This window comes from Vibrio sp. HS-50-1 (genome assembly GCF_024747315.1).
Taxonomy (GTDB): domain Bacteria; phylum Pseudomonadota; class Gammaproteobacteria; order Enterobacterales; family Vibrionaceae; genus Vibrio; species Vibrio diabolicus.
The window spans coordinates 634,386-749,728 of the sequence record NZ_JAMPZF010000048.1 but is presented as its reverse complement, the minus strand read 5'-3'; the positions used below and the strand labels follow the sequence as shown (position 1 = coordinate 749,728).

Sequence of the window (115,343 nt, the reverse complement as noted above, 5' to 3'; positions counted from 1 at the left end):
TACATTCGCAATTGCCGCCTGCTGGTTTGAGTCACGATCCACCTTTGGCTCTAAAGAAGGGTTACTCGGGTAAGATTCACCGTTGTAACTCATGAGTCGATATGAGCCATTACTCCAAACGATGAAATCTTGCCAGCCATTGCTGTAACTATCTGCAAGTACAATAGGCGTGCGAGTGACAGACATTCGATTGATAACGTTCCCCTCGTTATCAAACATATAAGCTGCACAACCACCGCTGCCACAGAAATAACGGTCTTGTAGCAATACAATGTGTTCTGCATTGCCATCGCTGTTTAAGTCGGCGCTACCCGATATATAACGTAGATTGTCTTGTTCGAGTGAAAGCCCTTCAGGCGCTAACACCTTGTTATCAATCCAGTTGGAGATGACTTCAGTGCTAACGCTGTTGATTTTAGGAACGGCTTGCTTAGCCTCTTCTGTAGTCATACTGTCTGTCGTAGTACAGCCGACCAAGGTGAAAGAACCGACGAAGAAGAGTCCGTGTAATACGCGCTTGTTCATGTTATCTCGCTCTTTGATGTATCGTTCCATCAGTATACGCATGATTTGCATTGCATTCGTAAGAAAATCATTAGAATCAAGTAAATGAATGGATTGGTGTACATTGGTAAGATCAAAAAAGCCCTGAAGAAGACCTTCAGGGCTAGGCAGGAAGCTGGCAAATAGCCAGGAGTCCCTATGCAGTGGTCGGTTTTACCCTAAACAGAATCGCAAACATTACTGGCACTACAATCAGTGTCAGTACTGTAGCAAAACCAAGACCTGCCATAATCGTTATTGCCATCGATCCAAAGAAGGCATCGAAGACGAGTGGAATCATCCCCAAGATGGTCGTCAGAGCAGCCATACTTACCGGACGAACACGACTGATCGCACTATCGACAATCGCGAGATAAGGCTCTTTCCCTGATTCCAACTCAAGGTTAATTTGATCAAGCAACACAATACCGTTTTTCAAAATCATGCCACTTAGGCTCAGCAAACCAAGGAATGCTGTAAAGCTGAACGGCATATTAGTGGTAAGTAAACCAAAGGCAACACCAATGATCGCCAACGGCACGGTGAACCAAATGACCAACGGCTTTTTAATTGAGTTAAACAGCAAAATAGTAATGATGAACATCAACAAGTAACCCATCGGCAACGAACCAAACAGACCTTCTTGCGCATCTTTCGATGATTCATACTCACCACCCCATGTGATTTCGTAACCTTCTGGAATATGCAGTGCCATCACTTTAGGCTGCACACGCGCAAACAAGCTTGCCGCCGTGTCGTCGCTCAACACATCGTGGTCAGCGAGCACAGTTAACGTGCGCTTGCGGTCACGACGCTGAATTAGCGGCTCGCTCCAATCCAATTTAACGCCATCAATCACTTGGTCGACCGGAATATACGTTTGCAGTGATGGGCTCCAAATGGTCACGTTTTGTAGTGATTCAAAGTCCACGCGTTCTTCTTCAGGAAGGCGCGTCATAATTGGCAACGTGTGTGTACCATCACGTAAGTAACCCAACGTGCTACCACCAAACGCCATTTGCAGTGTGCTTGAAAGATCTTCTTTCGAAATGCCCAAGCGACGAGCTTTAGACTCATTGAAAACAGGCACAAGCTCCTTAGTACGCTCTCGCCAATCGTGACGAATGTTTCGGGCACCAGGGTCGGTATGAAGGATGTCTTCAACTTGCACCGCTAAATCACGTAAAACTTGTGGATCGGGACCAGTAATACGCGCTTCGATCTTAGACGCTGGTGAAGGGCCAAATTCCATCAATTTAAATTGAAATGTCGGTGCATCAAACGTCTTCGCAAGGTTAGCATCTAACTTGTGCAACAAACCGAACATGCTCTCACGATCAGTGGCGCGAACTTGGAACTGGGCGTACGCTTCGTAACTTTTCTCTGGCTGATACGTAAGAGCAAAACGCTGCAAACCCTGCCCAATTGAAGCAGAAACAAAGTCAATATCGTCTTGCTGACGAATGTAGCTTTCCACTTCTTCGGCTTTTTTGATCGTTTCGCGGATATCCGTACCTTCTGGCATCCACATATCAACGTAAAACATCGGCGTGTTCGATGGTGGGAAGAACTGCTGTTTTACATTACCAAATGCCACGACAGCACCCACTAATAGCGCGACCATGCTAGCAACCGTTAGCCAACGGAATCGCAGTGCGAATTTCAGCGATGCGCCAAATACAACAAACAGCCAACCTTTGTAGGGATCTTCTTCGTTGGTATCTTGGCCCTTGTCCTCTTCTTTCAACAATAGATCTGCGAGGAATGGCGTCAGCGTAATAGCGGTAATCCAGCTCAAAAATAGTGAGAAACACAGCACCCAGAATAGAGAGCCCATGAACTCACCCGTTGCATCTTGCGACAAACCGATAGGTGCAAAAGCCGTAATCGCAATGATGGTTGCGCCAAGCAAAGGCCACTGTGTTTGCTTTACAATATCGACGGCCGCTTGAACTTTAGTGCGCCCTTTTTTTAGGCCAACCAAGATGCCTTCCACGACCACAATCGCGTTATCAACCAGCATACCCAGAGCAATAATTAACGCGCCAAGAGAAATACGGTGCAGCTCGATATTGTTGTAGTTCATCAAGATGAAGGTACCGAACACCGTCAATAACAGCACGACGCCAATGATGACACCACTGCGTAAGCCCATCGTAAACAGCAGAACGATGATAACGATCGCCACTGCCTCTGCTAGGCTAATTACGAACGCTTTAACGGACTCATCCACTTCATTGGCTTGGTTGTAAAAGTAGTTCATATCGATGCCAGCAGGCTTGATAGACTCAAGGCTCGCAAGCTCCGCATCCAAACGTTCGCCAACCTCAACCACGTTCACACCTGACGCAAACGAGATACCGATATTAATTGCTTTTTGACCGTTAAAGAGTACGACGTTGCCTGGCTTCTCTTGGATACCACGAGAAATCGTTGCTACATCTTTTAGACGAATTAGGTTCCCAGTGTCACGACCATGAATGATCAAGTTTTCTAGCGCTTCTACGGTGTTTAAGGTACCACTTGGACGAATGACAAGGCTTTCGCCATTGACCATCACTTCCCCTGCTGAAACCACATTATTTTGTTGGTTCAACAAGCTCGCAACCACGTTCATGTCTAAGTTCAATGCCGCAAGGCGGTCAAGAGAGATCTCAACAAACAGCATTTCTTGTTGATCGCCCGTGATATCCACCTTTCCTACGCCATCAACCAGCTCGATTTCACGAGTCAGGTAATCAGCATAGCGTTTTAGCTCGACATAATCGTAATCGTCACCAGTGAGCATCAGCATCACGCCATAAACGTCACCGAAATCATCAATGATCTGCAAAGATTGTACGCCCTGAGGCAAAGTTGGTCGCAAGTCATTAATTTTACGGCGCATTTCATCCCAAATTTGCGGCAGTTCATCAGGACCATAGTCCATTTCCATACTGACCGTGATTTGAGACATACCATCAGAAGACGTAGAGGTAATTTTGTCTATATAAGGAAGCTTTCGAATCTCTTTTTCTAAAGGGTACGTCAGCTCTTCTTCAACCTCTTTCGACGTCGCGCCAGGGTATGTTGAAATGATCATGGCATCTTTAATCGTAAATGCCGGGTCTTCTAGTCGTCCAAGCTCCAAAAACGACGTTAGACCACCAACAGCAAGGATAATAATAAACAACCAGCTGATGACTTTATTTTTTATTGAGTACTCAGCAATGTTCATTATTGTTTATTCTCCACAACATCCACATGTTTCCCTTCACGTAATTTACGTAGGTTTGAATTAATCAGAACGTCGCCTTGCTTAACTCCTGACGACACAATGGCTCCGTTGCCATTCACTTGGGAAATCATCACAGGCACCCGGGTGACAACGTCACCCTCTTTTTTCCATACAAAGAACTCATTCTCTTCGCTGCCCGCTTGAAGCGCCGTCACTGGAATACTGTAACCATCGATGGAGGTAATCCCCGCTTTCACCATATCGACCAGAACACTGACGCTGGTTCCCGGCAATATCTCTGGTTTTGGCTGTGGCATCGTCAAATACATTTCGTAAGTTTGAGTTTCGGAGTTAGGCTCACTTGTGTGCTCTAAATAGTCCAAAGCAAATGTGTCACTAATGCCGGAGAAGGTTGCTCTAGGCTTGTAACTCATGTTGTCTGAATTTGGGTCCACCATAGCGAGAACATTGTCGGAAAGCTCAATACGCACGTACACCAAATCGTTTTGATATAGGTTCAACACCGGCTCCCCAACTGCCACACGTTCAAAACGCTCTTTGAAAACGTCCGACACTTTACCGGCAAACGGGGCGAATAAACGGGTGTAGTTCAATTGATTGGTGGCGTTATAGAAATTAGCCTCTGCCAACTCTTTATTAGCCGTTAGCTCATCAAGCTCGGCCTTTGAGATCATCTGACGTGCGTGTAGGTCTTCGCCGCGTTTGAGCTGACGAATCGCCAGTGTATATTGCGCTTCTGCGTCATTTACGGCTTGCTTTTCTTTACTGTCATCCAACTTTGCGATCATTTGGCCTTGCTTAACAACGTCGCCCGCTTTCACCAACACGTGTTGAATTTCTCCCGCGCGGCGGAATGCCATAGGTGTTTGCTCTGCTGGTACAACTATTCCTTTAAAAGCTCGATATTGGCTTTGTACCGGCGCATCCACAGAGATAGTCGACACAAAAAGCGGCTGCTCGACGACAGCTTGGTTTTCATTTTTGCAACCCGTTAAAACTGCAAGCGCAATTGCAGAGATCGTAAATAGAGATCGTTTCATTAAATGCCTCCCTCACGACCCCAAGCTTTCACGACTTGTCCTTCGACCAGTCGCTCAACGCCAGCAACAACAACGTAATCATTGTTATCAAGCCCTGCTTTCACACCTCCAGAGGCATCAAGAGACACTGTGACTTTATTTACTTGCTGTGTGTTTCTGTCCATTACCCACACTTCGCCTTGCGTCTCTTTTTTGTTTACCCAAGCAGATTGAGGCAACGTCATCGCGTCCGATAGATGTTGTTTAGCTATGTGCACCTGCCCTGTCATACCTGTTAGCAAATTGCGATCTTCTGGTCGAGTGATGGTTACGATCGCCTCATAACTGTTGGTATCGATATTTGGCTGAGTCGAAATTTCTTTAAATTTTCCAGGGATACGTTTTCCTGGCTCGCTATCCATCGTCACCCACATATCGGAGTTTTGCAGTGACTCAAGTGATACGGATTCCGCATAACTGACTGGCAGTGTGAACGACACATCTAAGGTCGTGTTATCGATAAGATTCAGGATCTCTTGCTTCTCTGCGACCACTTGAAACGGGTTAACATAGGTGTATGACACGATGCCATCAAAAGGTGCGTGAATCTTGGTATAACTCAAATCTGTTTTGGCTTGTTCGTAGTTTGCCAATGCCGCTTTATATTGAGTTTCTTTCTGGTCGTACTCATCTGTACTAATCAGCTTTTTTCCATAAAGGTTTTTCGCGCGCTCCCATTGCGTTTTTGCTAACGCGAATTGTGCTTGAGAGGCGTCTAACGCAAGCTGAAGATCTTTAGGGTCTAACGTTGCAAGCACTTCACCTTTTTTTACCTCTTGGCCCATGCGAACAAGTAATTCATCGACCTCACCACCAACCTGAAAAGAAAGCTGTGCGCGATGTGTCGCATCAATACGCGCTAAAAAGGCATGCGAGTCTTCAACTTCTAGATCTTTCACCGCCAGTAATTTTACAGGTTTGATTAAAGGTTCAGACGGCTCGGAAATGGCTTTGTTACACCCAGTTAGCATGCCAGAGAGACTTAATGTCACCACAGCACCAACTAAAGTGCGCTTTAAATATTGTTTTCGCACCCGCTTTCTCCGTAGGTTTTATTTATTACACAGCTGTGCAGTATATGCAGAATTTGAAATCGATCAAGATATTTTCCAGGTGGAAAGCAAATTAATTAGTCAAAGCGTCCGGTTTCTGGTAAAAGTAAGCGCGTTGATTAATATTCGGGAAAATTCGAACTATGAATGAAAGAAAGCAGGGGCGTAGAAGTGCTGAAGCCGCAGAACAAACTAAGTGTCTGATCCTTAAGGTGGCAGCAGATATGTTTTGTGAACTTGGTTACGAGCGTGTCTCACTGCGCAATATCAGTGAAAAGGCTGGTGTTTCACATAGTTTGATCCGTCACCACTTCGGCAGCAAAGAGAAGATTTGGCAAGCGGTTAGCGACGCGATGGATGAATTCATGCAGTGCTATATGGCTGAATTAATCAATGAGATGCCTGAGAACACACCTTCGAATAGAAAAATTTATCTGTTCATGGTTCGCATGCTGGCATTTGCGCTCGTTAATCCTCACCCAGTACAGATGATCGCTGATGCTATTCGCCAAGGTGATGATGGTGCCCTGCTGCAGTATTTCTTAAAGTCAAAAGATGAGTTTGCTGCGATATTTACCGGAATTTTTGAGCAGTACAACAGTGAAAACCCTAACGCCCAATTTGATCAGTGGGAATCAAAGTGGCAGATGTTGATTTTTGCACATGGTGCAATCAGTCTTACTCCGATGATGCAAGAGACATGGCCTGACATCGCTGATAATCGCGAAAAAATGCTGATCAAACATTGGGAGTTGTTTAATACGATCATGGCGTCTCAGTTTGGGATTGCAAAAGAAGACATGATTCATCCGGAAAAACTTGAAGATATCGTTATCGACATGTGTTGTACAATCGACAAAGCGGTCGGATAAGGCTGCAGAAACTACGATAACTTCCAAGCGTATAAATAAAACCGATATACATAAAAATGCCGAGCTAGAAAGCTCGGCATTTTTGCTTGTTTCTTGCCTCACGAATACGCGAAGAATGACAATAATGGGTAACCTAACCGCGGTAGTAACGTTGCGGTACAAAAGGCATTTTCTCAACCGTCATTGGTAGCATTTTACCGCGTACTTCAGCGAACAATTCGGTACCAATCACAGCAAGATCAGCACGCACATAACCCATTGAGACAGGCTTACCTGCATTTGGACCCGCAGTACCGCTGGTTACAACGCCAATTTTAACGCCATCAGCATCAAACAATTCCGCGCCTTCACGGACTGGTGCTTTAGTTTGGCCAACCAAACCGACACGCTTGCGCGCCACATCTTTGGTCTCGATCTGCTTAAGAATAATATCCGCACCTGGGAAACCACCTTCACGTTCACCGCCGATACGACGAACCTTTTGGATGCCCCATAACAAGCTTGCTTCTACAGGCGTAGTTGTTGTGTCTAGGTCGTGACCGTATAGGCAAAGACCACACTCAAGACGAAGTGAATCACGAGCACCAAGGCCAATCCATTCAACTTCCTCTTCCGCGGTCAGTTTACGTGCGAGTTCTTCTGCCTTGTCAGCAGGAACCGAGATCTCGTAACCATCTTCGCCAGTGTAGCCACTACGAGAAACAATGCATTCGGCGCCTAAAATATCGACTTTACGAATATCCATGAACAGCATGTCAGAAACTTCTGGGGCAAAGCGCGCCAATACAGCTGCCGCTTTAGGGCCTTGGATCGCAAGCAGAGCACGGTCTTCGATAATGTCTAGCTCAACACCAGATGGCAAATGCGCTTGTAGGTGTGCAATGTCTTGTTCTTTGCATGCCGCGTTCACAACCACAAAAAGATGATCGCCTAGATTAGCTACCATCAAGTCATCCATGATGCCGCCCTCTTCATTAGTGAAGAACGCATAACGCTGTTTACCAGACTCAAGATCCACAATATCTACTGGCACTAATGTTTCTAGGAACGCAGCTGCACCGTCACCAAGTAGGCGAAGTTGTCCCATATGAGAAACATCAAACAGACCTGCGGCATCACGAGTGTGTAAGTGTTCCTTTTTTACGCCTAGAGGATACTGAACAGGCATATCGTAACCCGCGAACGGGACCATTTTGGCACCAACTTCAACGTGAAGTGCGTGTAGTGGTGTTTTCAGTAGTTCTTGAGTCATTTTCGTCTCCATTTAGATAGACCCGAGAATGCTATCGGCATTCGATGTGTTTCCAATAATAAACATGGCTCATTCTATTTTGCACGAACAAGACGTAGATCGACTTGCAAAAGTGTGACTCTTAACATTTTAATCACAACAAATCGTACAAAAAAGCGCTTTAATGAGTATATACTCATCAAAAAAGCGCCTTTTCATCATAACGACCACCGACAGCAATCGTTTGCTTTCACTATAGGAAATTTACAACTATTTATCACTATTTGGCTGTCACCCACAAAATGTGCGCATCTTCCTCGCTAACACTGGTCAACATATGTCCCATGTTCGCATCGTAATAGACGCTGTCGCCCTCGCTTAGAACAACAGGTTCGTAGAACTCAGAATAGAACATGACCTCACCAGATAAGATAAGCAGAAATTCTTCACCATCATGACGAACCCAGTCTTTGTATTCATCAAAACTGCGAGCACGAATTTGGCTCTTAAACGGCATCATTTTCTTATTGGAAAGTTGAGTAGCGAGCAGTTCATGTTCATAGGTTTGCGTTGGGTGTGGTTTGCCTTCATTCTTCTTGGTAACATCCCTACGCCCTGTCGCAACCTTTTTTCTAGGTGGCTCAAAGAGTTGCGGCATATCAATTTGTAAGCCAAGCGCCAATTTTTGCATTGCTTGAAATGTCGGAGAAATCTGCTCATTTTCTATTTTACTCAGTGTAGAACGAGCAAGCCCTGTTCGCTGACTGGCTTCTTCTAGTGTAATACCAAGTTTTGAGCGGATATCCTTGATACGCTGACCCAGCTTTAACGGCTCGATATTTTGATCATTTTGCTCTTTCGCTAACGTCATCGATGGGTATTCATCGTAAATACTTTCTGCCATAAATCCCTCTATAGATATCCTTATTTTTGTCCTACTCGCATTGTGCATGAAGCACATAGTGGATAAAAGTCCACCAAGTGAATTAAACCGTGCTCTTGTTAACAATTTTTGAAATTTTGTTTCCTATAGGAAATTTTTGGTTGATTGTTCCCGCTGCAGGCGCTATGTTACCAACTTGTTAGATGTAGAGATGCATATTTCCGTAAGAGATTGGTAAAGGAAACACGCAATCCGACGGAGTTTTTGCCCACATTTAGGGCCGGATGTTCACTCTGTTCTGCTATGCAGTTCAGCTGTTTTGAGGACAAATGAACCACAACCGCAAATCATAATTCATCTATTGCGGGTTCATTTTAAGATTTGGAAGGTCAACTACCATGAATAAGAGTTACCCTAACCACAGCTTGGAAAACTTTTTCTCTACCAACCTCTCTGCGACAGATGATGCTGTCTTTGCTGGAATTCAGGCGGAATCCGCTCGCCAAAATGAACAAATCGAACTTATCGCTTCTGAGAACATTGTTTCTAAAGCGGTAATGCAAGCTCAAGGCACATGCCTAACAAACAAATACGCTGAAGGTTATCCAGGTCGTCGTTACTACGGTGGTTGTGAGCACGTAGATACAGTGGAAGCCATTGCCATCGAACGTGCGAAAAAACTTTTTAATTGCGAATACGCAAACGTTCAACCTCACTCAGGCGCTCAAGCAAATGGTGCGGTGAAACTGGCTCTTCTTCAACCAGGCGACACCATTCTTGGCATGTCTTTGGACGCTGGTGGCCACCTAACGCACGGTGCACGCCCAGCACTTTCTGGTAAATGGTTTAACGCAGTTCAATACGGCGTTGATCGCGAAACACTGGAAATCAACTACGACGACGTTCGTGCACTTGCAGTAGAACACAAACCAAAGATGATCATCGCAGGTGGCAGTGCTATTCCACGCGTTATCGATTTTGCTAAGTTCCGTGAAATCGCTGACGAAGTTGGCGCAATTCTTATGGTCGATATGGCGCACATTGCTGGCCTTATCGCAACAGGTGCACACCCTAGCCCATTGCCACATGCGCATGTTGTGACAACCACAACACACAAAACATTGCGTGGCCCTCGCGGCGGTATGATCCTGACTAACCACGAAGACATCATTAAGAAAATCAACTCGGCCGTATTCCCTGGCCTACAAGGCGGCCCACTGATGCACGTTATCGCAGCAAAAGCGGTTGCATTTGGAGAAGCGCTTGGCCCTGAATTTAAAACTTATATTGATTCGGTGATCAATAACGCAAAAGTCCTAGCGGAAGTATTGCAAACTCGCGGTTGCGACATCGTAACTGGTGGCACAGACACGCACCTAATGCTGGTTGACCTTCGCCCTAAGGGCTTGAAAGGCAACAAAGCAGAAGAAGCTCTAGAACGTGCTGGGATCACATGTAACAAAAATGGCATCCCATTCGATACAGAGAAGCCTATGATTACATCGGGCATCCGTTTAGGAACGCCTGCGGGTACAAGCCGCGGCTTTGGCGCTGAAGAATTCAAACTCATCGGTAATTGGATTGGTGACGTACTGGATGGTTTGGTGAACAACCCAGAAGGTGACGCAGACGTTGAAAAACGCGTTCGCAAAGAAGTTAAAGAACTTTGCAGTCGCTTCCCTCTTTACCAATAAACGATTTTTTAAAAATCACAATAATTCCTGACAAGTTATTTGGAGATTAAGCAATGGACAAAACACTGAAGTTTACAGATAGCCACGAGTGGGTACGTGACAACGGTGACGGCACAGTAACACTTGGTATTTCTGAGCATGCGCAAGAAATGTTGGGTGACGTAGTATTCGTTGACCTACCAGACGTAGAAGATGAAGTAGAAGCAGGTGAAAGCTTCTCTTTGGTTGAGTCTGTAAAAGCAGCGTCAGATATCTACTCTCCTGTTACCGGTGAAATCGTAGAAATCAACGAAGAACTAGAAGACAGCCCAGAGCTAATCAACGAAGAACCGTACGAAGGTGGTTGGATTGTGAAAGTGAAGCTTTCAAACCCATCTGAGTTGGATGACTTAAAAGACGCGGAAGAATACCTAAACTCTATCGAAGAAGAGTAATTAGGATGTGACGAAAGCTGTTCCCTAGCCTGTTTAGAGAGCAGCTTTTTTTCTAGGTTCGGACGTATAATTAAATGTGTCACTAACGACCATTTCCGTTACCCGAGCCAAGGAGTAGGTAAAGGACAATGACTGAATTACTTCAAAGCCTCAGCACACAAAATGAGTTCGTTGGACGCCACAACGGACCAAGCAAATCAGACCAACAAAAAATGTTGGATGCCATCAACGCGATAAGCCTTGACGCCCTAATCGAAGAAACCGTGCCTGCACAAATTCGCCTAGAACAACCAATGACGTTGGCAGAAGCGAAAAGCGAAGCAGACATGCTAGTGACGATGAAGCAGTTTGCTAAACAAAACCAAATTAAACGTACATTCATTGGCCAGGGCTACTACAACACGTTTACTCCAAACGTCATTCTACGTAACGTGCTAGAAAACCCTGGCTGGTATACCGCTTACACACCTTACCAACCTGAAATCTCTCAAGGTCGCTTGGAAGCACTTTTGAACTTCCAACAAATGATCATCGACCTAACTGGTATGGAAATCGCGAACGCCTCATTGCTAGACGAAGCAACAGCAGCGGCAGAAGCAATGACTCTGTGTAAGCGTGCGGGTAAAAGCAAGAGCAACGTATTCTTTGTGGCTGACGATGTTCACCCACAAACGCTAGAAGTAGTAAAAACTCGTGCAAAATTCATCGGCTTTGAAGTTCTGGTTGGTTCGCTAGAATTCCTACCAGAGCAAGACGTGTTCGGCGCACTAGTTCAATACCCAAGCACAACAGGTGAAGTTCGTGACCTAACGGACATCATCGCAAAAGCGCAAGCAAACAAAACGCTTGTCACTGTTGCGACTGACCTGCTTGCTTCTACCCTATTGAAACCTGCTGGTGAAATGGGCGCAGACGTAGCAATTGGCTCTGCACAACGTTTCGGCGTTCCTATGGGTTACGGCGGTCCACACGCGGCATTCATGGCAACGCGTGACAAACACAAGCGCACCATGCCAGGTCGTGTGATCGGTGTTTCTATCGATACTAACGGCAACCAAGCACTGCGTATGGCAATGCAAACCCGTGAGCAGCATATCCGCCGCGAAAAAGCGACATCGAACATCTGTACCGCTCAAGCATTGCTAGCGAACATGGCGTCTTTCTACGCAGTTTACCACGGCGCAGAAGGTCTACGCACTATTGCTCGCCGTACACACCATATGACTGCGATTATCGCCGCTGGCCTAACCAAAGGCGGCTTTGAACTTGCTCATAACAGCTTCTTCGATACCATCACCATCAACACAGGTTCAAAAACAGAAGAGCTTTACGCAAAAGCACTTTCAGCAGACATCAACCTACGTCTACTACCTGGCAAGCTAGGTATTAGCTGTGACGAAACAACCACGGTCGCTGATGTAGAAGCACTATTTGCAGTCTTTGGTGTAAAAGAAGACGTAGCAGCACTATCGACGGAAATCGCAGGCAACGAGTTTGCGGCAATTCCAGAAGCGCTACGCCGCACAACAGAATACCTGACTCACCCTGTATTCAATACGCATCACAGCGAAACGCAAATGATGCGTTACCTGAAACAGTTAGAGAACAAAGACTTCTCGCTAACGCACGGCATGATCCCACTAGGCAGCTGTACGATGAAGCTGAATGCCGCGGCAGAGATGATTCCAATCACTTGGCCTGAGTTTGGTTCTATCCACCCATTCGCGCCAGCAGAACAAGCGGCGGGCTATGCAGCACTAGCGAAAGATCTAAAAGAGAAGCTTTGTGAGATCACAGGCTACGACGCATTCTCAATTCAGCCAAACTCTGGCGCATCGGGTGAGTACGCAGGTCTTATCGCGATTCAACGCTACCACGAAAGCCGTGGCGAAGGTCACCGCAACGTATGTTTGATCCCTAGCTCTGCGCACGGTACAAACCCTGCGACGGCGTCTATGGTGTCAATGAAAGTTGTGGTTGTTAAGTGTGACGAAGAAGGCAACATCGACATCGACGACCTAGCAGCGAAAATCGAGAAGCACAAAGACAACCTATCAAGCATTATGATCACTTACCCTTCTACGCACGGCGTTTACGAAGAGAAAGTGAAAGAAGTGTGTGAAATGGTTCATGCCGCTGGCGGTCAGGTTTACCTAGACGGCGCTAATATGAACGCGCAGGTTGGTCTAACATCACCAGGCTTCATCGGTTCAGACGTTTCTCACCTAAACCTACACAAAACCTTCTGTATCCCACATGGTGGTGGCGGTCCGGGTATGGGTCCTATCGGAGTGAAATCTCACCTAGCGCCTTTCCTACCTGGCCATATTGAAGACGGCGTAGAAGGCGAAGATTTTGCAGTATCAGCAGCAGATATGGGTAGCGCTTCTATCCTACCTATCTCTTGGGCTTACATCGCAATGATGGGCGAAGCAGGCCTAACAGATGCAACAAAAGTAGCAATTCTGAACGCAAACTACGTGATGGAAACACTTCGCCAACACTACCCTGTTCTTTATCGTGGCAAAAATGGTCGTGTAGCGCACGAATGTATTATCGACATTCGTCCACTGAAAGAAGAAACAGGCATCAGCGAAGAAGACATTGCGAAGCGTCTAATGGACTACGGTTTCCACGCACCAACTATGTCGTTCCCTGTAGCGGGCACGCTAATGGTTGAGCCAACGGAATCGGAAGATCTAGAAGAGCTAGACCGCTTCTGTGATGCGATGATCGCTATCCGCGAAGAAATGGAAAAAGTGAAAAACGGTGAATGGCCACTAGAGAACAACCCTCTCGTTAATGCGCCACACACGCAAGTTGACCTTTCTGCTGAAGAGTGGGACCGTCCTTACTCTCGAGAGCTTGGCTGCTTCCCTTCTAAAGCGACCAAGTCTTGGAAGTACTGGCCAACAGTAAACCGCGTAGATAACGTATACGGCGACCGTAACCTAATCTGCTCATGCCCAAGCATCGATAACTACGAAGATTAATTTTTGGTAGCATCTAAATAGACAAAGGCGAACCGTTTGGTTCGCCTTTTTGTTTTTGGTGTGCCGCCCTAACATTTGTTGATACATCAAGAAGGAATGATGGCTAGTTATTGTTTGCACAAAAGTGATTTAGAAATATTGTAACTTCTGAGAACCTTTGAATTAGCACTAATATCTCAGAACCTTAAAAGCTTGTTGGAAACTCCTCATGAACACTATGTTATGCAGGTAATGTGTAGTTTCTCAGTTCAGTTGCAGTAAGTCCCATTTATTACCATAGAGATCTTGGAACACCACCACTGTTCCGTATTCTTCCACACGAGGCTCTTCATTAAATACAACACCATTTTTCTTCATCAACTCATAGTCACGCCAGAAATCATTAGTTTGCAGGAACAAGAAAACACGACCACCTGTTTGATTTCCTACTGCGTGCGTTTGCTCCGGTGTACTCGCTTGAGCCAAAAGAAGGTTTGTACCATTGGAGTTTGGAGGAGAAACTTGAACCCAGCGTTTACCACCACCTAGGCTGGTATCTTCAACCAGGGTGAATTGAAGTTTTTGAGTATAAAATTCGATAGCATCGTCGTAATTTTCAACGACTAGAGCAATGTTTCCGATTTGCTGCTGAACAGTTTTGGACATGATGATTTCCGCTATGTCAAAACGCTAATTGTACGCTATTTTGAGGCTTTTCTAGAAAGCACGTAACGCCTTGCAAAAGTGTAAGGCACACAATACGAATGTTTACGCACAGCGCCTTTGTCACTAGAACCTACAAACAATCAAGCTATTACAAGTGTCGAATCTTGATTGAGCAACTTATTAAAGCCTTAGCTATAACTCAAGAGCAAACCTCTAACCTAATAACGAACGCTGCTCGTATGCCACGGTATTATAGTTCTTCTAGTTTTCCCTTAGCTAAATCTTCTCGTTGCTTAAGGAACATGAAGAAGTTTGCCTCACTGATAAACGGGTTACCGCTTGTGCCTAGTTTCTTCCTATTTTCAAAAAGGAAATTTTTATGTGGATGGTTCGAAAGGTTAACGTTCACAATAGGTGCCTGTAGTGAAATTTTTCTAATTTTCTCCATGCTACTCAGGAACTGGCCAATAACTTCTGGATCATTGCTATTTACGCTATGCCCACCAACGATAAAAGCACGATATTGTTCTCCATTATCTTCAACAGTGAAGTCTAAGGAATAATCACCTTCCGTGTGGCCAGGTGTGAGATAGAACTTAAACTCATGTCCACCAATAACCATAGAGCTATCGCTTTTTATCTCTATGTCTAAATTTGGAGGAAGGAACTTGTTCTCACCTTCGCTTTTGTTTGATTGCTGTATAGATAGTTCATGAGAGCTTTTGGTCATCACGACTTTGGAACCATACTTCCCTTGAAGTAACTGGGCGCCTCCGACGTGGTCAGAATGCCCATGAGTTACCAATATGTGCGTTATTGGCTTATCTTTTAGCCCTAGCTTATCTAGGTTGATAGGTATCCACTCAGAGTAAGGGAAATCAAGCGTATCAATGATAACGAGTCCGTCGTCTGTAGCAATGGCATATGATGAGACCCACTTGTCTCCTACATAATAGACATTATCAAACATTTGAAATGGTTCTACATAACCGTTCTTATCATTCATTGCTGGAACATATTGACTTAAGGAAGCAAAAGACGAAGCACTGAAAAGTAAACCTACAATAATTTTTTTCACGAAATCACACACAAATATATCCTTAATAATTTCTTATAGAACCTCGCGGATGAGAAAGCTCTAAACGATTTTCAGAGGCAAATACAACTGCAAATACTTTCTACTTAGCTTGAGTTTTAGCTGACCGAATCACTTGTAAACTCGAACCCCATTAACTGCCTATGTATCTCATGATTCTTTTAGAGGTTAAATAAATGAACTCAATTGAAGCAGAGTCATGAAGCTTCACTTGAGGTTACCGGCACAGCACAATGTGATAAACCTCTTTCAAGCAAACATTTGAATGCGATTTTTCCAATTGAAGACATGTTCAATAAATGCATCAACTCTTGCAGGCCTTTTATCACGGTCCCGATACATAATGAATACTTCTTTACCCGCGCATTGCCATTCTGGCAACAAAGGCAGCAGGTTATGTTGATCATGATTTAGCTCATGAAAGTAATAGGTTGGAATCCACGCAATTCCTAAACCATGAATGACGGCGTCTCTAACTAGTAGTACATCATTTGAAGTGAATTGAAACTTTAGCGGATGGTCAAATGTTTCATTGGTGATTTGATTAACTAATTTCCATTGGCTGTCGTTGTTTACCGTAATTAGGCGATGATGGATAAGTTGTTCTGGATGGGTAATCGGTTGGTGTTGTTCTAAATAGCTTCGTGATGCACAAAGCGCAAATGGAATCGACCATAATTTCTGAGCAATCCAGTCTTGTTCAATAAGATCACCAAGACGAAAACTAACATCGACACGGTTAGATACAAGATTGATTTTTTCATTCTGTACATCTAAATCGATACATATCTTCGGATGTTGCTCTGCAAATTCATAAACACACCGCTTTAACCACATCTGTGTCATGTTAATTGGCGCTGATATTTTGATCGTTCCGCTTAAAGACTGACGCTCAGTTGCAATTCTCGATGTCACATTATTTAAGCTAAGAAGTAACGGCTCACAGAGTTGATAATATTTTTCGCCATCAGTTGTTAGCGCAAAGTGGTGTGCACTGCGGTTAAATAGTCTGCAATTTAAGTTTGTTTCCAGCCTTTTTAACTTCCGGCTTAGCGTGGCTAACGGGATATTAAGACGCTCAGATGCTTGTGTTAGGCTTTGATAGCGAGCAACAGAAACGAATAACAAAAGGTCATCCAAAGAGTGACGTTCCATATTTGGGATTAACCCTCTTAAATTTGGCTATTAAAAATCAAATATGAAATATATAGCATTATCGCGTCAAGTTAATTTTTATCAGGAAGATCTATGTCTAAGCATTTATCAATTTGGTGCGGTGTTGTTGTCGCTATCTTTTTTTGGTCTAGTAACTTTAACGTAATAAAGGCTATTAATAGCGATGTCTCTCCTTTGGATTCAGCGACGTTACGGTTTTCCGTTGCAGCTTTAATACTCTTGTTGATAAGGGGTACCAAACGCTCTCCATATGGAGCCAAACTCACACAAAAAAGCATGTTGTCGTTGTTTGTTATAGCGACCGTGGGTGTAACTATCCAAAACTTCTCTATTTTCTCTGCAATGAGCTTTACTACCCCAGTTCACGCAGCTGTTGTTCAGGCAAATCTACCACTTGTCACCATCTTGTTGTCGAGCTTTATTCTCAAGACTTCCATTTCGGTTAAAACTATTTTAGGTGCACTAATCAGTTTTTGTGGAGTGGTAATCGTCATTACAGGCGGAAATATTCATTCTATTGGCAGCAATAGTAATATTGGTGATCTATACATGTTATTTGCTTTAATTAGTGGGTGTTTATACACAATTCTAGCGAAGCGTTTAACATCTCATATCCCAGTAACTCAGCAGTTACGTTGGGTGTTAAGTATTGGTGCCATTCAAATGGTCGCTATAGCGATTTACCACGGCGACTTTAGCCGTAGCTTAAATGCAATAACATTCAAAGACCTATCACTAATAGCGTACATGAGCCTGTTTGGCACTTTGATCGCTTACTACTTTTGGATGAAAGGTGCTATCGTTCTTGGTCCAGATAAAATGTCTCCATTATTTAATATTATGCCGGTATTCACTCTACTGATTTCGTTCATTTCTGGTGAGCAGGCTCAATGGGAAAATGTTTTAGGCGTCTTTATCGTTGCGGCTGGTGTGTATATAGGTAACTCAGCGCCTTTTGCTCGTTTACGGAGGGTGGCGGAGCAAAAATAGACGCCAACCTTAAGTCGAATTATTTAGCGCAATACTTTGTTAATTGGCATAAGTTTTCTTGGTTTCCAATAGGTACACTTTTTCGCTTTCGTCGTTCACTCTTTTATCTAACTTTATTGAGTGCATGTCGAAAATCTTCAATCTTTTGCTAAGAGCGTTTTTTATTATGTGAAAAACAGAGGAGAATGACCATGAAAAAACGACTCAACTATATTGAAGTAGCGCCAAAGGCAATAGAAATCCTGTACGCTCAGGAAGCTTACTTCCATGAACAATTTAGCCAATCAGAAACCATGAGCATGATCATATGGGAACTGGTTAAGTTACGCATATCGCAAATCAATCAATGTGCATTTTGTATCGACATGCATAGTAAAGATGCGCTTAAGTTAGGTGAAAAGCCGGAACGCATATGGGGGCTTAGTGCATGGAGAGATATGCCATTCTACAGCGATGCAGAACACGTTGCACTAGGCTGGGCTGAATTACTAACTGCTGGCCTACCAGTAGATGATGATACCTATCAGCTGACCTTGAATACCTTCGGAGAAGAAGCTATGGTCAACCTAACAATTGCGATCAACGCGATCAATAGTTGGAACCGAATAGTTAAGGCATTTAAGCCAAAGGTTGGAGACTATAAACCTAGATAATTCTATCTGACAGTTTTTACTTATAAGTCGCTGCTTATTCCTCAGCTTAATATGATGAAAAGTACATGTATATCACTTTCTCATTTAAGTTGAGGTTAAATAGGATGATTCATTTGAACTTAGAATTTGATATTTTAAAACCTCAAAAGGCTTTAGCTGGCTATGTTCAAGCCATTTGGTCAGCATCCGTCAAACCTGATACGACGCAAACCGTACGTAAACAATTACTCAGTGATGCTGGTACAGGTGTGGTATTCATTTTACAGAATGAAGTACAAATGGATGGTGAGTGGCAAACGCCAGGGGTTGTCCTACTACCTGTGAGCATTCTGGCACATCAAGTCTGCCTACCGCCAGGCGCGGTGATGACTGGCGTACGCTTTCATCCTGCAGTTGGTTATCAACTATTTGGTAAACGCCTAGAACAGCTATTGCGGATTCAAGATGACCACCCTTTGGCTTCTTCTGTGCTAGCAACATTTGAGTCTCTGCAAACAGCGCGTTCGCCGTCTGCAAGGATTTCTACTTTGTATCGCTGGGTTCAAGCACTGATTGAGGAATATGAACCACAATACGTCCGCCACATCATTGACCAGCCTACAGGGACGCTCAGTCAGCGCCAGAGAGAGCGCAATTTTCAGAAATGGTTGGGGATTACTCCTAAACATTACCAACGTATTAAACGAGTGAAGCACACTTTAGAACTACTCCGAGCGCAACCCGATCTTACTTTATCGGAGTTGGCGCTGGAGCAAGGTTTTTCTGATCAAGCACACATGACTAGAGAATGTAAGCAGATTGCGCGCATGACACCGAAGCAGTTTCTCCGAAAGAGAAATCTCTAAACCTTTTTAGCTTTGTACATCAAACCCAGTTGATTCAGAATCAACCAAGCACTTGTTATGATGTTCGATCATATATCACCTACTTTTTAGATCGCTCATTCCAGCTTGATGTGAATTTGTTAGCTCGCTTTTGATGCCGCGTGCTGTTCTACCATAAACGCGGTCACTTCTTCGTTTAAGCAAGATTTGCTGATGTATTGGCGTTGTTTACCAAGGTGAAGGATAAAGCCCAAATCAGTATGTTCGAGTTGGTCGATATCATTGATAGTTAGGTAGAGTCGGTAATCATGCTGTTCAACACGGCCACAGTATTCAGTGCCTCGGTCAGTCAAGATTCTCAGCACTAGCATAGGTCGAGCCCCAACGTTGAAGTATTCTCTCTGAGTGCTTTTCTAAGGTTGTTAGGACTTTTCTTACTGGCTCTAGAGCGTTTGAACTTCCTGTTTCATTAAGTGTAAAATTAGTAACGCGCCAACGAGCGGCCTGAGTCGTTTTTGCTCCTCTTATCCAACGTAACTTTTCTTTTACTCGCCAAGCTTTCGCTGTCTCCAGTTCATACTGCTCTAGTTCAACTAAAGCTTGTACTTGCTTATCTGTCATCGGACTCTCAGCATTCTTTAAAACCGCCCAGCGAAGAGCTTTTGGCATGTCATTGTTTTCCGAACGTCATCAACAGCTCGTGTATATAACTGCACAACATGGAACCAGTCGACAGTAACATTCGCTTTCGGAAACTCATCTTTGACAACAATCAAAAAGGAAAGAGACATATCGCAAACCACCTCAAGGACTTGCTCACTTCCTGCACCAGGATTCTCAATATAGGTTTTAAACTCTGTGACTGTTTTCTTTCCTTTCCCTGGTGTAGCAAATACAACGGGGAAGGTTTTACGAGCCATATCGATGAAAACCGTGACGGAATTATGTCCACGCTTTGAAGCCGTTTCATCAAACCCAAAGGCTTGGAGAGATGAGAGGTCAAGGCGCTATAAAGCTTGCTTCGACCACTAGCCAAAGCCGCTTATCTATCACTTCCATAAACTTGGCGGCAGCGTGAACGGGCACTCCTCTTATGAGAGTTAAAGCCAATTCTTCAAATAACAACCTTGCCCAGGCACATCGATGAGCCTTACAGTGAACTCGAGGTATTTTCGCTGTGATATCGCAATGGTGCTGAAAAATGAGATGGCGCCATGTTTTCTCTTTGAAATCATGGGCAGAGCAAGCTATTCCACACTCTGAACATGAATAAAAAGTACCACGTTCTGCTCCGAGTTGTAGATGAAACTCAAAAGGAGAGTGTTCTGTATTCAGGGTTTGGTCGATAAGTTTCCAAAGGGCTTGTAACCCCAAGCCGAGCAGAAGAGTTCAAAGGGGGTCAGGGTCGGGTATTGTAGTAATTGTTACTTTAGAGGTGAGTATTTTAACTCAAATCCACACCAAACGTCGAAGAACCACAAAACTTTAGTACTAGATTCGTATGATCCATATTCGTGAAGATCATAACACTGCGCGTTGTTTTATTGGTTATAAACAACAACCATTTGCGCGTTGGCTATTGTTAACTTGTCTTAATGATAAGAATGCAGAATGAGACAATGAGTATGCAAGCTTACGAAGTGGACGTGGATAAGTACTTTAACGAATAGTTCGCTATTTTTTACCAGAGCGAGTGTGCTTATGTTGAACCCATGAAAGTAATAGACATGTCATTTACATTATTTTTTAAAGTATGCCTAGATATAAGATTTGACATGACTTATTTTGAGAATTTCGGCGGTCCTAGGCTAGAACTTGAGAGCATTAGGACATAGTATCGTCTCACGTGTGGATATGGGTTGACCTATGTACAATATTGGCAAACAAATGACTAAAATACCGGTTTTCCTTATGAGTGCCACAATATTATTGCTCTCAACAGGTTGTAACGCAGATATGTTTAATTTCTTCAAATCAAAAAAGTTTCAATACATACTTAGCTCAGAGATCACTGGTAGCTTATACTTAGACGGGAAAGCGTTTACTAGCGAGGTGGTTTATCTACACACGGCTTTTTCTAAAAACCGTTATATCACCGAGACAATTACGTCAGAAAAGGGGGATTTTCATTTCGAACCCACATACCACTATCAGACGTTTAAAGAACCTGCCCTTCATGAATCCTCTAGCTACATTGGCATTTACATTTTTGTAGATGGCAAAAAATACTACTTACTAGAGGCTCGCTTTTCTGATGTGAAACCCTATGAATTTATTTCAGATAATCTTCTTGATTTAAATTGTGAGATTAATTCGGACGAATATCATTACTTTTTCAAAAATAAATTTGTTGAGAATGGCCTCGATCTTGAAATTATTAGTAGGTGTGATTTGAAAGGATTTTCTGAAAAAATATTACTAAACAAGGACACGTAATGGCAAAGTTAACACCAAAAATGGCTTCAGAAATAGCGGATATTCCTTACAAAGCTTATGAAAATAATGGCCGTTTTATCATGCCGGGAGAAAACAGTTTTTCAAATCACTTTTCTTTTTCTGAAAATGATGTATTTGATGGTTTTACAGGCGGTGTAGCGGGTTTATCCAATGTACCGGTATTGCGTAAAGTTATCCCTGGCTTGATGAGAACTTCAGAGGCGTTTGCAGTGGTTGGCACTGGTAAAGGTTCAACATTTGAGAATGAAATTGTCATTTCAATTCGAGGAACACAAAATGCTAATGACTGGATCACAAATGCGAATATAGGGGTGAAAGGATCACCAAACGGTTCGCCCGCTCATGCTGGTTTCAACAATTGTTTTCAAAGTATTAGCCCCAAGTTGAAGCAGTATATTATGCAGATATATCCCAAACCAAAACGTATACATTGCGTTGGGCACAGCTTAGGTGGAGCACTCGCATCACTTTGCGCTGATTGGGTGCGTCGTGAGATGAAGATCAGAACCACTTTATACACCTTTGGCGCTCCTAGAGTTGGTCTGGAAGCATACGCACGCTCATCGGAAAAGCTAAACGATGGTGTTTATCGATGTACGCATGGTGCTGATCCTGTACCAAAAGTACCGCTTTGGCCATTTATTCATGCTCCAATCTCGACAGGCGAGTACCGCTTAGACTCTGGCACTGGGTTAAGCATATCAGCCCATTTGATGGCAAGAAACAAAAATCCGGGTTACCTAAACACTGCTTCCTCGGATTCTTGGGTAGCGTTGAAGAGGAAATCGAATGACCACTTATTTACCCCTATCCGTCTAAAGTACGAGCAACGAAATCAAGCTTCTTTTTCGGAATATTGGGCCGATAGAATACAGGGCGCACTTATCACCTATTTGAAAGATGTGGCTCTTTTGTCAACGGTAACGATTCAAGCAGGCGTGATTGCTGGCTTGACCTTTTATGATTGGCTTTCAAGAAAGCTAGAATCCGTAGCAAAATCATCTAAGCGCAATGAAGAGCAACTAAAAGGCTTATTAGGCCATATGCTTGTTTTTGCCGGTCACTATGGGACCATCGTTGAAGACCTATCCGCCCGATTCATTAGATGGGTTTTCGAAAAAACCATTGGACGACTAGTCAGAGTATCTAAACAAGCGATATCGTTGCTAAGTTAGCCTAACAATTGCAATGGCATAGTAAAGTGATTCCTTAGTGAGAGGTGAACTCATCACCTCATAAGTTAACTGGTGACATTGACATAATGCCGCTAAATGGGATTTTTATTAAGCACTTTTAGATGAGACTTTCTAACCAAATCGGGTCGCGATTTATCGATACGAATTTGAAAATGATGAATTTTTCACTATTTTCAAATTCGTGATTAGGAGCCAAAATGTAGGTTTACAGTTTCAACTGTTTTTGGATTTTCGTTGAAAAATCAAATTAAATAATTGATATTAAATAGATTTAATGAAAATCAGCTTTTACAAAACCCGTACTGCGCCTCCTTCCAAACTGATGATGCAGGTTCAATTCTCGCTGTACGCTCCATTCTTATAAGCTACTTTTCCTAAAACTTCGAACGCCTCCCATGGGGCTCGAATCGAAATTCCATGTATAGCCCCCTCAAATCGAATAAGTTCCTTCCGCATAGAAATTACCTTTAGACGCATAAGCCCAACACTGGTCACATGAATTTTATTAGGGAAAATCCAGCAAACTAACGAATGTCAAATCTTTGCCGAACCTAATAATCGAGCAAAAGTGCTCTAAAAGTTGGCGTCATCACTTCAGGATCACAATACACTATCTCCTTGTCACTTTTTTGGTTCTAACTCCGCAGCATACTTAGGGAGATTCCTAGTCTCGTCTAGGCTCGCGATGTATGGACTCCCTCCCCCAGGAGGGATCTAGAATTTATGGTTTCAAAGCCTAAATTAAGAAGTCCGTACATGAGAAAGTCTACTACCATCGCCATTGATTTAGCAAATAAGACCACAAGAACGGCTTGGGCGTTGCTTCATTATGGCAGTAAATATCAAGCGCCTCTAACTCACGTGTAGTAAGTCAAATACGTTACTTACATCTTGATATAGCGAAGAGCAGGCTTGAATTCTTTGGATTATTTCCGCGCTCGCGAAATTGCATTAAAGTGCTAATACATCGAGGGTCGAGTTAGCTACTCATTAAAACCCGAATATACGCATGCATCTAATCTATTTTTGCTAAACAAGTTGTAATAACTAGGCAGTCCATATACTGGAATGACGCAACCCAAAACACCGAGTGTAGCGGTTCATATTTTAAGTCTGAACCAGAGCTACCCCATAGGCATCAAATCCTAAGTTCAAAAAAGCAAACCCTTTGCCTCGCCTCTTCTGTTAATAGGAATTTATTAGTTCGCTTTTGATGCCGCGTGCTGTTCTACCATAAACGTGATCACTTCTTCGTTTAAGCAGGATTTGCTGATGTATTGGCGCTGTTTACCAAGATGAAGGATAAAGCCCAAATCAGTTTGTTCCAGTTGGTCGATTTCATTCCATGCGAGGCTGCGGTCAACTTTACCGCTTTTGTAGCGCACGCCATCTGCATTCACTTCAAACACTACTTTGCTGCCACGGCTTGAACTGATGGTTTGACGCCATAGCCACCAAGTTCTTTTGAAGTAAACGCTACATGCTTCAATCACACTCAATACGATAAAGAACCAACCGACATAACCGTTTGGTAGCAGTTCAAACTCTAATAAAACCACACCAAAGATAAGAAACAGTATCCCTTTTAGGTACGCTTGTGGGAACTTAGTTGGCTGGCTAGTTTGATCATAACACTCAGCAAAGAAAGGTTTGTCGAGTATGTATTCTGTAGTGAATTCGAAATCTTTAGACATGTATGGTTACTTCAAGGCTTCTGTAAATGAGTAATCTTGGTTGCACTCTCGCAACGCCTGCATTGTAGCGCTTCTCGGGATTTATCTTTAGTCCTTTTGATTCTGTTTTGTAAATCAATGATACCGCCACGCAAAAAGACCTCGGTGCACTCGCCAAGATCAAACAAGGCGAACCATTTGGCTCGCCTTGTTAATTAATGGCCTGTGTTAAGTAATGACCTATGTGACTTCTTGAGTTTTCTACTTTAGAGGGTCGTTGTCTGGCAATGCACTGTGTATCCATACTGCCAGTCGGTGTTTGATGCTTGCGCCGTCTAGCTTACTTTCCGGTAGTGGTGTTATCTGTTTTGCATCGACCAAGAATAGGTAAATCGCTTTTACTCTCAGAGGTTGTGGTGACTGAGGAAGGTCAAAACCTTGTAGCTTCGCCATCTTCCCACCAATCTCTAGTGCCTTCTTAACCAATTTGTCTTCATTGTGAAGCTTGGAGCTTTTTGACATTGATAAATCCTCTTCTTCGCTTCGGCTAAGAATACATGAAGTGTCACGTATGGCGTGTTAGTAAGCTCGCATATTGATAAGTTTATGCCTTACTACCGAGTGGTCGATTAAAAAACAACCTTTTCGCGGCATGTTTTCTGTGTATGCTTCCGTGCAGAACATCCGAATGGGCTTGGGCGCAGACTCCGAATGATTTATTTAGGACAAAGATCATGTTCACCGTAAACGAGCCACTTCGGCAAATATGCGGCTTCTGGAATTGTCCAGCCATACTTATCGTATGCCAATGCAGCAAGACCAGTCAGTTTTAGAGAAACATTCCCTTTTGGCGAATAACGAACATCTTCATTCATGTAGAACTGGTAATGCGTCTCTAACGCATCTCTCAGTGCTTCTTGATAATGTGCCTCATCGCCATCTATAATGGCAACAAACACATTCACAAATGGAATAAACAAAGAGTGTACATATGGCACCCTGGTTGATTCTAAATATTGCGGGGAGGATTTCTCCATCACAGTTTGCAATAACTCTGGTAACGCTGATGAATTGCTAAATACACCGCTAACGAACTCGACCAGCGCAACATCGAAAGGATCTTTTAAACGCACTAACGACTCATCCATGATGGTCATCAGCTCTACGCAGCGCCAATCTCTCGCGGCCATCGCTAAACAGATTTCATCCAACCAAGCATCCATCGTTCCCCCTGCAATAGAACGGTTACCTACTTCCGAAAAATGTCGGTGCCCAACGGAGAATTCAACAACGTGGTCTGAATGATTGGCCAGTAAGTATACGTTATTCAGTAACTCAAGCGCTCTTTTTATATAAGCTGGCGAGGCCTGATGTTGTCCGTATTTTGAAGCAGTGAAGAATGCATCAAGCGAATACCAAGCGTCGCCTTTCATTCTTTTGAGAGGTTGCTGATAAAAAGATTGTTTTTCATCAAGCATTTCTTCCCAGAAGTTGTAGAAATCTTCATCTTCCTCACGAAAAATACGCAATTTTCTTTCTTCAGGTATCTCTAAATAGTGATTTTTCATTTGTTCCATCGTTCCCTAGCCTCGCATTATAAGTTGTTCTAATTTTTTGCCGTGATGATATTCATCTTCAAAATCAATCCGTGAATGATGCCGAAGTTGATTTATAAAATCAATTTATAATCAGTATGTTGCATCGAAAGTTAATGCTTAATTGAAATGAATCGAAAAGCCGAAAAACATTTGAAATATAAGGCTACCGCACAAGCCGCGATGGGTAAGCCAGAACGTACCTGTCCATAAACAGTGGACGACGAAAACTGACTTTGTGGAGTAAAGATAGACAGATATTCACCATTGTGTTCGCCTTTCTTTTTCTGTCGCTTTCGATAATACTCTTGCGCAATATTACTCAGCTGGAAAATTTTATGCCTCAAGCAAACTCTGTGGTCGTACTCGACTTTGAAACCACAGGTCTCTCTCCTACTTTAGGTGATCGCGCAATAGAAATTGGTGCAGTAAAGTTAGTCGATGGCGAGGTTGTCGATAGTTTTCAGCAACTCATGAATCCCGGCTTCAGAGTGAGTTCTTTCATTGAGAACTACACCGGCATTACTAACAATATGTTGCGATCGGCACCAAGCTGCGAAGAGGTAATGGCGTCATTTAGTGAGTTCATTGCAGGCGAAAACCTTATCGCTCACAACGCGTCCTTCGATAAACGATTTTTAGATGCAGAGCTTGAACGAATCAACTGTAGTTATTCGGGTGAGTTTGCTTGCTCCTTACTGGTAGCAAGACGGCTCATTCAAGATGCCCCATCACACAAGCTAGGTGAACTTGTTCGCTATAAAAATATCGACAACGACGGTGTTTTCCACCGTGCACTAGCCGATGCGCAAATGACAGCCAAGCTTTGGCTCTTAATGGTCGAAAGGATAGAAAACTCAGGTATCGTTAAGCCAAGTTTTCAGTTGATGCAAACGGTTAGTAAAACAGCAAAAGGAAAAGTCGACCAGCTACTCGCCAAAAGCCGTGCTTAACCCCCTCCTAGCTAAAAGCTGATTCTCGTCTCTTAGACGTTTAAGTGATTTTCGATGCGATATTGGCTATCCCAGTGAACTTCCTAATCTGAATGCGGCAGTTCGCTGGTCTCACCAACCAAACTGGCTTACTATGCCAGGTACCTAAAACGCTTTGTGAGTCACTCATGAGCAGAAAAAATAACAAAAATCTCAGTATTCTTCTTAAACTCAACACCTTTATTGCACCTTATAAATGGCGGGTTGCGGCGGCTTTGGTTGCCCTTGTCGCAACGGCAAGTTTGACGTTATCCGTAGGCTATGGAGTACGTATTCTTATCGACCAAGGCTTTGCTCAACAATCATTGCAAGAGCTTACCAATGCGATTCAGTTTATTGTCGGTGTCACACTGTGTATTGCCATTGGGACGTTCTTTCGCTTCTACCTTGTATCTTCGGTAGGTGAGCGCGTCAGTGCGGATATTCGCCTTGCGGTGTTTAACCATGTGATTACGCTGCATCCGAGCTATTTTGAGACCAACAGTAGCGGCGATATTATGTCGCGCCTGACTACCGATACCACGTTGCTGCAAAGCATTATTGGTTCATCGTTCTCGATGGCGATGCGTAGCGCTTTGATGTGCTTTGGTGCCATCATTATGTTATTCGCTACCAACGTTAAGCTCACGTTGATCGTACTTGCTTCTGTGCCTTTGGTTCTGGTTCCGATTTTGTTTTATGGACGACGCGTGCGTGCGCTCTCTCGCCAAAGTCAGGACTCAATGGCCGATGTCGGCAGCTACGCAGGTGAAGCGATAGAACATATTAAAACCGTGCAAAGTTTTAGCTCAGAACCGTACGAACGAGCGGCTTTCGCTGTCGAGGTGGAAAAAGCGTATGAAGTGGGCAGACAGAGAGTAAAACAGCGCGCGATCCTAATCTCTGGCGTTATTGTGATTGTGTTCAGCGCGATTGCAGGCATGCTTTGGGTTGGCGGCAGCGATGTGATTCACGGAAAGATGTCTGCGGGAGACCTAGCAGCGTTTGTGTTTTATGCCATTATGGTTGCCTCATCAACTGCAACCATTTCTGAAGTGATGGGTGAACTGCAAAGAGCCGCAGGCGCTACCGAACGGCTGATTGAGATCCTTCAAGTAGACAGCGATATCAAAGCGCCAAGCAACCATTTGCCTATCCGTGCCGACATGCCTGCTGAGGTTAACTTTAAATCGGTGAGTTTCAACTACCCTTCTCGCCCAAATCAACCAGCTATCAAAGAGTTAAATCTAACCGCTGAACAAGGAAAAGTGTTGGCGTTGGTCGGCCCTTCTGGTGCAGGTAAAACAACACTATTCGAACTGCTGCAACGCTTTTATGATCCGCAAAAAGGGCAAGTGTTGTTTGGTGGTGAAGATATTCGACAGTTCGATCCAAACGAGCTTCGACGCCAAATGGCACTCGTACCACAACAGCCAGCGCTGTTTAGCCATGATGTTTTCCATAATATTCGCTACGGTAATCCTGAAGCAACGGATGAACAAGTCGTCGAGGCTGCGAAAAAAGCCCATGCCCATGAGTTTATTGAGAAGCTTCCCGAAGGCTATCACAGCTTTTTAGGCGAGCGCGGCGTTAGGCTATCGGGCGGACAAAAGCAGCGTATTGCGATTGCTCGTGCAATTCTAAAAGATCCAAAAATCTTACTGCTAGACGAAGCTACCAGCGCCCTTGATAGCGAAAGTGAACATCACGTTCAGCAAGCACTTGAAGCACTGATGAAAGGACGCACAACTCTGATCATTGCTCATCGTCTTTCAACTATCCAGCATGCGGATAAAATTGCGGTGCTCGACAATGGCGAGTTAGTCGATGTTGGTAACCACCAATCATTAATGCAAAGCTGTGAGTTGTATCAGCGACTTGTGGCATTGCAATTTAAGCACTTAGAGTAATGCCTAGTTAAGCCCTCAAGAATAAGCAAAAACGGACCAAGTGACTTAATGCCAACAGCTTAACGATGTTTTTGTGTCATTCAAGCGAGCCTTGGCGAGACTAGGAATCTAATAGCAACGTGCTGAGTGGTTAAAGAGACAATTTTGACCATAAAGAGCTAGGATAGAAGATCCTATATCACGCACCTTCGTCGCTGTACAAGATGACGAAATATAAAAAGATGCCACTCGTAGTTAAACGAGCGGCATTAAACCAAGTGGTTCTCCTTTTAATACAGGAACTCAGGTAAGAATCCAGTAACCAGCGTACTCTCCCCTCAACTAGAAACACTCATCTCCACGTACCATATAAAACCAATCAACTTCATTTGTAACAAATTAGCTTTCAAAAATAGGAAATCACCACTGTAAAAGTTCACCGCATTTTATCTTGCTGCCTATGGTTACAATGTTTTTGAAATCAAAGCCTTTAAACCAAGTTATAAGTAAGCGACACCGAGATGAACAGTGAAGCGAAACAACTTTTTTATCATTTATGTCAGCAATACGATTCGCTTTCTCAAGAACTAGAGTCTCGCGCGTTTCCTGAGTTTTCCGAGACCATCACTCATCCGCTTGGACACTGCTTTGTCCGTTGCCCTGTTGGCAGTCAGCGCTTTTCCATTGTTGCAGTCAACTTTGCGCCCTCCGTTCGCGGGCAAGGCGTGCTTACTGCATTTATCGACTACATTAAAAGCAATCCATACCATTACCAAGGCGTTGAAGTCGCTATCATTGAAAACAAAAGCTTAGCAAAACGACTGTTGTCTCTTGGATGGAAGTATAAGTCTCTGTTTGGCAAAATTTTCTTCGCTAGCAAGCCGACCCTAGTGAAGGACTTTCAGTCTGCGTAATAGTTATTACGGCACCGCATCGGTACCCAAAGTAAAAACCATCACTCAAAATCCGTAAGCATATTGAGAAAAGTTTGGCGGTCTTCCGTTGTACTACCTCGATGGGCAGTGTATTCGACGTGCACATTCGGGCTAGCGTTGGGTGATAAATTGATGCCCCACAGCGCGTTAATTTGGTTTGGAACGATGGAGTAACGCACGTCAACAATTCGCATTTCGTTATTCGGGTCTTGCGCTACAAAACCATTTGAAAACCAACGGAAACGTTCGATGTCTTTCGCTTGCTGCGATTGCGGATCGAGCCATGGAAATTGAGTCTTCACATTGAGCTTTGGTGTGGATTCGCCTGGGTAGATTTTTATTGAACGCCCCACTCTTACCGCATCCACATAGTAGTTATCTTCCGTTTCATAAATCACTTTCCAGACCAAAAGGTTCCCGAAGGTTGGTTTTGCTTTTAGCTGCACAGCGCTGTGCTGTCGCTCTTGGACGATTTTCCATCCGGCCGCTTCTGCTCTATCTCGTTGAATAACCCCAAGAGTCAGATAAGCCAGAGACCATAGAAATGCGACACGCGCGTAATTTCGATTTCGCTTCAGTGCGGCAAACAAAAGCAGGATCAAAATAGGAAATGTGAAAGCGGGGTCGATAACCGAGATTGTGTTCCAAGCATAGCGTGTGTTGCTTATCGGCCAAAAAAGCTGAGTCCCATAGCTGGTGCAAGCATCTAACAGCGCATGGGTGCTATAACCAAGGGCACAATAAAACCAACTCTGTCGGAAGTTTAGCCCTCGTCTTTTTGCAAACAATGGATACAACACTAAAGCACAGAGAAAGCTGCCAAAAGGGATAAACAACAATGAATGGGTAAAGTGTCGGTGATATTCCAAAAACAGCAATGGGTCAGTTGATGAACGGATAAGTACGTCCAAATCCGGCGCCATCCCTGAAACCACGCCTAACACGCCAGCAGCCACAATGTGCCGCTTGTTACTCGCAGACTGTGGCAAAGCAGCGCCCAGTAAACCTTGCGTTAACGGGTCCATTATTTACGCCCGCAACGAAAATGTAGCCAAGATAGAAAGCATATGCGCTTCAAAATAGACTCAAATTTAAAAACCAGAACGCTCTCCGACATAAATTATCCGTATTTAAGTGGATTGGAAGACACACCTTAATGACGTATTAAAGTGTTCGAAAACAAATACTTTGGTTTTAGTGTAAGAAGAAATCGCCCTATTCGCTAGTGAGAAGCGAACCTAAAGCGAGGCTCATGGTGTACGTCAAAAGTCCAAAACTGCGGATTTTACAGATGCAAAAATAAAACAAGGCGAACCGAATGGCTCGCCTTGTTTACTGAACGATTAACGACAAAAACCTTAGTCTTGAGGGTTTTCTTTCGCGTTGATTTCAGCGTAAGTGTGCAGAAGCTCTGTCAGAGTTTTCACCCAAACAAAAACATCCGAAGGTGTATTTTCAAGTAGTTTTTCCACTAGTGCACAGTGTGTTTCTAACGTGATCGCCTCTTCCAAATGGAATGAAATCGCATAGAAATGCCAAAGAACCAGTCGCGTCATTCGCTCGCTATTTTGCTTCGCATTGCCTGAGTCATCAAACGCTTGTTGAATTTCGCTCAGTGCGATTGCTGTCATGCGTAACATGGCATCAAGACGTGCAGACAACATACGGTCTTCGCTAGCCACTTCTTCTTGATCGAAAGTAAACAGCTCATTCATCACGTCTTCTGGCACCATTTTACTGATCATGCGAGCACTAAACTCTTCCAGTTCATGACGAGGCATGGTTACAAGACAATCGAAGGTGTAATCACGAAGCATAAAATCACTCTAGGTTGGAAATCAATTTCAGCCACGCATTCTAAATACTGAAATCTCAATTGCCAGCGTTTATTTCTATTGAGCTACCGAAAAACTACAGAACACCGTTGATCGCGATACCAACACCAATACGCTGCTGATTATGATCATAGTCAATCAAGCTCTTACCATACCCCGTCGAGTACTGTGCGTATCCCTGAAGTTTGCCCCAGATCGGAAATGACACCCCTAATTCGGCAAAGCCTTTATGCGTTTGGAAGTTCTGGCGGCCTAAGAAGGTAAACTCATAACCATTCCATTTGTACGCACTCGATAGCTCAAAGTGCCCCATGTAATCTTCGATATCCGGGTTATCATCACCTTTAGGATCATTCGGAGATGTTTTTTCATCCTCAGGTATACGCCACCACGGTTGAAGAGAAACCGCAAAATTGTCTTTCGCAAAGGTTAAGTTGGCGTAAACACGATTCCAACTGCGCGATAACTCTTGTCTCTGCCCATTCGACTCATGTTCAATACCAAAACCTAACCAAGTCGAACCATCAAGTGGCTTCCAGTCTGTCGGGGTATAATAAAAAAGCTCAGGACGATAATTGGTTTCACGAAATGGACGCGATGCTGCTCCTGTATACACCTGCCAAAATGACTTTAGCGTCATACCAAAGAACAAACCATCCCCATCAAACAACAAATCGTCGTAGTTCATTGGCACTTTAAAACTAATTTGGAACTCCGCTTCTTCCTTACGCAGCTCATCTCCGTACTTAGTGTCCGCATAAGCACGCTTATTTACGCGATCACTGTAAGTGAACGGCAAGATGTAGTTAACACGATGCGCCACCAAACTAAATGGTTCAAAGGCGTTTTCTCGTTCTGATTCCAAACGTTTGTCGACCAAGCTTTCCTGAAGCTCCTCAGGTTCTTCAATTTCTGGATCAGCGGGCACTGTACTTGTTACTGCATCGAGCTCACACTGCGCGCGAATGCTCTTTATGGTTTCCTCACCTTTGCTTTGCTTGATTTTGTCTAGCAAACATAAATCATAAGCACTGGCTGTTTCTCCCATCGCAACTGGCGCTGCCAATAAGCTCAGTATTGATATCCCTGCCACTTTTGAAGCCATCTGAAACCCTTAATATTCTTTATGTCAAACCAGATAATTTTAATTTTTCTTGGTAAACCGCTTGCCATTCTGGCGTTAAGGCAATGTTAAATGTTCGCTGACTTTACGTCTTGGATAAATACGACAGACCTCAAACATATCGGCCCACTATGAGCAACGCGCCAAAAACGACCAAGAGTTGAGCATCATAAATAACAACAAAAAAGACTCGTTTGCATGATGCTCATATTCCCTATGCAAAATACTGGCTCGCCACTTTGATTGCAAACCCGGCTATGAATAAACCCAAGCCGTAAGCCAAATGCGCCAATGTGCTTAGAAAACGGGCTTTCCAAGGTGTTGGGGTTTTACTGGCAGCAAAACCAAATCCTAGACAAGGTTGAATGACAAAAAATGGGAACACCAACGTGACCACACCAGTGGCTAAGCCGGGCACTAGACTAGGCTCTACCAACCAATGATGCCCAAAAGCAGCAATGTGAGCCAAAGCGAAAACAACACCAATGGCATAGTGTAAAAACCAACCGAGTGCTTTTTCTCCCGACATCGGGTCTGTTGCCATAATTGGCGCATGCATAAGCTTTCCTTTGGGCATATATAAAACCCAGCGCGCAACCAATGCATAGTTTAGTGAGGGAATACCAAACACTCTCCTTTGTAGCCAAGCCCATAAATCCATTACCAAAGTCGCACCAATCCCTAGTAGCGCCGCTTGTAATCCTATTAAAAACAGCATTTTTCGCTCCTCAAGTTTTTGATTTGTTAAGGTCTTAGTTGCATGCTACAACTTAAAGCCAACTTGAAGTCAATGAGGAATAATATGGATATTGCAGAAGTGGTTAAAAAATCAGGATTGCCGACCTCAACGCTCAGATACTACGAACAGTTGGGGTTAATTCGCTCGATAGGAAGGAATGGATTGAGACGTCAATATTCGCCAGAGGTACTCAATAAACTCAACTTAATTAGTTTAGGGCGTATCGCTGGAATATCACTTAACGAAATGGCGGAAATGTTGAATCACTCAGAAGGTTCAAAACCATACATTGATCGTGACTTACTGGCGAAAAAGGCGCTTGAGATTGATGAGCAAATAACACGTTTGAAAGCGGTGCGAGACAGCCTAAACCATGTTGCCTCCTGCCCTCATGAGTCACATATGGACTGCTCTTCATTTCAGAGGCTTATGAAGGTCGTAAAGCGTTATGTCCCCAAAAAACCGAGATAAACCACTCTACTTATCCTTGATTTAAAAGGAAGCAACTCGCGGTTGTGAGTTACTTCCTCTCATATTACTTAGCTTGCGCCTTTACGTACTTCTTCACTTTTTTCATCGCCATTTTTTGCTTTAACGGTGAAAGGTAATCAATGAACAAGTTACCAGATAGGTGATCAATTTCATGCTGCATCACAATCGCCAAGAACTCATCGCTCTCGATTGTAATCGGGTTGCCATCGCGGTCCAATGCAGACACAACAACTGATGTGTAACGCTCTACATCGGCGTAGTATTCGGGAACAGATAGGCACCCTTCTTGACCAAGCGCTTTGTTTTCTCCGCTCACCACTTCTGGGTTGACTAAGATTAAAGGATCATTGCGTTCGTCAGAGATATCGATGACAACAACCGCCTCTTTTCTACCCACTTGGGTTGAAGCTAAACCGATGCCATTGCCCGTTGCGTAAAGTGTTTCTAGCATATCGTCGATCAACGTTTGTATTGTCGATACGTCAGTGACTTTTTCTGCTTTTACTTTAAGCCTTGGGTCTGGAATGGAGAGAATTTCGAGGACTGCCATACTTACCTTTCGTTATCTGTAAATCGTAATTTCCGGCGAATTATACACACGTTTGGGCAGACATAAACATGTTGAGTTTTCGTGGAAAGACCGTTTCGTCTAAAACATTCGATTTTGCTTGAGACCAAAGAGGCAAAAAGAAAGAGAAAACAATAACGCCAGCACGATATGGCTGGCGTCTTTTTTACGTATCTATCTTTAAGCGTTCGTTATTTGTGAGTTACGCACTCTTTTGCGCTTTTAGCAAAACCTTAATCGCCATTTTTTCACCACTCTTGAAAATAAAGTACCCGAGACAAACGGTTATTAACGTTAATACAACGATAATAATACTGAACCAGCCTAGTTCCGCTATCAATTCAAATATAGAGATGCCCAAAAACATTAAGATGAGAGAAAACACCACTAAGCTCGATAAATTCCAAAGCAGCACTGAATACCATCTCGTTGTCGAAGGCATTATATTCCCTGTTTTATAGCCAAAATAATATCCTACACTCATCGCTGGTATTAACGTCCCAAGAAAGCCGACACCGTTCATTTCTATGCCAGAAATGTACTCAATAATAAATAGCAGTATGGCCAAACAAACTGATGCCAGACACAAAAGCGACGTTACAAAGAGCACCGAGGGAGCGTTGTTTTCTGTTGAGTAATTATTTTTCGATTCCACTTTCATTTCCTTCCATTTATTTCAATAAAATCAGACTTTAGATCATGCTGCCGCTTGGACAACCTAGAGAAACCACGCCGCCATAACTCGTTGTGGGTGTAGCTACCATGACTAAATCAACAGGAAGAAACACAACGTCCGTTGCTAACGACAAAGGAATGTCAATCAATGAAAGTGGATATAACGCGATGGAAGTAATATCAGATCTTAAATAGCAAGGTTGTCGTGCGACTGATAACGCTGTGCCTGAAAACGGCTTTCCGTATCCGCCACCAGCATGCGCATCTATAGACGAACACCCCACCATTAAAGATGCTGACACCACAAGAAATACAACTTGTAGCTTTTTAAATATATTTATTTTCATTTAACCTAGATTCCAACTAACTATTATTTTTTAAAACTAAACCCTCTCTCAAATTGTATATTCAATGAATTTACTCATATGGGCCCAGTGCAACCATGTTAATACGTTCTATGTATTAGAAACAATTCATTTATTTCCAATAGCACCCGTGAGTTCATGCGACGTGACTAGAATCGCACTTAATTTTTTATGCAAGCACCAAGTTAAGCTCAACCTATTCGTTTTCCCGTTGGAGTCGCGTACCTTTCATCTGATGTAAAAAAGCCGCCAGAACCATTTGGCTCTGGCGGCTTTTGTTTTTATCGAAAACTCGATTACTGCTGTAGCTTAGCTTTGGCTTCTACTACTTTGGAGAAGTCTAGGCCCAGCTCTTCCACTGCTTCTTTAATCAGTACAGGATTTTGCATTACCTGCGCCATTAACGCTTGAAGCTGATCTTGTGGCAGACCTAGTTGGCTGATAGTTGCCATTGCAGCCAGAGGGTTTTGAGTTAACGCCTGAAATAGCTCGTTGATTTGCTCGTCGCTAATATTGTTTTCTTTCAACATCGCAAGAATCGGGTTCATCAAATTACCTTTAAATACTATGTAAAACAGACCCGCAGTTTACCACTGGGGTTTGTTAGTTTGCACGCAGACTTTAACCACCACACTACCATCGACCAAGTTATGGTCGAATATTGGTGAACGTTGCGGTAGTGACTCCATCACTTTGCGATGAAAGCGCTTTTATATCCGCGTTAAAGTAATATGGATTAAGTGACATTTTACTCTCGGCTGGTCGCGCGTAGTAAAGCTTGGCAGGCTGTTTTGCCATTTGTTGCACGTACAAATACCCGACCAACGCATGTTCAAACTGGTGGTAACCATTTCCCCAATGGAACGCTTTGGTTGATTTAGGATTCAGACCAACACCTCCGTATTGATGATCCACCCACACGTCCATAAAGGTGGGTAACGTGTATTGAAGCGTTTCTTTCATCGAACCATCGACAAGAGAAACCGTCATCGCCGCTTGATCGAGTTCAGCCCACTCCCAAGACGAGCTGTAATGCTTGTGCGGTCTTGATTGCCAAGCAGGAATGCTCTCTTGCGTCCATTTACTCTGCCATTCTGGCGAGAAGAACGCTTTGACTTGCTCAAAGTTTTGCTGGTATTGCGCTTGTTTAAGCGTATGTTTCATTCCTTTGAAACCAAACTCTGTCCAATTGGAATTCTCCAACAACTGACCAGTGAGATACGTCATCCAATACGCTTTGATGGTGTGTCCAAAATCATTGTGCTTCGCATCTGGCATCATTACCGCTTTGTGGTGTATCGCGCCATAAAAGCGCTGCTCTTTGTCAGAGTGGTAGTTATCTAGCATCACTTGCGTCAGCCATTGCAGATCTTGCTTCCACTTGGCTTGCGCTGGTTCTGGTAAAAGTGGCGCCGTTAACAACAGGTAGCCATTGATTTGGTCAAGTTGAGCGACTAACTCTTGCTGCTTCTCACTTTCTCCATCACCATCTTTCAAAACCCACGCCAGACCGCGATCATCGCTTCGTCGGTATTGTTTAAATATAAACGCTTGCTGGTCGATAAGTGCTTGTTCAACCTTTGGATCTTGCGTCAAGTAGTAGTACATCGCCAAGCCCACCAAAGCGTAAGCTTGGTCTTGAGAAGTTCGCTGTTGCCACTCCATCCCCGGTTTTCCACTACGCGTAAAGCTCACGAAGCCGCCGTTTTTCTCATCTTGTAGATGATCAATCAGGTAATAGGCACCTTTCTTTGCCAGCTCTAATGCTTGCTTGTCACCCGTAAGATGAAAAAGCACGCCATAAGCGTAAGTTTGGCGCGATTTCATGCGGGTGTATTCGCGATCGAAGTGCGGGCTAATCCACCCTTTGTTTAATTCTTCACACGGCTTTTGTGGGTCGAGAATGACACCGTTATCACAACGAAATGTCGGAAAATTCCCCGCAGGTTGCCCATGCGCGCTTTCCATCATCCAATATGGGGCTAGGCCATTCGTCACATGGTTTAACCAATCATCCCCCGAAGGCAGGCCTACATCAGCAAAGCTGCTCATGCTCGTCGTTGCGAGCAATAAGGTAAGATATTTAAAAGACATAACACTCAATTAAGTTATTGAATTTTATCCAGTATAAATAACTCCCTTTACGCATATTGTTGTCGTGCTCACAATAGCCTTACGCATTTGTTTGCATCAATCATCTTTCAGCCTTGTTCGATGACTGAGCCGAGAATAAACGCGACTCTGTCTTCGACTGACATTTTGGGCACTTCGATCAATTGATAACCAAATTTGTGATAAGCGTTGACCATCTGTTGATACGTAGCCACCGCTTCAGAAAAATCTTGCTTTCGCTCTTCGTCGTTGCTGAATATCGACGTCCACGGTGGAAAAATGAATACTTGAGAATGATAACGAAGCGTCTGGCAATGCGTGATGAGCTCATGCGAGATTGGCAGTTGTTCCAACTTACTGTAGCCATATACGTCCACAATACTGCGATCAAAAAACACATTCCCTTGGTGGACATTGAAAGCTCGGTAATTGCTCACTTCTACCTTCATCATTTCGTCTCGAAAAGCTTGTTTGTCATTCCAAGGTAATGCTGAACCGTGATTCGTAACCTGCCTTTGTATTACGTGACGACCTGTTTCTGGCGAGCAGATAAAGCCTTGTGTTTTTAGTTGTTCGATTACCGAGGTTTTTCCTGCACCGGGACCACCAGTGAATACGATGAGTTTGTTCAAAATCTTTTCCTTATTTTTTGTTTGAGTGAAGTAATGCGTGTACAGCCAAGAAAATTGGCATGATCGGGCCTTTGAAATTGTAATTTGGCACGCCAGCGTTAAGCGAGATCGGCAGTGGAAAGTTTTGGGATAGAAATGAGCAGTGAAAAATATTGATGAAATGAAAGCTTAAACGGCGTGTTCAGCGTTTATGAAAAACGGAGGAATTTTGAGCGAACCAAGCTTGCCCAAAAAATTGGGTTGGAAAATGGAGAGATTGGTTCAGCGGGTTAGCGCGTCAATTGGCTTTCTATATCAAGAAGATTGCACCTAAGCCTAAGAACGCAAAGAAACCGACGACATCGGTAACGGTTGTTAATACTACCCACGGCGGGGTCAATGTTAAACTTCTTCAACGTGAATGGTATCAACGTCCCCGATGCCGCGGCCGCCAAACTATTGAGGAAAATTGCACAACAGATAATAAGCGCCAATGGCCAAGAGTCAAACACCATGTAGACGACACCCGCGATGACTAATCCCATGATCAAGCCATTAATGGTGGCGATTTTTAACTCCTTATTCACCAATAGCTTCAAGTTACTTTGGTGCAAGTGGTTCAATGCGATACCCCGAATGGCCACCGCTAAGGTTTGGCTACCTGCGATGCCGCCCATACTCGCCACAACGGGCATTAAGATAGCAAGCGCTACAACTTGCTCGACCACATTATCAAAAATACCAATGATGGCAGAGGCAACAAAAGCGGTCAGCAAGTTAATCACCAACCAAAGTGCTCTTAGCCTTGTCGCCACAGTTAATGGTGTGAACAAATCTTCTTCACTTCGTACGTTTTCTGCCACTACAGCTTGTAGGCTGAGTTCACGCAAGGTAATCGCGATGGTCGCCATCGACAAAACGCCCATAATTTTGCCACCAGCCATGATAGGAAACCAATGCGCGCCACCATCAATCGAGACCTGTTTACTGACGCTTTGAATCGTTTGGATATCTTCCAGAATTGGCGTGACTGCGGTCAAGTCTGTGAGTTTGGTATGGTTCTCATGCAGCAACAGGGTTTGAGGTTCTATCGTCCCAATAACGCCTCCGACATCGCGCACAATGGTCAATCGCACCGGGCTTTGTCCACGTTTTAACAACTCGTTTTTGATGCCTCCTACGCTGTTTTTAGGATTCGCGACCAAAAAATACGGCTCGGCATATCGCCCTACTTTGTTGTCTTCATACGACAATGCTTGTTGAATGTGCGCGACCGACTCTTCACTTTGGTCGATAAGGTACTCATCCACAAATTCGGTCGGTAGAAAGTCTGCAAAGATGATCAGTTCCGAATCCGTGATGTACGCTAAGCGTTCATGTTGCAGCTCTTTGTTGAGTGATTGATGAATGTGCTTGGCGGTGTCGTATCGCAGCAAATTTAATACCGTCCAGTACTTCTCTGGCGGCACCGCTTCTATCACGCGTTTACGATAAGCAATGTTGACCGACTCCAAAATGTTCGCGATTTGCGCTTCCTGATAGTCTTTCAAAAAACTGAGGTCTTCGGTCGACTCTATCGCTTTAATGATCTCGGCAAGCAAATGAGGCACTTTGCGATTAATTTGTAATTGGCTGGAATCTATCATCATTGTCACCGATTTCCTTGGACATCACGTTAGTGTCAACACGATGTCTATTATCTAAAGGCATGAGATCCTGATGTTAAAATTCTAGGCAATGGCGCGCACAATTGCGGAATTTATATTTTGCTCGCAGAAACAGAACGTCTTTGCATAAGGGGATGGTATAAACTTTTAGTGTGCATTAGGCGCATTTGCCTCGTTTGATAATGGAGTAATCAATGGCACCAGTATTTTTTCTGACTCAGCAAGCAGCCTTACCAAGTCGTAAGGTGCTTCGTAAAGTGATTCAGTTTGCGACAGCGCTGGCTCAACCCATCGTGGTATTGGTGGAAGACCACCGCCGGAGTGAAGATCACGCGTTCGCGCACTTCCTTAGTTTCAACTCTGACCATATAGAAAAGAGACAAGCTGAGTTTGAAGCTTGGACATCAAAATTCAAAGACTTCGTTATCGAACTTTGTGAAGAAGAGGAAGTTGAAACGCCAACACTCTCTTACGAGCATTTCAAAAGGAGTCATTGGATTGTTCAAGTCGCGAAACGGCTTGTCGACGACACAGATTTACTGCTCGTGGGGCATTTTAACAAGCACGACATTCAAACCTTACTCACCGAGCTAGCAAAAAACGATTGTGATTTATTGCTATTAAGTGAGCGTTCATGGCCTTCTCACGCCAACATGCTTTGCGCGATAGATCCGCTTCATCGCGGAGATGCAAAATCAGTCGTAGATAGAGCCATCGTATCGCGAGGCTCAAAGCTAGAAAAAACCTTGAGCGGAAAAATGACATTAGTTTACTGCCGCTACGTTGCGCCTTATCTGTCTCGCTATCGTGCAGAGATTTTGAGCAACCAAAAAGCAGGTATTACGGACTTTATTACTGCGCAAAAGTTAACTCGAGTACCACTACTGCTGCCAGAAGGAAACCCTGAAACGGCGTTACCAAAAGCAGTTAAGCAATCACAAGCGGCAATTCTGATTATGGGCGCGTGTAAGCGAAGCATATCATCACAATTTTGGTCTGGCAGCACTGTAGACACGTTACTTGATCAACCGCCTTGTGACCTGCTGTTGGTCAATAGCACGAAGGGTTGATCAGACTTCCCCATTCCGCCGCATCTTAAATAATATCACGCGCAGTTATTGGCTCTTCATGGTCTCTAACTGCGCGGCTTCATGTTCCGCGTTCAAGGCTCGTTTCTGCTGCTGTTTAACCTCATCCCAACTGCGTCCCGATTCAATCGCAGATACACGCTGCTCGTATTTAGTGCAGGCTCTTTCGAGTACTTTCTCAGGATCTATGCCCTTTTCTCTTTCCAACGCTTTTAATACGTTAAGATAGTTCCACAACACATCGCCTAACTCGTCTTCCAAATGACAAAGGCGGTCCTCACGAATCTCTTCACGGACTTCATCGACTTCTTTGCCAATGGCCTCCAGATAAGTCTCTACGCCTTTAAACCAAGTGTTGGTTTGGTCATATTGAGATTTTCTCGTCGCAATTGCGTACAACTCATCAAATTTCTTCATTATCTCTCCGTAGAACGAGTTTTTATTTACGCCTCTTTAGGACGAATAAACTTCCCTTTTGCCGTCACTCTAACTTCATTATTGACCAGTAATTGAGCCACCAGTTGATATATACCGCGGCGTTCACCTTCACAGTGTGCAGTAATCGTGACGCGCTCATCTAGCTCAATAGGTGCATGGTAGCGCACATCCAACTGCGCGGTAAGGGCTTGAATGTCTCTAAATAACAAACAGTGCGTCATTGCACCATCGAGCAGCGAACTCGCAATGCCACCATGCAACAGGTCTGTGTAACCTTGATGACGCGGTAAAACGTGAAACTCTCCGACAACAGAACCATCGGCTAGGCACTGGTAGTTCACAGCCAAAGAGTTCGGATTCGCATCGATGGAAGAACAAACCGCACATTGATAATGAGATTCGTGAGTAGAATGAAAGTGACTATTTGCGGACATGTTAAGTACTCGGCTTGTAAAAAGGAGTAATTAGCATATGCCAATTATTAAAAAGAAACGGCGAGTAATCTTTGTTTGCACGTTGTAGGACCAACAACCTCATTGTCCATAACGTTAAATAATCATTTTCATAATTAACGATAATTTCCAGTGTGTTTAGAGTGGCGATAAGGTTTGCATCGTGATTACGCAACGTTATGAAAGGCGACTTATGAAGTTTCTCCACACGATGATCCGTGTTGTTGACCTAGACAAATCTATCGAATTTTATACAAAAATTCTGGGAATGAGCGTTTTGGATCGTTTTGAAAACCAAGAATACCGTTACTCACTGGTGTTTGTTGGTAGCCCAGATCAACCAGATGGTGCGACCATCGAGCTCACTTATAACTGGGATATCGGCAGTTACGACTTAGGTAACGCATTCGGACACATGGCGCTTGGGTGTGAAGACATTTACGCAGCTTGCGAACAAATCAAAGCGCTTGGTGGCAACGTCACTCGCGAACCCGGTCCAATGAAAGGAGGAGAAACGCACATCGCCTTCATTAAAGATCCCGACGGCTACCCAATCGAACTGATTCAAACTAAACAATAACGAGGTTTCCTATGACAGACGCATTATTTCAACCGATTCAACTTGGCTCTCTCTCATTAAAAAACCGCATCGTTATGCCTCCGATGACGCGCTCTCGAGCCTCTCAACCGGGTAATGTTGCCAACGACATGATGGCCACCTACTACGCTCAACGCGCCGAAGCGGGATTAATCGTTGCTGAAGGCACGCAAATTTCACCAACGGGTCAAGGCTATGCGTGGACTCCGGGTATTTATAGCCCAGAGCAAATTGCTGGCTGGAAAAAAGTAACTGATGCAGTGCACGAGAAAGGCGGCGTTATCTTCGCGCAATTATGGCACGTTGGTCGTGTGACTCATCCTGACAACATCGGCGGCGAGCAACCTATTTCTTCTTCTGCGCTCAAAGCAGAAAACGTGAAAGTATTTATCGACAATGGCACAGACGAACCTGGCTTTGTCGACGTGGTTGAGCCGCGTGAGATGACCAAACAAGACATCAAGAATGTTATTGAAGAATACCGCCAAGCCGCATTAAACGCGATAAAAGCTGGGTTTGATGGTGTCGAACTTCACGCAGCAAATGGCTACTTGGTTAACCAGTTTATCGATTCTGAAGCGAACAACCGCACCGATGAATACGGCGGCTCAATTGAAAACCGTCTGCGTTTTCTTGGTGAAGTGGTCGAAGCGATGACGCAAGCCATTGGCGCAGATCGTGTTGGTGTTCGCCTTGCACCATTCACTTCGTTAAACGGCACCGTTGATAGCACACCTGTCGACACCTACACCGCTGCTGCTGCGCTGCTTGATAAACTCAATGTTGTTTACATTCACATTGCAGAAGTGGATTGGGACGACGCGCCAGACACTCCACTCGCCTTTAAAACCGCAGTTCGTGAGGCGTATAAAGGCACACTGATCTATGCCGGTCGTTACAACGTAGAAAAGGCGCAACACGCGATTGAAAGTGGCTTAGCCGACATGATCGGTTTTGGTCGTCCGTTTGTTGCAAACCCAGACTTACCAAGCCGCATCAAGCATGGCTACCCACTGGCAGAACATGACTCTGCCACATTGTTCGGCGGCGGTGAAAAAGGCTTAGTGGACTACCCTGCGTATCATGCGGGTTAATTCATCTGCGTAAAGCTGATTCGCAACTCACGACAAACCAATAGCTAACCCAAAAGAACCTTGCTCTTCCCCCTGTGACGCCAAGATGGAGGGTTCTTTTTAGGCAAGCCACCAAGGGTTAACGTCTTTGACAAGATGTACAACCTCGGCACGCAGAGCGCGTCGTTTTACTTAGTAAACTGCGTTGTACTTTACAGTAGGCATTTTTCAGTGCGCGGCGGCCTGAAAACCAATCATCCGGTTTAGTGAGGATTAAGTAGCCGTTAAACCTCTTAACCAACTCGATTCGGTTGTTTTCGATAAATCGGCTATCAAACTCGATTTCGAAGTAATCCAACGCTTGTTCGATACAAGTAAAGCTGGCAATTTTTTCCTGAATCGTATTCTCTGTCATCGTTTCTTTAGCGTTATCGTTTTCAATGAAGTTTATGTGTCTCGCGCTTTACGTTCTTTGATTTAGCGCTTCTAACATCACTCTTTCTGGAATTTCCATATTGAAATTCAATTTGGGAATTCGTTATTTCCCCAGCCTTTTTATTTTGATAATCACTTTAAGACTCTGATTTAAAGCAACATTATTTCTGGTTCATATTTTGCTCTACTTCGTTAAACGGAATGTTGGAGGGACACGATATGACTTACAGAGCGGAAGTAGACGGATTAAGAGCGATTGCAGTCACGTTGGTGATTTTGTTTCATGCAGGTGTTGAGCAGTTCGCTGGTGGCTTTATTGGCGTCGACGTATTTTTTGTTATCAGCGGCTATTTGATCACCACCATCGTGATTAACGATTTGGAAAACCAGAAGTTCAGCCTCGGTGATTTTTATGAGCGACGCATTCGCCGCATACTTCCCCTGCTACTGGTGGTGATTGCCGTCAGCTACTTGATGTCTTGGTGGCTGTTTTTGCCACAAGCACACAAAGACGTTGGTCAGTTCGCAGTCTCTTCTATTCTTTCTTCATCCAACATTCTTCTGTATTTAAAAGGCCACAATTACTTCGGTTTAGAAGATCAAGCCAATCCGCTGTTTCACACTTGGAGTTTGGGCGTTGAAGAACAATACTACATTGTCATTCCTTTGCTACTCATGCTACTCGCTCGTGGCAAAAACGCGTTTTTCCTGACTTTTTTTGTCGCGGTATTTGCGCTGAGTTTGATGACTATTGTCTATGCGAGCAACGATCCTGATTTCACCTTCTACATGATCTTCTCTCGTGCTTGGGAACTGGCAACCGGTTCATTACTCGCATTAGTAATGAGAAAAACCCAAGTTCAGTCCAACGATACGCTGGCAACCATTGGTATCGTTTTGATATTGGCCTCTGCACTTTTGTTTGAAAAATCGCAAGATGGCGCGGGTATCACTTTGCTGGTGCCGGTCATCGGTAGCGCGTTAGTGATTTTGTTTGCCTCTAAAGACAATGTCTGCGGTAAATTACTGAGCCTAAAATGGGTCGTGTTCGTCGGCTTAATCAGCTACAGCTTGTATTTGTGGCATATTCCGCTATTTGTGTTTTACCGCTACATGCTGGATGCAACTCAAGACGTCAATATCCCGATTTACATTGCCGCTCTTTTTATACTGTCTTACTTCACTTGGCGCTTTGTTGAAAAGCCGTTCCGCAGCCGAAAAGCCATGAGCATGCGCACTGTCTCTGCGGTTGTTGTGTTGTTGACGCTGCCCTTGCTGATGTTCGGCGTTATTGGCCATCAAAATGGTGGTTTTCCAGAAAGAAGTGCATTTTTCGAGGCCATGCGCGTGAACAACGGTTACGGTTTAGATTGCAACGGCAACACCGACGTTAACGATGTGTGCTCGTCTGCGCCGCAGCCCACCATCGCTGTGTTAGGCAATAGTCACAGCATGGTTTACGTGAAGCGTCTGTCCGAAGTAACACCAACTGGCGTGGTGCAACTTACTCAAGATTCCTGTGCAGTCGGTTATGTCGACATCATCAAAGATGCTGGATCAATTTCTTGCCGACAGTTCTTCAAACAGGCAATCGATACCATTTTGCGTACCCCTTCTATTCGTCGCGTCGTTATCTCTTCCAACTTCAATAAAGAGCTTTCACAAGCCGATTATGAGGCGTCATTAACTGGATTGTTGAATGAACTGGAAGGGAAAGAAGTGGTCGTTTTCGGCCCAACGCCTTCTGCACCGTTTGCGGTAGGAGAATGCCTTTGGAAAGCGCGTTTGTTTGGCGAGACAGAAGAGTCCGCATGCGATTTCTCTCCCAAGCGACATCACCCTCAAAACGTGGCGAAGTTAGTGAACTACTTTGAGAAATTTGAGCACGTTGAGTTTGTCGACTTGACCGAGGCCATTTGCAGAAATGGTGTATGTCGAATGAAAGTTGGTGCGAACAACGCCATGTATACCGATGACAGCCATTTATCTTACAAAGGTGCTGAGTTGGTGCTTGGGCATTACCACAACAGTACAAATGAAGCGCAACAGTTCACTTACGACCGACAATAACCAAGAGAATAAACTTTTATGCTTCAGCGCTTATCTCAGGTAAGCGCTGAATATTTTAAAGCAAGACAAAGCCAGCGCGTCTATTTAAAAATGCGTGGGTCAAACGCGAAATCGAGCTTTTCGGCTTTCTTGATGATCTCTTTCATTTTGGGATGATTTGGGTTCACCACGTAGTTTTTATCACGAGGTGAAATCGTTGAAGGCACTTGCAGTGCGGCAAACTCGGGATGAGGATCATTGAGAAACTGGTCACCAATGTACTGTGTAGACTCGCTCGCCGGTATTGCTCGCCACGTCACTGGAAGATCTTCTTCATCTAAGGTGGCGATGAGGTATTCTGGCATTTCAATACGATATAAATCGTACAGTTTGGTGATAGCAGGATCGTTGTTTACGTGAACAAACACCTCCAACGAGCAGAGGGATTCCGATTCAGAGAAGTAGAGGGCTTCGGTTCCTTTTGAGTTCCATCGCCCTCCAAATAACTTTGCGCCAACGGGACTGAATGGCGTGTCAGCAAATTTCTTTTGTGTGAGACGATAGAGCTTCATATTACGAGAACACCCCGTGCTCTAAACGGCCGATCAAATCTTTTACGATTTCAAAATCAACCGTAGTCGAGACCATGTCTAGCGGCCTTTTTCCACCTAAGCCGTACACATTCTCTCTCATCCATTTTAACGCGCGCTCTTCGTCGTCAAACAACTCTGTCGCGAGTTTCAATAACATCGCTAATCGATAGATTGCATCACTCTCTTGAGTATTAAAACGCTCATCATTTTTAAGACGACGCTTAACTGTACTAACAGGAATCAGTGTCACATGTTGGAATTCACTTTGAGAAAGCTTTACTCGATCAACAATGTTCCGGTATACCTTGGGCTCAAAGCCTTTGTGAACCGCATCAATACGACCCGTTTCAGCATCTTCAATACCTAACATAAGCCAGAAATTGGCTTTATGAGATTGTTTCGGCTTAAAGCTTTTTAATGCTGCAGTTGCCATATCAAGCTCCTATGGTTCATATGGTCTAGTCATTATGGTTCAAATGAGCTCAATTTTCAATCAAAGTAACAATCAAAGTAAAAAGACAGGTAAAGAAAAAGGCGAGCTTTGCGCCCGCCTCTCTTACTTATTCATCAACTTTGTTTACGCATCTACCGATTTGCATCGTTTCACTTATTACAAGTCAAAACGGTCGGCGTTCATGACTTTCGTCCATGCAGCGATGAAGTCGTGGATGAATTTTTCCTGATTACCATCTTGCGCATACACTTCTGCGTATGAACGTAGAATCGAGTTTGAACCAAAGACAAGATCCACACGGGTTGCCGTCCACTTCACAGCGTCGGTTTTACGATCACGGATTTCATATTGATTAGCACTCACTGGTTTCCACGTATATGACATGTCAGTAAGGTTCACGAAGAAATCATTCGACAAAGTGCCTACTCGGTCAGTAAATACGCCCTCTTTTCCACCGCCGTAGTTGCTACCAAGTACACGCATTCCGCCGATGAGTACCGTCATTTCTGGCGCCGTTAGCCCCATAAGCTGAGCACGATCTAATAAAAGCTCTTCCGGCTTAACCGCGTAGTCTTTCTTCAACCAATTTCGGAAACCGTCAGCAACAGGCTCAAGAACTTCGAATGATTCAACATCCGTCATCTCTTGGGTGGCATCACCTCGGCCTGGCGCGAATGGCACAGATACATCATGACCTGCGGCACGCGCAGCCAGTTCAATACCTACGTTACCAGCAAGCACGATAGCATCTGCAACACTACAGCCCTCTTCTGCTGCTATTTTTTCTAGCACAGCAAGAACACGACTTAGACGCTCTGGCTCGTTTCCTTGCCAATCTTTTTGCGGAGACAAACGAATTCTCGCACCATTTGCGCCACCTCGGCGGTCAGAGCCACGGTAAGTACGCGCACTATCCCAAGCCGTGCTTACTAGCTCACTAATGGATAGGCCACTTGCTTCGATTTTTGTTTTCACTAAATCGACATCGTAGTCTGTCTTACCTGCAGGCGTTGGGTCTTGCCAAATAAGATCTTCGCTTGGCACATCAGGTCCGAAATAACATGATTTTGGTCCTAGATCGCGGTGTGTCAACTTAAACCAGGCACGAGCAAAAACGTCATCAAAGTACGCTGGGTCATTTTGGAACTTTTCTGCAATCTTGCGATATTCAGGGTCCATTTTGAGCGCCATATCGGCGTCAGTCATGATTGGATTGTAGCGCTTAGAACCGTCTTCAACATCGACAGGCTTCTCTTCTTCTTCAATGTCGATTGGCTCCCACTGCCACGCACCTGCTGGGCTCTTCTTCAGTTCCCAATCGTACTTAAATAGTAGGTGGAAGTATCCGTAGTCCCATTGTGTAGGGTGTGTCGTCCAAGCACCTTCAATACCGCTCGTTACCGTGTCACGGCCAATGCCACGTGTTTTGTGGTTAATCCAGCCAAGACCTTGTTCATGAACGTCTGCGGCTTCGGGCTCTGGACCAAGGTTTGCGGCATCACCATTACCATGACACTTACCGACCGTGTGACCACCCGCTGTGAGCGCGACAGTTTCTTCATCGTTCATTGCCATTCGCGCAAAGGTCACACGCATGTCATGTGCTGTTTTGAGGGGATCTGGGTTACCGTCCACCCCCTCAGGGTTCACATAGATAAGACCCATCATTACCGCAGCAAGCGGGTTTTCTAAATCTCGCTCACCAGAGTAGCGGCTGTTATCAGCATCACTTGTGGCTAACCATTCTTGCTCGGAACCCCAGTAAGTGTCTTTTTCGGGATGCCAAATGTCTTCTCGCCCAAAGCCAAAACCAAAGGTCTTAAAGCCCATGGATTCATACGCCATGTTACCGGCAAGGACAATCAGATCGGCCCAACTTAATTTGTTGCCATATTTTTTCTTAATTGGCCATAAAAGGCGACGAGCCTTATCGAGGTTTGCGTTATCTGGCCAAGAGTTGAGAGGAGCAAAACGCTGGTTGCCTGTCGCAGCGCCGCCACGTCCATCCGCGATACGATAACTACCCGCTGCGTGCCATGCCATTCGGATCATTAAACCGCCGTAATGTCCCCAGTCGGCAGGCCACCAGTCTTGGCTATCAGTCATTAACTCTTTTAAGTCTTTTTTAAGTGCTTCGACATCTAGCTTTTTCAGTTCTTCTTTGTAATTAAAGTCCTGGCCAAATGGGTTGGTTTTGGAGTCGTGTTGATGCAGGATGTCTAAGTTTAAGGCATTCGGCCACCAATCCATCACCGACTTATCTGTAGATGTTTGCCCACCATGCATAACTGGACATTTACCTACCGAACCGCCGTTTGTGTTGCTCATATAATGCTCCTTCGTATCGTGGTTGTGGTAACCACTCTATGTTATTCAATAAATCGAATATCCACCTCAAACAGCGTAGTTCATACACTGAATTTTTAGTTAACGCCAAGTCAAAATTTCCATATCTCGGCTAATAAATAATTGTTATCAAACATGTACCTATATGCAGAAAATATGGATAGAGATCAGTTTAAGTCCATACCTGAATACTTAATCCCAGACAGCCTCGCCATGTTGTGATCCCAGGTCGCTAAATCATGATGACTAAATTCATTCAGAGCGTGATGACCACACGCCCTTGCCATGACTTGCATGAGCTCGACCGAGGATTCGAAGAAATTTTTCAGTTGCTGAGATGATTTTTCGATATCGAGACGCTGCCTCAAATCGGCATTTTGCGTTGCGATCCCCGCAGGGCAATTATTGGTGTTACAAATCCGGGCCGCGACGCAACCGATCGATTGCATCGCACTGTTTGCTATCGCCACTCCGTCTGCCCCAAGTGCCAACGCTTTGACAAAATCCGTAGGAACTCGCAACCCACCAGTGATGATTAATGTAACACGGTCACTTGCGCCTTTTTCATCTAAGTACTTACGCGCACGAGCTAACGCAGGAATAGTTGGCACGCTAATATGATCACGGAACATAGTTGGCGCCGCGCCCGTGCCACCACCGCGACCATCTAAGATGATGTAATCGGCACCCGCATCGAGCGCAAATTGTATGTCTTGCTCAATATGGTTTGCACTGAGTTTAAAGCCAATTGGAATGCCGCCAGTGATGCCACGGACTCTGTCAGCAAACTTTCTGAAATCGTGAGTAGTATGAAGGTCTTTAAATGTTGGCGGTGAGATTGCTGGTTGGCCTTCGGGGATACCTCTCACCTGAGAGATCTTACCCACATTTTTATTTGCTGGAAGATGACCACCCGTGCCTGTTTTGGCGCCCTGCCCACCTTTAAAATGAAAAGCCTGAACATTAAGAAGCTTAGATTCATCGTAGCCAAACTGAGCACTGGCAAGCTCATAGAAATACCGCGAATTTGCAGCTTGTTCTTCAGGTAACATCCCCCCTTCACCGGAGCAAATCCCAGTCCCTGCCAACTCAGCACCTTTTGCTAGCGCAATTTTCGCCTCTTCCGAAAGTGCGCCAAAACTCATGTCCGATACCAACAAAGGAATAGCGAGCTTGAGCGGCTTACGCGCGTTTGGCCCCACAATCAACTCGGTAGACACGGGAACGTCTTCTAACAACGGCTGTGTCGCCATTTGCGCCACAATGATTTGTATAGCATCCCAATGTGGTAGCAAGTGCCTAGGAACCCCCATTGCTGCCATCGGACCATGATGACCGAGTTTAGAGAGCCCTTCTCTCGCTAATTGGTGGATAAACTCTAGGGTTGCTTCTTCTTGAGTAGCGGACACAGTCGGTTTGTCACTTTTCTCTCGTTTTTTCTCAGGGCCTTCTTTGCCGACTTGCTCAGAAGAAAAACGCTTATGTGTTCCATCACAAAATGGGGCATTAGAGGTATGCTTGCACTGGCAGAGATACGCTTCTTCATCTTTTTCCGCAGTAAAGCTCATTGGCTTTAAGCCTGTTCCCGAATGCGACCCATCGCAATAAGGTTGATTTTTAGAACGTCCACATCGGCAAAAGTAATATTCTTGCCCTTCGGTTAGATTCACTTTAATCGGCTTATTATCGGCGATGATTGGCTTGCTCATGTTGCCCCCTATTTATTATTGTTAACCACGCTTTCTCGCTGGCTTGCAATAAGCGTAGAACAGGAGCGGAAAGAGCGTCAGCGAAACCAGAGTAAAATACGCGATTGTCGCTTGCCTCACCTATACTCTTTATGGGTCTCATACACGTGGAGGCTATATGACAATTGCAACCCGATTAGATGAATATTTGACTGAGCATAACATTCACTTTCAAACCGTGAATCACAGCCACAGTCATAGCTCGCTACAAAGTGGTGTTGCCGCAGGTGTGCCTTTAATGAATATCGCAAAAGGCGTCATTCTTGAGGATCATGAAGGGCATCATATGATGGCGGTCTTACCTGCCAACAACAAAATCAGTTTGTCGAGATTAAACGATGAATTTAACGCTACTTTCCACTTAGTGAAAGAGCGTATGGTTTACCGACTCTTCACTGATTGTGAGCACGGCGCGATTCCACCGATTGGTAGTCCTTACCACATGTCGACCGTTTGTGATGAAAGATTAGCAAACTTGGAACATGTCTATCTTGAAGCCGGCGATCATGAAACTCTGATTAAGCTAGATAGAAAGGCATTTAAAGAGCTAATGAACGACTGCAAATACTTAAGATTCAGCAGTGAAGTTCTGCATTAAAGTTCCAAAAATCTGTCGACATTTCGTGAAAAAGGCTCTTTCAAAAAGAGCCTTTCTTTCTCTATTGGCAGCGCGTGGTGGAAACTTCCCGACCTTAGGTAATCCGCAATTCAGAACACATAGAAACAAAAAACGCCCGTTTGAGCGGTTTTTAACAATCCAACCACTATCGAACAAAAATCTTTTGTATCGCTTTTATCGCCATAGCTCTGCGACGCATTAATGCCCCCGTCCTTGGTAGCCATTTCGGCGTGTGGAGTACGGTTTTTGCGTGGCTAAAGGTTTTAAACCCTTCCACTCCGTGATAATGACCAATGCCTGATTCACCAACGCCACCGAAAGGTGCATCTTCAGCGCCGACGTGTAACACCGTGTCGTTGATGCCGACGCCGCCACTGTGCGTGTTGCGCACGATATGTTTGATGGTCGATTTGTTGTCCGACATAACATACAGCGCAAGTGGTCGCTGGTGCTGATTAATGTAGTCAATCGCTTCCTCAACGGTATTGTAGGGCTTGATGGGTAGAAATGGCCCAAATATTTCCTCTTGCATGATACGCATATCTGCCGACACATCTGTGATCAAATGAGGATACAAAAGCCTTTCCTGTTGAGGTGACGCTTCAACAGTATGGAGGCTTGCGCCCTGAGCTTTGGCATCCTCAAGTAGCGCAGTCAAACGATCATACTGTCGTTGATTGATAATATGGGTCAGCTTTTGATTCTTGTTGGATTTCAAATAGAGTTTTTCAAAACGTTTTAAGAACAGCGTGATGAACTCTTCGACGCGTTCTTGTGGTACAAACGCGTAATCAGGCGCCACACAAATCTGGCCGGCATTGATGCATTTACCAAACAAAATCGCATCAACGGTTTTCTTCATGTCTGCATCTTCTGCAATGATCACCGGAGACTTCCCACCCAGTTCTAACGTCACTGGAGTCAGGTTTTCAGCCGCTGCTTTTGCCACAGCGCGACCAACATTTATCGAGCCAGTAAACAAAAGATGATCGAATGGCAGTTGGCTGAATGATTGTGCAACGTCCGCTTCACCTTCAAATACTTCGACATATTCAGACAACTCGCGACAAATATTGACGATGACTTTATTGGTTTTGGGCGTAAATTCGCTGAGCTTCATCATCACACGGTTACCTGCGGCCAAAGCAGTAACTAAAGGCGCAAGGCTCAAAATAACAGGAAAATTCCACGGCGAAATGATCCCGACCACGCCGAGTGGCTGATACTGAACGGTCACTTTCGACGGAGCAAGCAACAGACCGGATTCACGCTTACTTGGTTTGCACCACTTTTTTAGCTGCTTGAGGGTGTAATTGATGTGCGAGACCGTCGGCAAAACGTCGGTCATGGCGGTATCAAATTCGGAACGATAGCCAAAATCGTCACTCAGCGCTTCCACCAATGCTTGTTTATTCGCAATCAGAGCTTGTTTTAGCAAGACAAGGCGCTGCTTACGTTCATCCAGACTAGGATAAGGTTCGGCGGCATACTCTGCTTTTAAGCGATCAAGGCTTTGTTGTAACAGGTTGTCCACTTCAACCTCTGCGATTGCGTTCATGATGCTTCTCCTAACCTAGTTTCAACCAATGACGCTCCAAATTAACACGAGCGCAACAATGTTACTATTGTAGCGCTCGCGAAATTAGAGTTCGAACTCTGATTAAAATATCAGTGGGTTTGGAGCTAAGTCAGACGCAACTCATAAATGCCGAGCCGTTGAGAGCGGTCAAGCGTCTCGAACTCGTGATCAACGTATTCTTTTAATGTAGCACCAGCACGCTCAGCAATATTGATGCTGGCAATGTTATCTTCCATACAGTGGAATTGGATGAATTGCGCGTGCCCTTTCTGCTTCAAAAAAGGAATCAACACCGCGAGTACTTGGTCGATCACTCGGTGTCCTCGCCCATTGTTGGCAAGCCAATAGCCAATCTCAGTGACGCGTGTGTGCGAATCCACACCTTTTATGCCAATAACACCCGAAAACTGCTCATCAAAATAAATCGCGCACCAGTGGGCATCTAACGCTTTGCTGTTCACGCGCTGAGAGATGTAGTTCACTGCTTCTCTGCGGTTGGTCACAAAGTCCGTCCAAGGCAAATAGCCAGAGAGGCTGTTTCGATACGTGTTCACCACTTCCAGTAAAACGGTCGCGTGTTTGGTGGTAAGAGGCTCAATTGAGACCCTGTCTGAAACAGAAAAACTGGCCTGCATGCTATTTCCTTGATACGCCTTTTGGCACATGACCTCATCCATCCACATTATCCCTTTTTCAGTAAACACTACTCACAAATCCTACCGCCTCATTGCGTTAAGAACAAACTTCCATATTCGTTATTTCAAACGTGCTTAAAAGGATGGTTATCTCGTCTAGTCTGTTTGTTCAATCAACGTAAATGGCGTCAACGATTCCACATCCACGTAATGCCTCCACACATGTTCGTAAAGGTGGTGCTGATTTGCAAACGGGGCTAGTCGCTTTGCTTCTTCAAGCGTACACCAACAATACTCTGTGTGTTCTTCGTTAAGTACAACCGATTGGTTAGGTGGACAAAATAATACGAAGCATGGAATAACCATGATGCGGTTATTTTTTGCTTCGTAGAACTGTTCTAGAAAGTCTGCAGTATGTAACTCAACATCGTCAATTTGCGTCTCCTCTTTCAGTTCTCTGAGAATAGTTTGCCATCCGGTTTCACCGGCCTCTACACCACCAGCGACATGGCACCAATAACCACCTTTAACACGTTTGAGCAACAGCATTTTATCGACGCCATCAATTTTAGAAATGACAACGCCAGAAGTATGCGTTGCTTGTACTGGGATCATGTATACTCCTTAAATATCTAGATATTTCCTAGATGCGCTCCATGCGCGAATGAAAGATAGGGTTGCTTGAGAACCCATAGTCTACTGCTTATTCTCACTCTCGGCAGATGTGTTTGAATATCACGGATCATTTTGTGAGTTGAGTATGCTAAAGTGCGATCTGTCGCAACAAATGAGCAGTAAAATGTCTAATTCATTCAACACTCTGGTTCCCATTGGTGTGCGCTTTATGGTGCTCTCCGCATTCGGTTTCGCGCTAATGTCTGCCACAGTAAAGCATGTCAGTCTTCATGGTATCCCTGTATTTGAGATTGTTGCAGCGAGGGCACTCGTCTCACTTGTTATCAGCTATTTAGATGTTAAGCGAAAACGAATTTCTGTATGGGGCAATAATAAGCCATTACTGTTTGCGCGTGGCGCAGTGGGCACCATGGCATTGATGTGCGTATATTATTCGGTGACTACCTTACCTTTGGCAGAAGCGACCATATTCCAATACATTCACCCAGTATTTACTGCGCTCCTAGCCGTCTTTTTCTTGAAGGAACGCATTCAACCATCGACGTTCCTTTGTATTGCCTTGTGCTTACTCGGCATCTATATAATGGTAAGTCCAGAAACAGGACAAGAAGCAGAGCGCACTTTACCTATGTTTAGCGTAATGATTGCAATCTTGGGCGCATTTGGTAGCTCAATTGCTTATGTCATTGTTAGAAAACTTAGCCAAACTGAAGATAGTTCAGTGATCATTTTCTATTTCCCTCTGGTTGCTCTGCCCGCTTCACTCTTACTGATTGGCAATGATTTTGTTATGCCCGACCTGTATCTAACTTTCATGTTGGTTTTGGTTGGTGTATTCACCCAAGTTGGGCAATTGGGATTAACCAAAGCAATGCAAACTCAGCAAGCGGGCAAAGCGTCTGCTTACTCGTATATTCAGATCGTATTTTCTGTGTTGTTAGGCATCATTTTCTTCGGCGAAATCCCGCTCATCTGGACGTACATCGGTGGTGCACTAATTGTAGCGGGCGCACTCATTAACGTATTTGGCCACCATTTGCGATTGCCATTTGTTAAGCGCGGCGCTTAACCCTTCAGCCCCAAAGCGAGATAACACTAAAACGTAAAAAGCCAGAGTCGACTCTGGCTTTCTTTTTATGTTTAACCTGACGTTAAGCGGATAATTTTAATCCAGCGATACCGGTAACAATAAGCAGTAAACTCAGCAATTTTATCAGCGTCGCGGGCTCGTTAAATATGTAGATACTGACGATTGCCGTTCCAATCGCTCCTATACCTACCCAAACGCCGTAAGCGATACCGAGTGGTAGCGTCCTTAATGCAATTCCAAGTAACCAAAAGCTCAACACCATAAACGTAACGGTAAAGCCAGATGCCGCCAATTTGGTAAAACCTTGTGAGTATTTTAGTCCGACAGCCCATGCCACTTCGCATAAGCCAGCAATGAAGAGAATTCCCCAAGCCATGTCATATTTCCCAACGAGATGGGGTCGTCCCCGAGAAAAGATAGAGCGGTGAGGTCGTCCTCACTTCTTTGTGACTCGCTATTATATACAGAAAATTGAACGTAAAAAAATAAGGCCCTGATATTTCAGGGCCTCTTTACATAAAAATCGCTAGGGCTTAGCGATGATGAATACGGTACCATCCGTCAACGTAAAGCTAACCTCACTGGTTTTCTTTCCGATACCGGATAAACTGCACTCGTTATCGTTATCACACGGCGTATTTGAAATAACATTCCACACGCCATTCATCAAGCCAGAACCAGTAATAATCGCCGTCCATGTTTTACCATTGTTGATTGATTGTGTAGTAACTTCATCAGATGGTGGTGGCGCCTCTTCTCCTACATAACTTGCTTCCACATTCAAGTTACTGTAGCTGCTGTAAGCGTACACACCAATATGCCACGTTCCTTCATTCGGAGAAGTAATACTACATGCTTCATTACTGTTGCCACTGTATGAGCGACAATCGTAGCTGGTTAAACTTGGTTCACTTCCCAGCTTAACGTAAAGATCCGCATCGCCGTTTGCTCCCGATGTGGTAACAGTAAAATCTGAACTATTGGTAGGCACATCAATCGTAAAACAATGCCACTCACCAGTAGATGAAGAGTCTATGTTGCTGGAAACACCATTGTTTAGGGCGATAGCCTCACACGTGCTAGATGGTGGCTCGACGACTCCGCCATCAACTGAAACACCGACCTGAGCAAAAGCATCGGCTACATCATTCGCCGCCACGTTTAAGCTTTGGGCGGCCGCCAATACACCCGCAGCTGCAGAGTCAAACGTTTCGCTTGGCGTCCAGTAGTTCTGGTTAGCATACGCAAAAACCTCGAACGCTTGTCGCGTTCCCCAATTGTACTCAACCGCCAATAGATAAAACGCTTTATTAAACACACCACTTGAATAATGCACATCCATGCCACTCACATACTGAGACGCGTGATCAATTGAACGACCATCAAGGGGCGGATTATCCATATAGCGCAACGCCGCATTGGCAGCCTTTCTAATATCGTACCCAACTTTCCAATCGTTAGAACCACGTGAATAGAATTCAGCCGCCTCACCTGCCATATCTGAGAAAGCTTCATTGATTCCGCCTGATTGCTCTGAATAAATCAGATCAGAGTTTTGTTCTGTAAATCCATGGCTAACCTCGTGCGCTGAGACATCTAAACTCACTAAAGGATAGAAATAAGTAGCACCGTCGCCAAAAGTCATGCTCGAACCATTCCAAAAGGCGTTTTCATAGCGTTTGCGGTAATGCACTCGCATTTGAAGCTGAAACGTTAAGGGCGCGGTATTCAGCCAATCTTTGTACATGTCGTATACCACTTTGCCAAAGTAATGCGCATCGTTTAACGGGCTGTACGCTCCATTAATTTCTTTAACACTATTGGTTGGACAAACGAACGTATGCGTATTGCCAGACGTCCTACCATTCAAGTTGATAGTTTTGACCACGCCAGGAATGTCCATCAAACACGTATCACCAGATTGCTGGACTAATAGAGACTCAAAGTCCACACCATAATGATAACGACCAATTTTTTGGTTTCCTCCTGGACCATTCGCTTCTACGTGCGCTAACCCCTCATATTGCAGCAAAATGTTTCCTGTTTTAGCATCAACAAGAAAGGTGGGACGTGTAGGCTTACCTCCATGCTCATTATCAGCAAAAAATTGGACAATATAAGCTAAGTGCGCCACGTCACTTTTATCGACATAAATACGCAAACCTTGGCGCTGATTCTCTATTTGGTATCCGTTTTCACGGTACGGCTTTTGCGTTGAAGACATTACTTGAGAAAGCGACAATTTAGGCACCATATCATTGATGTCTCGGGCAATATCCTTTACGAGAGTGCCGTTGATATGCTTGATTTGGCCCTGTTTATCACGATGTACGACAATTTGCTTGCCCCAAATCGGGACGCCTTTAAACATCTGCTGATAACGACTATGCGTACCGCCGTTTTTACCTTGGTTGGTTTTCAGCTTTTGTACACGATTTCCATTTTGTAAACCTAACACACGATCTATATTTTGTGTGGCTGCAAGGTTGCGTTTTTCTAAAGCAACAACAAGACCATGGTTTTGCTCTAGCCGTTCGGACTGAGCGGCGGATAAAGATGTTGAAAAAAGAAGTGGTGAAGCAAGCATTGCCGTGACAAATAGCCTGCTCTGATAGTTTGATACTGAACCCATCGGTTAGCCCCCTATTTTGCATCAATAGCAAAGCCAAACTGACCAGTTCTATTTGTTTGTTTCTCACCCAAAAGTGAAGTCAAACTTATCGTAATTATCCCGCTCATTGATTTTAGCACACACAATCATACAGCTTATGTTTTAGTGCCATTTCATCTATTAAAAGCGACACCGTTTTTTAACAATTTGAATATAACCTTTTGGTGTTGAAAGTGTTGTGTTTATTGCACAAATCACACAAAAACCAATTGAACATGTAAATATGAAAACATTTGTGTGATTGATATCGCTTAAAACAATTACTGATGACTTTAATATTCAGCCGAATCAATTATAAGGTATGACGTACCCATGAAAACAATCAAAACCTCTATTGCTCTCCTTGTTGGCGCCGCTCTATTATCTGGATGTAATGACGACACTGAATACGTCAATGTTCAGCCTAAAGAAGTAAAAATAGCGACTTACAACCTCTCTTTTGACCGTGCAACTTTTGAAGCTTTAGTGAGTGAAATGCAAATTGAACCAGCGCAGCAAACTGTATTGGTTACTGCCTATTTAGACGGTTCTATCGCCGCTGAAGACAAAACCACTGCGGAAAAAGTCATTCAAATTCGGAACGTTGCTGCGATTATTCAGAAGAATCGCCCTGACGTTCTTATGATGGCGGAATACAACAACGACGGAACAGGCGAAAACAAAGCTGCCCTTGAAGGCTTCCAGAAGAACTACCTGTCTGTCGCGCAAAGCATCAATGGTGCAGGCGGTGAAGCGAACCTTGAACCTATCGAATATCCTTACGCGGAGTCTTACTCTACCAACACAGGTTTGCTAAGCGAGTTTGACCTCGACAACAATGGAACAGCAGGTCAAATGCCGGGCGATGCATGGGGCTTTGGCATGTACCACGGTCAATATGCCTTTGCCCTAATGTCTAAATACAAGATTGATACGGCAAATACGCGTACGTTCCAAGCGTTTAAATGGAAAGATATGGAAGGTGCGAAGATTCCAACCATTACTATCTGTGACGGCTCACAAAAGATTCCAGATGGCATGAAGTGTGGTGATGAGTGGTACTCTGCAGAAGAATGGGATCAAGTACGCCTATCTTCTAAAAACCACGTAGATGCACCAATTATCATTCCGACTCGCAATGGCGAGGAAGTTGTGCATCTACTGATGTCGCACCCTACTCCACCAGTATTCGACCCGGGTAAAAACAAAGCGCAAAACGCAGCCGAAGTAGAGTTCTGGCATCACTACATTCAAGGTAAAGACTATTTCTACGACGATGCTGGTAAGAAAGGCGGCTTAGCGAGCGGGGATAAATTCGTAATGATGGGCGATCAAAACCTTGATCCAGTAGCCGGTGACGGTATTAGCTCTGTAATGCAAGAACTGCATAATGATCCATTGGTTAACCAAACCGTGATGAATGGCGAGCTTTATCCGACAAGCTTTGGTGCAGCCGAACACGCTGTTGACCGCAGCTCCACTCACCCATATCCGAATCGCATCACTTCGACGTTTGGCTTGGGTGTAGATTATGCCTTGCCTTCTGCAAACCTAAATGTGGTGGACTCTGGTGTATACTGGTCAGCTTCTTATGAAGAAGGTCGTAAGCTATTTAACGATGCGCGTATCGGCAAGTATGGTGATGGCAAAGATGTGTCTTCCGACCATCGCATGATCTGGATTAAAGCACAGTTCTAAACTGTGTCATTTAAATAAAAAAAAGCCAACCACAAGGATTCGTGATTGGCTGTATATATTTGTGAACAAAGTGGTTCACTAACAACGTCAGTTGGCTAGGTGACCCTCGGCTTAGAAAGGGTCACTCATACTAAAGCATGAGACGTGCCAACTTTGTAGTGCACAAAAACAGGTTGTTATTTAACCACTTTCATTAAAACTTCACCAATAGCCACTGTTTGCTCACGCAATGAATTGCAATTTGCAAATTATAATTAGCATTTCGCAATAAACCCTACCGTTAACTTTTGTTCTATGGCTTCCTAGCCAAATCACGTGCGAGGATTAATGCGAGTCCGAATACTTGTAAGAAGAGCCCGATATTCTTGTACCAAGCGATCTTTTCATCTTGCTTTGCCATTACCTCATTGAGCTCTACATTCTCAATGTAATAGTCATCAATGCGATCTCTATACGAAGCTTGTGCTTGGTTTATCTTTGACATTAGCTGAGGGAGTTTATCTATTTGTATTTCATCCGATTCGTGATGAGTCCAAGAGGATAAGTGCCCTTCCAATATCTGTTCTATCTCCGAAGGTATCGCTGCGCTCTGACCTATGTGCAAGTGAAGCAGCAACGCCTCTCTTTTTCTTTCTAGAGTTTCAACGCTATTCCACGCGAGTTGGATGGAATACAAGTTTTCCGCCTTTTGCTCTGCGAGTTGCGAATACTGTTTGCCAAGCCTATCAAGGACCAAGCTAGTAAGAACGATCGCGCCAATATTCAGTACTAACCCAATCAGAACGAGTACCCATGGCGGCGGGATATAGCTACGAAGACTTACCATAACTTATCGTACGGAAGATAAATCATATTCAACACAACCAGCGAAAGTATCACTAGGAATGTCACCTGCATGCCCCTAACACGCCTTTTTAAGTCCTCTTTCAATATACCTCGAGCATGGATAATTCGACCGATCACGAAAATAATGCCTGTGAGATGTATCCAGGTTGGGTAAGCACTATTGGATTCTAATAGTGCCATTAGAATCAGAGTAATGGGGATATATTCTGTCGCGTTACTCTGTGCACTACGAGCGATTTGGAGAGCCTCTACTCCTCCGTCAGCATAAGCAACCTGATTTAAGCGACGCTGCTTAATCACTTGAACGGCCAACCAAATAATCAGTATTGCAAGAATGCTAGCGTATAGAGCTGTGATCATATGTCGTCCTTTTTGATCCGGTTTTCATTATATAGCGTGTCACTTGGCTATAAATATAGCGGTATCCTAATGATAATGTGTCAATTAACCTCAAATTATGCTTATAAGAAAACGAGTAAGAGAATACTTTATGGAACTAAAAACGCCCTCGAATAGAGGGCGTGAGAGTGAAATCGTGAATATTCAAGAATGGTGCACTATAAAGGATGATTGGCCAGCTTTTTACGCTTATGCCCTTTGACAATACTTTCAAAGATTGTAAATAACAGCCCCACCCAAATAAAGGCAAAGGTCACTGCTTTAACTTCATCAAACAGTTCACCGAAAAACATGACAGCCAAAACAAACTGCAAGCTTGGTTCAATGTATTGCATTAAACCAACTGTCGATAAGTTTGTTATACGTATCGCGATAGAATAAAAAATCAGTGGTAAAAGCGTGATCGGTGCGCTGCCAAAGTACAAAAGCAATGTTGTGATATCTACACCTGAAGCCAACTCACCCACTGTCCATTGTTTGTAAAACAAATACGCCACGGCAACTGGAGTCAATAGCAGCGCCTCAACAAATAAGGTGGTGCTCCAGTCGTATGTTATCTTCTTCTTGTACAACCCATACAAAGCAAAGAACAACCCCATCGTTAGTGCGATAACAGGTAACTGGCCATAATGAATCACTTGATACATCACGCCAATTGTTGCTAGCACAATTGCGATGAGTTTGCCTTTTGAAAGCTTATCTCCAAGAATAAACACGCCTAGCGCCACTGACACTAACGGTCCAATAAAAAAGCCTAAGCTTGCATCAATGACTCGATGGTGAGTCAAAGCCCAAGTGAACGCACTCCATGAAATACACATCAAACTGCTCGCGACAAACGTGTACCACAAAGATTTTTTGTCACACCAGATTTCTTTCCAATTCGGTCCTCGACGGGTTATACCAAGCACAATTAAAAAACTGACCGGAACTGAGCCGATGATTCGCCATGCCAGCAACTCATCCATTGAAGCATTCGGTAAATAACGATAATAAATGGGTAGCAGCCCCCAAATTACAAAGGAGAATGCTGCCATAAAAGTGCCATAACGAGTGTTATTCATAAAACTATCGCTCATCTAAACGAATAAGTCAGCGCAAACAAATCGCGCTATGCATAATAAAAGGAACGCGATATCCCTGTGAGTTTAAGATGCTGAGGGCATTACTGGTTCAACGCTTGTACTACTGCTGTAAACCCACTCACAAAACACAACATAAGTGCTCCAAACCGAATTTTTTCTTTTGGTAACGATTGGGTGGTTTTCATCGCGAGCCAATACCCAAGTGCTGCCGCAGGTAATAGCGGAATAGTAATCACCAAATGGTGTAATGTGAAGAAACCAGCGGGAATTTGAACAACGAGCGAAATGATGGAACTGAAAACAAAAAATGCCGATAGGTTACCACGTAACTGATTCGCTTCTTGATGTTGCAACAACAACGCCATCGGTGGGCCTCCAATCGCCGAACTGGTACCAAACAATCCAGAAAAGAATCCTGCTAATGTCATACGCGCTGGTGTGGGTTCAACCCGAAACGGTAAAACACTCACCACAACCGCGAATAACACCAAAAAACCAATCCAAAGTGTAAGGGCTTGAGTCGAGACAAAAAACAGTAGCAAGCCGCCAGCGACCGATCCGGGCACACGCCCAATCAATGCCATTTTTAAACCGCCGATTTCAACACTACTGCGGTGCTTCATCGCATTCATCAACGAAATAAATAACGCGACTAAACAGATTGGTGCAGGCACATACTCCGGCGCCCAAAGAATCAGTAAAGGTGCGGCAACAATTGCCAAGCCAAAGCCTATTGCGGTTTGTACATAAGAACCAAGAAATATTAGCCCTATCGCAAGCAAGTTTATCGAATCGAATTCCATTTAGATTATTCTTATATTTGAAAGCCAAACACGAAACCAAAGCACATTCGCACGATGAATGCGTCGAGTGTGTTGTGATATGAATCTCGCGTAGCATTCATCAAAGTGAACAAAAAGACAATCCATTTGTGCGGTTTGCCGTCACTTCTTTTCGTCTTTCATTCAGCCAATGTACGTGTATGCTTATATCTAGGCGAATTCATGCTCGACTGTTCATGCAGCATTTCTTCCACGGAATTAATGACTGCTCAAAAACGGCCGCATTAGACCTTTGACCCCTCCTCCCGCTCTATATAGGCGTAGTCGATTCTCACTACATCGGTATAGCACTTTATGACTCATCGCTTTATACTATTGATCATTTTGTCATTACCGTACTTATTTACACAACAACAAGTGTACGGTCAGTGTTACTTTTTCTACCTTTAACTTGCTGTGAAAATAATATGAGAAAACAAACTGGATTTACTCTAATAGAGTTAGTCGTAGTTATTGTCGTGCTTGGCATTCTTGCTGTCACTGCCGCACCACGCTTTTTAAACCTTCAAAGTGATGCGCGTGAAGCGCGTTTAGAAGGCATGAAGGGCGCGATTGCATCAGCGCTTGGTGCCGGTTATGGGAAAATGGCGATTGCAGGGTTGGAGAGCAAAGCATATGTTGCAAATTTTGATAATAAATTCACCAAAGCAGAGCTGCCTTTCGAAGGCTGTACTATTGGCGCCAACAAGCGATGCGTCTTCTTATACGGATACCCTGATGCAGATGAGACTGCTTTGGGGTTGCTTGTTCATGAACTTGAACATCAGTACGGTACAACAGATTGGAAAATTGAGGCTTTTGAAGATAAAAGGCTCGTAGCGATAATGGCAAGAGATGACAAGAGTGCGTCAAAAGAGAAGTGCAGTATCATTTATGGTCCACCACTTAGAGAAAACCAAGACTATACTCTAGTAATTAATCATTGTTCTTAAAACAACAGGGCTGCCCATCGGCAGCCTTATTTTTAATCTTATCGGGTTTGTTTACGCAAAGTTAAATACGTATTTATCCATCATATTCACCATACGGCCAATCTCTGGCTTGGTAATCGTATCATTTGCGCCAAGAGACAGTGCTTTCGCTCGGTTATCCTCACTCATCAATGATGAGAACATAATGATCGGCATTTCATGAAACGCTTCAGTATCGCGTAGTCTCTTCACTAAGTGCATACCATCCATTCGAGGCATTTCTACGTCCGTAACCACCGCATCTAACAGCTCTTTAACTGGCAAGTTTTCTTCTTTCGCGACCTCGATTAAGCTCATTAATTTCTCATGAGCCTCACCACCGTCTTTACAAGTGATCACATTGTAACCTGAAGAAGCTAATGTATCTTGAATCAAAGAGCGAATAAATGCTGAGTCATCCACCACCATGATCGTTTTAGCATTACGCTTACCCACCATTCTCTGGTTTAGATCTACCGACTTATCCCCTTTCACATCGTATTTTTCCATACTCAGCTCTGGGTTAATATCCGCGATGATTTTTTCAAAGTCGAGAATCATGATCAGGTTGCCTTCTTTGCGGACAACTGCCACTACACAATCTTGTTCGCCCGCTTCCAAAAACTGACTTGGTGATTCCACATCATTCCAAGAGATACGATGAATACGTGAAATACTATCAATCAGAAAGCCATTGGTCATTTTGTTGAAATCAGTAACGATAACAAACTTACGCTCTAGGTCCTGGCGTGTTGGTACACCTAACCAACCAGCTAAATCAACTAAAGGCGTCAATACATCTCTGGACGAAAACACCCCGATCATGTGAGGTTGTGCGTTTGGATAATCGGTTGTCTCTGGTACGCGAATCACTTCTCGTACTTTCGCAACGTTGATGCCGTAATAACAAGTTTTTGTGCTGCCATCCGGCAATGTTTTTTCTAAATGAAACTCGATGATTTCAAGCTCATTGGTACCACTTTCTGTCAAAATGGTGCTGGTTACGTTACTCATAAAGCCAATTATCCAACCAAAATACGCATCAGAAAAAGTTTGATGCAAACGCCATGAGAAGCCATTCTCAGGCTAAAAATCCAAGCATCCTTTTTAGTCGTTACAACAAAGTTTGTAAACCACCAAAAGGACGGCCAACGCACATTTCCATATCAAACTGTGAAAAAATGTCTCATTTTTGAACAGGATAACATGAGTTAACTTAGTGCGACCTTACCTTCCCACTTTTAGCGGCCATTTCGATGAAAAGTTTAGGGTTAATATTGATGTTTTTCGTTGGCCTATCACTATACCCACACATATGAAATCCCTCGTGTATTGGCGTATTCGACAGTATCTTATTCAATTGTGCTCAGTGAATTTCAATTATAGAAAATGTCATTTTCCTTTCCATCAGAAAGGTTTTTCCTACAATCCCTCTTAATACAATCATATTGCGTTGGGCGGTATGACAGTTCGGATAGTAGTGAGGCTCCATTTGAATAATGTTCTTATCATTGATGACCAACCACTTTACAGCGAAGCACTGACTTCTCTTGTTGAGAGCGTAATCAACACAGCCGAAGTCATTCAGTCGAAAGACAGCGCAGAAGTAATGGACTTAGTTCGAAATACAAAAATTGATTTTATTATTCTAGACGTTGTCCTTGGTGATCGAGATGGTATGCGTTTGGCGAAGAATATTTTAGCAACGGGCTATCAAGGTAAATTACTTTTCATTTCTTCACGCGACTATTCCAGCCTTTCTAAAGCGGCTTACGAGATGGGAGCTCATGGTTTCTTGAATAAAAACGAGACAAAAGAAGCTATTGCTGACGCGATTGTGAGTGTCTCACGTGGGTACTCTATGTTTAAGTCTACTCACGCTCCTTCTACTGGTGATGTCACGCTATCCAATCGCGAAGCCATGGTGTTCCACTACTTAGCTCAGGGCTATTCAAATAAACGTATTTCAGAACAACTATCGCTCAGCGCTAAAACCATCAGCACTTACAAAACTCGTATTTTGAAAAAATACCATGCAGATTCATTGATTGAATTACTGCATACGATCCCAAGCGCTGAAAACATTCAATGCGATCGTTAGTTCTTCATATATTTTGCAATGGCATCGGTTAATATCTGATGCATTGCGTCGTGACGATGGCTTTGCTTCATCTGAAGTACAACCTTTGGCCAGCCGTTGGGGTAATAAGATTCAGGAATACGAATAAAACGGTATCCTTCGATTGGCGCCTGATACTCCAGAAAAACCGTCGCCGCCTTTTTTTGTTTGAGCAGCTTTAGCACACTACTCACGTTATCTAGCGCTGCAATTCGATTGATCACCATACCGTGATTTTCCATTGCTCGTTTTGCAAGCTGCTCTTTCTCTTTCCAACCGATAATTTCAAGCATAATAAATGGCAGTTTGGCAGCCTCTTCAAGAGTGGTGATCCCAAGCTCTTCCGGAACAACAACCACAGCAGGCGCGTAGCCAATAAATTTCTGATGGATAGATTTTGGCAATTCATCATTGAAGTAATGAAGCTGGGCATCCACTTTGCCTAAAAGGATTTCGTCCACCGTATATTCCGTGATGGTTGCGACAGTAATATGAGCTTTAGGAAACAGCGTCATTAAATCCATCGCCAACAAGTGTCCAAATGAGTACTGAGCCGTTTGGGGTAAACAGACCGTTATATCCTTACTGTATTTTTCTGGTTTGAATTCTGATCGAACTAAGCATGTTTCTAAGTTATCTAATGCATCTGCTATTTTGGGTAACTGACGCATCAGAAAGTTGGTGGGTTCTAAATGATGTGGGTGACGAATGAATAGTTCATCACCAAGCTGGATGCGTAAGCGAGCAAGATATTTACTGATCGACGCCTCACTCTTGCCCAAGGCTTTCGCTACGGGTTTAAGCTGACGATGCTTTTCTAGCAGAACCAGTATTTTTAATAGGTTTAGATCAAGGTCTTTGTTCACGATACAGTACCAGTTGGGTCTTATGCTAATCAGCAATCAAAGGAGCATTATGCATTGCTCGACTAATATAAAAGACCAAGGGTACTGCTTGGTCAAATTTATCAAACAGTTATGTCATGGTTATGTATTGTTGTCCTCAAACACGCTGTTTTTTCATTTCATATAACTCTTCATCTGCTCTCACGATCACCTCTTGCAGCGTTTCATCCTCTTCGCGCACAGCAACACCAGTACTAACGCTGATCTCTATATCTAATGTATTTAAACGATTGTGTTTAACAACGCTACGGAGCTTTTTCGCTAACATGGAAGCTTTGCTCATGCTGCATCCGGGCAAAATGACAATAAACTCATCACCACCAGTCCTGACTAAGTAGTCACTGTTCCGAAAAACCTTTCTCATTGAGTCTGCAATAATAACAATGACTTCATCGCCAACATGGTGTCCGTAACGATCATTAATCTTCTTGATACGATTTCCGTCAATCGCAATGATAGAGTATGGTTCAACCTCCATTAGATGTTTAAACCGCTCTTCTTTAAATACTCGCCGATTTAATAATCCGGTCAAGTCATCTTGCGTTACATCACTCAGAGCATTTTCTAATTGAATTTTGCTCTGTTTAGATTCATTGGCTTTTCGATAATAGGCGAACGCTACGACAGAATAGATGACAAGAATAAAGCTGTAGTCCACCACTATTTTACTAAACGGATATTGGTAAATAACAAGATTATTATTGTCGGCAACATAGGATTGAGTGTAAGCAAAATGAGCTAAGGGGTAGCTCGGAAAGTAAATAATTATCTGCTTATTTCCGTTACTAACCTCTACGTCAACGGCTTTGCCTTCATTATAAAGCGATGATAAATACAGTTGTTCCGAAAATTCTCCGACAAGCTTCCCTCTATAGTAGACGGGACTCATGATACTTAATGCCATCTCATCTGAATACGTGGTTTTGAAGGGCTTAGAGATAAGAACTCGGTCGGAGAGCTGCTCTTTCCACGCGGCAAGAATACAAGCGTAATTCACTCTGCACCATTCTATATCAAACGTCTCTTTAGATCCCTCTAGAGCTGGGATTGGTCGTTCTAAGATGAGTTTGTCACTAGTGTAAGACCGAAAGTACAATATGGCGTCTTCTCTATCGTAGACATTGGACAAATGAGCTTCTGCTTGGTGTAGTGCTTTACGAGCAACAGTTTCCAAATAATCTAGGTTTTTATACGGCTTTAAAGCATAAATTGCATCTTGAAAACTGAAGTCAGTCAGTACTTCTATTTGTTCGATACTGAAGTTTTCATACTGCGCCAATTGAGCTTCGGTCAACAAGCCTAGCAGAATGACCTTCTGCTTTGTTTTTGCTAAATTGTTAGCGTACGTATTAAATTGCTTCTCCTCATAAGAGATGAGTACAGCACCAATCATGGTCACCGATACAATAAATAACAACATCGCAACCGCAAAAGAAGAAACAAAACTTCTTACATTCATAACACTTTATGTTCCTACTACTTTTGCAAGTTCAATAACATTATTCACATTAAACTTATCTAGAAATCGACGTTTCTTGGTACTCACGGTTTTATCACTGATAGCCACACAGATAAGCATTTGATCACCAAAGATCAAACAGTTCAATTTTTTCATATTTTTACTTCAAAATAGTGATTACCTCTAACGGCATGGGCTTATCAATGTAAAAGCCTTGGCAGATGTCTATTCCACATTCGCGCATGGTTTTATAGGTTACTTCGTCTTCGACACCTTCGGCGACAATACGAATATTTAGGTTTTTCGCTAAAGCACAAATGGCGATGACAATGCTTTTCTTTTTCAGGTCTTCACTCGCTCCGTAGACAAAAGCGCGGTCAAGTTTGATCTCGTTAAAAGGTAACTTTGCCAACTTTTCAAATGTAGATGAGCCCGTACCAAAATCATCAATTGATACCGTGACACCTTTCATTCTGAGCTTGATGAGGTTTTTGTAGATAGATGTGCTAGCTTGGAAAGCTTCCCGCTCTGTAATCTCAATGGTGATTTGTGAAGGGTCGACACCACTTTCCGAGCATTGTTGAATAAAACGATGCGAGAAGTCAGGGTCGTTCAAGTTTTCGTGGTCGACATTAATCGAGACCTTTTGGGTTAATCCCCTATTGTTGATGTCATAGATTGTATTAATCAGCACTGATTGAAAAAGTTCAGAAGACAAATGGCATCGTTTTACGATCGGAAGAAAGTGGTTTGGTAACAACACGCCATAAATGGGATGCACCCAACGCGCTAACGCTTCATAACCTAAAAGCTCACCACTGTGTGCGTCTACCAAAGGTTGGTAATAATTCTTCACTCGCCCCTCACCCAAAGCAAACAAAAACTCTTGGTCTTGCAGTAAGATAGGTTGAGCAAACGCTGTTTTTCGCGTTCTTTCATCTTTTATTTGGTTGAGGAGTTTAACCACTTGCATTTCGTCGTACGGCTTAGGCAGTTCTCCTAATATCTCAAAACTAAACCCTTCGCACATTTCTCGTACTGCCGAGATGATGCTCTGCTCCAACAAACTGACTAGCACGACTTGCCCGTGATACTGAATTTGGTCGAATACTTCCAAGATGTCGATACCGCCTTTTCCCGGCATCTGGAGATCGCAAAAGATCACATCAAAATATTGCTCTTGTGCACATTGACTAGCAGTGTCCACACAATTGAATGTACTGACTGAAGCGCCACTATGACCCAATATTTGGGTAAGTATCTTGGTTTGTAGAGGATGACCATCAATCACCATCACATTAAGCTGTGTATTCATTTATCTCTATCCAATAGTCTATATTTTCGATCTCCTGCTCGATTGGTTAAATTAATCCTGCCACTCGCTGATCAAAATCGACCAGCATTACTCAGCCTCAATGTAAAACTCAGTCTGCTTGTCTGTTCTCAATAACTGTCACTATCAATGAGTTAAAAAAGAAACTACTGGCAAAAATGTGGCAACGGACAACGCTGTAATACGACTTATCGTACTGAGCATAAAGCCTTACTCGGACTGGGCAGTCAGATTAATTTGTGTCGGCTAAAAGTCAAATTTCGACCAATAGCGAAATGAAATATAAATTACTGATATAAAGATAAAAATTTGAAATAAGTCAGAAAAAACCGACAAAACAATCCACCTTTGACTACACAATATTTGCGCTTAATATCTCACCAAAGTGAATACTTGTTGTAAGTCCGTTGGCGAGCATACTCAACAAATGTTTGCTTGCTCGTTTGTAAACCGTGGCTTTTTGTCTCCATCTTGAATGCTTCGCCTTCATTCCGTGATAAACTAGCTCATTAACACGAAAGAAACGCTCAACTTTGCGGTACAGAGCCACAAAAGTAAGTACGGTTTTAACACACTCTGTCTAAAACTATGCTGCTCGAAGCTCAAATTACTACTCGTACGCCCGTTGGAGCAGTAAGAAAATTAAGGTATTAAATTCAAATGGTTAATAACTCAATCCAGTGGTTTCCTGGCCACATGCACAAAGCACGCAAAGAGATCGAAGAAGCAATCCCACAAGTGGATGTGATCATCGAAGTACTGGATGCTCGTATTCCTTTCAGTAGTGAAAACCCTTTGATTTCTCAAATCCGTGGTGACAAGCCGGTCGTTAAAGTCTTGAATAAGCGTGATTTGGCCGATCCTGAGTTAACTCAATTATGGATTGAGCACTTGGAGCAAGAGCAACACGTAAAAGCAATGGCAATCACGACGTCAGAACCGCAAGAAGTGCATCGAATCATGGAGCTTTGCCGTAAACTTGCCCCACACCGTGAAGAGATCGGTAAAAACATTCGTACCATGATCATGGGGATCCCAAACGTTGGGAAATCGACAATCATCAATACTCTAGCTGGTCGAACGATCGCGGTGACTGGTAACCAACCCGCGGTAACACGTCGTCAGCAGCGCATCAACCTGCAAAATGGCATCGTTTTATCCGATACACCAGGGATTCTGTGGCCAAAAGTGGAAAACCCACACAGTGGCTTCCGTTTAGCTGCTACTGGCGCTGTAAAAGATACTGCGATGGAATACGACGAGGTTGCGTTTTACACCATTGAGTATCTAGCAGCTCACTATGCAGACAAGCTTAAAGAGCGTTACCAAATCGAAGAGCTTCCTGAATCAGATATCGAGATCATGGAAGAGATTGGTCGCCGCCGTGGTGCACTACGCGCAGGTGGACGTGTGGACTTGCACAAAGTATCAGAGATTTTGTTGCACGAACTTCGCCAAGGCACACTAGGCCAAATTACACTAGAGCGCCCAGAAATGATCACTCAAGAGCTGATTGAAGTCGAGATTGAGACCGCTCGTAAAGAAGAAGAAAAAGCGAAGCGTAAAGAAGAGCGCCGCAAGCGCTATCTACGTAATAAGCGATAAACTGATATTATCTTTTCCCAATCATATTTTAAGGCGCGATTTTCGCGCCTTTTTTGTTATCTAATGCGCCCATTTTTTCACTTTTCAAACTTTATATTCTCATACAAAATCCAGACATGAAGCACGAAAAAAACACCGCAAAATCGCCGTATAAACTTTAAGCACAAACTAGTTTAGACCCCGGGCCCCTATAGAGTTACAGCCACCATCCAACCCTCAAATGTCGAGTTTGCAAGGGTCTGCAAACTTATGCAACCTGGTTAGTGACACTCTCCCCAAAATCCGCAATATGAATAAGTGTCAGCGCTGGCGTTTTTCCATATGAAGAAGAGATTTATTATGAGTGAAACTATACAAAGCAAACCACTTCCTTCCTTTATTGAGGAACGCCTAGATTTTCATATTCAAGATCTAATTGAACCGAACGAGAACAAGAAACACCTTGTTCTTGGTAAACGTCCAACGTGTAATGCCATTGTTATGCAAAGCAATGATTACCTTGCACTGTCTCATAACAAGGAGATTCAAAACGCGCATCGTGATGCGATTTCTCAACACGATGACAACGTCGTGATGTCCGCGATTTTCTTGCAAGATGATGAATCAAAACCTGCATTTGAAACTCAACTAGCCAGTTTTGTCGGCATGCCTAGCTGTCTGCTTTCTCAATCAGGATGGGCTGCGAATGTCGGTTTATTACAGACTATTTGTGCACCGAACATACCTGTGTATATCGACTTCTTTGCGCATATGTCTTTATGGGAAGGTGCACGTATCGCAGGAGCACAAATTCATCCGTTCATGCATAACAACACCAACCACTTGCGAAAACAGATTTCACGCCATGGTTCGGGAATTATTGTTGTGGATTCGGTTTACAGCACTATCGGAACCATTGCTCCTCTACGTGATATCTACGAAATAGCACAAGAGTTTGACTGCGGCTTAGTTGTGGATGAATCGCACTCGTTAGGTACGCACGGTCCGCAAGGCGCGGGGCTACTGCAAGAGCTGGATTTGACTCATATGGTGGATTTTGTAACCGTAAGTCTTGCAAAGACATTTGCTTATCGTGCTGGCGCAATTTTAGGGGCAGAAAAGCTGGCGAAGACGCTTCCATTTGTCGCGTATCCTGCCATTTTCAGCTCTACCGTGTTACCGCAAGAGATTATTCGGTTAGAAAAAACACTGGACGTCATAAAAAAAGCCGATGACAAACGGGAAATTTTGTTTAAAAGAGCAAAGTCTCTAGCCGTTGGTTTAAAACGTATTGGGTTTACTATTCGCAGTGAGTCGCAAATTATCGCGCTAGAATGTGGCAACGAAAGAAACACTGAGCGAGTTCGCGACTTTTTAGAAGAAAGGAATGTCTTTGGTGCAGTTTTCTGTCGCCCTGCAACAGGAAGAAACAAGAACATCATTCGTTTTTCTGTCAATGCGGACATGACTGCCGCCGAAGTCGATCACGTTCTTTCCGCCTGCCAACAAGCGTTTGTTCATCCTGATCTAGATTTTGTATAAGCTAGAGTGTAGGTAAAAATAAAGAGCTCAGCAGTTTTGCAGGGCTCTTTATTCGGATTCGCATTATGAGCAACTCGTCTCAAGATAACACAATTGCGAGTGATTAAATCCAGTTTGCAATTTTGTCGAATAAGCGATTTTTATCCGCTGGTTTTACGATAAAGTCAGACATGCCAGAAGAGCCTATTTTGTCCAGCGTAACAGGTGAGCTATCCCCAGTATGCGCAATAATAGGTACCGACGCATAGTTTTTATCCGAGCTTCGAATTCGCCTTGAAGCTTCTACACCATCCATGATGGGCATCTCAATATCCATAAGAATGAGGTCAACGTTCTCTTGCTCTAATGTATCCAGTGCTTGCTGCCCGTCTTCTTTCTGAATCACTTCAAAGCCCTGCTTTTCGAGTAACATCGCGGTAAATTTTCGCAAAGATTCGTTATCATCCACGACCATAATTGTCCGCTTATTTGACGTATCTAAAGCCACTGAGGCCGTTGGTGTCGACACATAGCTTGAGTCATACAAGAGACGGTCAATGGTTGGCTTAGTATTCAATAACCAGGCTTGAGTCTCCACCCAAATAGGCTCATATGCCGCTTTGCGCGCTCTCTGTGTCGGGTGATGCTCAAAAAGATAAACGATACGAGCTTCCGTGAAAGACAGAAGAGATTCTAATCTATCCAATTGGTTTGCTCTTGCATCCAAGCTCTCAAGATCGATAAAAATCAGGTCGAATTCGAACTCATACTCTTTCTTTTTGAGCACTTGATTAACATCTAAGATCGTTGATTCAAAACCCATAAAACGGCTAATGTCCGTCACTTTCGACACAAGAATATCTTGATTAGTCACCGTTAGGATGGTTTTGAGTTTGGTCAAATCGTTTTTAATTTCAGTCACGATATCAGATGTGATCGGCGGGAAAGTTAACGTGAACTGAGACCACTCACCTAGCTGAGACTGGCATTCAATGTTACCTCCAAAAGAACGCATCACTTTTTTACAAAATGGCAAACCCAAACCATAGCTGCCTGACTTACCAGTTGTGTAAAAGTCCTGAAATATATTACGTAGGACATCAGGAGCAATACCAGCACCATTATCGGTTACAACGATTTGGTTTGAGTGCTCCATGCTCGTCATGGACACATGTATGTGGAAATCTTCAGATGTGCGGTGATGGAAGGCGTTCTTGAAAAGGTTATACATAACGTATTTAAGTAAGGTATCGCTACCAAGAAAATCAAACTCACTTCTCGCATCTAGGGATATAGCAAAGCGATCCGTCGCACGCTTATAACTAAAGCTTTCAATCGCTTTTTCAACCACTGAATGAGCAGAATGCTTTTGAAAACTGGATCGCGAGACACGGTTTTCGTCTATAGATGTCAGAAGTAAATCTATCGTCTCGTTGCCCGACTGGATGATGTTCATCGCGTCCTCACTAACTTCACGCAGCAGGGTGACATCCTCTCCGCTCATCAGATATTGGTCTTTCTCTGCTTCTTTTTTATTGGGTAAGACTGATTGGATAACATCGATTGACGTGCAAAGGCCACTTAAAGGGTTACGCATTTCATGCGCAATTCCGGCCCCGAATGACTTGGCCAACGACACTTTCGCTTCGTGCTCTACTTGGTTCCGAAAGTAGAATAAATTGCCAAATACATAAATAAAGAGAAAGATTGGCACATGCGTCCAATCCATTGTTAAATCGAGATGAAACCCTTTCGCCACCCAAGCAAAGAACGTCGCTAAACCTATTCCGGCAAAAGTTTGAGCGAACATAACTCTTGTGACATGAACCAATAGAATGTGCAAGAAAATCGCGGACATAAATGACATGACCCAAACATTGGACCAATCATTCATCAGTAACATATAGAAAAAGAAAAACGGTAAACAGATCGTTATCGTCACTTGGTAGTAAATATGGATATATTTTCGCCACGTTGACGACAGGCGATTTCTAAAAATGATACCAAAGAACAATAGTGAACAAAACAATCTGAGCGGCAAGTTTTCATAAGCCTGTGGGAAAACAAAATCCCAAACAAAGTAGTACAGCGGAAAGCCAAGAAACCCCATCCAACCAACGAGAGTCAGGTTGGGTTCTGCATATTGATAAACCTTACGTATCGAGTCCATATTATCTATTTTGCCTACTCCGCCTGACGTCCCAATAGTGTGATTTGCATTCATTCTTATCGTTTTATTATTAAGTAATTATATATTACTTAACGCTTATAAGCAGCGCGAAATGGCGCAAATATTTCGCGGCGCTTGTCTTTAATTTCAATCTTTTAAGATAGCGACACTTGATTTACAACCAAATAAATGAAGTTGCATATAGTTTAGTGTAATTTTGCGATAATCGCGTTGTATCCTAAGGGATGTTAATCTCATATACGTTCGAGACGTTTAAACAGCGCCTTTGGCTCGAACTTCCAAAGATTTAACGACAGCATTCACTGTGGATGTAACGCGGTGATGAACAATTGGCTTGGAGTGTGTTATGGAACCTTTACAAATAAAAAGCGTAATTTTTGATGTGGGAAATGTATTAGTACGCTGGTCTCCGGTAGAGATTGTTCGCTTAACATTTGGTCACTCAGTAGAAGCGGAAAAAATGGCCCAGTTGCTGTTTTCATCACAAATCTGGAAAGACTTAAACAAAGGAATCATTTCCGAAGAGGAAGCCAAACTGTGCTATCAACGTGAGCACAAAGTGACAGCGGAAGAAATGGACCGCTTTTTTTACTACGTAAAACATACACAAATATTACTTTACGGCAGTGTCGAACTGCTAAAAAGAATAAAAAGTGCAGGATATCGCGTTTATGCGCTCACAGACAACGTCAACGAAATTGTTGAGCATCTTCGTGCTACCTATGAATTCTGGCCGCTGTTTGACGGTACAATCATCTCTTCTGAAGTGCAGTTACTAAAGCCACAAGCTGAGATCTACCAAGCCCTACTTTCAACATATCAGCTTCAGGCCGAGGAAACGGTATTTCTTGATGATATGCCATACAACGTCGAAGGGGCCCGAGCGGTAGGCATGGAAGCAATTCAATTTGAAAATGCTCAGCAATGCGAGTCAGAGCTAAAAGCCATGGGGCTTTGCTTTTGAGTCGCCCACTGAAACACAATACTTTAGGTACAGGCACAAAAAAGAGCAGCGTTGATGCTGCTCTTATTGTTAAGCTAAAACGTCAGACTAGGAGTAAATAACGTTTTCTTCTATCCCACTGACTAATGACTGAGCATTCTTCCAACGGAATACCTTCTCCAATACTTCTGTACCACCTGGCGCACGCCAAGTTCGCTCTTGACATTCTTGACCTCCAATATGGCGGTAGAATTCAATTGCAGAAATGTTTTGTGATACGACTTCTAGATAAAGACCAGTGTCTTTAAAGTACTGTTGCTGCCATTCTGCGACAGCAAGTAATAGCTGCTTGCCAATACCACGACCGCGGTAGCTGTCATCAACATGCAGTGCGTCAATAAAGGTTCCACGCTCGAAATCATGGTTGCCAAACACACAAACGAAGCCGAGCAACAAACCACCCTCTTCCGCCAAGACAATGTGCTGGTTGAATGGTGGGTTGGTCAGACGGGTTTGCCAGATCAGTAGTTTGTCGTCAATCGCCTCTTTATCAAGATAGTTATCACTAAGAATGCCACGGTAATGACGCTTCCAACTATCCGCATGAAGATGCGCAATGCGCTCGTAGTCCTTATATTCCGCTAATCGTAAATCCATTACGTATTCCTATTTTCTTACATTTTTTACTTCTTTATAGAGTCTCGGCATATTCCACCTTTATAACACTTGTTTCTTGGCAGATTTTATACACCTTAAGCCAGAGCTCATTTTTTAATACTACTCATTATTCAATTAAAAGCAAAATATCCCATCAAGTTCCTTAATGTACATCCAAAGGAACAGTCACATTTGTCTAACTTTAATTTGACTTACACGTGTACGCTGATATTCTGGCGAACAGTTGTTAGCTCAAAGTTAGGAATACACCTGTGACTCAAAACAAACCACCCATTATCTGGTTGAATACATTGATATTTTCTTCCAGTTTTGTTCTGACTTTTATTGTAATGCCTTGGTATGCATATCATTTTGGACTGGGTTGGGAGCATCTAGTTTGGGGAGTGATGGCATTCAGTTTTACGAATCTTTCTATTACAGCAGGCTATCACCGACTCTGGAGCCACAAAACATACGAAGCTCATCCAATTTTACGTGCTATTTTTGCGATTGGAGGAGCATTTTCTTTGCAAAATAGTGCATTACACTGGTCTTCTGATCATCGTGTACACCACAAGCATGTCGACAATAACGACAAAGATCCTTACTCAGCGAAACGTGGCTTTTGGTATTCTCACATTGGCTGGATGTTACGCGACTACAACAAATCGCAGGAAAACGAATACACCAACTGCCGCGATTTAAAACGTGACAAAATCGTCATGTGGCAACATAAGTACTATGTTCCACTTGCTCTACTCACCAATATTGGCTTTCCGGTCGCTCTTGGAATTATCTACGGCGATATTTGGGGTATGTTATTAGTAGTTGGTGCCGCTCGACTCTTTATGAGCCACCACACGACCTTTTTCATTAACTCACTTGCGCATGTTTGGGGAAAACAGACTTTCACGGACAAAAACACCGCTCGCGACAACGGCGTGTTAGCCTTTTTCACATTTGGTGAGGGCTACCACAATTTCCATCATATCTTCGAGAATGACTATCGTAATGGTGTCTATTGGTGGCATTACGACCCGACCAAGTGGTTGATTAAGTCATGCTCTTGGCTAGGACTGACATCTAAATTACGCACAACGCCTACATTTAGAATTGAAAAAGCTCGCGCAACTCAACTCTTGAAGAAAGCAAAAGAAAAACTGGGAGCAAAACCGAATACGCAGACGATTCTCGATCAGTTACAACACGAGTTTGATGCGCTAGTTCATCACATGCAGGAATATTATGAGATGCGCAAGGAAGTACTCGGTGCAAAAACAGCCAGTGTAGTAAAAAAATACGAGTGCTCTGTGACCAAGATAAAGTATCAGCAAATCAAAGCGGAGTTCGAGCGGCAACAACGCAGTTGGAACCTCATGGTGCGCCGATACGCTTAACTTAACCCATCCTTACGATTTAGCTTCGCTTCGGCGAAGCTTTTTTGTTGCAAGGATTATTACCCTCTTCCAACTCACTGAGTTGTTTCTTTTTCTCATTTTGAATCAATTCCCTCACTATTTATTCAAATTTCTGGTCATATTTTCCTTCCTGCAAACAGCTTCAAACCAGCACATAACACTTAGAAAACCAAATTCCAACAATACAATCTAACGAAATTAATTATTAAATTATTATTTGTCTCAGATCATGCAAGCCCCATATTTGTCTCGTGCCACAGTTAAGAATTCTGTAAATTCCTTGTCATAAACTGAAACAGTTTCTTTCTTTTTTTCATAACATTCGGAGATCCCTATGTTAGAGCTCTTAATTGGCTTAGTTGTCACCATTGCTGTGGGTTACTTTATCGTCAAAGGCTATAAAGCAGCGGGCGTGTTACTGACGGCTGGTATTGCTTTACTTCTTATGACTGGCGTATTGGGGCATGACGTGCTGCCCTCAAAAATCACCTCAACCGGTAACATGGTGACAGACGCGCTAGAATACGTGAAATACATGCTACAATACCGCGGCGGCGGCCTTGGTATGCAAATCATGTTGCTATGTGGCTTCGCTTCCTATATGACTCACATCGGCGCGAATAACGTTGTAGTGAAACAGTTCTCTAAACCGCTTTCTGTTATCAAGTCTCCTTATGTCCTTTTGGTAGCGGCTTACATTGTGGCGTGTTTGATGTCTCTTGCAGTAAGTTCTGCAACCGGCCTTGGCGTACTATTAATGGCGACATTATTCCCAATGATGGTCGCGATGGGGATCTCTCGTCCAGCAGCGGTTGCAGTTTGTGCCTCTCCTGCGGCAATCATTCTTTCTCCAACCTCTGGTGATGTGGTGATCGCCGCCGAAAAATCTGGCTTGGCGCTTGATGTATTTGCGGTACAAACAGTGTTGCCTGTTTCTATTTGCGCAATCATCGTGATGGCTGCCGCGGCTTTCTTCTGGAACAAATACTTAGATAAGAAAGAAAATACGCCAATGGAAAAAATTGACGTATCAGAGATCAAAGCCGATGCACCAGCGTTTTATGCGGCACTGCCATTTCTACCTATCATCGGCGTGTTCCTATTCAACGGTCGTACCATTCCAGGACTTAGCCTAGACATTTACACTATTGTGGTCGGTTCGATTTTCCTTGGCGCTCTGATCCATTACGTTGTAAATAAGTTTGATGGTAAGAAATCACTGGAAGATTTAGATTCTTGTTACGCTGGCATGGCTGACGCGTTCAAAGGCGTTGTGATGCTTTTGGTTGCAGCGGGGGTTTTTGCGCAAGGTCTAATGTCTATCGGCGCTATCGATAACCTACTTCACCTTGCAGACAATGCAGGTGCAGGCGGTGTTGCTTTAATGCTTATCCTTACTGCATTGACAGTTGCAGCAGCGATTGCAACGGGGTCTGGTAACGCACCTTTCTATGCATTTGTGGAGTTGGCACCATCTTTGGCTGCGAAAATGGGACTAAACCCAGCGTTCCTAATTATCCCGATGCTTCAAGCATCAAACCTAGGTCGTACTATCTCACCAGTGTCTGGCGTAATCGTTGCGACATCCGGTATGGCGAACATCAGCCCGTTTGAGGTTGTAAAACGTACATCTATTCCGGTTCTTGCTGGTCTTATCACAGTTATAATTGGTACTATGGTGCTTGTTCCAATGAGTGCCTAACGGCATCGCCAATATTGCTTATCGACAAGGCCCGGCTTCTAGCTGGGCCTATTTCTTTCATCTCTCCAGTGTCATTATTCTTTCTGTATTGCTTTGTAAATGCATTTTAATTGTTACTCAACTCGTGACATATTTCTCGGTTATTACATCGCTTCTTCAGAAGCATTTGCTTAATATCTCAACAGTTTATATAAGAACTGAATACATTAAGAAAATGGGATTTATTATGACTGCATTTATTGTCTTTATCGTTATTGTCCTGCTCATTGTGGTGTACGCCGTCAGTATCTACAACAAGCTCGTTACTCTACAAAACCGTTTCAAAAACAGCTTCGCTCAAATAGAGGTTCAATTAAAACGTCGATACGATTTGATTCCGAACTTAGTTAATACTGCAAAAGGCTATATGGAACACGAAAAAGAAACATTTGAACGTGTCATCCAAGCTCGTAATCAAGCAATTGCTGGCCTGAAAGCAGCCAGTGACGCACCTGGTAGTGATGCGGCAATTAGCCAACTAAACCAAGCAGAAGGCATGCTGCAAAGTGCGTTGGGCAAACTTAATGTTGTAGTGGAAGCCTACCCTGAGCTTAAAGCGAATGAAACCATGAGTCAGCTTCAAGAAGAATTAACCAGCACTGAGAACAAAGTTGCGTTTGCTCGCCAAGCATTTAATGATGCGGTAACCAGCTACAACACATACAAACAAACGTTCCCGCCCGTGTTGTTTTCCAACGCATTCGGATTCCAAGATGGCAAACTGTTAGAGTTTTCTGACAGTGCTGAAATACAAGCGGCCCCGAAGGTTGAGTTCTAATGGATTTCTTTGACCATCAAGATACCGCGCGTCAACGCACTGGGCTTTTGGTGTTCCTGTTTTCCTTAGCAGTTGTCACCATCACTGGTTTGGTAAGCGTATTATCGATTGGTATCTATTACGGAGTAACAGGCGAACACTTTGATCAAGAAACCGCACTTACCTACGTCTTGTTGTGCTTTGCCGGTGTATTGCTGGTTGTTGCGATAAGTTCAACGGTTCGCTTATCCGCCCTCACCTCCAATGGAGGCCGAGGTGTTGCTGAGAGCATAGGCGGCAAGCTGATTTCCTCAAACACCTTAGATGCAAAACATAGACAACTGCTCAACGTTGTGGAAGAGATGGCAATTGCATCTGGTATTCCGGTTCCTCCCGTCTATGTGATGCAGGAAGAGCGCGGTATCAATGCTTTCGCAGCAGGAATGAGCATTGATGATGCCGTCATCGGCGTCACACAAGGCGCACTGGATAGCTTCACGCGAGATGAACTACAAGGTGTCATTGCTCATGAATTCAGCCATATCTTAAACGGAGATATGCGTTTGAATACGCGTCTTATCGGCGTACTGTTTGGCATCACTTGCATTGCACATTTTGGACACTTGGTCTTAGATAACACTCATCATACGAGTCGCGTATCAAGAAGTTCTTCCGATTCCGATAAAGGCTTTGCGGTTATCATGCTGATTGCGATTATCTGTTTGGTTCTGGGCTGGATTGGCACCTTGTTTGGCTCGATGATCAAAGCCGCAATCTCTCGTCAACGTGAATTTCTCGCTGATGCCAGTGCCGTTCAATTTACTCGAAACGATCAAGGCATTGCTGGTGCACTCAAGAAAATTGGTAGTCATATGGCGGGTTCTTCATTGAATACAAAAGCAAGCGATGAGATGAGCCATATGATGTTTGGTCAAAGCAAACTCTCCGGCTTTTCTGGCCTATTTGCGACTCACCCTCCACTAGAAGAACGGATTCGCCGAATTGAACCTGGTTGGGATGGAAGTTTTTCTCAAAGTTCGCATCGTCCAACGACAAGCTTTGAGAATGATAACGTTAGTGGATTCACATCAGGGACATCGACACAACCGGAGAAACCAACCACTGCAGAACTCAGCGAAGTAGGTCAACAACTACTTAACCAACTTCCTTCCGAACTTGTCGACATCGCTCGTGAACCATATAGTGCGCGCTTTATTGCTTTTGCCTTGATATTTGATGGCAGTGAACTCCAGCGAGAGATGATAAAAAGTCATATCCCAAATGTGTCTCAAGCACAATTATTACCATGGCTAGATTATGATTTGCCTCTTCATCTACGCTTTCCATTACTCGAACTCTCCATCCCTGCCTTGAAATCGCTGAGTGAGGGTCAGAAAAACAGACTGTGCCAGGTGCTACGTGAACTCTCTCAAACTGATGACCACTACTCACTCGCAGAATGGTGTGTCATCAACTTATTGGAGAAACAACTACTCGAATCGTATGGATGTACAAAACAGATCCAGTCTTTAAAGCAATTAAAAGAGAGTGTGTTTTGGCTACTGCGCGAATTGGCTTGGGTTAGTCACTCTCAACCGGAAGACGCTCAACGTGCATTTAGCAGCGCCCTAACTTGTTTGGGCTTTAATGATGCAGAGTTACAACCCGCAAATAAGAACTGGGGCCTAAATCGCGCCGCTTTAGAGCTCCTACTGCAGCTCAAACCGAAAAGTCGTCGCTTGTTCGTAAAAGCGTGTCGATTAGCGATTGAATCGGATGGAAAGGTTACCGTTGCGGAAGGAGAACTCTATAGAGTAATCGCCTGCTTCTTAGAAGTTCCAGAGCCGCCACTAACAGTATCAGTCAATACAGGACAAACCCTACCGAGCCAAACACAACAAGCTAACTGACTTTGCTTTAAACAAAAACGCCAGCACTTTTGCTGGCGTTTTTTCATTATGTTTTCTGATTTGACGATTTACGCTGACTTAAATCGATCAGGGATCTTAGTGATACTCTCTCGATAACTAAACCATAAGTAGGTCACGGCGAGAGAGAAGAATAAATACGAAAGTGCGAATACGATTGGAGATGTAATTAATTCAGCCGACATTCCCCACATCACACCAACAACCGTTATCGTCAACTTAGAAAGCATGCCGCAAATTAGTAAGAATAAAGCAAGCTGTGGAAAGCGCGAGCTACGGAATGCAAAGAAATAACAGCTCCCTACCGCTAGAGAAGCAATAGATAGACCCAACATAAATGAATGGATGTGATCTGCAGATGCGACACCAGCAGATACCGAAGCCATGAGTAATAGGAACAGTTTCATAAGTCACCTCACAACAAGTCTAAAAAAGCATCCCTTCATAAATGAAATCTCATTTTTCGCTATATTCTGCTCCTATAATCTGCAATTACAAGTGACTTTTTTGTTCACTTAATGCACAAAAAACCTAATCAGCTCTAGTTATTACAAAAGGTTAACAATTTAAATTTAAGAAACCCTTTACATCCAATACTTACGGCGATAAGACGATATTTCAGTCATTTTTGTTACAGGGAGTTAACACGGTAACATTTTGAAATTTTTTATATGAAATGTGAGCTGTGCACTCAACTGCGCACTGAATTCTCTGTTTTGACTAGTTCCTCGTTCCTTACAACAAAACCATCACTTTTTGATAACACTCCAACCACATACAAAACCATGAATTCACATCCGCTTTTAATGTTTCAAATTATTTTATCAGTAACGGCAAAAAGAGATTCCAATCACATATTTATTGGTTATAATCCGCGCTCATTACGTTAATCGTTGAAAAACGCAAACTAATTTTGAGAAAAAACATCTTTAAACCAACCCTCTTTGCGGCATTGCCAACAAGAGGAAAAACTGAGAATTAAAATGAGCAAGATTGATAAAGCTATGCGCATCCTGTTAGCAGGGTTCTGTATCAACCTTTGTCTTGGCATCCTGTATGCTTGGAGTGTATTCAACAAGGCACTGGTAACTGAATCAGGCTGGAGTGCTGCAGAAGCTTCTGCACCTTATGCAACTGCAACCATCACTTTCTCTATCTGTCTTCTTGTTGCAGGTATTCTTCAAGACCGCATGGGTCCACGTATGATCCTTATCCTAGGTACTGTTCTTACAGGTCTAGGCATGATCGCGTCTGGCTTTGTTGACACTCCACTCATGCTGAACATTACCTTCGGTGTGATCACAGGTGCAGGTATCGGTTTTGGCTACGCATGCCTATCACCTTCTGCAATGAAATGGTTCCACGCTTCGAAGAAAGGCATGGTTAACGGCATTATTGCGGCTGGTTTCGGTCTAGCGGCTATCTACCTAGCACCAGTAACATCATCATTGATCGACAGCATGGGCATTCAAACGAGCTTTATGGTTCTTGGTGTTGGTATCCTAGCAATTGCAGTTCCTCTTGCAGCAACCATCAACAACCCACCAGCAGACTACACACCTGCTGAGCCGAAAGTAAAAGAAGGCCAAGCACCTAAAGCGGTGAAAAAGTCAGATGACCTAACTTGGAAAGCAATGTTGAAAACGCCACAGTTCTACTCTCTATGGATCATGTACGCGTTCGCAGCTTCTGTTGGTCTAATGATCATCGGTAACATCACGACAATCGCAAGCGTTCAAGCAAACTTACCAAACGCCGTTTACCTAGCGTCTATTCTTGCTGTATTTAACTCAGGCGGCCGTGTTGCTGCGGGTATGCTTGCAGATAAAATCGGCGGTGTTCGTACGCTTCTACTTGCGTTCGTCTTACAAGGCGTAAACATGGTGCTGTTCGCAACGTTCGACTCTGAGTTCACTCTGATCATTGGTACTGCGATCGCAGCGGTAGGTTACGGTACACTTCTAGCGGTATTCCCTACTCTAACGGCCGAGTTCTACGGTTTGAAAAACTACGGTACTAACTACGGTGTGCTTTACACTGCATGGGGTATCGGTGGTGCAATCGGCGCAGCAGTTGTTGGCTTCTCTATGACGAACGGCGAAGGCTACACCTTGGCTTACACTATTTCTTCAGCAATGATGGCAGTATGTATCGTACTTGCGTTCATCACTAAGCCACTGTCTGAAGCGAAAGTAGCGCAGCTAAAAAACGCATAATTGCGAATTGATTTGATAGCGAAAAGGCTTAACCTATGGGTTAAGCCTTTTTTGTTATCGGTCGTTTATGGAAAGCCCTATCGAACTTGCACCAGACTACTATCTAGAAAACTTCTTTAAGCTGACTCACCACACAGTAACCTGGTACAGCGATTTACTGACCGAGGAAGAACACGCTTGGCTTTGCTCGTTTGATTCCTTGAGCAAACACGCCCAATGCCTATTGGTGCGTTTATACAGCCGAAAAGGGTGTTGGTTTCGAAGTGATAAGCTGAGTTATCAAGAAATACCTTCTATCAATGAAGCACTGGCAGAATTGAGTCAACATGAGTTTGTGGCCCTTTCCCCAACACTCTCTCATCAAGAGTTAGCGTCTAACTTACTGACGAAACCGGAGATCTCTGCACTTTACCCAGAGCTACCGAAGTCATTAAAGAAAGATGCCCTTGTAGAGCGTTTAAGCAACACGGAATTTGATCGTTTTGAGCAGCTTGAGTTTACGATCATCAAACTCAATTCCGCCCACATGATCGACGTTTTACTCACCCTATTTTTTGCCAACACCCATCAAGACTTAAGTCAGTTCGTGCTTGATGACTTAGGTCTACATCAGTTCGAGCAATACCAATTGAGTAAAGTGCGCCGTTTCTTTGATTCACGTGAGCAAATAGACCGCTTAATTGAACTGAGCCAACTAGCCAACCTGTACTGGCAATTTGATCGAAAAGACAAAGCGAACCTCGACTTATTAATTGAGGCAATGCCTCATCCAGTTAGTCACCATTACGTAGATCGTAAACGCGAACACATGTTGAATGACATTGCGCGAGACTATGAGCGTATTAATGAGCTAGAGACCGCCCTATCTCTATTTAGCCAAACTCAGCTCACTCCGAGCCGAGAACGACGTGCACGTATCTATGACAAACTGAACCATGATGATTTATTTAGTGACATTGTCACAGAGATGCTGCAGTCGCCAATTGATGTGTCTGAGCTCGAAGTCGCACAAAAACTTGAGCAACGGTTGAAGCGAAAACAAGGCGCGAAAGTACCAAGAGTAGTGAAGCCACTCTGCTCCGAATACCATATTGAACTGGATTTATCTCAACAACGAGTCGAGCTTGCCAGTAAAGCGTATTTTGAGTCCTTAGGCTGGAATGTGTTTTACGCTGAAAATGCGTTGCTCAACTCGCTACTGGGGCTTACATTCTGGGATGCGATTTTTGCTCCTATTGAAGGGGCATTCATTAACGCTTATCAACACCGTCCTTTAGATTTATATCACTCGGATTTTGTTACCAAGCGCCAAGCTTTGATAGACACCGCTTTTGCCGAACTAGAAGCGGGCAAGACCCAGACGTTATTGGCAAAATACGATGAGAAGTTTGGCATCAGTAATCCATTTGTACATTGGAATTTAATAAGTAAAGAGCTACTCGAAACAGCGCTCAACACTATCCCAACCAATATGCTGATGGCTCTGTTCAAAATACAATTGAGCGACCTTAAGCTTTACCGCAATGGGATGCCGGATCTCATTGCTTTTAAAGAAAATGAGTTCGAGTGGATTGAAGTGAAAGGCCCTGGCGATAAACTCCAGGATAACCAATGGCGTTGGATCAAAGAGTTTACTCGCCTTAATGTCCCGTTTGCGGTGTGTTACGTCGCAGCAACTTAACTTACTCTATATAAAGAGCTTGGTGTTTGTTCACTCAAACCGCCCCTCGGTTATCGCCCCTTGCTCTTTTTTCTAAACATTTTTTCGTTTCTTCACGATCGCTTCACGCTTCTTCACACAAAATGCGCTTCTACTCACTAAGTTGATTTGAAGAGGCAAAATAAAATGAACAAAACACTTCTTGCGTTACTTGTTACCTGCTCAGTTTCGGTATCTGCGGCTCCTTATGTAGGTCTGGAATATGGACTAGGCACCACTGACCATGATTTGGAACCTCACTTTTCAACTGACAACGTAACACTCAACCCTGAGCTTGAAGACGGTATTTTCTCAGGTTTTATCGGTTACGCGTTCAATGACAACTGGGCGCTAGAGTTGGGCTACAGCCAATTTGACCTTGATGATAATCGTTCAAAGAACCTTGGTATCAAACAAATTGATGGCAAAGATTACCATCATGAAATGGATTGGGATACGTCAATCAAAGCCAAGCAAGTGTCGTTGGCACCTGTGTTTAACTATGCATTAAATGACAAATGGACAACAAAATTCAAAGCGGGTCTAACGTACACGCAATACGACACCAAAGTTTCGAAACATCAAGAATACGAGCTTGTCGCGAACGACGATGTGGAAATGAACAACACGCTTTTCCACAACACAGAGAAAAACAACGAGCTAGGCGCAATGTTCTCAGTGGGTGCGGAATACAGAATTTTCCCGCAGCTCACCATAGGTGCAAACGCAAAATATCAACTAGACCGATACGCGAACACTGCATCCTTTAACGTAGGCACAACTTACTACTTCTAATTTAAGGGGACGATAATGAAAAAAATGATTTTAGCATCCATGTTTGCCCTACTTTCAAGCTCAGCTTTCGCCGCGTTTAATGGTCCAGAAATAGGCGTAATTAATTCGGTGAAAGAGGCGCACAACGCAACCGACGACAGCGCAGTCATGTTAACCGGGCACATTGTTCAATCTCTTGGTAACGAGACTTACTTGTTCAAAGATGAGACTGGTGAAATCGAAGTGGAAATCGACAATGAAGATTGGATGGGGCTAGACGTTGGTCCAAACGATAAAGTGACGATTCGAGGCGAAGTTGACTCAGAGTGGACAACCAAGCAGATCGACGTAGAGACCATTCAAAAGCTTTAATTCGCCTGACACCTCAACACAAACAACACAGCCACATATTGGAGGCTGTGTTGTTTATGGGCCGTGAAACTACTAGTTTAGCTGACCAAGCAAGGACAATCTTCCGGCAAGACTAATCGTATACTCTTAGACTGAACATCAAACCGTATTGTTCTCGAATGATATGGTTCGCCATCTAAATTGAGCGGTAGTGGATTTGGGAAGTCTATCTCCAACCAGCTTGCTCTTGTGTGTTTTACAAACTCACCTTTCTCGCTAGGATTATTGATCTCTTCGATAACTTTTGGCAGCTCATGAGGCAAGAATGGACGCACCAATGTTAGATCCATCAAGCCATCATTAATCATCGCCTTCGACGCTAACTCTTGTCCACCTCCAGCTAAGCGGCCATTGCAGAAAGCGCCAAGCAACATTTCTCCCTGATAAGCCCCGCCTTCAATTGTTATTGTTCCGTCATAAGGTTTAAAGCCGAGCGCTTTTACAACACCAGTTAGTGTATAAGCGCCGCCACCAAGAAAGTTTTTAAGTTCAACAGGCGTTTCTGCCGTAACTTCTGCGCCAAACCCTGCTGTTGCCACGTTAATAAAGTAGCGATCGTTAGCCTTGACACAATCGACCAAAGCAGACTGCCCTTCTACGGCGAGAGATAAAGAAGCCTTGATAGAAGCTGGCACTTGGATCGCGGTGGCAAAATCATTTGCGGTACCAAGAGGGATAATGGCTAACTCAGGGCGTTTTTCTTCTTCAATTTGGATAATCGCAGAAGCCGCCTCATTGACGGTCCCATCGCCACCAGCGACAACAATACGTTCAATCCCTTCATCAACCGCTTCTTTCACCAAGCGCGGCATGTCTTGAGATTCCCAAGTCACTCGCACTTGCACATCGACGCCCTTGTCTCTCATTTTCATGATTGCATCTCTTAACTCTGGGTTCCCAGCTTTTTTGCCGTTAAGGATGGCACGTATTGTCTTCTTCATTGCACTTCCTATTGGTTGATGACTTTCCCTGCTTGTTTAATCTGTGATCGCAACCATTGATGAGCACTGTCGTTTGTCCGACTAGGATGCCATATTGTGCAGAGCTCATAGGTTTGTTCATCAAATGGCATAGATAAAGATTTAACATGATAGGTGTTGCTGAACAAGTTGATCATCGACTCGGGCATTAAACCAATATATTCACTACCAAAGATAACAGGTAGCATTTCCAACACGCCAGAAGCTCGATACTTTATCTTTCTTTTGTCCAAGTCGACAATATCATCGGCGTTTAACAAGCTCTTACGACTCTGCCACTGCGAAACCACCACATGTTCTTCTTCAAAAAATTGTTCAGCCGTAATCTCGTTCTTTAAGCGTGGGTGCTCCTCGCTACACACCACCACCAAGCGCTCAGTAAGCACAGTTTCAACTTTTAAAACTGTTCGTGCTCTTGGCGCGATATCAATGATCAAGTCGTAACGTTGCAAACGCAGATCGCTTTCAAAATCTTCTGTAAAGAGTGGATGAACCTCTAAAGCAATATGTGGTGCCAACTCACGGATCTGTTTCATAACTTGAGGGAGCAACTCAAAACTTGCAACAGAGACACAAGCAATGGAAAACACTCGATTCGATACTTTAGGGGCAAATTCGCTAGAAGCCGCCAGAGTTGAAGTAAAGTTTTGCACCGAAGTAAGCAACGCAGGGTAAATATCCATAGCAAAAGAGGTAGGTTCTACCCCCTTGGTACAGCGATGAAATAAAGGTTCGTCATAAATATCACGAAGGCGTGCCAACGCTTTGCTGACTGCGGGCTGCGTGATACTGAGACGTGCTGCCGCTTTAGATAAGTTCCCCTCTTCATAAATGGCAATAAAGATGGGGATGAGATTAAGATCGGTCGGTTTCATGCTATTAAATTTTTCGAAAATCACTTTTTCTATTTTAATCTAACAGCATGATAGTTAACGTAGCCAAGTACAAGAAATGGGCGGTACGACCTGTTTTAATGAGTTTTAACTCAATTTTGACGTACTCCACTCACCGCGTAAGTGAGTAGCTAACGTGCAAGCCAATACTTACATTAAGATTTGCCTAAATATGGGGTAAGAAACTCGCTGACTTCCTCGCCGCATAAACCAATTTCTACCTCAATACCGGCTTGTTTTAGAATCTCGATACCTCGACCACTGTTGCGCGGATCTGGATCCAACATGGCTACGACGACTTTGCCAATACCGGATTTTACTAATGTCACCGCGCAAGCTGGCGTGCGACCTACAAACGAACACGGTTCGAGCGTAACGTATGCCGTCACCGCTTCTAACGAGCCTTGATATGCATTCAGCGCTTCTACTTCCGCGTGGTTGCCACCAATAGCTTGAGTATGACCTTCTGAAACGATTTGATTGTCTTTCACTAACACGCAGCCAACCGGCGGGTTGGGTTGACATTCAGGAAGCGCATTTTTGGACAATTCCAATGCGCGGCGCATAAACTCTTGGCTCATTTGAACTCTATTCTCTAATAAAAACGGGGCGCTATATTAGCGCCCCGTTTTATTCATTGCCATCTCTTCCAATGACTTTGTCCAGTTCTGGTAACGCTCGCGGTATACGGAATTTAAAGCGTTGTTGTTTGGTCTGGATCTTGCGCCACATCGACTTCATTAAATGAGCGCTATTTTCACCATTTTGCATTCGCGACGCACTTTTTTGCCACGATTCACTCGTATCGGCTTTGGTCATTTCCAGCTCTGCCGTATTTAAACGCAATTGTTTGTACAATACGGTCCTTGCTTCAGACCAACGTTTAGTCTTTAACAGACGGTGGAACGTCAACCATGCTGGTGTCGGTCTGTTGCGGTAGTAACGCTTAATGGCTACCAATGAAATAATCACAAAACCCAGCAATACAAGCGTGGATACAATCCATGCAAAGTACGTTTTGATGAAGGATTTCAACGTGTGCTTCGCGGCAAATGTTTTGCCCTCTAACACCACCGTTTCCACTTGCTGAGTCTTACTGTTCCACCAACGGAACTCATAATCTGGCAGGGTTAATTCACCACCTTGTTGAATCACGTACACGCTCTCTTCTGTGCGTGTTGACTGGTAATCACCACGTGTTTGCGTATCTGTCAGACGGTGGGGTTGAGGATACGCTTGGTAACGGGTTGTTGATTCTCCTTTCAACAAGTCTGGTAGCAACACAGATAGCGAATCTTGAGCTGAAATAGTGATTTTACGCGTGATTGCATCCCCAGCTTTGAGTGACTCAGTGGAGGTTTCCCACTCTTGTGTTACGTCTACGTGCGTTGCAGAAAACCAAGGCGTATCACCGCTCAACAATCCCGATGGCAAGACAGTTTTGAACTTAATCGGCTGCGTGTAAAGTGTGCCTGACACCTTCTCGCCGTCCGGCGCCGACACCTGAACGCCCACAGCGACAGGTGGAATCACAAAATCACCAGTTGCTTGTGGATACAAAGTCACTTCCCAGCGTTGACGCGACCAAGTTTGTCCGCCCTTGTGCTCCGTGAAGTTAGTGGCTAACTGATTACGCTGTTTGGCGATAACATTGGGCATTTCAATACTGCCAATTCGCGTCCCCCCCGTAAACCAGCGCGGCGTTGCCACTTCGATGGTTAAAATGACTTGCTCATTGACACTAAAACTTGGCGTTTTACGCTTTTCTCCAGCCGTTGGTTGTTGACCAACCCACGCTTGCAACTCAACACCATGATTGCGTTGAAGATCGTAAATGTCCTGAGCGAAAACGTGACGACTTACGAACAGACTCAAACAAACCACTAACCATGCTACTATCCGTGCAGGAAGTGCAAAAGAGGTAACGCGATGGACACTCATCATCATTGGGCAGCCTCCTCTGTATTGTGTTCCATTGTCGTAGTTGAGCTACCCGTTGTTGGCGAGCGTAATTGAATTTGAAATTTAGCCCGTAAGAAATACTTCGGATCCGCTTCGACTCGCTTTAGCCACTTGTCGGCTAATTCTTGGCTACCTAAGATGTCGTCTGCGCTTAACGTCTCTTTAATCATCAACTCTGCTGACGTTTGTTCATCCGCTCCTTCTGCGGTTTGAGGGTTGTCGCCTAGCTCGGTTGACGCCTCTTGCTCTGTTCCGGCTTGACTTTCACTCATCTGATTTATCTCATCGACGATGCCAGCAATCACTTTCAAGTTGTGCTCAACATCAGGTCTTAACGACTCGCTCAACGTTGGCTTGCTGGCTAGGGATTTTAACAAGTCACGAGCAGCCAAATATTCACGCTGGCGCGCCAATGCGCTCGCCGCATTGTAAAGACCGTAATCTCTAACCTCTTCGGACGGGTCGTTTTGCATTTCCAAAAACGCACTGTGCGCGAGCTCAAACTCGCTAGCGTAGTAGTACGCCGTGCCTTTGCGTAATGGATCGACAAAGTGTTTTGCAGCTTCTAAATACGCTTGTTGGTTGAACAAACGCTGTCCTTGTTGGTCTGGCGTCAGCCACAAATCCCACCACCATTGCGCCACCTTGTCGAAGGTCGTCACTTTTTGCACAACTTGTGGCTGCTCGGCTTTCACAGAAATGTTCTCCGCCATTGCACTGGTCGGCATCAACAGTGTACCGCTCACCATTGCAATCACGCACCACTGCACTAACCACCCTTTTCTAAACCACAGCATCATGATCAACGCGATTGGGAACAGCAGTTGATAACCCATGTCTTTCCAAGGCATTGAAGATTCGCCATTAAGCTGCATATTGCGCTCAACGTATCGATTCAGTTGTTCGATATCACTGTTATCGACCGTCACTTCCACCAATCGACCGTTGGTCTGGCTGGCCAGTTTTTGCAGAGAATCCAAATCCATCGGGTTGTTACTCACGATGTCTGTATTCCCCGCAGCAAGAATTAACAGTTGATAAGGTTTGCCTGCAAAATACGCTTGGTATTGCTTAATTGTGGCCGGGTTCACGCCGTCGCTCACCAACAAAACGGTGGAGCCTGGTTGACCTTGCAATTGTTGATCAATTAACGGTAGGGCTTTTTCAGCAAGCTTACCTTGCACGGGCATGATTTCTGGCGTAATAGCCGCCAAGAATGGGTCAAATACTTTGCTGTCTTGAGTCACAGGCATCGCCACATGAGCACTGCCCGCAAATACGACTAAACCCGTTTTTCCGCCTTTTCGCGCGACTAGCAAATCGCGTATTTTCTGTTTGGAACGCTCAAGGCGGCTTGGTGGGAGATCTTTTTGCAGCATCGAGTCGCTGTTATCAAGCACCACAAGCATAGAGGCTTTATCTTCGCCAAAGGGAGAAGATTCTCGTTGCCACGTTGGGCCTGCACAAATCACAATGGCGATGAACACAATCAGCATCAAGAGCTTAAGCGGCAGTTGCTTACGCCAGCCTCGCTCACCTATCGTCAAAGCATTGCGTAAATGTTCGGGCAGAATATCCTTCCAGCTTGGCTTGCTTTCTTCTCGCCAGCGTAACCACACCAAGAAAAACATGGGGACCAAAGCCAGTAACCACAGTGGTCGAATAAAATGAAACTGCGTAAAGAATTGCGTCCAACTAAGAGAATCAAACATCGCTCTCTCCTAATGATGATCGTGTAACAGCCCTTCTTTTGAGTGTTGCGACGCTGAACGCGAGCAAATGCATGATGACCACTAACGCCATCAAGTAATGATGAAGGCTTTGTTTTGGGCGGTATGTAGTGCTTTCGTAAAGTTGAGGTTCCAGTTTGCCAATTTCGTCGTAGGCAGCCGATAGTTCATCACGGTTGAGTGCTTCAAACGCTTCACCGCCGGATTCTTTCGCAATGCGATGAATCGTGTCCATATCCAACGCGGTTTCACCTATCGTTTCCGGATCGCCCATCGCAATGACGTGTACTCTCACGCCTTTGGCTTTCGCAACTTTCGCCGCATCAATCGGTTCAACAAAACTGCCCGTGTCGTTACCATCGGTTAATACAATCGCGACTTTTTCACGGTTTTGGTCTTGTTCTAAAGCACTACGCGACTTATCGCTTTGCTCAAAAACTTTAATCGCTAAGCCAATCGCATCACCAAGATGGGTACTCTGCCCTGCCATTGCCACATCGGTTTGGTTAAGCAGTTCGAGCCACACTTTTTGGTCTGCGGTAAATGGCGTTTGCACGAAAGCAGCATCACCAAAAAGCACCAAGCCTAATCGGTCACCTTTACGAGACTGAACAAACTCCGACAGCACTTCTTTTGCCGCATCAAGACGAGAAATTTTTTCGCCTGTACGTGAGGTGAAATCTGGCTCGGCCATGGAGCCCGAAAGATCCACCACCACCATCACATCGCGGCCTAAACTCGCGCGAACTTGAGGCTCGCCTAACACGGTGGGTTTTGCCATCGCACACACCACCAAAAGCCATGAAAGAATTAACGTTGCTCGCTGCCACCAACTCGGGGTCAACTGGCTTGCACCTTCTGATGGCGTCTCGCCAATCGCTTCCACCAGCTGACTAAAAAACGGCACTTTGATCGCCATTTGCTTAGTGCGATATGCGGGCACCAAGTAGTACACCACCAACGGCAAGGGCAAAACCAGAAACCACATTGGGTGAGCAAATTCAAAACCAGACAAACCAGTTATCGATGCAAGAAGATCATTCATGTTGACCTCCCTGATGTGCTTTGCGTTTCAATCGTGGTGATTTATTTGCCGCGCTTTTTTGAGCATCACAACGGTGCTCACTCACCCAGTTTTTCGCACGAGCAATAAGCGTTACTCGCTCTTCGTTGGTTAGCGTAACGCTTGGGTCAACAATACTTTGTAGCCAGCACTTTGAAAGCTCATCGTTAAAAACCATTTGCGAGTTTGCTTGAGAATCTTCGGTTTGCGGATACAGCGCATCGAGCTTGCGCAGAAAGGCGGTATCAAACAATTTCGCGTTGCGGCTATCAATATGAATCAGCACTACTTTAAGCACAGAGAACAATACTTTTGGCATGTCTTTGTCGCTCGATTTGATTTGCGAAATCGCCAGTAGAGCTTCTTTTCGGTAACGATTATGCCACCATTGCCGAGCCAATCGATATACGACATACACCAATGCAATGAGCACAACCGCCGCTAAAATTTTCCAGCCAATAGTTTGCGGGTACCAACTCACGCTGGGTGGTACAGCCACATCATGCAGCTCTCTGAGTATGTAGGTACTCGGAGGCGTAGGAAGATCACTCATTTAACGCCCTCCTACCAGTTTTTGGAATTGTTTAATGTGCTCACCTGTCGTATCGAGTTCGATGTGCGGAAGGTGTTTCATCGCCATAAGTTGAGAGAGTGATTGACGCTGTAAGCTAGTTCGAGCCTCAAGCTTTGCGCTCGCAGCTTCTACCTTTGCTTTGCTGTCTAAATTGAGTTGATACTGCCCATCACCAACCACCCATTTCGATTTTGCCAAATCGTCTGGTAGCGCTTGTTCTAATGGGTCACTGACCATCACTGCAAGAACATCGTTGTGCTGTTGTAGCTGTTTAAGGTGATCAAGATGGTGCTCCTCGCAGTCGCTCCAGTCGCTGATAAAAATCAAAGTGGATTGCTTGAGCTTCATGCGTTTAATAAGCTCAATCCATTGACTGAACGTTGCTTTTTCGGAATTGCGGGAGTCCACATTGAGCGATTGATTGGCTTTAGCGAGACGTTTAAGTTGCGCCAGAAGATCGTTTTGCGAACGCTGTGCCTTGCTGTGAAACAACGCCTGCTGGGATGCGATGACAAAACCGACTCGGTCGCCATCTTTTAATACTCGCCACCCACACATCGCTGCGATCTCTGCCGCGACAACTGATTTCATTACTTGCGTCGAAGCAAAAAACATTGTGCTTCTCTGGTCGACACACACGATTACGTTGCGATCTTTTTCTTCTGTATAACTGCGTACATGCGGCTTACCCGTACGCATCGTAACTTTCCAATCAAGGTTACGAATATCGTCACCCAATTGGTAATGGCGCAGCTCTTCGAAGTTCAATCCACGACCGCGAAACAACGAATTGTGTCGGCCAGAGAGTACGCTACCCGCCTTTAGGTGAGGAAGTAAACTGAATGATTCTGCTTGTGCTTGCAGACGTACTAAACGAGCGTAATCGCAGTACAAACGGGGATCCATCCCCTGTGATTTTGGCGCAAGAGTTGGCTTAGCCATAATGCCTCCCACTTACCCAATTTCTACACAATCTAGCAGCTCTTGTACGACTCGTTGGTGATCGACTCCGTCTGCTAGTGCGTCGTAGGTCAAAGAAAAACGGTGGCCCAATACAGACGGAACCATGGCACGCACATCGTCAGGAGTCACATGGTCACGTCCTTGCATCCACGCATACGCACGAGCGCATTTGTCGAGTGCGATGGAAGCACGAGGACTAGAGCCAATCTCAATCCATTTTGCTAAGTTTGAATCGGCATAACGCTCTGGCTTACGAGTCGCCATCACTAACGCAACGATGTAGTTTTCCACTAGGTCCGATACCACGATGTTTGGTAACTGACGGCGCGCTTCTAGCACCACGTCTGGCTCAATGTGTTTTGGCGTAATAATTTCGCTGCTGGTTTCCGCACCCAATTCTTCACTGCGCACCAAACGAATGATGTCACGTTCGGCGTCATCTTCTGGATAATCGACGGTAACCTTCATGATAAAGCGGTCCATTTGCGCTTCTGGCAGTGGGTACGTGCCCTCTTGCTCTACTGGGTTTTGCGTTGCAAGCACCATAAATAAGTCCGGCAATACGTGAGTTTTATCGCCTACCGTGATTGTGCCTTCGGCCATGGCTTCAAGCAGTGCCGCTTGTACTTTGGCAGGTGCACGGTTGACCTCATCAGCAAGTACAATGCTGTTAAAAATGGGCCCAGGTTGAAAGTGGAGTTGCGGCTTACCATCCAGCTCTTGATAAACCTCAGTACCCGTCACGTCAGATGGTAAAAGATCCGGCGTAAACTGGATTCGACCAAAACTGGTGTTTAACAAGTTCGCCAAAGATTTTACGGAACGTGTTTTTGCCGTTCCCGGTAAACCTTCTAGCAGAATATGCCCATTTGTTAATAACCCGATGACTAAAGCTCGAACCACGTGGCTTTGTCCAATGACGCTTTTTTCTGTTTGTTCGATGAGTTCTTTTATCGCTTGTTGTGCGTGGTTCATAGGATACCTTTTCAATGGTTTAAGCCGTCTTTTCGATATTTAAGTATAAGAACAAATGAAATAACTTAAGGTTATATTCACTATGTTATCTTTGCGGTTCTTGAGATTGGAGAAGTTGTGCAAGACCAACCAACATCGGTAACGCATAATCAAAGAACATTTTGATTCCCGAACACAAATAGTTTAGACCACTCTCACCATTCGGCGTTTTGATCAAACGGTTTTTTGGGCACTCACCCCAACAATAAGGCAAGTAAGGGCATTGCTTACAATACGTCGGCAATGAATCGCGTTTTGCCATGCCAAAAGTATATTGTCTTGTAGAGAAGGCCATTTCATTCAGTGAGTGTTCATGAATGTTGGCGAGTTTGTATTCTGGATACACATAGTGGTCGCAACTGAACACGTCGCCATTGTGCTCAATCGCCAACCCTTTGCCACAAAACTCCGCCGTCACGCAAAGCTGAGACGGTTTCCCCATTACTTGCGCCACCGCGGTTTCAAACAGATTAACCAGCACACGGCCAAGATCGTTATTCACCCACTCTTCAAAGGTCGCCATTAAAAAGCGTCCCCAGTCTTCAGGATCGACTGACCAATCCGTTACAATCGACATTGGATGCCCCGGTTTAGCCAGATCACTGCCTTTGGTTGGGATCATCTGTTCGTTCCAAAACTGCGGCGCGGTTGTTTGGAAGTTGTTGGCTTCTACCACCGGCGCAAACTGAATATAAGTCACACCCAATTCTTGGGTTAAAAATCGATATACTTCGAGCGGGTATTTCGCATTGTGACGATTCACCGTGACCAACGCGTTGAATTTCACGCCATGCGCTTTGAGCTTATCTACCGCTTTCATCACGAGATCAAACGTTGGCTTACCGCTGCGGGTTTTGCGATATTTGTCGTGCAGCTCTCGTGGTCCATCAATCGACAAGCCAACTAGGAAGTTGTGCTCTTTTAAAAACGCACACCACTCATCGTTTAGCAAAATGCCGTTGGTCTGAAGGTCGTTTTCAATGCGAACGCCTTTCGGCTGATATTTCTTTTGCAAAGCTACGACATTGCGGAAATAGTCCAACCCAAGCAGCGTCGGCTCCCCGCCCTGCCATGAGAATACAATTTCTTCGCCATCCTGACTTTCGATATAGCTTTTCACGAACGCTTCCAGTGTTGCGTCGTCCATTTTTGGCTGCTTTTCTTGGTGCAGTAGATTTTCTTTATGCAGATAAAAGCAGTACTGACAATCGATGTTGCACTTTGCTCCACCTGGCTTTGCCATCACATGGAATCGACGGTCATACGCGCCCAGAACAGGCGCTTTAGACGCCGTTTTAAGAGGAACAATAGGCATAGTAGTAGAATGGCGAGGGGAAATCTTACTCATACGTTTCTCACTATTACATATACCCAAATAACCTCGTGAGCGCTGTACAGCAAAAGTGAAGCTATTTGGGTATATAGCGCTCCAAAAAGCGCTATATAATCTTAATTTACTTAGAAGACTTAGGTACGAACGAACCTGCTTCCATACGAGGCGGGAATTCTTTGAATGTACCCATCACCTCTTTCACTGTATCCATTGCTGGCATCATTAAGAATGAACGCTCGTACATCCAACGAGAATAACCCATGCCTTGATCGCCTCGTTCAAATGGATCAATGCTCAAGTCAAAGATCAGTGGCACACGAAGTTTAGTGAACGGCTTACGCCATACATCCATACCCGTTTCATTCTCTTGAATCATAAAGTGGAACTTGTACTTTCCTTGGCGCAATGCCACAAGATCGCCGTCGTCGCTCCAGTAAACGAACTCATTTCGTGCGGATTTGTCTGACTTACCCGTTAAATATGGCAGTTGGTTGTAACCGTCTAGGTGAACTTTGTAGTCCATATCGCCAACTTTTTTGCCTTTTAGTAATTCGTCTTTAACTTTGGTATCACCTGCCGCAGCAACTAGTGTCGGGAAAAAGTCCTCTAATGACATCATGCCGTTGAATGTTTTACCTGCCTCAATTTTTCCAGGCCATTTAATCAACATTGGCACACGGAAACTCCCTTCCCAGCCAGTGTTTTTCTCTGAGCGGAACGGTGTCATCCCAGCATCCGGCCACAAATCAACCATAGGGCCGTTGTCAGTGGTGTAAACAATGATTGTATTGTCATCCACACCTAACTCTTTGATCTTGTTAAGTAGCTGACCGATTTGGTCATCGTGCTGCTTAACACCATCCGCGTAGAAACCAGCGCCTGTTTTGCCTTGGTATTCTTCAGGAACATGTGTGAAGTTGTGCATGCGAGTGGTGTTAAACCAAGTAAAGAACGGCTTGTCCGCTTTTACTTGCTTTTCTATGAAGCTCTCTGCGGCATCAAGAAACTCACCATCAACATTTTCCATACGCTTACGCGTTAGTGGACCGGTATCTTCGATTTTGCCGTCAGCGTAAGAATGGATAACGCCACGAGGGCCAAATTTCTTCTTGAACTCCGGCTCTTTAGGGTAATCCACGTTCTCTGGCTCTTCTTCTGCGTTCAAATGGTATAGGTTGCCGAAGAATTCATCAAAACCGTGGTTGGTAGGAAGATGCTCGTCTCGGTCACCTAAATGGTTCTTACCAAATTGTCCAGTTGCGTAACCCATTTGTTTAAGCACGGTTGCAATCGTCGGATCTTTTTCCGAGATACCTTCCGGAGCGCCTGGTAAGCCCACTTTTGATAGACCTGTACGTTTTGGCATTTGACCAGTGATGAATGAAGAACGGCCTGCTGTCGAGCTTTGCTGTGCGTAGAAGTTAGTGAACTTCGCACCTTCTTTAGCAATGCTATCGATGTTTGGCGTGTTGTACGCCATCATGCCTTGGTTATAGGTACTAAGGTTCCAGTAACCAACATCATCACCAAAGATGACAAGAATGTTGGGTTTGTCCGCTGCATGTGCAACTGCAGATGCAGCGCCTAATGCTAACGTACATGCGTTAAGTACGAGTTTTTTACTGCTCGTTTTGGTCGCATTTTTCATATTATCTCCAAGAGTTCGCTAGTGCGTAAAAAACGGTATTCGCTTTTCAATACCATTGTTGATATAAGATAAAGCACTAATTTCAGGCGATAAATGCAGTCAAAATTAGTTAACCTATAAATTAAATTTATGAGTGACGTTATGGACTTGAATTTGATCCAAACTTTTCTTGTTGTTGCGGAGTTTCAATCTTATACAAAAGCCGCGGAACAATTAGGGCTTACACAACCTGCTGTGAGCGCTGCAATAAAGCGTTTAGAGCAAGTCGTAGATAAGCAATTATTCGTTAAAAAAGGACGAGGTATCGCACTAACCTCCACCGCTTATCAATTACTGCCGCAATTCCAGCAAGCGGTTAGTATTATTGACAATGCGATATCTGATAGAAATCATTTTGAAGTGTGTTGTTCGGAAATTTTGTTGCACATTATGGACCCGATAAAGAACACTATTTTTTATGAATCACCACCCGAAAAATTCCTATTATTTGAGCTGTTAAGACAACAAAAAGTCGATCTAGTAATCGATACGGTGATCACGAAAGATGCAGCGTTTATTATTGAAGATGCCTATGAGGAAGAAGCCGTGGTTATCTGTCGTGAGAACCATCCCCGTGTACACGGCACGCTCACAAAAGAGCAATTTTATGAGGAAACTCACTGTTTATTTTCAGGAAAATGGAACAACATGTCGGGGTTCGAGCAACTAGCAAAGGAAACAATTCAAGAAAGAAAAGTCGACTTGATCACATCTTCGCTAGCGGGCATGGCGCTGTATGTCGCCCAAAGAGACAGTTTAGGGATCGTGTCTCAATCTTTTGCAAACAAGTGGAGCAAAGCGCTCAAACTTCAAATTTTGCCCTGCCCCATTTCGATACGCTCTATCCCTTACAAGTTCGTCTACCATAAGCGAGAGGTAAACAACCCAGCCCACATCGCTCTACGTGAAAAAATCAAAGCCAACTTAACGGCAGCCCACTACGAACCAATTTGTTTATAAATCTTGTCAATTGAAGCGTTAGGCGTTTTCGTCATCAAGCTTTCTACAAACCTTAATAGATAGAATTTTACAGATAAAAAAAGAGGCTCACTTTAATGAGCCTCTTTCTAGATGTGGAACTTCACTTAGCTTTTCTTACTTATTTGGGTTCTCTTTTAGTTTCTCCATCACTTGATCGAGCGAGAAGCTTGCTGCTTTTTGCCTTGGTGGGAACTCTTTAAACGTTTCAAGGAATCTGCCTACGTAAGCTTGCGCAGGAACAAGCATGTAAGCACGGTCTAGCATCCAATCGTAGTAAGTGTTAGAAGTGATATCAGCCACTTCGTAAGGATCCATACGCAAGTTGAAGATCTTAGGAACACGAAGTGTGGTGAATGGTTCAGCCCAAATACGCAACGTACCTTTTGCTCGTTGCTCCATAAAGACCAGCTTCCATTTGTTATAACGAAGTGCAGTTAAGTCTCCATCATCTGAGAAGTAAAAAATTTCTTCACGTGGGGCCTTATCCTCTTTACCAGTCAAATATGGTAGGAAGTTATAGCCGTCTAGGTGAACTTTGAATTTCTTACCATTCGCACTATAACCTTTGAGCAATTTCTCTTTGATATTGTCATCACCCGCGGCAGCAACGAACGTTGGCATCCAGTCCATGTGATGCATGATATCATTCGAAACAGAGCCAGCTTTAATTTTACCCGGCCAACGTACCATCGCAGGAACTCGGTACGCACCTTCCCAGTTGGTATTTTTCTCTCCACGGAATGGCGTTGTGCCTGCATCTGGCCACGAGTTCATGTGTGGGCCATTATCGGTGGAGTAAAAGACGATTGTGTTGTCTTTAATACCCAAATCATCCACTTTTTTCAGCAGCTGACCTACATGATTATCATGCTCGACCATACCATCTGCATACTCGCTGATGCCTGTTTTTCCAGAGTTCTCTTCTTTCACATGAGTACGGAAGTGCATACGAGTTGCGTTCCACCAGACAAAGAAAGGTTTTTCAGCCTTGACTGCACGATCCATAAAGTCGAGTGCCGCATCTAACGTCTCTTCATCCACGGTTTCCATGCGCTTGCGAGTTAGAGGTCCTGTATCCTCAATTTTGCCATCAGCGTACGAACGGATAACGCCGCGCGGACCGAACTTTTTACGAAACTCAGGATCTTTAGGATAATCGACGTTTTCTGGCTCCTCCTCGGCGTTCAAGTGATAAAGGTTGCCAAAAAATTCATCGAAGCCGTGATTAGTAGGAAGGTGCTCATCTTTATCACCTAAGTGGTTTTTACCAAATTGCCCTGTCATATAGCCCATCGGCTTCAGCATTTCGGCAATGGTTGCGTCCTCTTCCTTCAAGCCAAGATCAGCACCTGGAAGCCCCACTTTACTCAAACCTGTTCTAAGAACGGTTTGGCCCGTAATGAAAGTAGAACGGCCCGCTGTACAAGATTGCTCACCGTAATAGTCAGTGAACATCATGCCTTCTTTGGCGATACTGTCTATATTTGGTGTTTTGTACCCCATCAAGCCAAACGTGTAAGCACTGAGATTGGACTGGCCAATATCATCACCCCAAATGACGAGAATATTTGGTTTCTCTGCTGCGATACTGCTACTTGTCGCACCGATTAAAGCGGCGGCAAGAATCGCTAATCGGCGTTTAACGCCATATTTCGCTGTCATATAAACCTCTGTGTGTATTAGAAAAGTGCTTCCTGCAACAGAATGTATAGTTCACAAATGGCGGATAAGCGAATTTACTAAATGAGAATTCTTTCTATCTTTGCCTAACATTACACCGTTATTTGTAGCTAATACGCACTCCAATAGCACTTTAGTTCAGAGCGCCATCGCATCATTCATCACTACTGGTAATCTCAAGTATTAAGATTGTCTACGCATATCACAGTGCTCATAAAGTACCTGATTGCTTTTATATAAATATTAATGATAATACGTTTTACTACTATTAATAATTAAGGTACCCGTGTGCTTGACTCCAAGGTTTCAAATGGAAAAACTTCCCAATGCCAACACAACGGCGTTCACCATAATGATGAGGAGCTATTACTAGATAAGCGCACTCACTCTGTGGTACTCAATTACTTGCCAAACAAGAAATCTGTTCAGTTAACAAGCATTCAATTTAAGCTGCTGCAAACTCTCACTCACCATCAAGATCAAGTGCTTAGTAAGCATTTTCTTTACGAAACAGTACTAAAACGTGAATTTACTGAACATGATCGAGCACTCGATATGCACATGAGCAGAATGAGAAAGCGTCTAGTTCACGAAGGCGTTCCAACAGACAGAATTCAGACAGTCCACCGCCAGGGTTACATTTTCAAGCGCTCAGACAATCAACAGAAAAATTAACGCTAATTGACCCAACTTTTGGTAATTGAACGCTTATTTTGCTTTAATTAATGCAAATTCTAACCACGTAAAATAACTCAATGAATTTGCGCTTAATTTTTACACTTTGCATCGCTACTTTGTTTGCCGGCTGTGCAACTTATGCTGGTCTTAACTATGATCAACTGTTTGGTCCACAGCTCGTGCGTGAACGCACAGTTGACGTGGAAACCCCTCAAGCAAACTTCTTCCAAAGCGAAGTTAAACCCATTATGGATAACCGCTGTGTCGTCTGCCACGCGTGCTACGATGCACCATGTCAACTTAAGCTCTCTTCCGTTGAAGGCATTGACCGCGGTGCGAGTAAAGCACTGGTATATGAAGGAACAAGACTCACAGCAGCAGCACCAACACGCTTATTCGAAGATGCCGAAACAACCCAAGAGTGGCGCGATGCGGGTTTTCATCCGGTACTTAACGAACGTGATCAGAGCATGGCGGCTAACATTGATGCAGGCCTCATTGCACGTTTGCTACAACAAAAAGAACGCCACCCGCTGCCTGATCAAGTCCAGTTAGAAGGTTTTGATTTTTCGATAGACCGAGAACAAACCTGTCCAACAATTGAAGAGTACGAACAGTACGAAAAAGATAACCCAACCTGGGGAATGCCTTTTGGTATGCCAAACCTATCAAACAGTGAATACCACACACTGATGACTTGGCTGGAAAACGGCGCGATAATGAACGTTCACCAACCAATTAGTGAACAAGAGCAAGCTCAAATTGACAAGTATGAAACTTTGCTCAATCGCACTGATCTAAAAAATCAACTGATGGCTCGCTATATTTACGAGCATTTGTTTTTGTCTCACCTCTACTTTTCAGAACTCACTGAAGATCCTCGATTCTTTACGTTAGTTCGTTCTTCTACTCCACCGGGGCAACCAGTAAAACGTATTTCAACACGTCGCCCGTACGATGATCCCGGGGTTGAGCGCGTGTTTTATCGAATTATTCCAGAACAAGGGACGATTGTAGATAAAACACACATGCCGTTTGCATTAAACAAGCAACGTATTGAAAACTGGAACACATGGTTTATCGATGCTGATTACACGGTTAATCAACTACCGAGTTATGAACCTGAAGTTGCTGCAAACCCGATGACATCATTTATCGATCTTCCGGTTAAATCACGCTTCAAGTTTATGTTGGACAATGCGCAAAACACGATCATGGCTTACATTAAAGGGCCAGTTTGTCGTGGCCAACTTGCATTGAATGTTATCAATGATCGCTTTTGGATATTCTTTCTAGATCCAGATAAAGCAGATATCCCTGAAGTAAATGAGTTTTACCGATCTCAGGCTGATAACCTAAGACTGCCAGCAGAGCAGGAAAGCAACACGCTGCCTGTTACCAACTGGGTTAAATACGCGCGTCAGCAAGCTCGCTACCTAGAAGCCAAGTCTGAATTTACCAATAACTGGTTTAAGGAAGGCGAAAACCTATCCACCGACGTAATTTGGGACGGTAATGGCACCAACCACAATGCGGCATTAACGATTTTCCGCCACTTTGACAGCGCGTCAGTCGTACAAGGGTTAGTTGGCGAGCAACCGAAAACGGTATGGATTCTTGACTACGCGTTACTAGAACGCATCCACTATTTGCTCGTTGCTGGGTTTGATGTGTACGGCAACTTCGGCCACCAACTCATGACACGAATGTTCATGGACTTCTTGCGTCTGGAAGGCGAAAGTAACTTTATCTCGTTGCTGCCAACCGACATGCGTCATGAACTGCAATCAAGCTGGTATAAAGATCAAAGTCCACAGTTAAGTGACTTTTTACAACGCAACGTGAACCCATTTAACCAACCAACCAGCGTCGAGTACAAAACTAACGATCCAAAAACAGAGTTAGTCGAGTTGCTTAGAGAACGAGTCTCAGATGTTCTTCTTCCGCGCTACGAGATTAAAGATACTGAGCTTTCTGCTCAAAGTGAAAAACAGCTCCAACGTATTGGCCAAGTTCGTGGAGAAGGCCTGAAAACCGTTCCGCAAATCACCATGCTTATGGTGAGAAGCCAATCTGGAAAAGATGAGTTATTCACCCTACTTCACAATAATGCACACACGAATATTTCTAGCTTGTTTGATGAAGAAAGCAACCGCGACTTTGCTAACGATGATATGACCATCGTACGTGGCGTTGTGGGAAGCTACCCAGCGGCATTTTTCTCGATCAACGAAAATCAAGTAAAAGAATTTGTCGATCAATTTAGTGCCATCCAAAATGAATCCGATTACGTTAAGTTGTTGGATAATTTTGCGATTCGCAGAAGCTCAGAAAAATTCTGGCCGTTTAGCGATCGTCTGCACAATTGGTACCGTACAAAACAACCGATCGAATTTGGATTACTTGACTATAATCGTTTTGAGAATCGATGATGATTTAAGGGGGTTCTCATGGGTATCCGAGATAACATTGCCGCTCTTGAACAACAGATTTACGTTGCTTGTTCTGAGGGAGACTACGAAACGGTCAACATGCTTGAGCATCAACTCGAATACTTGCGTGGCAAAGTGGAGCATCCTTTTGATGACGACCCTTATGCCCTAGACACTCGATTCGAGTGGGAAGATGACATGACCGAATAGAAAAAACCTCCGGCTTGCCGGAGGTTTTTGTTTTTGGGATGCAATTGATTTACTTCGCCATCAACTCATCAAGAGCTTGAATTGATTCAGACACTTGAGACGCCAATTGATCTTTACTCGCCATGTAGGTTTCTAAAGGTTGAGGCGCTGCTTCAATTGCTTGGCAAGAGTTCATTAATGCCGTAAGCCCTAAACTCCCCGCGCTACCTTTTAGTTTGTGAGCAAGGTTCTTCACTTCTTCACTGTCATTACCACCAGCAGACGCTTGCAGCTTGCTTAGTACATCGGCACTGGTCGTTCTAAACAGATTAATGATGTGCAACATCTTCTCTCTGCCCAAGATTTTCATATCGGACTCAATCACGCTCGGGTTAATGATGACCACATCTGATTCCTCTGTTTTAGGGACTTGAACAACCTTTGATTGTATCGCTTGTTCTTGAGACGAAGTTTGATCAAACGGGGTACAGTCGGCATTTTGTGGCAACAACAACGGTTTTCCATCCAGCGCATCCTGAATCAATGCCGCTAGGGCTTCTTTTGCCAATGGTTTAGGTAAATACCCGTCAAAACCTGCAGCTAAATAGCGCTCAACTTCTTCGGCAAAAACGTGTGCAGACACTGCGATCATAGGCGTAGCAGCAAGGGCTTTATTGGCTGGTTTGTTACATTCAATTTGTTTCAAACGTTGGATTAACTCGGTTCCATCACAGTCTGGCAAGTTGATGTCGACTAAAGCGATATCAAAATCCTGCGTGCTGATCAGTTGCTCTGCTTGTGAGCCGTTTTCTGCCATCACGACCTGGTGGCCCATGCTTTCTAAAAAGCCTTCCGCAACCACTCGGTTTACTTCATTGTCTTCTACCAACAAGACTTTCGCTTTCACTTTGCAGCGCGCGGTTGCCACTGCACCGGTTTCAACAGGTTCACTTTCCTCTAATAGAATGGAGAACCAGAATCGACTGCCATGTCCTTCTTCAGAATCGACTTCTAAAATACCGCCCATCGCTTCAATGATTCGTTTACTGATGGCAAGGCCAAGCCCCGTTCCTCCAGTTTGACTCATCCCACCTTCGGCTTGCGTGAAGGCATCAAACAACGTTCTCTGATCTTTTTTGGCAATACCTATCCCGGTATCTGATACTTCGAGTAGGACTTGCGACTCATCCTCTGGGTTGAGGCTAACGTAGATATCAATTTCACCTTCGTCAGTAAATTTAATCGCGTTTCCGACAAGGTTGTTCAGCACTTGACTGATTCTGGTGACATCCCCTTTCCAATAGCGACTTACATCACTTTCAATATGATAGGAAAACAACAGCTTCTTCTCTTGAGCTCGGCTGTTCATTAACTGGAAAGTGTCTTCAACCATTTGGTGTAAATCGAAGCCCATGTGGCGAATCTCTAAATGCCCAGCTTCAATCTTGGAGTAGTCCAGCACATCATTCAGAATCGCGAGCAACGTTTTACCACTGCGGTTGATGATTTCCGCATAACGCTTTTGAATAGGATTAAGGCCGGAGTCAATCAACAGACGTGCCGTTCCGAGCACCCCATTCATCGGCGTTCTGATCTCATGGCTCATGGTCGCCAAGAATGCTGATTTAGCTCGACTCGCTTGCTCTGCTTGCTTACGAGCTTTCGCGTGATTCAAAACCTCTTCATTCAAACGGCGGTTCGCTTGTTTTAACTGCGAAGTGCGTTGCTCAACGAGCTCTTCCAAATGCTCTTTGTGCTCTTCGAGCTCTCGCTTGGCTTGAGCTTCTCCCTCTGCGACCACTTTTAGCGCTTGCGCTGTATTTCGAGCCGTGATGATAGCTTGCCCCATATGCGCTAGCTCATCTTTGCCTTTTACCTCCAGCTCGACGGCTAAGTTACCCTGCGCCACAGAAAGCAACGCAGCAGAGTACTCTGCCAATCGCTTAACCACAGAAAGGTATACAACACGCCATAAAATCAGCACCAACACAATCAAACCAACAATTGAAATCACCGTTAGAGACCACTGAGCGAATTTCAGCGTGCTCGTCAATTCATCCACAGCGACGGTTGTCGTTTTGTTTGAATCATCAACCAATTTGTTTACGGTACCATTCAGCTCCGAAAACAATTCCAGTGTCTTTTGCATCAGTTGTTGAGATTGTTCGTTATTCTCATACTGCTGCATCAAAATAGTGAACACGACCTGACGCTTACCGAGCTCTGTTAGTAGTTGGCTCATTTGTTTAGAGCGAGTGGGATCTTCCACGGCAAGCACACGGCGCTTCATGATTTTGAGATTACTTTCAAAATCACTTTGCACCTGCTGGATGCGCTCAATATTGGTTAATGTGCGAGCTTCTTCAATTTGATTCAGCATTTTAAAAGCCAATAAGTGCAGCTCATGCAATCGCTCCGTCAGATCTAGATCCACTTCCACCAGCGCATCTAGTGCCTGATAAACTTGCGATTTTTTATTCGATTCTAATAAGTCATAGATGTGTGTGACGTTAGCAACGGCAATGGTGCTCGTGTTCTGAACTTGCGTGCGAGTTAGCTGTTCCAACTCTTCACTCAGTAAGCGCATCTCTTCGACACGAGTATCAATCTCTTTTGCCAGCCACAGCTTTCTTTCAACCGAAACACCAAGTTCTGCCAAGTTGTCGATAACGTTCTGGACGTTACTCTCGAGATCTTCTAGCAATTGAGAATCAAACGACTCACTCCCCAGCTCTTTGATATGAGTAAGCAATGATTCGAGCTGTTCGAAAAGCACACGCCCAGACTCTTTTCTTTCCTGCTCGTTTCTTGCGTTTGATAACAGTTGTACAGACGAAATGATGCGAGTACTCAACTCAGAGACTTGCCTCGCTTCAATCATGGCGGGAATTGCAGAATCCACGACATTTCTTTCCGTCTTGGCAACTAAAGAAAATCCAGACACACCAATAAGTGCCGATAACATAACCAGCATTGCCATCGCAATGAAAGACAACAAGAGTTTACGACCGATGCTTGCGGTTGCTAGCAACATATTTTCATGACCTTAATGTTCGTGTTCAGCGACATATTACGTTATATTTTGCAGTGTTTACTTAATCTATGCCAACGAACTTCATTTCATGGTTAAAAATCAACACGCATTTCGCACAATTTTCAAACATTCTGCAGTCACATTAGCCCTCGTCGCTTCTTTACCAGTGGTTGCAGCAGAAAAAGTATGTGCCATTTACCCTCACCTAAAGGATTCATACTGGTTATCAGTAAACTATGGAATGGTGTCCGAAGCGAAAAAAGAAGGCGTCGAGCTGAGAGTCCTTGAAGCGGGTGGCTACCCAAACAAAACGCGTCAAGAGCAACAACTCGCACTGTGCAGCCAATGGGGAGCAGATGCGATTGTCCTTGGGACCGTGGACCCACAAGCCTATGAACATTCGCTTAAGAATTGGGTCGGAAACATTCCTGTCTTTGCTACTGTGAACCAACTCGATCTGGATGAAGAGCAAAGTGAGCTGTTAAAAGGTACGGTCGGTGTTGACTGGCACTGGATGGGATACGAAGCAGGAAAATATCTGGCTGCTCGCCATCCAAAGGGATCAGGAAAAACAAACATTGCCTTACTTTTGGGGCCGCGTACTCGTGGAGGCACGAAGCCCGTGACTGCCGGATTTTATGAAGCGATCCAAGGAAGTGATATCAACATCGTTGACTCGTTTTGGGCAGACAACGACAAAGAGTTACAGCGTAACCTGGTTCAACGTGTGATTGATATGGGAAATATAGATTATATCGTTGGCAGCGCGGTTGCGATTGAAGCCGCTATCAGTGAACTGCGTAGCGCAGGCAAAGCTGAGGAGATCGGCTTGGTTTCTGTGTACTTAAGTCACGGTGTTTACCGAGGCCTATTGCGTAACAAAGTACTCTTCGCGCCAACAGATAAAATGGTGCAGCAAGGCAGGCTTTCCGTCATGCAAGCAGCGCATTACTTAAGGGGAAAAGAGTATGACAAACATGCCTCACCAACGATCAAACCACTGACTCCGAAGACACTTCATGACGATACGATCGAAGAATCGTTATCTCCGTCAGAATATAGGCCGACATTCCGTGTTAAGGCTGTTGATTGAAAGACAAAAAACGTGTTCTATTGAATAACAACAATTTTAAAATCATACAAACGGAAACATCTTGATGCAAAAAACCATTCGTACCATGCCAACCCACAAACATGTGGCTTTGGTTGCCCATGACAACTGCAAACCTGAGCTACTTCGCTGGGTAAAAGAAAACAAAGAAAAACTGCAGAGTCACTTTCTTTACGCAACAGGCACAACCGGGCACATGTTGAGCAAAGAAACTGGACTGGCGATTAAGAGCATGATCAGTGGCCCAATGGGCGGTGACCAACAACTTGGCGCGCTCATTTCAGAAGGTAAGATCGACGTTCTCGTTTTCTTCTGGGATCCGCTAAACGCCGTACCTCACGACCCAGACGTTAAAGCGCTTCTTCGTATTGCTAGCGTTTGGAATATTCCTGTGGCAACGAACCGAGCCACCGCTAAGTTCCTGTTTAACTCCCCTCTTCTTGAGCAAGAAGTAGATATTGAAGTACCGGATTACGAAGCGTATCTTGCTGAACGCATGTAAGCTTTGATTCCAACCGAATAACGTAAAGGCGATACTGAGTATCGCCTTTATTGTTTCTAAAATTCAGAACTCTGCCTTCAACGCGAAGTGATGATCGGATAATCACCATTGACGAGCTCTTGAACAAATGCGGACCCAGCGCCAGTGTGCGTAATCCAAACTTTCTCTTTCGCACGCGTAATCGCCACGTAAAACAGCCTGCGCTCTTCTGCGTGAGGGAATTTGTCTTTGGACTCGGTCAATGCGCCATCAATGTGAATTTGCTTCTTCTTCGCAGGGAACTGCCCCTCATCCACAGAAAGAATAATGACAAAATCAGCCTCTCGCCCTTTACTCGCATGGCAAGTCATAAAACGAATATCGAGATTAGGAAAACGTCGCAACCAATCGTCATACAAGTCGGGCTTATGATAATGATTACGTCCTAACAATAAGACTGACTTGGTTTGCTTGGCTTGTTGATTCAATTGATCCAAGATCTTTTCAACTTGGTTACTCGGTGCGGTATGCACACTCTTCTGCTTACGTTGCTTGTGGCTATTTAGTGTTTTCGGCAATTGCGATGGGTTTTGCTGCACAAAAGTGTTTGCCACATCGCCAATCTGATTGTTGAAACGATAAGTCGTATCTAGATGATGAACGGTAGAGTGAGCAAAGCGCTCTTTAAACCCAGTGATAAGATCGACGTCCGCACCAGCAAACTGATAGATGGCCTGCCAGTCATCACCAACCGCAAACAACGTCGCACCCGCTTGTTTCTGAGTGGATTCACACAGTGCTTCAATCAGCGCTAAACGGTCTGGAGAGATATCTTGGTACTCATCGACCATAATGAAGCGCCATGGAGAGACAAATTTCCCTTTATTTACATAATCTGTCGCACGACTGATCATGGTAGGGAAATCCACTTGATTGCTTTCTTTAAGCATTTTCTGCCACGCCGTAAAACATGGCCAACACAAGGCGAGTTCGCTGTTTAAACGAGTATAGTCTTGGTGATTTACCAACTTTTCTTGCACTTGCTTTTTGGTTAGCCCTACCGCAGCTAAGTGAGACAACTGAGAGTCTAGCCACGCGATCAGTTTTGGGTTTTCTGAGTGACTTCCTAACTCATCGTCCCCTTTTAAATAGGCAATCGGCCATTTGTCTAAATGTTTTTGCCAACGTTTAAAGTTAGTAGGCGTCATCCAATGCTTTTTCAGCCAATCTACACACCATGCCGTTCGCTGGTTGTCATCTAACGCCAACGGACTGATCTCAACAGGCTGTTGCTCAACTTGATTAAGTATATATAAGCCTAGTTGATGGAACGTATTCACACGCACACCGTCTGCGGCCATGCCTACTTTATCCACTAAACGCTCTTTCATTTCAGTCGCGGCATCACGACCGAAAGCCAGCATAAGCAACTCTTCTGCTTGAGCCTGGTGGCTTTGCAACAAGTATGCAACTCGAGCCGTTAAAACACTGGTTTTGCCAGAGCCAGCGCCAGCAAGGACTAAGTTGTGATCATCGTTAAGCAACACCGCATATTGCTGGGATAAGTTTAAAGGCGAAGATTCTATGCGATTAAACAGCACTTCCCAATTCGGACGTTCTTCCTCAAGCCAATCACGATTACGCTCACCAAGCGTCGCAGACGTATCAATAAGCCAAGGTTCGATTTCCGCCATGCGATTCGGCATCCGCATTTTGGCTTCTTCTAGAGTGGTTTTCATTTCGCTTAACTCTTGGTTAAGACTTTCCACCCAGGAGACCACTTGAGAGTGCGATAGATAGGCAGGAAGATGCTTAAGTTTGTAGAGCTCTTCTTCCCACTTAGGTAGATACTCAGCCAGTTTTCGGCACTGAGTATTGTGCCATTCTTGATACTGACGAACAGCTTCAAGAGCAAACTTACGGCATTGTGGCCACGGTAGCCCTTGTACTAGCCAGCTTTGTTGTTTGCCTTCGTGCTCGTGAGCAAAAAACTGCAAAGAGCTCCATAACAACCCACGCTTTACGCTAACTTTGCCATTCCAGATCGTAAAAGGAATATGTTCTTCACTGCCTATTGAGCTTAATAAAACACTGTTCTCTTTTATTTCGACGTGATGGTACTCATTTTGAATAAAAAACTGTGCTTTGCTAGTGGCAGTGAGCTGCATGAAACGTGCGCCTTTTAATTTAGAAGTTGTCGATTTATATCATTTTAAGGTGCCAAATTGTAGCAATGGCGAGCACCTAAGTAAGCATCTTCTTTTATTCTTTAATAAAATTCACATTACTGTCGATTTAGTAACCTAAAGCTCATTCTATTTGAAGCTGACTTTACAATTATAGACACATTGCGTGGCTGCTTTAGTATAAGTCAATGACATCCCTGTTGATTTTATCAGCAACAACGAATTTTTCTTAAAGTAAATCATAAACGCGCTATAGTGGGTTTGGTAGTATTCCCCCGTTCTTCATCGGAAACATAAGGCGCATTGTGCAAGCAACTTCTAAATTTCGGCTCTATTGGGCAAACAAGACCATAAATTACAGCGTTCTTATCCTAATCACCTTACTGGGTGTGGTTATCCCGACTTGGTACTTCGAGCAAAACACGCTGATCACGCCGCTAATATTGGGCGTTATTGCTGCTGCTTTGGCAGAGAGTGATGATAGTTTCACAGGGCGAATCAAGGCGCTGATTCTGACCTTTCTCTGTTTTGCGCTCGCCGCTTTCTCAATTGAAATCTTATTCGACACCCCTTGGGCATTTGCATTAGGGTTATTTATCTCAACCTTTGGTTTTATCATTCTTGGAGCGATAGGTCCTAAATATGCGAGCATTGCTTTTGGCTCTTTGCTGATCGCCATTTACACCATGCTTGGCGCACATGAAAGTACTAACATTTGGTTTCAGCCACTGCTGCTTTTAACTGGTGCTGCTTGGTATTACTTCATGTCGATGATTTGGCAGATATTTTGGCCTCTTCAGCCTGTACAACAAAGCTTAGCCAATGTGTTCTTCCAAATGGCAAATTATCTCGATGCGAAAGCCAAGCTTTTTCACCCTGTCACCAACCTAACGCCACAGCCACTTCGGATTGAAGCTGCCAAGTGCAACGCAGCGACGGTGATGGCGCTAAACGCTTGCAAAGCCACATTACTAAACCGCTCGAAACGCGGCCACATTGATGGCCCTAGTGACCGATTCTTAAATATCTACTTCATCGCTCAAGACATCCACGAACGAGTCAGCTCTAGCCATTACCGCTATCAAGATTTAGCAACTGAATTTGAACGTTCTGATGTGCTGTTTCGCTTTAAATATCTTTTGGAATCTCAAGCCCAAGCGTGTCGCGATATTGCATTAGCGATTCAGCTAGGGAATGAATACTCACATACCGATCAGTCCATCTTGGCCTTAGCTGAAGTGCAAAATTCACTTGCTTACTTAGAAGAACAAAAGCAAGGACACTGGAAACGTCTGCTAATGCAGTTAACATATTTATTCAATAACTTAGCGACGGTAGAAAAGCAACTGAATAACATTAACAACCCAGATGTTGAGGGCCTAGAGGAAGATACGCTCGCCGATACTAACCCGCACACATTAAAAGCCATGTGGCAACGTATATCCGCGAATTTACACAAAGATTCGATGCTGTTTCGACACGCATTGCGTATGTCGATTGCCTTGACGATTGGTTATGGAATCATTCAAGTATTCAACATCGACCGAGGTTACTGGATACTCTTAACCACTCTCTTCGTGTGTCAGCCGAACTACAGCGCAACACGTCAAAAACTGACAGCGCGAGTCATAGGCACATTAGCTGGTTTGTTAATTGGCGTACCATTACTGACTTTCTTCCCTTCTCAAGAAAGCCAGTTAGTATTCATCGTTATTTCTGGCGTGATGTTTTTCGCCTTTCGGATGAACAATTACGGATACGCAACCGGTTTTATCACACTACTGGTCCTCTTCTTATTCAACCAGTTAGGTGAAGGTTACGCGGTTGTGCTTCCTCGACTAGCTGATACCCTCATCGGGTGTGTGCTTGCTGTAGGAGCCGTGCTGGTTATTTTGCCAGATTGGCAATCAAGAAGGCTGCACAAAGTCATGTCGGATGCGATAGATGCTAACAAACAGTACCTCGATCAGATCATTGGTCAGTATCGAATTGGTAAAAAGGACAACTTGAGCTATCGCATTGCTCGTCGTCAAGCCCATAACAGTGATGCCTCACTTTCTTCTGCCATCAGTACAATGCTTGCGGAACCTGGTAAATATCGTGCTGC

100 protein-coding genes and 2 pseudogenes (2 of these 102 cut by a window edge) are annotated in these 115,343 nt (G+C 44.1%); 40 read left to right on the top strand and 62 right to left on the bottom strand.

Features of this window, described 5'->3' with window-relative positions; translation table 11 throughout:
* The 4 genes from NDJ01_RS22535 to NDJ01_RS22520 form a co-directional block, all read right to left on the bottom strand.
* Positions 1-525 carry the 5' portion of a hypothetical protein gene (locus NDJ01_RS22535; protein WP_109169975.1) on the bottom strand. Its footprint begins 189 nt before the window's first position, so the window shows 525 of its 714 coding nt (coding positions 1-525); the start codon lies at positions 523-525; its stop codon lies off the left edge, out of view.
* Between the two features lie 175 nt (positions 526-700).
* Complete coding sequence (locus NDJ01_RS22530) at positions 701-3,760, bottom strand: efflux RND transporter permease subunit (RefSeq protein WP_258587396.1); 3,060 nt, start codon at positions 3,758-3,760, stop codon at positions 701-703.
* Positions 3,760-4,821 (bottom strand): efflux RND transporter periplasmic adaptor subunit, encoded by a 1,062-nt coding sequence (locus tag NDJ01_RS22525; RefSeq protein ID WP_258587395.1) that lies wholly within the window; start codon positions 4,819-4,821, stop codon positions 3,760-3,762. Before NDJ01_RS22525 ends, NDJ01_RS22530 begins: the two co-directional genes overlap by 1 nt.
* Positions 4,821-5,894: an efflux RND transporter periplasmic adaptor subunit gene (locus NDJ01_RS22520; RefSeq protein ID WP_258587394.1), complete on the bottom strand. Its 1,074-nt coding sequence runs from the start codon at positions 5,892-5,894 to the stop codon at positions 4,821-4,823. The genes NDJ01_RS22525 and NDJ01_RS22520 overlap by 1 nt, the downstream gene beginning before the upstream one ends.
* 161 nt (positions 5,895-6,055) lie before the next feature.
* Between NDJ01_RS22520 and vdeR the strand changes: the two genes are divergently transcribed.
* Entirely contained in the window at positions 6,056-6,784 is a 729-nt protein-coding gene (gene vdeR, locus NDJ01_RS22515; RefSeq protein WP_006742273.1) for an efflux transporter transcriptional repressor VdeR, read from the top strand.
* 133 nt (positions 6,785-6,917) lie between these two features.
* Here vdeR and gcvT read toward each other — a convergent pair whose 3' ends face one another.
* Both gcvT and NDJ01_RS22505 read right to left on the bottom strand, forming a co-directional pair.
* Complete coding sequence (gene gcvT, locus NDJ01_RS22510) at positions 6,918-8,036, bottom strand: glycine cleavage system aminomethyltransferase GcvT (RefSeq protein ID WP_258587393.1); 1,119 nt, start codon at positions 8,034-8,036, stop codon at positions 6,918-6,920.
* 259 nt (positions 8,037-8,295) lie between these two features.
* Positions 8,296-8,919 carry a helix-turn-helix domain-containing protein gene (locus tag NDJ01_RS22505; protein ID WP_005395176.1) on the bottom strand — a complete coding sequence of 208 codons (624 nt, stop codon included), beginning with the start codon at positions 8,917-8,919 and terminating at the stop codon, positions 8,296-8,298.
* Between the two features lie 377 nt (positions 8,920-9,296).
* On the opposite strand from NDJ01_RS22505, the gene NDJ01_RS22500 reads away from it, so the two are divergent.
* The 3 genes from NDJ01_RS22500 (at position 9,297) to gcvP (ending at position 14,019) form a co-directional block, all read left to right on the top strand.
* A complete protein-coding gene (locus NDJ01_RS22500; protein WP_005395177.1) occupies positions 9,297-10,592 on the top strand; it encodes a serine hydroxymethyltransferase in 1,296 nt (431 codons plus the stop codon).
* 53 nt (positions 10,593-10,645) lie between these two features.
* Positions 10,646-11,026, top strand: a complete 381-nt coding sequence (gene gcvH, locus NDJ01_RS22495) for a glycine cleavage system protein GcvH (RefSeq protein WP_046876056.1) — start codon at positions 10,646-10,648, stop codon at positions 11,024-11,026.
* Positions 11,027-11,154: 128 nt separating this feature from the next.
* A complete protein-coding gene (gene gcvP / locus NDJ01_RS22490) occupies positions 11,155-14,019 on the top strand; it encodes an aminomethyl-transferring glycine dehydrogenase (protein WP_258587392.1) in 2,865 nt (954 codons plus the stop codon).
* A 243-nt stretch (positions 14,020-14,262) separates the two neighbouring features.
* Here gcvP and NDJ01_RS22485 read toward each other — a convergent pair whose 3' ends face one another.
* From NDJ01_RS22485 to NDJ01_RS22475, 3 genes are all read right to left on the bottom strand, one after another.
* A complete protein-coding gene (locus tag NDJ01_RS22485) occupies positions 14,263-14,664 on the bottom strand; it encodes a VOC family protein (protein ID WP_139061003.1) in 402 nt (133 codons plus the stop codon).
* Between the two features lie 250 nt (positions 14,665-14,914).
* A complete protein-coding gene (locus tag NDJ01_RS22480) occupies positions 14,915-15,742 on the bottom strand; it encodes an MBL fold metallo-hydrolase (protein ID WP_258587391.1) in 828 nt (275 codons plus the stop codon).
* A 267-nt stretch (positions 15,743-16,009) separates the two neighbouring features.
* On the bottom strand, positions 16,010-16,915 hold the full coding sequence (locus NDJ01_RS22475; RefSeq protein ID WP_258587390.1) for a LysR family transcriptional regulator: 906 nt from the start codon (positions 16,913-16,915) through the stop codon (positions 16,010-16,012).
* Between the two features lie 93 nt (positions 16,916-17,008).
* Between NDJ01_RS22475 and NDJ01_RS22470 the strand changes: the two genes are divergently transcribed.
* The 3 genes from NDJ01_RS22470 to NDJ01_RS22460 all read left to right on the top strand — a co-directional run bounded on the left by NDJ01_RS22470 (position 17,009) and on the right by NDJ01_RS22460 (position 19,424).
* Positions 17,009-17,926 carry a DMT family transporter gene (locus NDJ01_RS22470; RefSeq protein WP_258587389.1) on the top strand — a complete coding sequence of 306 codons (918 nt, stop codon included), beginning with the start codon at positions 17,009-17,011 and terminating at the stop codon, positions 17,924-17,926.
* Between the two features lie 191 nt (positions 17,927-18,117).
* On the top strand, positions 18,118-18,579 hold the full coding sequence (locus NDJ01_RS22465; protein ID WP_258587388.1) for a carboxymuconolactone decarboxylase family protein: 462 nt from the start codon (positions 18,118-18,120) through the stop codon (positions 18,577-18,579).
* A gap of 104 nt (positions 18,580-18,683) precedes the next feature.
* Positions 18,684-19,424 carry a helix-turn-helix domain-containing protein gene (locus NDJ01_RS22460; RefSeq protein ID WP_258587387.1) on the top strand — a complete coding sequence of 247 codons (741 nt, stop codon included), beginning with the start codon at positions 18,684-18,686 and terminating at the stop codon, positions 19,422-19,424.
* A 119-nt stretch (positions 19,425-19,543) separates the two neighbouring features.
* On the opposite strand, the pseudogene NDJ01_RS22455 reads toward NDJ01_RS22460, so the two are convergent.
* Positions 19,544-19,696 (bottom strand): annotated as a pseudogene (locus tag NDJ01_RS22455) (YcxB family protein); the annotation flags it as partial.
* Between the two features lie 52 nt (positions 19,697-19,748).
* Positions 19,749-20,323, bottom strand: a pseudogene (locus NDJ01_RS22450) (transposase).
* A gap of 946 nt (positions 20,324-21,269) precedes the next feature.
* On the opposite strand from NDJ01_RS22450, the gene NDJ01_RS22445 reads away from it, so the two are divergent.
* Positions 21,270-21,839: a DUF6795 domain-containing protein gene (locus NDJ01_RS22445; RefSeq protein ID WP_258587386.1), complete on the top strand. Its 570-nt coding sequence runs from the start codon at positions 21,270-21,272 to the stop codon at positions 21,837-21,839.
* On the top strand, positions 21,839-23,035 hold the full coding sequence (locus NDJ01_RS22440) for a lipase family protein (RefSeq protein WP_258587385.1): 1,197 nt from the start codon (positions 21,839-21,841) through the stop codon (positions 23,033-23,035). The genes NDJ01_RS22445 and NDJ01_RS22440 overlap by 1 nt, the downstream gene beginning before the upstream one ends.
* A gap of 1,220 nt (positions 23,036-24,255) precedes the next feature.
* On the opposite strand, the gene NDJ01_RS22435 is transcribed toward NDJ01_RS22440, so the two are convergent.
* The 3 genes from NDJ01_RS22435 to NDJ01_RS22425 all read right to left on the bottom strand — a co-directional run bounded on the left by NDJ01_RS22435 (position 24,256) and on the right by NDJ01_RS22425 (position 26,306).
* Positions 24,256-24,750: a YcxB family protein gene (locus tag NDJ01_RS22435; RefSeq protein ID WP_258587384.1), complete on the bottom strand. Its 495-nt coding sequence runs from the start codon at positions 24,748-24,750 to the stop codon at positions 24,256-24,258.
* Between the two features lie 240 nt (positions 24,751-24,990).
* On the bottom strand, positions 24,991-25,251 hold the full coding sequence (locus NDJ01_RS22430; protein WP_005376453.1) for a DUF5062 family protein: 261 nt from the start codon (positions 25,249-25,251) through the stop codon (positions 24,991-24,993).
* 194 nt (positions 25,252-25,445) lie between these two features.
* Positions 25,446-26,306 carry an immunity 49 family protein gene (locus NDJ01_RS22425; protein ID WP_258587383.1) on the bottom strand — a complete coding sequence of 287 codons (861 nt, stop codon included), beginning with the start codon at positions 26,304-26,306 and terminating at the stop codon, positions 25,446-25,448.
* 356 nt (positions 26,307-26,662) lie between these two features.
* Here NDJ01_RS22425 and NDJ01_RS22420 point away from each other — a divergent pair, with 356 nt between their 5' ends.
* The 3 genes from NDJ01_RS22420 (at position 26,663) to NDJ01_RS22410 (ending at position 30,098) form a co-directional block, all read left to right on the top strand.
* Complete coding sequence (locus NDJ01_RS22420; RefSeq protein ID WP_258587382.1) at positions 26,663-27,277, top strand: PolC-type DNA polymerase III; 615 nt, start codon at positions 26,663-26,665, stop codon at positions 27,275-27,277.
* A gap of 167 nt (positions 27,278-27,444) precedes the next feature.
* Positions 27,445-29,205, top strand: coding sequence for an ABC transporter ATP-binding protein/permease (locus tag NDJ01_RS22415; RefSeq protein ID WP_258587381.1), 1,761 nt, complete (start codon positions 27,445-27,447; stop codon positions 29,203-29,205).
* Positions 29,206-29,705: 500 nt separating this feature from the next.
* Positions 29,706-30,098, top strand: a complete 393-nt coding sequence (locus NDJ01_RS22410; protein WP_170901725.1) for a hypothetical protein — start codon at positions 29,706-29,708, stop codon at positions 30,096-30,098.
* A 41-nt stretch (positions 30,099-30,139) separates the two neighbouring features.
* On the opposite strand, the gene NDJ01_RS22405 is transcribed toward NDJ01_RS22410, so the two are convergent.
* The 4 genes from NDJ01_RS22405 to NDJ01_RS22390 form a co-directional block, all read right to left on the bottom strand.
* Positions 30,140-31,144, bottom strand: a complete 1,005-nt coding sequence (locus NDJ01_RS22405; RefSeq protein ID WP_203342532.1) for a metal-dependent hydrolase — start codon at positions 31,142-31,144, stop codon at positions 30,140-30,142.
* Between the two features lie 333 nt (positions 31,145-31,477).
* Positions 31,478-31,936: an exoribonuclease R gene (locus tag NDJ01_RS22400; RefSeq protein ID WP_258587380.1), complete on the bottom strand. Its 459-nt coding sequence runs from the start codon at positions 31,934-31,936 to the stop codon at positions 31,478-31,480.
* Between the two features lie 94 nt (positions 31,937-32,030).
* Entirely contained in the window at positions 32,031-33,059 is a 1,029-nt protein-coding gene (locus tag NDJ01_RS22395) for a phospholipase A (protein ID WP_006742284.1), read from the bottom strand.
* Positions 33,060-33,291: 232 nt separating this feature from the next.
* Entirely contained in the window at positions 33,292-33,795 is a 504-nt protein-coding gene (locus tag NDJ01_RS22390) for a DUF2938 domain-containing protein (protein WP_258587379.1), read from the bottom strand.
* Positions 33,796-33,879: 84 nt separating this feature from the next.
* Here NDJ01_RS22390 and NDJ01_RS22385 point away from each other — a divergent pair, with 84 nt between their 5' ends.
* Positions 33,880-34,287 (top strand): helix-turn-helix domain-containing protein, encoded by a 408-nt coding sequence (locus tag NDJ01_RS22385; protein WP_024701298.1) that lies wholly within the window; start codon positions 33,880-33,882, stop codon positions 34,285-34,287.
* Positions 34,288-34,351: 64 nt separating this feature from the next.
* On the opposite strand, the gene def is transcribed toward NDJ01_RS22385, so the two are convergent.
* The 7 genes from def to NDJ01_RS22350 all read right to left on the bottom strand — a co-directional run bounded on the left by def (position 34,352) and on the right by NDJ01_RS22350 (position 40,288).
* A complete protein-coding gene (gene def, locus NDJ01_RS22380) occupies positions 34,352-34,858 on the bottom strand; it encodes a peptide deformylase (RefSeq protein WP_005395192.1) in 507 nt (168 codons plus the stop codon).
* Positions 34,859-35,078: 220 nt separating this feature from the next.
* Positions 35,079-35,537 (bottom strand): ABZJ_00895 family protein, encoded by a 459-nt coding sequence (locus NDJ01_RS22375; RefSeq protein WP_170892643.1) that lies wholly within the window; start codon positions 35,535-35,537, stop codon positions 35,079-35,081.
* A gap of 31 nt (positions 35,538-35,568) precedes the next feature.
* Entirely contained in the window at positions 35,569-35,898 is a 330-nt protein-coding gene (locus tag NDJ01_RS22370) for a YceK/YidQ family lipoprotein (RefSeq protein WP_080253353.1), read from the bottom strand.
* Between the two features lie 314 nt (positions 35,899-36,212).
* Complete coding sequence (locus tag NDJ01_RS22365) at positions 36,213-36,464, bottom strand: DUF2999 family protein (RefSeq protein ID WP_005395194.1); 252 nt, start codon at positions 36,462-36,464, stop codon at positions 36,213-36,215.
* 100 nt (positions 36,465-36,564) lie between these two features.
* Positions 36,565-38,010: an N-acylglucosamine 2-epimerase gene (locus tag NDJ01_RS22360; RefSeq protein WP_258587378.1), complete on the bottom strand. Its 1,446-nt coding sequence runs from the start codon at positions 38,008-38,010 to the stop codon at positions 36,565-36,567.
* A gap of 107 nt (positions 38,011-38,117) precedes the next feature.
* Positions 38,118-38,660, bottom strand: a complete 543-nt coding sequence (locus NDJ01_RS22355; protein ID WP_258587377.1) for an AAA family ATPase — start codon at positions 38,658-38,660, stop codon at positions 38,118-38,120.
* Between the two features lie 269 nt (positions 38,661-38,929).
* A complete protein-coding gene (locus NDJ01_RS22350) occupies positions 38,930-40,288 on the bottom strand; it encodes a magnesium transporter (RefSeq protein WP_258587376.1) in 1,359 nt (452 codons plus the stop codon).
* A 212-nt stretch (positions 40,289-40,500) separates the two neighbouring features.
* Here NDJ01_RS22350 and NDJ01_RS22345 point away from each other — a divergent pair, with 212 nt between their 5' ends.
* Positions 40,501-41,376, top strand: a complete 876-nt coding sequence (locus tag NDJ01_RS22345; RefSeq protein WP_258587375.1) for a universal stress protein — start codon at positions 40,501-40,503, stop codon at positions 41,374-41,376.
* A 45-nt stretch (positions 41,377-41,421) separates the two neighbouring features.
* Here the strand turns inward: NDJ01_RS22345 and NDJ01_RS22340 are convergent, their stop codons facing one another.
* Both NDJ01_RS22340 and NDJ01_RS22335 read right to left on the bottom strand, forming a co-directional pair.
* Positions 41,422-41,811 (bottom strand): MazG nucleotide pyrophosphohydrolase domain-containing protein, encoded by a 390-nt coding sequence (locus NDJ01_RS22340; RefSeq protein WP_025498829.1) that lies wholly within the window; start codon positions 41,809-41,811, stop codon positions 41,422-41,424.
* A gap of 26 nt (positions 41,812-41,837) precedes the next feature.
* Positions 41,838-42,266 carry a PaaI family thioesterase gene (locus tag NDJ01_RS22335; protein ID WP_203342540.1) on the bottom strand — a complete coding sequence of 143 codons (429 nt, stop codon included), beginning with the start codon at positions 42,264-42,266 and terminating at the stop codon, positions 41,838-41,840.
* A gap of 211 nt (positions 42,267-42,477) precedes the next feature.
* Here NDJ01_RS22335 and gloA point away from each other — a divergent pair, with 211 nt between their 5' ends.
* Both gloA and NDJ01_RS22325 read left to right on the top strand, forming a co-directional pair.
* Complete coding sequence (gene gloA / locus NDJ01_RS22330) at positions 42,478-42,864, top strand: lactoylglutathione lyase (protein ID WP_258587374.1); 387 nt, start codon at positions 42,478-42,480, stop codon at positions 42,862-42,864.
* An 11-nt stretch (positions 42,865-42,875) separates the two neighbouring features.
* Entirely contained in the window at positions 42,876-43,976 is a 1,101-nt protein-coding gene (locus NDJ01_RS22325) for an alkene reductase (protein WP_258587373.1), read from the top strand.
* A 118-nt stretch (positions 43,977-44,094) separates the two neighbouring features.
* Here NDJ01_RS22325 and NDJ01_RS22320 read toward each other — a convergent pair whose 3' ends face one another.
* Positions 44,095-44,370 carry a nitrogenase-stabilizing/protective protein NifW gene (locus NDJ01_RS22320; RefSeq protein WP_152814596.1) on the bottom strand — a complete coding sequence of 92 codons (276 nt, stop codon included), beginning with the start codon at positions 44,368-44,370 and terminating at the stop codon, positions 44,095-44,097.
* 239 nt (positions 44,371-44,609) lie between these two features.
* Here NDJ01_RS22320 and NDJ01_RS22315 point away from each other — a divergent pair, with 239 nt between their 5' ends.
* Positions 44,610-46,460: an acyltransferase family protein gene (locus tag NDJ01_RS22315; protein ID WP_258587372.1), complete on the top strand. Its 1,851-nt coding sequence runs from the start codon at positions 44,610-44,612 to the stop codon at positions 46,458-46,460.
* Between the two features lie 80 nt (positions 46,461-46,540).
* Here the strand turns inward: NDJ01_RS22315 and NDJ01_RS22310 are convergent, their stop codons facing one another.
* From NDJ01_RS22310 to NDJ01_RS22295, 4 genes are all read right to left on the bottom strand, one after another.
* Positions 46,541-47,011 (bottom strand): RES family NAD+ phosphorylase, encoded by a 471-nt coding sequence (locus NDJ01_RS22310; protein WP_005376497.1) that lies wholly within the window; start codon positions 47,009-47,011, stop codon positions 46,541-46,543.
* Position 47,012: 1 nt separating this feature from the next.
* The gene (locus tag NDJ01_RS22305; RefSeq protein WP_258587371.1) at positions 47,013-47,465 is read right to left on the bottom strand and encodes an antitoxin Xre/MbcA/ParS toxin-binding domain-containing protein; all 453 of its coding nucleotides are present in this window, start codon (positions 47,463-47,465) and stop codon (positions 47,013-47,015) included.
* Between the two features lie 177 nt (positions 47,466-47,642).
* The gene (gene katG / locus NDJ01_RS22300; RefSeq protein ID WP_258587370.1) at positions 47,643-49,814 is read right to left on the bottom strand and encodes a catalase/peroxidase HPI; all 2,172 of its coding nucleotides are present in this window, start codon (positions 49,812-49,814) and stop codon (positions 47,643-47,645) included.
* A gap of 185 nt (positions 49,815-49,999) precedes the next feature.
* Positions 50,000-51,541 carry a glutamate synthase-related protein gene (locus NDJ01_RS22295; protein WP_258587369.1) on the bottom strand — a complete coding sequence of 514 codons (1,542 nt, stop codon included), beginning with the start codon at positions 51,539-51,541 and terminating at the stop codon, positions 50,000-50,002.
* Positions 51,542-51,698: 157 nt separating this feature from the next.
* On the opposite strand from NDJ01_RS22295, the gene NDJ01_RS22290 reads away from it, so the two are divergent.
* The gene (locus NDJ01_RS22290; RefSeq protein ID WP_006742302.1) at positions 51,699-52,178 is read left to right on the top strand and encodes an aminoacyl-tRNA deacylase; all 480 of its coding nucleotides are present in this window, start codon (positions 51,699-51,701) and stop codon (positions 52,176-52,178) included.
* A 166-nt stretch (positions 52,179-52,344) separates the two neighbouring features.
* Here the strand turns inward: NDJ01_RS22290 and NDJ01_RS22285 are convergent, their stop codons facing one another.
* The 3 genes from NDJ01_RS22285 to NDJ01_RS22275 form a co-directional block, all read right to left on the bottom strand.
* Positions 52,345-53,757: a coniferyl aldehyde dehydrogenase gene (locus tag NDJ01_RS22285; RefSeq protein ID WP_258587368.1), complete on the bottom strand. Its 1,413-nt coding sequence runs from the start codon at positions 53,755-53,757 to the stop codon at positions 52,345-52,347.
* Between the two features lie 125 nt (positions 53,758-53,882).
* Complete coding sequence (locus NDJ01_RS22280) at positions 53,883-54,455, bottom strand: GNAT family N-acetyltransferase (RefSeq protein ID WP_258587367.1); 573 nt, start codon at positions 54,453-54,455, stop codon at positions 53,883-53,885.
* Between the two features lie 114 nt (positions 54,456-54,569).
* Positions 54,570-55,028 (bottom strand): NUDIX pyrophosphatase, encoded by a 459-nt coding sequence (locus NDJ01_RS22275; protein WP_006742305.1) that lies wholly within the window; start codon positions 55,026-55,028, stop codon positions 54,570-54,572.
* Positions 55,029-55,212: 184 nt separating this feature from the next.
* Between NDJ01_RS22275 and NDJ01_RS22270 the strand changes: the two genes are divergently transcribed.
* The gene (locus NDJ01_RS22270; RefSeq protein WP_258587366.1) at positions 55,213-56,118 is read left to right on the top strand and encodes a DMT family transporter; all 906 of its coding nucleotides are present in this window, start codon (positions 55,213-55,215) and stop codon (positions 56,116-56,118) included.
* A gap of 82 nt (positions 56,119-56,200) precedes the next feature.
* On the opposite strand, the gene NDJ01_RS22265 is transcribed toward NDJ01_RS22270, so the two are convergent.
* The gene (locus tag NDJ01_RS22265) at positions 56,201-56,515 is read right to left on the bottom strand and encodes a multidrug efflux SMR transporter (protein ID WP_258587365.1); all 315 of its coding nucleotides are present in this window, start codon (positions 56,513-56,515) and stop codon (positions 56,201-56,203) included.
* 150 nt (positions 56,516-56,665) lie between these two features.
* Entirely contained in the window at positions 56,666-58,771 is a 2,106-nt protein-coding gene (locus NDJ01_RS22260; RefSeq protein ID WP_258587364.1) for a M4 family metallopeptidase, read from the bottom strand.
* A gap of 351 nt (positions 58,772-59,122) precedes the next feature.
* Between NDJ01_RS22260 and NDJ01_RS22255 the strand changes: the two genes are divergently transcribed.
* On the top strand, positions 59,123-60,487 hold the full coding sequence (locus NDJ01_RS22255) for an endonuclease/exonuclease/phosphatase family protein (protein WP_258587363.1): 1,365 nt from the start codon (positions 59,123-59,125) through the stop codon (positions 60,485-60,487).
* Between the two features lie 292 nt (positions 60,488-60,779).
* On the opposite strand, the gene NDJ01_RS22250 is transcribed toward NDJ01_RS22255, so the two are convergent.
* From NDJ01_RS22250 to NDJ01_RS22235, 4 genes are all read right to left on the bottom strand, one after another.
* The gene (locus NDJ01_RS22250; protein ID WP_047008291.1) at positions 60,780-61,313 is read right to left on the bottom strand and encodes a hypothetical protein; all 534 of its coding nucleotides are present in this window, start codon (positions 61,311-61,313) and stop codon (positions 60,780-60,782) included.
* Entirely contained in the window at positions 61,307-61,693 is a 387-nt protein-coding gene (locus NDJ01_RS22245) for an MAPEG family protein (RefSeq protein WP_005395243.1), read from the bottom strand. Before NDJ01_RS22245 ends, NDJ01_RS22250 begins: the two co-directional genes overlap by 7 nt.
* 197 nt (positions 61,694-61,890) lie before the next feature.
* Positions 61,891-62,796, bottom strand: a complete 906-nt coding sequence (gene rarD, locus NDJ01_RS22240; RefSeq protein ID WP_258587362.1) for an EamA family transporter RarD — start codon at positions 62,794-62,796, stop codon at positions 61,891-61,893.
* Positions 62,797-62,897: 101 nt separating this feature from the next.
* Positions 62,898-63,620 carry a sulfite exporter TauE/SafE family protein gene (locus NDJ01_RS22235; RefSeq protein WP_005395248.1) on the bottom strand — a complete coding sequence of 241 codons (723 nt, stop codon included), beginning with the start codon at positions 63,618-63,620 and terminating at the stop codon, positions 62,898-62,900.
* A 446-nt stretch (positions 63,621-64,066) separates the two neighbouring features.
* On the opposite strand from NDJ01_RS22235, the gene NDJ01_RS22230 reads away from it, so the two are divergent.
* Positions 64,067-64,591 (top strand): prepilin-type N-terminal cleavage/methylation domain-containing protein, encoded by a 525-nt coding sequence (locus NDJ01_RS22230; protein WP_258587361.1) that lies wholly within the window; start codon positions 64,067-64,069, stop codon positions 64,589-64,591.
* A 51-nt stretch (positions 64,592-64,642) separates the two neighbouring features.
* Here NDJ01_RS22230 and NDJ01_RS22225 read toward each other — a convergent pair whose 3' ends face one another.
* The gene (locus tag NDJ01_RS22225) at positions 64,643-65,623 is read right to left on the bottom strand and encodes a chemotaxis protein (protein ID WP_025998672.1); all 981 of its coding nucleotides are present in this window, start codon (positions 65,621-65,623) and stop codon (positions 64,643-64,645) included.
* Positions 65,624-66,101: 478 nt separating this feature from the next.
* Here NDJ01_RS22225 and NDJ01_RS22220 point away from each other — a divergent pair, with 478 nt between their 5' ends.
* Positions 66,102-66,710 (top strand): response regulator transcription factor, encoded by a 609-nt coding sequence (locus NDJ01_RS22220; RefSeq protein WP_005395257.1) that lies wholly within the window; start codon positions 66,102-66,104, stop codon positions 66,708-66,710.
* Here NDJ01_RS22220 and NDJ01_RS22215 read toward each other — a convergent pair.
* The 3 genes from NDJ01_RS22215 to NDJ01_RS22200 all read right to left on the bottom strand — a co-directional run bounded on the left by NDJ01_RS22215 (position 66,707) and on the right by NDJ01_RS22200 (position 70,407).
* Positions 66,707-67,594, bottom strand: coding sequence for a LysR family transcriptional regulator (locus tag NDJ01_RS22215; protein ID WP_046876026.1), 888 nt, complete (start codon positions 67,592-67,594; stop codon positions 66,707-66,709). The genes NDJ01_RS22220 and NDJ01_RS22215 overlap by 4 nt on opposite strands.
* Before the next feature lie 136 nt (positions 67,595-67,730).
* On the bottom strand, positions 67,731-69,092 hold the full coding sequence (locus NDJ01_RS22210; protein WP_258587360.1) for a GGDEF domain-containing protein: 1,362 nt from the start codon (positions 69,090-69,092) through the stop codon (positions 67,731-67,733).
* Positions 69,093-69,252: 160 nt separating this feature from the next.
* On the bottom strand, positions 69,253-70,407 hold the full coding sequence (locus NDJ01_RS22200) for an EAL domain-containing protein (RefSeq protein WP_065646309.1): 1,155 nt from the start codon (positions 70,405-70,407) through the stop codon (positions 69,253-69,255).
* A gap of 678 nt (positions 70,408-71,085) precedes the next feature.
* On the opposite strand from NDJ01_RS22200, the gene ylqF reads away from it, so the two are divergent.
* Both ylqF and cqsA read left to right on the top strand, forming a co-directional pair.
* A complete protein-coding gene (gene ylqF, locus NDJ01_RS22195; RefSeq protein WP_005376521.1) occupies positions 71,086-72,030 on the top strand; it encodes a ribosome biogenesis GTPase YlqF in 945 nt (314 codons plus the stop codon).
* 339 nt (positions 72,031-72,369) lie between these two features.
* Positions 72,370-73,551, top strand: coding sequence for an alpha-hydroxyketone-type quorum-sensing autoinducer synthase (cqsA, locus tag NDJ01_RS22190; RefSeq protein WP_258460022.1), 1,182 nt, complete (start codon positions 72,370-72,372; stop codon positions 73,549-73,551).
* Between the two features lie 103 nt (positions 73,552-73,654).
* On the opposite strand, the gene NDJ01_RS22185 is transcribed toward cqsA, so the two are convergent.
* Complete coding sequence (locus tag NDJ01_RS22185) at positions 73,655-75,700, bottom strand: response regulator (protein ID WP_258587572.1); 2,046 nt, start codon at positions 75,698-75,700, stop codon at positions 73,655-73,657.
* Between the two features lie 367 nt (positions 75,701-76,067).
* Here NDJ01_RS22185 and NDJ01_RS22180 point away from each other — a divergent pair, with 367 nt between their 5' ends.
* Positions 76,068-76,685 (top strand): HAD family phosphatase, encoded by a 618-nt coding sequence (locus tag NDJ01_RS22180; protein WP_258587359.1) that lies wholly within the window; start codon positions 76,068-76,070, stop codon positions 76,683-76,685.
* 87 nt (positions 76,686-76,772) lie between these two features.
* Here the strand turns inward: NDJ01_RS22180 and NDJ01_RS22175 are convergent, their stop codons facing one another.
* Positions 76,773-77,321 carry a GNAT family N-acetyltransferase gene (locus NDJ01_RS22175; RefSeq protein ID WP_005398196.1) on the bottom strand — a complete coding sequence of 183 codons (549 nt, stop codon included), beginning with the start codon at positions 77,319-77,321 and terminating at the stop codon, positions 76,773-76,775.
* A 272-nt stretch (positions 77,322-77,593) separates the two neighbouring features.
* Between NDJ01_RS22175 and NDJ01_RS22170 the strand changes: the two genes are divergently transcribed.
* The 4 genes from NDJ01_RS22170 (at position 77,594) to NDJ01_RS22155 (ending at position 83,147) form a co-directional block, all read left to right on the top strand.
* Positions 77,594-78,718: a fatty acid desaturase gene (locus tag NDJ01_RS22170; RefSeq protein ID WP_005398197.1), complete on the top strand. Its 1,125-nt coding sequence runs from the start codon at positions 77,594-77,596 to the stop codon at positions 78,716-78,718.
* Between the two features lie 355 nt (positions 78,719-79,073).
* Complete coding sequence (gene dcuC / locus NDJ01_RS22165; protein ID WP_065645920.1) at positions 79,074-80,441, top strand: anaerobic C4-dicarboxylate transporter DcuC; 1,368 nt, start codon at positions 79,074-79,076, stop codon at positions 80,439-80,441.
* A 226-nt stretch (positions 80,442-80,667) separates the two neighbouring features.
* The gene (locus NDJ01_RS22160) at positions 80,668-81,258 is read left to right on the top strand and encodes a LemA family protein (protein WP_005398201.1); all 591 of its coding nucleotides are present in this window, start codon (positions 80,668-80,670) and stop codon (positions 81,256-81,258) included.
* Complete coding sequence (locus NDJ01_RS22155; RefSeq protein ID WP_258587358.1) at positions 81,258-83,147, top strand: M48 family metallopeptidase; 1,890 nt, start codon at positions 81,258-81,260, stop codon at positions 83,145-83,147. The genes NDJ01_RS22160 and NDJ01_RS22155 overlap by 1 nt, the downstream gene beginning before the upstream one ends.
* 68 nt (positions 83,148-83,215) lie before the next feature.
* Here the strand turns inward: NDJ01_RS22155 and NDJ01_RS22150 are convergent, their stop codons facing one another.
* Positions 83,216-83,572 carry a hypothetical protein gene (locus NDJ01_RS22150; protein WP_005398137.1) on the bottom strand — a complete coding sequence of 119 codons (357 nt, stop codon included), beginning with the start codon at positions 83,570-83,572 and terminating at the stop codon, positions 83,216-83,218.
* A gap of 576 nt (positions 83,573-84,148) precedes the next feature.
* Here NDJ01_RS22150 and NDJ01_RS22145 point away from each other — a divergent pair.
* The 4 genes from NDJ01_RS22145 (at position 84,149) to NDJ01_RS22130 (ending at position 88,226) form a co-directional block, all read left to right on the top strand.
* Entirely contained in the window at positions 84,149-85,381 is a 1,233-nt protein-coding gene (locus NDJ01_RS22145; RefSeq protein ID WP_031780690.1) for an OFA family MFS transporter, read from the top strand.
* A 67-nt stretch (positions 85,382-85,448) separates the two neighbouring features.
* Positions 85,449-87,062 carry a VRR-NUC domain-containing protein gene (locus NDJ01_RS22140; protein ID WP_258587357.1) on the top strand — a complete coding sequence of 538 codons (1,614 nt, stop codon included), beginning with the start codon at positions 85,449-85,451 and terminating at the stop codon, positions 87,060-87,062.
* A 165-nt stretch (positions 87,063-87,227) separates the two neighbouring features.
* Entirely contained in the window at positions 87,228-87,875 is a 648-nt protein-coding gene (locus tag NDJ01_RS22135) for an AcfA family outer membrane beta-barrel protein (RefSeq protein ID WP_258587356.1), read from the top strand.
* 15 nt (positions 87,876-87,890) lie between these two features.
* Entirely contained in the window at positions 87,891-88,226 is a 336-nt protein-coding gene (locus NDJ01_RS22130) for a NirD/YgiW/YdeI family stress tolerance protein (protein ID WP_139061038.1), read from the top strand.
* A gap of 77 nt (positions 88,227-88,303) precedes the next feature.
* Here the strand turns inward: NDJ01_RS22130 and yegS are convergent, their stop codons facing one another.
* The 11 genes from yegS to NDJ01_RS22075 all read right to left on the bottom strand — a co-directional run bounded on the left by yegS (position 88,304) and on the right by NDJ01_RS22075 (position 100,425).
* Positions 88,304-89,206, bottom strand: coding sequence for a lipid kinase YegS (yegS, locus tag NDJ01_RS22125; protein ID WP_134645607.1), 903 nt, complete (start codon positions 89,204-89,206; stop codon positions 88,304-88,306).
* Positions 89,207-89,214: 8 nt separating this feature from the next.
* Positions 89,215-90,120, bottom strand: coding sequence for a LysR family transcriptional regulator (locus NDJ01_RS22120; RefSeq protein WP_258587355.1), 906 nt, complete (start codon positions 90,118-90,120; stop codon positions 89,215-89,217).
* A gap of 173 nt (positions 90,121-90,293) precedes the next feature.
* Complete coding sequence (locus NDJ01_RS22115) at positions 90,294-90,719, bottom strand: bifunctional diaminohydroxyphosphoribosylaminopyrimidine deaminase/5-amino-6-(5-phosphoribosylamino)uracil reductase RibD (protein ID WP_170892613.1); 426 nt, start codon at positions 90,717-90,719, stop codon at positions 90,294-90,296.
* Between the two features lie 49 nt (positions 90,720-90,768).
* On the bottom strand, positions 90,769-92,085 hold the full coding sequence (locus NDJ01_RS22110; RefSeq protein ID WP_258587354.1) for a BatD family protein: 1,317 nt from the start codon (positions 92,083-92,085) through the stop codon (positions 90,769-90,771).
* The gene (locus NDJ01_RS22105) at positions 92,082-93,812 is read right to left on the bottom strand and encodes a VWA domain-containing protein (protein WP_258587353.1); all 1,731 of its coding nucleotides are present in this window, start codon (positions 93,810-93,812) and stop codon (positions 92,082-92,084) included. The genes NDJ01_RS22110 and NDJ01_RS22105 overlap by 4 nt, the downstream gene beginning before the upstream one ends.
* Positions 93,805-94,875, bottom strand: a complete 1,071-nt coding sequence (locus NDJ01_RS22100; RefSeq protein WP_171342901.1) for a VWA domain-containing protein — start codon at positions 94,873-94,875, stop codon at positions 93,805-93,807. The genes NDJ01_RS22105 and NDJ01_RS22100 overlap by 8 nt, the downstream gene beginning before the upstream one ends.
* Positions 94,868-95,446 carry a DUF4381 domain-containing protein gene (locus NDJ01_RS22095; RefSeq protein WP_054729304.1) on the bottom strand — a complete coding sequence of 193 codons (579 nt, stop codon included), beginning with the start codon at positions 95,444-95,446 and terminating at the stop codon, positions 94,868-94,870. Before NDJ01_RS22095 ends, NDJ01_RS22100 begins: the two co-directional genes overlap by 8 nt.
* Positions 95,447-96,409: a DUF58 domain-containing protein gene (locus tag NDJ01_RS22090; protein ID WP_132937204.1), complete on the bottom strand. Its 963-nt coding sequence runs from the start codon at positions 96,407-96,409 to the stop codon at positions 95,447-95,449. It abuts the gene before it with no gap.
* A gap of 12 nt (positions 96,410-96,421) precedes the next feature.
* Entirely contained in the window at positions 96,422-97,405 is a 984-nt protein-coding gene (locus NDJ01_RS22085; protein WP_005376549.1) for a MoxR family ATPase, read from the bottom strand.
* A gap of 85 nt (positions 97,406-97,490) precedes the next feature.
* Positions 97,491-98,792, bottom strand: coding sequence for an anaerobic sulfatase maturase (locus NDJ01_RS22080; RefSeq protein ID WP_033906479.1), 1,302 nt, complete (start codon positions 98,790-98,792; stop codon positions 97,491-97,493).
* A 106-nt stretch (positions 98,793-98,898) separates the two neighbouring features.
* Positions 98,899-100,425 (bottom strand): arylsulfatase, encoded by a 1,527-nt coding sequence (locus NDJ01_RS22075; RefSeq protein ID WP_171342900.1) that lies wholly within the window; start codon positions 100,423-100,425, stop codon positions 98,899-98,901.
* Positions 100,426-100,566: 141 nt separating this feature from the next.
* Between NDJ01_RS22075 and NDJ01_RS22070 the strand changes: the two genes are divergently transcribed.
* The gene (locus tag NDJ01_RS22070; protein ID WP_005376559.1) at positions 100,567-101,424 is read left to right on the top strand and encodes a LysR family transcriptional regulator; all 858 of its coding nucleotides are present in this window, start codon (positions 100,567-100,569) and stop codon (positions 101,422-101,424) included.
* A 135-nt stretch (positions 101,425-101,559) separates the two neighbouring features.
* Here the strand turns inward: NDJ01_RS22070 and NDJ01_RS22065 are convergent, their stop codons facing one another.
* Positions 101,560-103,107: an arylsulfatase gene (locus NDJ01_RS22065; protein WP_005376560.1), complete on the bottom strand. Its 1,548-nt coding sequence runs from the start codon at positions 103,105-103,107 to the stop codon at positions 101,560-101,562.
* Between the two features lie 306 nt (positions 103,108-103,413).
* Between NDJ01_RS22065 and NDJ01_RS22060 the strand changes: the two genes are divergently transcribed.
* The 3 genes from NDJ01_RS22060 to NDJ01_RS22050 all read left to right on the top strand — a co-directional run bounded on the left by NDJ01_RS22060 (position 103,414) and on the right by NDJ01_RS22050 (position 106,445).
* On the top strand, positions 103,414-103,800 hold the full coding sequence (locus tag NDJ01_RS22060) for a winged helix-turn-helix domain-containing protein (protein WP_005376561.1): 387 nt from the start codon (positions 103,414-103,416) through the stop codon (positions 103,798-103,800).
* Between the two features lie 80 nt (positions 103,801-103,880).
* Positions 103,881-106,235 carry a fatty acid cis/trans isomerase gene (locus NDJ01_RS22055; protein WP_258587352.1) on the top strand — a complete coding sequence of 785 codons (2,355 nt, stop codon included), beginning with the start codon at positions 103,881-103,883 and terminating at the stop codon, positions 106,233-106,235.
* 18 nt (positions 106,236-106,253) lie between these two features.
* Positions 106,254-106,445 (top strand): hypothetical protein, encoded by a 192-nt coding sequence (locus NDJ01_RS22050; protein WP_005376565.1) that lies wholly within the window; start codon positions 106,254-106,256, stop codon positions 106,443-106,445.
* 49 nt (positions 106,446-106,494) lie between these two features.
* Here NDJ01_RS22050 and torS read toward each other — a convergent pair whose 3' ends face one another.
* Positions 106,495-109,458 carry a TMAO reductase system sensor histidine kinase/response regulator TorS gene (gene torS, locus NDJ01_RS22045; RefSeq protein ID WP_258587351.1) on the bottom strand — a complete coding sequence of 988 codons (2,964 nt, stop codon included), beginning with the start codon at positions 109,456-109,458 and terminating at the stop codon, positions 106,495-106,497.
* Positions 109,459-109,501: 43 nt separating this feature from the next.
* On the opposite strand from torS, the gene torT reads away from it, so the two are divergent.
* Positions 109,502-110,551, top strand: a complete 1,050-nt coding sequence (gene torT, locus NDJ01_RS22040) for a TMAO reductase system periplasmic protein TorT (protein WP_082244885.1) — start codon at positions 109,502-109,504, stop codon at positions 110,549-110,551.
* 64 nt (positions 110,552-110,615) lie between these two features.
* On the top strand, positions 110,616-111,071 hold the full coding sequence (locus NDJ01_RS22035) for a methylglyoxal synthase (RefSeq protein ID WP_005376571.1): 456 nt from the start codon (positions 110,616-110,618) through the stop codon (positions 111,069-111,071).
* A gap of 77 nt (positions 111,072-111,148) precedes the next feature.
* Here the strand turns inward: NDJ01_RS22035 and helD are convergent, their stop codons facing one another.
* The gene (gene helD, locus NDJ01_RS22030) at positions 111,149-113,218 is read right to left on the bottom strand and encodes a DNA helicase IV (RefSeq protein ID WP_006742784.1); all 2,070 of its coding nucleotides are present in this window, start codon (positions 113,216-113,218) and stop codon (positions 111,149-111,151) included.
* Between the two features lie 323 nt (positions 113,219-113,541).
* Between helD and yccS the strand changes: the two genes are divergently transcribed.
* Positions 113,542-115,343: the 5' portion of a YccS family putative transporter gene (gene yccS / locus NDJ01_RS22025; RefSeq protein ID WP_005396670.1), read on the top strand. 352 nt of this gene lie beyond the right edge of the window; the window shows 1,802 of its 2,154 coding nt (coding positions 1-1,802); its start codon is at positions 113,542-113,544; the stop codon falls past the right edge of the window.

Coding starts and splice junctions, on each gene's coding strand:
- NDJ01_RS22530 (WP_258587396.1), bottom strand. CDS start 3,760: ATGAACATTGCTGAGTACTCAATAAAAAATAAAGTCATCAGCTGGTTG.
- NDJ01_RS22525 (WP_258587395.1), bottom strand. CDS start 4,821: ATGAAACGATCTCTATTTACGATCTCTGCAATTGCGCTTGCAGTTTTA.
- vdeR (WP_006742273.1), top strand. CDS start 6,056: ATGAATGAAAGAAAGCAGGGGCGTAGAAGTGCTGAAGCCGCAGAACAA.
- gcvT (WP_258587393.1), bottom strand. CDS start 8,036: ATGACTCAAGAACTACTGAAAACACCACTACACGCACTTCACGTTGAA.
- NDJ01_RS22505 (WP_005395176.1), bottom strand. CDS start 8,919: ATGGCAGAAAGTATTTACGATGAATACCCATCGATGACGTTAGCGAAA.
- NDJ01_RS22500 (WP_005395177.1), top strand. CDS start 9,297: ATGAATAAGAGTTACCCTAACCACAGCTTGGAAAACTTTTTCTCTACC.
- gcvH (WP_046876056.1), top strand. CDS start 10,646: ATGGACAAAACACTGAAGTTTACAGATAGCCACGAGTGGGTACGTGAC.
- gcvP (WP_258587392.1), top strand. CDS start 11,155: ATGACTGAATTACTTCAAAGCCTCAGCACACAAAATGAGTTCGTTGGA.
- NDJ01_RS22485 (WP_139061003.1), bottom strand. CDS start 14,664: ATGTCCAAAACTGTTCAGCAGCAAATCGGAAACATTGCTCTAGTCGTT.
- NDJ01_RS22475 (WP_258587390.1), bottom strand. CDS start 16,915: ATGGAACGTCACTCTTTGGATGACCTTTTGTTATTCGTTTCTGTTGCT.
- NDJ01_RS22470 (WP_258587389.1), top strand. CDS start 17,009: ATGTCTAAGCATTTATCAATTTGGTGCGGTGTTGTTGTCGCTATCTTT.
- NDJ01_RS22465 (WP_258587388.1), top strand. CDS start 18,118: ATGAAAAAACGACTCAACTATATTGAAGTAGCGCCAAAGGCAATAGAA.
- NDJ01_RS22460 (WP_258587387.1), top strand. CDS start 18,684: ATGATTCATTTGAACTTAGAATTTGATATTTTAAAACCTCAAAAGGCT.
- NDJ01_RS22445 (WP_258587386.1), top strand. CDS start 21,270: ATGTACAATATTGGCAAACAAATGACTAAAATACCGGTTTTCCTTATG.
- NDJ01_RS22440 (WP_258587385.1), top strand. CDS start 21,839: ATGGCAAAGTTAACACCAAAAATGGCTTCAGAAATAGCGGATATTCCT.
- NDJ01_RS22435 (WP_258587384.1), bottom strand. CDS start 24,750: ATGTCTAAAGATTTCGAATTCACTACAGAATACATACTCGACAAACCT.
- NDJ01_RS22430 (WP_005376453.1), bottom strand. CDS start 25,251: ATGTCAAAAAGCTCCAAGCTTCACAATGAAGACAAATTGGTTAAGAAG.
- NDJ01_RS22425 (WP_258587383.1), bottom strand. CDS start 26,306: ATGGAACAAATGAAAAATCACTATTTAGAGATACCTGAAGAAAGAAAA.
- NDJ01_RS22420 (WP_258587382.1), top strand. CDS start 26,663: ATGCCTCAAGCAAACTCTGTGGTCGTACTCGACTTTGAAACCACAGGT.
- NDJ01_RS22415 (WP_258587381.1), top strand. CDS start 27,445: ATGAGCAGAAAAAATAACAAAAATCTCAGTATTCTTCTTAAACTCAAC.
- NDJ01_RS22410 (WP_170901725.1), top strand. CDS start 29,706: ATGAACAGTGAAGCGAAACAACTTTTTTATCATTTATGTCAGCAATAC.
- NDJ01_RS22405 (WP_203342532.1), bottom strand. CDS start 31,144: ATGGACCCGTTAACGCAAGGTTTACTGGGCGCTGCTTTGCCACAGTCT.
- NDJ01_RS22400 (WP_258587380.1), bottom strand. CDS start 31,936: ATGCTTCGTGATTACACCTTCGATTGTCTTGTAACCATGCCTCGTCAT.
- NDJ01_RS22395 (WP_006742284.1), bottom strand. CDS start 33,059: ATGGCTTCAAAAGTGGCAGGGATATCAATACTGAGCTTATTGGCAGCG.
- NDJ01_RS22390 (WP_258587379.1), bottom strand. CDS start 33,795: ATGCTGTTTTTAATAGGATTACAAGCGGCGCTACTAGGGATTGGTGCG.
- NDJ01_RS22385 (WP_024701298.1), top strand. CDS start 33,880: ATGGATATTGCAGAAGTGGTTAAAAAATCAGGATTGCCGACCTCAACG.
- def (WP_005395192.1), bottom strand. CDS start 34,858: ATGGCAGTCCTCGAAATTCTCTCCATTCCAGACCCAAGGCTTAAAGTA.
- NDJ01_RS22375 (WP_170892643.1), bottom strand. CDS start 35,537: ATGAAAGTGGAATCGAAAAATAATTACTCAACAGAAAACAACGCTCCC.
- NDJ01_RS22370 (WP_080253353.1), bottom strand. CDS start 35,898: ATGAAAATAAATATATTTAAAAAGCTACAAGTTGTATTTCTTGTGGTG.
- NDJ01_RS22365 (WP_005395194.1), bottom strand. CDS start 36,464: ATGAACCCGATTCTTGCGATGTTGAAAGAAAACAATATTAGCGACGAG.
- NDJ01_RS22360 (WP_258587378.1), bottom strand. CDS start 38,010: ATGTCTTTTAAATATCTTACCTTATTGCTCGCAACGACGAGCATGAGC.
- NDJ01_RS22350 (WP_258587376.1), bottom strand. CDS start 40,288: ATGATGATAGATTCCAGCCAATTACAAATTAATCGCAAAGTGCCTCAT.
- NDJ01_RS22345 (WP_258587375.1), top strand. CDS start 40,501: ATGGCACCAGTATTTTTTCTGACTCAGCAAGCAGCCTTACCAAGTCGT.
- NDJ01_RS22340 (WP_025498829.1), bottom strand. CDS start 41,811: ATGAAGAAATTTGATGAGTTGTACGCAATTGCGACGAGAAAATCTCAA.
- NDJ01_RS22335 (WP_203342540.1), bottom strand. CDS start 42,266: ATGTCCGCAAATAGTCACTTTCATTCTACTCACGAATCTCATTATCAA.
- gloA (WP_258587374.1), top strand. CDS start 42,478: ATGAAGTTTCTCCACACGATGATCCGTGTTGTTGACCTAGACAAATCT.
- NDJ01_RS22325 (WP_258587373.1), top strand. CDS start 42,876: ATGACAGACGCATTATTTCAACCGATTCAACTTGGCTCTCTCTCATTA.
- NDJ01_RS22320 (WP_152814596.1), bottom strand. CDS start 44,370: ATGACAGAGAATACGATTCAGGAAAAAATTGCCAGCTTTACTTGTATC.
- NDJ01_RS22315 (WP_258587372.1), top strand. CDS start 44,610: ATGACTTACAGAGCGGAAGTAGACGGATTAAGAGCGATTGCAGTCACG.
- NDJ01_RS22310 (WP_005376497.1), bottom strand. CDS start 47,011: ATGAAGCTCTATCGTCTCACACAAAAGAAATTTGCTGACACGCCATTC.
- NDJ01_RS22305 (WP_258587371.1), bottom strand. CDS start 47,465: ATGGCAACTGCAGCATTAAAAAGCTTTAAGCCGAAACAATCTCATAAA.
- katG (WP_258587370.1), bottom strand. CDS start 49,814: ATGAGCAACACAAACGGCGGTTCGGTAGGTAAATGTCCAGTTATGCAT.
- NDJ01_RS22295 (WP_258587369.1), bottom strand. CDS start 51,541: ATGAGCAAGCCAATCATCGCCGATAATAAGCCGATTAAAGTGAATCTA.
- NDJ01_RS22290 (WP_006742302.1), top strand. CDS start 51,699: ATGACAATTGCAACCCGATTAGATGAATATTTGACTGAGCATAACATT.
- NDJ01_RS22285 (WP_258587368.1), bottom strand. CDS start 53,757: ATGAACGCAATCGCAGAGGTTGAAGTGGACAACCTGTTACAACAAAGC.
- NDJ01_RS22280 (WP_258587367.1), bottom strand. CDS start 54,455: ATGGATGAGGTCATGTGCCAAAAGGCGTATCAAGGAAATAGCATGCAG.
- NDJ01_RS22275 (WP_006742305.1), bottom strand. CDS start 55,028: ATGATCCCAGTACAAGCAACGCATACTTCTGGCGTTGTCATTTCTAAA.
- NDJ01_RS22270 (WP_258587366.1), top strand. CDS start 55,213: ATGTCTAATTCATTCAACACTCTGGTTCCCATTGGTGTGCGCTTTATG.
- NDJ01_RS22265 (WP_258587365.1), bottom strand. CDS start 56,515: ATGGCTTGGGGAATTCTCTTCATTGCTGGCTTATGCGAAGTGGCATGG.
- NDJ01_RS22260 (WP_258587364.1), bottom strand. CDS start 58,771: ATGGGTTCAGTATCAAACTATCAGAGCAGGCTATTTGTCACGGCAATG.
- NDJ01_RS22255 (WP_258587363.1), top strand. CDS start 59,123: ATGAAAACAATCAAAACCTCTATTGCTCTCCTTGTTGGCGCCGCTCTA.
- NDJ01_RS22250 (WP_047008291.1), bottom strand. CDS start 61,313: ATGGTAAGTCTTCGTAGCTATATCCCGCCGCCATGGGTACTCGTTCTG.
- NDJ01_RS22245 (WP_005395243.1), bottom strand. CDS start 61,693: ATGATCACAGCTCTATACGCTAGCATTCTTGCAATACTGATTATTTGG.
- rarD (WP_258587362.1), bottom strand. CDS start 62,796: ATGAATAACACTCGTTATGGCACTTTTATGGCAGCATTCTCCTTTGTA.
- NDJ01_RS22235 (WP_005395248.1), bottom strand. CDS start 63,620: ATGGAATTCGATTCGATAAACTTGCTTGCGATAGGGCTAATATTTCTT.
- NDJ01_RS22230 (WP_258587361.1), top strand. CDS start 64,067: ATGAGAAAACAAACTGGATTTACTCTAATAGAGTTAGTCGTAGTTATT.
- NDJ01_RS22225 (WP_025998672.1), bottom strand. CDS start 65,623: ATGAGTAACGTAACCAGCACCATTTTGACAGAAAGTGGTACCAATGAG.
- NDJ01_RS22210 (WP_258587360.1), bottom strand. CDS start 69,092: ATGAATGTAAGAAGTTTTGTTTCTTCTTTTGCGGTTGCGATGTTGTTA.
- NDJ01_RS22200 (WP_065646309.1), bottom strand. CDS start 70,407: ATGAATACACAGCTTAATGTGATGGTGATTGATGGTCATCCTCTACAA.
- ylqF (WP_005376521.1), top strand. CDS start 71,086: ATGGTTAATAACTCAATCCAGTGGTTTCCTGGCCACATGCACAAAGCA.
- cqsA (WP_258460022.1), top strand. CDS start 72,370: ATGAGTGAAACTATACAAAGCAAACCACTTCCTTCCTTTATTGAGGAA.
- NDJ01_RS22185 (WP_258587572.1), bottom strand. CDS start 75,700: ATGGACTCGATACGTAAGGTTTATCAATATGCAGAACCCAACCTGACT.
- NDJ01_RS22180 (WP_258587359.1), top strand. CDS start 76,068: ATGGAACCTTTACAAATAAAAAGCGTAATTTTTGATGTGGGAAATGTA.
- NDJ01_RS22175 (WP_005398196.1), bottom strand. CDS start 77,321: ATGGATTTACGATTAGCGGAATATAAGGACTACGAGCGCATTGCGCAT.
- dcuC (WP_065645920.1), top strand. CDS start 79,074: ATGTTAGAGCTCTTAATTGGCTTAGTTGTCACCATTGCTGTGGGTTAC.
- NDJ01_RS22160 (WP_005398201.1), top strand. CDS start 80,668: ATGACTGCATTTATTGTCTTTATCGTTATTGTCCTGCTCATTGTGGTG.
- NDJ01_RS22155 (WP_258587358.1), top strand. CDS start 81,258: ATGGATTTCTTTGACCATCAAGATACCGCGCGTCAACGCACTGGGCTT.
- NDJ01_RS22150 (WP_005398137.1), bottom strand. CDS start 83,572: ATGAAACTGTTCCTATTACTCATGGCTTCGGTATCTGCTGGTGTCGCA.
- NDJ01_RS22145 (WP_031780690.1), top strand. CDS start 84,149: ATGAGCAAGATTGATAAAGCTATGCGCATCCTGTTAGCAGGGTTCTGT.
- NDJ01_RS22140 (WP_258587357.1), top strand. CDS start 85,449: ATGGAAAGCCCTATCGAACTTGCACCAGACTACTATCTAGAAAACTTC.
- NDJ01_RS22135 (WP_258587356.1), top strand. CDS start 87,228: ATGAACAAAACACTTCTTGCGTTACTTGTTACCTGCTCAGTTTCGGTA.
- NDJ01_RS22130 (WP_139061038.1), top strand. CDS start 87,891: ATGAAAAAAATGATTTTAGCATCCATGTTTGCCCTACTTTCAAGCTCA.
- yegS (WP_134645607.1), bottom strand. CDS start 89,206: ATGAAGAAGACAATACGTGCCATCCTTAACGGCAAAAAAGCTGGGAAC.
- NDJ01_RS22120 (WP_258587355.1), bottom strand. CDS start 90,120: ATGAAACCGACCGATCTTAATCTCATCCCCATCTTTATTGCCATTTAT.
- NDJ01_RS22115 (WP_170892613.1), bottom strand. CDS start 90,719: ATGAGCCAAGAGTTTATGCGCCGCGCATTGGAATTGTCCAAAAATGCG.
- NDJ01_RS22110 (WP_258587354.1), bottom strand. CDS start 92,085: ATGATGATGAGTGTCCATCGCGTTACCTCTTTTGCACTTCCTGCACGG.
- NDJ01_RS22105 (WP_258587353.1), bottom strand. CDS start 93,812: ATGTTTGATTCTCTTAGTTGGACGCAATTCTTTACGCAGTTTCATTTT.
- NDJ01_RS22100 (WP_171342901.1), bottom strand. CDS start 94,875: ATGAATGATCTTCTTGCATCGATAACTGGTTTGTCTGGTTTTGAATTT.
- NDJ01_RS22095 (WP_054729304.1), bottom strand. CDS start 95,446: ATGAGTGATCTTCCTACGCCTCCGAGTACCTACATACTCAGAGAGCTG.
- NDJ01_RS22090 (WP_132937204.1), bottom strand. CDS start 96,409: ATGGCTAAGCCAACTCTTGCGCCAAAATCACAGGGGATGGATCCCCGT.
- NDJ01_RS22085 (WP_005376549.1), bottom strand. CDS start 97,405: ATGAACCACGCACAACAAGCGATAAAAGAACTCATCGAACAAACAGAA.
- NDJ01_RS22080 (WP_033906479.1), bottom strand. CDS start 98,792: ATGAGTAAGATTTCCCCTCGCCATTCTACTACTATGCCTATTGTTCCT.
- NDJ01_RS22075 (WP_171342900.1), bottom strand. CDS start 100,425: ATGAAAAATGCGACCAAAACGAGCAGTAAAAAACTCGTACTTAACGCA.
- NDJ01_RS22070 (WP_005376559.1), top strand. CDS start 100,567: ATGGACTTGAATTTGATCCAAACTTTTCTTGTTGTTGCGGAGTTTCAA.
- NDJ01_RS22065 (WP_005376560.1), bottom strand. CDS start 103,107: ATGACAGCGAAATATGGCGTTAAACGCCGATTAGCGATTCTTGCCGCC.
- NDJ01_RS22055 (WP_258587352.1), top strand. CDS start 103,881: ATGAATTTGCGCTTAATTTTTACACTTTGCATCGCTACTTTGTTTGCC.
- NDJ01_RS22050 (WP_005376565.1), top strand. CDS start 106,254: ATGGGTATCCGAGATAACATTGCCGCTCTTGAACAACAGATTTACGTT.
- torS (WP_258587351.1), bottom strand. CDS start 109,458: ATGTTGCTAGCAACCGCAAGCATCGGTCGTAAACTCTTGTTGTCTTTC.
- NDJ01_RS22035 (WP_005376571.1), top strand. CDS start 110,616: ATGCAAAAAACCATTCGTACCATGCCAACCCACAAACATGTGGCTTTG.
- helD (WP_006742784.1), bottom strand. CDS start 113,218: ATGCAGCTCACTGCCACTAGCAAAGCACAGTTTTTTATTCAAAATGAG.